Origin of the sequence: Hydrogenophaga sp. (assembly GCF_025699295.1) — a bacterium.
Taxonomy (GTDB): Bacteria; Pseudomonadota; Gammaproteobacteria; order Burkholderiales; family Burkholderiaceae_C; genus Hydrogenophaga.
The window spans coordinates 56514-168221 of sequence record NZ_JAILWB010000007.1 but is presented as its reverse complement, the minus strand read 5'-3'; the positions used below and the strand labels follow the sequence as shown (position 1 = coordinate 168221).

The 111708-nt window shown below is 66.7% G+C and carries 110 protein-coding genes and 1 tRNA gene (2 of these 111 running past the window's edge); 52 read left to right on the top strand and 59 right to left on the bottom strand.

Annotation, left to right across the window (positions count from 1 at the left end):
- Positions 1-528, top strand: the final stretch of a protein-coding gene (mfd, locus tag K5880_RS09295) for a transcription-repair coupling factor (protein ID WP_297651018.1). Its footprint begins 2958 nt before the window's first position; 528 of the gene's 3486 nt are visible here — the last part of the coding sequence; the start codon falls outside the window, past its left edge; the stop codon is at positions 526-528.
- 52 nt (positions 529-580) lie between these two features.
- Entirely contained in the window at positions 581-1312 is a 732-nt protein-coding gene (serB, locus tag K5880_RS09290) for a phosphoserine phosphatase SerB (protein ID WP_297651017.1), read from the top strand.
- A gap of 3 nt (positions 1313-1315) precedes the next feature.
- On the opposite strand, the gene K5880_RS09285 is transcribed toward serB, so the two are convergent.
- On the bottom strand, positions 1316-1681 hold the full coding sequence (locus tag K5880_RS09285; protein WP_297651016.1) for a translation initiation factor Sui1: 366 nt from the start codon (positions 1679-1681) through the stop codon (positions 1316-1318).
- 50 nt (positions 1682-1731) lie between these two features.
- On the opposite strand from K5880_RS09285, the gene K5880_RS09280 reads away from it, so the two are divergent.
- Entirely contained in the window at positions 1732-2970 is a 1239-nt protein-coding gene (locus tag K5880_RS09280) for a DEAD/DEAH box helicase (protein WP_297651014.1), read from the top strand.
- Between the two features lies 1 nt (position 2971).
- Here K5880_RS09280 and K5880_RS09275 read toward each other — a convergent pair whose 3' ends face one another.
- Entirely contained in the window at positions 2972-3892 is a 921-nt protein-coding gene (locus K5880_RS09275; protein WP_297651012.1) for a LysR family transcriptional regulator, read from the bottom strand.
- A gap of 161 nt (positions 3893-4053) precedes the next feature.
- On the opposite strand from K5880_RS09275, the gene K5880_RS09270 reads away from it, so the two are divergent.
- From K5880_RS09270 to K5880_RS09205, 14 genes are all read left to right on the top strand, one after another.
- Positions 4054-5292 carry an FAD-dependent oxidoreductase gene (locus K5880_RS09270; RefSeq protein WP_297651010.1) on the top strand — a complete coding sequence of 413 codons (1239 nt, stop codon included), beginning with the start codon at positions 4054-4056 and terminating at the stop codon, positions 5290-5292.
- Positions 5293-7251: a hydantoinase/oxoprolinase family protein gene (locus tag K5880_RS09265; protein ID WP_297651008.1), complete on the top strand. Its 1959-nt coding sequence runs from the start codon at positions 5293-5295 to the stop codon at positions 7249-7251.
- A complete protein-coding gene (locus K5880_RS09260; protein WP_297651006.1) occupies positions 7248-8849 on the top strand; it encodes a hydantoinase B/oxoprolinase family protein in 1602 nt (533 codons plus the stop codon). Before K5880_RS09265 ends, K5880_RS09260 begins: the two co-directional genes overlap by 4 nt.
- Positions 8850-8862: 13 nt before the next feature.
- Positions 8863-9861, top strand: coding sequence for a tripartite tricarboxylate transporter substrate binding protein (locus tag K5880_RS09255; RefSeq protein ID WP_297651004.1), 999 nt, complete (start codon positions 8863-8865; stop codon positions 9859-9861).
- Positions 9862-9865: 4 nt separating this feature from the next.
- Positions 9866-10264: a RidA family protein gene (locus tag K5880_RS09250; RefSeq protein ID WP_297651002.1), complete on the top strand. Its 399-nt coding sequence runs from the start codon at positions 9866-9868 to the stop codon at positions 10262-10264.
- A gap of 99 nt (positions 10265-10363) precedes the next feature.
- Complete coding sequence (locus K5880_RS09245) at positions 10364-11047, top strand: TetR family transcriptional regulator C-terminal domain-containing protein (RefSeq protein WP_297651001.1); 684 nt, start codon at positions 10364-10366, stop codon at positions 11045-11047.
- Between the two features lie 157 nt (positions 11048-11204).
- Positions 11205-12197 (top strand): PDR/VanB family oxidoreductase, encoded by a 993-nt coding sequence (locus K5880_RS09240; protein WP_297650999.1) that lies wholly within the window; start codon positions 11205-11207, stop codon positions 12195-12197.
- A gap of 1 nt (position 12198) precedes the next feature.
- Positions 12199-13458: an amidohydrolase family protein gene (locus K5880_RS09235; RefSeq protein ID WP_297650997.1), complete on the top strand. Its 1260-nt coding sequence runs from the start codon at positions 12199-12201 to the stop codon at positions 13456-13458.
- A gap of 20 nt (positions 13459-13478) precedes the next feature.
- Positions 13479-14336, top strand: coding sequence for a creatininase family protein (locus tag K5880_RS09230; protein WP_297650995.1), 858 nt, complete (start codon positions 13479-13481; stop codon positions 14334-14336).
- Between the two features lie 68 nt (positions 14337-14404).
- Positions 14405-15400, top strand: a complete 996-nt coding sequence (locus tag K5880_RS09225; protein ID WP_297650993.1) for an ABC transporter substrate-binding protein — start codon at positions 14405-14407, stop codon at positions 15398-15400.
- 2 nt (positions 15401-15402) lie between these two features.
- Entirely contained in the window at positions 15403-16212 is an 810-nt protein-coding gene (locus tag K5880_RS09220; RefSeq protein WP_297650991.1) for an ABC transporter ATP-binding protein, read from the top strand.
- Positions 16209-17012, top strand: coding sequence for an ABC transporter permease (locus K5880_RS09215; protein WP_297650989.1), 804 nt, complete (start codon positions 16209-16211; stop codon positions 17010-17012). The genes K5880_RS09220 and K5880_RS09215 overlap by 4 nt, the downstream gene beginning before the upstream one ends.
- A 20-nt stretch (positions 17013-17032) precedes the next feature.
- A complete protein-coding gene (locus K5880_RS09210) occupies positions 17033-18391 on the top strand; it encodes an FAD-binding oxidoreductase (RefSeq protein WP_297650987.1) in 1359 nt (452 codons plus the stop codon).
- A 37-nt stretch (positions 18392-18428) separates the two neighbouring features.
- On the top strand, positions 18429-18884 hold the full coding sequence (locus tag K5880_RS09205) for a RidA family protein (RefSeq protein ID WP_297650985.1): 456 nt from the start codon (positions 18429-18431) through the stop codon (positions 18882-18884).
- A 281-nt stretch (positions 18885-19165) separates the two neighbouring features.
- Here K5880_RS09205 and K5880_RS09200 read toward each other — a convergent pair whose 3' ends face one another.
- Together K5880_RS09200 and K5880_RS09195 are read right to left on the bottom strand one after the other, a co-directional pair.
- A complete protein-coding gene (locus K5880_RS09200) occupies positions 19166-20368 on the bottom strand; it encodes an HD domain-containing phosphohydrolase (RefSeq protein WP_297650983.1) in 1203 nt (400 codons plus the stop codon).
- Positions 20369-20453: 85 nt separating this feature from the next.
- The gene (locus K5880_RS09195; protein WP_297650981.1) at positions 20454-23663 is read right to left on the bottom strand and encodes a 4Fe-4S double cluster binding domain-containing protein; all 3210 of its coding nucleotides are present in this window, start codon (positions 23661-23663) and stop codon (positions 20454-20456) included.
- Between the two features lie 101 nt (positions 23664-23764).
- Here K5880_RS09195 and K5880_RS09190 point away from each other — a divergent pair, with 101 nt between their 5' ends.
- From K5880_RS09190 to K5880_RS09160, 7 genes are all read left to right on the top strand, one after another.
- The gene (locus tag K5880_RS09190) at positions 23765-24691 is read left to right on the top strand and encodes a LysR substrate-binding domain-containing protein (protein ID WP_297650979.1); all 927 of its coding nucleotides are present in this window, start codon (positions 23765-23767) and stop codon (positions 24689-24691) included.
- Positions 24692-25025: 334 nt separating this feature from the next.
- Positions 25026-26282 (top strand): site-specific integrase, encoded by a 1257-nt coding sequence (locus K5880_RS09185; RefSeq protein ID WP_297650976.1) that lies wholly within the window; start codon positions 25026-25028, stop codon positions 26280-26282.
- Positions 26279-26776 carry a hypothetical protein gene (locus K5880_RS09180; protein ID WP_297650974.1) on the top strand — a complete coding sequence of 166 codons (498 nt, stop codon included), beginning with the start codon at positions 26279-26281 and terminating at the stop codon, positions 26774-26776. The genes K5880_RS09185 and K5880_RS09180 overlap by 4 nt, the downstream gene beginning before the upstream one ends.
- Positions 26777-26869: 93 nt before the next feature.
- Positions 26870-27151: a helix-turn-helix domain-containing protein gene (locus K5880_RS09175; RefSeq protein WP_297650972.1), complete on the top strand. Its 282-nt coding sequence runs from the start codon at positions 26870-26872 to the stop codon at positions 27149-27151.
- Positions 27148-27372: a hypothetical protein gene (locus K5880_RS09170; protein WP_297650970.1), complete on the top strand. Its 225-nt coding sequence runs from the start codon at positions 27148-27150 to the stop codon at positions 27370-27372. Before K5880_RS09175 ends, K5880_RS09170 begins: the two co-directional genes overlap by 4 nt.
- A 232-nt stretch (positions 27373-27604) precedes the next feature.
- A complete protein-coding gene (locus K5880_RS09165; RefSeq protein WP_297650968.1) occupies positions 27605-30391 on the top strand; it encodes a phage/plasmid primase, P4 family in 2787 nt (928 codons plus the stop codon).
- 779 nt (positions 30392-31170) lie between these two features.
- The gene (locus tag K5880_RS09160) at positions 31171-31740 is read left to right on the top strand and encodes a hypothetical protein (protein WP_297650966.1); all 570 of its coding nucleotides are present in this window, start codon (positions 31171-31173) and stop codon (positions 31738-31740) included.
- Between the two features lie 170 nt (positions 31741-31910).
- Here K5880_RS09160 and K5880_RS09155 read toward each other — a convergent pair whose 3' ends face one another.
- The 16 genes from K5880_RS09155 to K5880_RS09080 all read right to left on the bottom strand — a co-directional run bounded on the left by K5880_RS09155 (position 31911) and on the right by K5880_RS09080 (position 54608).
- Positions 31911-32129 carry a hypothetical protein gene (locus K5880_RS09155; protein ID WP_297651113.1) on the bottom strand — a complete coding sequence of 73 codons (219 nt, stop codon included), beginning with the start codon at positions 32127-32129 and terminating at the stop codon, positions 31911-31913.
- 1157 nt (positions 32130-33286) lie between these two features.
- The gene (locus K5880_RS09150; protein WP_297650964.1) at positions 33287-36568 is read right to left on the bottom strand and encodes a DUF499 domain-containing protein; all 3282 of its coding nucleotides are present in this window, start codon (positions 36566-36568) and stop codon (positions 33287-33289) included.
- An 18-nt stretch (positions 36569-36586) separates the two neighbouring features.
- Positions 36587-39850, bottom strand: coding sequence for a DUF1156 domain-containing protein (locus K5880_RS09145; protein ID WP_297650962.1), 3264 nt, complete (start codon positions 39848-39850; stop codon positions 36587-36589).
- 11 nt (positions 39851-39861) lie between these two features.
- Complete coding sequence (locus tag K5880_RS09140) at positions 39862-41484, bottom strand: hypothetical protein (protein ID WP_297650960.1); 1623 nt, start codon at positions 41482-41484, stop codon at positions 39862-39864.
- Complete coding sequence (locus K5880_RS09135) at positions 41481-45068, bottom strand: helicase-related protein (protein ID WP_297650958.1); 3588 nt, start codon at positions 45066-45068, stop codon at positions 41481-41483. Before K5880_RS09135 ends, K5880_RS09140 begins: the two co-directional genes overlap by 4 nt.
- Before the next feature lie 638 nt (positions 45069-45706).
- Positions 45707-45781: transfer RNA gene (locus K5880_RS09130), tRNA-Val, on the bottom strand.
- Positions 45782-45837: 56 nt separating this feature from the next.
- Entirely contained in the window at positions 45838-46545 is a 708-nt protein-coding gene (gene dnaQ / locus K5880_RS09125; protein ID WP_297650956.1) for a DNA polymerase III subunit epsilon, read from the bottom strand.
- Complete coding sequence (gene fdx, locus K5880_RS09120) at positions 46545-46883, bottom strand: ISC system 2Fe-2S type ferredoxin (protein WP_297650954.1); 339 nt, start codon at positions 46881-46883, stop codon at positions 46545-46547. Before fdx ends, dnaQ begins: the two co-directional genes overlap by 1 nt.
- A 9-nt stretch (positions 46884-46892) precedes the next feature.
- Positions 46893-48764, bottom strand: coding sequence for a Fe-S protein assembly chaperone HscA (gene hscA, locus K5880_RS09115; RefSeq protein WP_297650952.1), 1872 nt, complete (start codon positions 48762-48764; stop codon positions 46893-46895).
- A 42-nt stretch (positions 48765-48806) separates the two neighbouring features.
- On the bottom strand, positions 48807-49325 hold the full coding sequence (gene hscB / locus K5880_RS09110; RefSeq protein ID WP_297651111.1) for a Fe-S protein assembly co-chaperone HscB: 519 nt from the start codon (positions 49323-49325) through the stop codon (positions 48807-48809).
- 67 nt (positions 49326-49392) lie between these two features.
- Positions 49393-49716 (bottom strand): iron-sulfur cluster assembly protein IscA, encoded by a 324-nt coding sequence (iscA, locus tag K5880_RS09105; protein WP_291127139.1) that lies wholly within the window; start codon positions 49714-49716, stop codon positions 49393-49395.
- 5 nt (positions 49717-49721) lie between these two features.
- On the bottom strand, positions 49722-50108 hold the full coding sequence (iscU, locus tag K5880_RS09100; RefSeq protein ID WP_297650949.1) for a Fe-S cluster assembly scaffold IscU: 387 nt from the start codon (positions 50106-50108) through the stop codon (positions 49722-49724).
- A 12-nt stretch (positions 50109-50120) separates the two neighbouring features.
- Positions 50121-51338, bottom strand: coding sequence for an IscS subfamily cysteine desulfurase (locus tag K5880_RS09095; RefSeq protein WP_297650947.1), 1218 nt, complete (start codon positions 51336-51338; stop codon positions 50121-50123).
- A 71-nt stretch (positions 51339-51409) separates the two neighbouring features.
- Positions 51410-51946: a Fe-S cluster assembly transcriptional regulator IscR gene (iscR, locus tag K5880_RS09090; RefSeq protein WP_297650945.1), complete on the bottom strand. Its 537-nt coding sequence runs from the start codon at positions 51944-51946 to the stop codon at positions 51410-51412.
- 222 nt (positions 51947-52168) lie between these two features.
- A complete protein-coding gene (gene uvrB, locus K5880_RS09085; protein ID WP_297650943.1) occupies positions 52169-54289 on the bottom strand; it encodes an excinuclease ABC subunit UvrB in 2121 nt (706 codons plus the stop codon).
- Positions 54243-54608, bottom strand: coding sequence for a DUF6172 family protein (locus K5880_RS09080; protein WP_297650941.1), 366 nt, complete (start codon positions 54606-54608; stop codon positions 54243-54245). Before K5880_RS09080 ends, uvrB begins: the two co-directional genes overlap by 47 nt.
- Positions 54609-54685: 77 nt before the next feature.
- Here K5880_RS09080 and K5880_RS09075 point away from each other — a divergent pair, with 77 nt between their 5' ends.
- Positions 54686-55288 (top strand): 3'-5' exonuclease, encoded by a 603-nt coding sequence (locus tag K5880_RS09075; protein ID WP_297650939.1) that lies wholly within the window; start codon positions 54686-54688, stop codon positions 55286-55288.
- Between the two features lie 12 nt (positions 55289-55300).
- On the opposite strand, the gene K5880_RS09070 is transcribed toward K5880_RS09075, so the two are convergent.
- Positions 55301-55513, bottom strand: a complete 213-nt coding sequence (locus tag K5880_RS09070; RefSeq protein WP_297650937.1) for a DUF3820 family protein — start codon at positions 55511-55513, stop codon at positions 55301-55303.
- Positions 55510-56340 (bottom strand): alpha/beta hydrolase, encoded by an 831-nt coding sequence (locus K5880_RS09065; protein ID WP_297650935.1) that lies wholly within the window; start codon positions 56338-56340, stop codon positions 55510-55512. Before K5880_RS09065 ends, K5880_RS09070 begins: the two co-directional genes overlap by 4 nt.
- Before the next feature lie 171 nt (positions 56341-56511).
- Between K5880_RS09065 and K5880_RS09060 the strand changes: the two genes are divergently transcribed.
- Positions 56512-58215 carry an AMP-binding protein gene (locus K5880_RS09060; protein WP_297650933.1) on the top strand — a complete coding sequence of 568 codons (1704 nt, stop codon included), beginning with the start codon at positions 56512-56514 and terminating at the stop codon, positions 58213-58215.
- Between the two features lie 30 nt (positions 58216-58245).
- Here the strand turns inward: K5880_RS09060 and K5880_RS09055 are convergent, their stop codons facing one another.
- Genes K5880_RS09055 through K5880_RS09035 form a run of 5 tightly spaced genes read right to left on the bottom strand, consistent with a single transcriptional unit; the run spans position 58246 to position 62622 of the window.
- On the bottom strand, positions 58246-59166 hold the full coding sequence (locus tag K5880_RS09055) for an MBL fold metallo-hydrolase (protein WP_297650931.1): 921 nt from the start codon (positions 59164-59166) through the stop codon (positions 58246-58248).
- 10 nt (positions 59167-59176) lie between these two features.
- Positions 59177-59632: a chromate resistance protein ChrB domain-containing protein gene (locus K5880_RS09050; RefSeq protein ID WP_297650929.1), complete on the bottom strand. Its 456-nt coding sequence runs from the start codon at positions 59630-59632 to the stop codon at positions 59177-59179.
- The gene (locus tag K5880_RS09045) at positions 59629-60327 is read right to left on the bottom strand and encodes a rhodanese-like domain-containing protein (protein ID WP_297650927.1); all 699 of its coding nucleotides are present in this window, start codon (positions 60325-60327) and stop codon (positions 59629-59631) included. Before K5880_RS09045 ends, K5880_RS09050 begins: the two co-directional genes overlap by 4 nt.
- A gap of 10 nt (positions 60328-60337) precedes the next feature.
- Positions 60338-61684, bottom strand: a complete 1347-nt coding sequence (chrA, locus tag K5880_RS09040; RefSeq protein WP_297650925.1) for a chromate efflux transporter — start codon at positions 61682-61684, stop codon at positions 60338-60340.
- Positions 61681-62622, bottom strand: a complete 942-nt coding sequence (locus K5880_RS09035) for a chromate resistance protein ChrB domain-containing protein (protein WP_297650923.1) — start codon at positions 62620-62622, stop codon at positions 61681-61683. The genes chrA and K5880_RS09035 overlap by 4 nt, the downstream gene beginning before the upstream one ends.
- Positions 62623-62716: 94 nt before the next feature.
- Here K5880_RS09035 and K5880_RS09030 point away from each other — a divergent pair, with 94 nt between their 5' ends.
- From K5880_RS09030 to K5880_RS09000, 7 genes are all read left to right on the top strand, one after another.
- Positions 62717-63070 carry a hypothetical protein gene (locus tag K5880_RS09030; RefSeq protein WP_297650921.1) on the top strand — a complete coding sequence of 118 codons (354 nt, stop codon included), beginning with the start codon at positions 62717-62719 and terminating at the stop codon, positions 63068-63070.
- Between the two features lie 117 nt (positions 63071-63187).
- Positions 63188-63979 carry a HupE/UreJ family protein gene (locus K5880_RS09025; RefSeq protein WP_297650919.1) on the top strand — a complete coding sequence of 264 codons (792 nt, stop codon included), beginning with the start codon at positions 63188-63190 and terminating at the stop codon, positions 63977-63979.
- A gap of 34 nt (positions 63980-64013) precedes the next feature.
- A complete protein-coding gene (locus K5880_RS09020) occupies positions 64014-64364 on the top strand; it encodes a DUF6488 family protein (protein ID WP_297650917.1) in 351 nt (116 codons plus the stop codon).
- A 1-nt stretch (position 64365) separates the two neighbouring features.
- On the top strand, positions 64366-65421 hold the full coding sequence (locus tag K5880_RS09015; protein ID WP_297650915.1) for a DMT family transporter: 1056 nt from the start codon (positions 64366-64368) through the stop codon (positions 65419-65421).
- Between the two features lie 101 nt (positions 65422-65522).
- Positions 65523-65774 carry a hypothetical protein gene (locus K5880_RS09010; protein ID WP_297650913.1) on the top strand — a complete coding sequence of 84 codons (252 nt, stop codon included), beginning with the start codon at positions 65523-65525 and terminating at the stop codon, positions 65772-65774.
- A gap of 175 nt (positions 65775-65949) precedes the next feature.
- Positions 65950-67155, top strand: a complete 1206-nt coding sequence (locus K5880_RS09005) for an aromatic ring-hydroxylating dioxygenase subunit alpha (RefSeq protein WP_297650911.1) — start codon at positions 65950-65952, stop codon at positions 67153-67155.
- 46 nt (positions 67156-67201) lie between these two features.
- The gene (locus K5880_RS09000; protein ID WP_297650910.1) at positions 67202-68260 is read left to right on the top strand and encodes a TRAP transporter substrate-binding protein; all 1059 of its coding nucleotides are present in this window, start codon (positions 67202-67204) and stop codon (positions 68258-68260) included.
- A 29-nt stretch (positions 68261-68289) separates the two neighbouring features.
- On the opposite strand, the gene K5880_RS08995 is transcribed toward K5880_RS09000, so the two are convergent.
- Positions 68290-69237, bottom strand: a complete 948-nt coding sequence (locus K5880_RS08995; protein WP_297650908.1) for a LysR family transcriptional regulator — start codon at positions 69235-69237, stop codon at positions 68290-68292.
- Positions 69238-69311: 74 nt separating this feature from the next.
- On the opposite strand from K5880_RS08995, the gene K5880_RS08990 reads away from it, so the two are divergent.
- From K5880_RS08990 to K5880_RS08980, 3 genes are read left to right on the top strand one after another with little or no spacing between them, the layout of a single operon-like run.
- Positions 69312-70274 (top strand): PDR/VanB family oxidoreductase, encoded by a 963-nt coding sequence (locus tag K5880_RS08990; RefSeq protein ID WP_297650906.1) that lies wholly within the window; start codon positions 69312-69314, stop codon positions 70272-70274.
- Positions 70275-70302: 28 nt separating this feature from the next.
- Positions 70303-70848, top strand: a complete 546-nt coding sequence (locus tag K5880_RS08985; RefSeq protein WP_297650904.1) for a TRAP transporter small permease subunit — start codon at positions 70303-70305, stop codon at positions 70846-70848.
- Between the two features lie 15 nt (positions 70849-70863).
- A complete protein-coding gene (locus K5880_RS08980) occupies positions 70864-72165 on the top strand; it encodes a TRAP transporter large permease (RefSeq protein WP_297650902.1) in 1302 nt (433 codons plus the stop codon).
- A 33-nt stretch (positions 72166-72198) separates the two neighbouring features.
- Here K5880_RS08980 and K5880_RS08975 read toward each other — a convergent pair whose 3' ends face one another.
- From K5880_RS08975 to K5880_RS08955, 5 genes are all read right to left on the bottom strand, one after another.
- Entirely contained in the window at positions 72199-73296 is a 1098-nt protein-coding gene (locus K5880_RS08975; RefSeq protein ID WP_297650900.1) for a C4-dicarboxylate TRAP transporter substrate-binding protein, read from the bottom strand.
- Between the two features lie 61 nt (positions 73297-73357).
- Positions 73358-74347, bottom strand: a complete 990-nt coding sequence (locus tag K5880_RS08970) for a tripartite tricarboxylate transporter substrate binding protein (protein WP_297650898.1) — start codon at positions 74345-74347, stop codon at positions 73358-73360.
- Entirely contained in the window at positions 74344-75522 is a 1179-nt protein-coding gene (locus K5880_RS08965) for a CoA transferase (RefSeq protein ID WP_297650896.1), read from the bottom strand. Before K5880_RS08965 ends, K5880_RS08970 begins: the two co-directional genes overlap by 4 nt.
- Positions 75523-75532: 10 nt before the next feature.
- Positions 75533-76348 (bottom strand): citryl-CoA lyase, encoded by an 816-nt coding sequence (locus tag K5880_RS08960; RefSeq protein ID WP_297650894.1) that lies wholly within the window; start codon positions 76346-76348, stop codon positions 75533-75535.
- A 31-nt stretch (positions 76349-76379) separates the two neighbouring features.
- Complete coding sequence (locus tag K5880_RS08955) at positions 76380-77276, bottom strand: dioxygenase (RefSeq protein WP_297650892.1); 897 nt, start codon at positions 77274-77276, stop codon at positions 76380-76382.
- 109 nt (positions 77277-77385) lie between these two features.
- On the opposite strand from K5880_RS08955, the gene K5880_RS08950 reads away from it, so the two are divergent.
- Positions 77386-78273, top strand: coding sequence for a LysR substrate-binding domain-containing protein (locus K5880_RS08950; protein ID WP_297650890.1), 888 nt, complete (start codon positions 77386-77388; stop codon positions 78271-78273).
- 504 nt (positions 78274-78777) lie between these two features.
- Here the strand turns inward: K5880_RS08950 and K5880_RS08945 are convergent.
- The 9 genes from K5880_RS08945 to K5880_RS08905 all read right to left on the bottom strand — a co-directional run bounded on the left by K5880_RS08945 (position 78778) and on the right by K5880_RS08905 (position 85647).
- Positions 78778-79362 carry a malonic semialdehyde reductase gene (locus K5880_RS08945; RefSeq protein ID WP_297650888.1) on the bottom strand — a complete coding sequence of 195 codons (585 nt, stop codon included), beginning with the start codon at positions 79360-79362 and terminating at the stop codon, positions 78778-78780.
- A 56-nt stretch (positions 79363-79418) separates the two neighbouring features.
- Positions 79419-80429, bottom strand: a complete 1011-nt coding sequence (locus K5880_RS08940; RefSeq protein WP_297650886.1) for a tripartite tricarboxylate transporter substrate binding protein — start codon at positions 80427-80429, stop codon at positions 79419-79421.
- A gap of 69 nt (positions 80430-80498) precedes the next feature.
- Entirely contained in the window at positions 80499-81137 is a 639-nt protein-coding gene (locus tag K5880_RS08935; protein WP_366882729.1) for a nuclear transport factor 2 family protein, read from the bottom strand.
- Between the two features lie 36 nt (positions 81138-81173).
- Positions 81174-81476: a Dabb family protein gene (locus tag K5880_RS08930; protein ID WP_297650884.1), complete on the bottom strand. Its 303-nt coding sequence runs from the start codon at positions 81474-81476 to the stop codon at positions 81174-81176.
- The gene (locus K5880_RS08925; RefSeq protein ID WP_297650883.1) at positions 81473-81775 is read right to left on the bottom strand and encodes a YciI family protein; all 303 of its coding nucleotides are present in this window, start codon (positions 81773-81775) and stop codon (positions 81473-81475) included. Before K5880_RS08925 ends, K5880_RS08930 begins: the two co-directional genes overlap by 4 nt.
- A gap of 16 nt (positions 81776-81791) precedes the next feature.
- The gene (locus K5880_RS08920; protein WP_297650881.1) at positions 81792-83114 is read right to left on the bottom strand and encodes a TRAP transporter large permease; all 1323 of its coding nucleotides are present in this window, start codon (positions 83112-83114) and stop codon (positions 81792-81794) included.
- Positions 83111-83668, bottom strand: a complete 558-nt coding sequence (locus K5880_RS08915) for a TRAP transporter small permease (RefSeq protein WP_297650879.1) — start codon at positions 83666-83668, stop codon at positions 83111-83113. The genes K5880_RS08920 and K5880_RS08915 overlap by 4 nt, the downstream gene beginning before the upstream one ends.
- A 7-nt stretch (positions 83669-83675) precedes the next feature.
- Positions 83676-84776 carry a C4-dicarboxylate TRAP transporter substrate-binding protein gene (locus K5880_RS08910; protein WP_297650877.1) on the bottom strand — a complete coding sequence of 367 codons (1101 nt, stop codon included), beginning with the start codon at positions 84774-84776 and terminating at the stop codon, positions 83676-83678.
- A gap of 28 nt (positions 84777-84804) precedes the next feature.
- On the bottom strand, positions 84805-85647 hold the full coding sequence (locus K5880_RS08905) for an intradiol ring-cleavage dioxygenase (protein WP_297650875.1): 843 nt from the start codon (positions 85645-85647) through the stop codon (positions 84805-84807).
- Between the two features lie 122 nt (positions 85648-85769).
- Here K5880_RS08905 and K5880_RS08900 point away from each other — a divergent pair, with 122 nt between their 5' ends.
- From K5880_RS08900 to K5880_RS08875, 6 genes are all read left to right on the top strand, one after another.
- Positions 85770-86699: a LysR family transcriptional regulator gene (locus K5880_RS08900; RefSeq protein ID WP_297650874.1), complete on the top strand. Its 930-nt coding sequence runs from the start codon at positions 85770-85772 to the stop codon at positions 86697-86699.
- Positions 86700-86711: 12 nt separating this feature from the next.
- The gene (locus tag K5880_RS08895) at positions 86712-87197 is read left to right on the top strand and encodes a GNAT family N-acetyltransferase (RefSeq protein ID WP_297650873.1); all 486 of its coding nucleotides are present in this window, start codon (positions 86712-86714) and stop codon (positions 87195-87197) included.
- A gap of 19 nt (positions 87198-87216) precedes the next feature.
- Complete coding sequence (locus K5880_RS08890) at positions 87217-87747, top strand: hypothetical protein (protein ID WP_297650872.1); 531 nt, start codon at positions 87217-87219, stop codon at positions 87745-87747.
- Between the two features lie 130 nt (positions 87748-87877).
- Complete coding sequence (locus tag K5880_RS08885; RefSeq protein ID WP_297650871.1) at positions 87878-88093, top strand: type II toxin-antitoxin system RelE/ParE family toxin; 216 nt, start codon at positions 87878-87880, stop codon at positions 88091-88093.
- Between the two features lie 15 nt (positions 88094-88108).
- Positions 88109-88429: a DNA-binding transcriptional regulator gene (locus tag K5880_RS08880; RefSeq protein WP_297650869.1), complete on the top strand. Its 321-nt coding sequence runs from the start codon at positions 88109-88111 to the stop codon at positions 88427-88429.
- 37 nt (positions 88430-88466) lie between these two features.
- On the top strand, positions 88467-89126 hold the full coding sequence (locus tag K5880_RS08875; protein WP_297650867.1) for a hypothetical protein: 660 nt from the start codon (positions 88467-88469) through the stop codon (positions 89124-89126).
- Between the two features lie 20 nt (positions 89127-89146).
- Here the strand turns inward: K5880_RS08875 and K5880_RS08870 are convergent, their stop codons facing one another.
- From K5880_RS08870 to K5880_RS08855, 4 genes are read right to left on the bottom strand one after another with little or no spacing between them, the layout of a single operon-like run.
- The gene (locus K5880_RS08870; RefSeq protein WP_297650865.1) at positions 89147-90205 is read right to left on the bottom strand and encodes a maleylacetate reductase; all 1059 of its coding nucleotides are present in this window, start codon (positions 90203-90205) and stop codon (positions 89147-89149) included.
- Positions 90202-91071, bottom strand: a complete 870-nt coding sequence (locus K5880_RS08865) for an NAD(P)-dependent oxidoreductase (RefSeq protein WP_297650863.1) — start codon at positions 91069-91071, stop codon at positions 90202-90204. Before K5880_RS08865 ends, K5880_RS08870 begins: the two co-directional genes overlap by 4 nt.
- A gap of 20 nt (positions 91072-91091) precedes the next feature.
- The gene (locus K5880_RS08860; protein WP_297650861.1) at positions 91092-92432 is read right to left on the bottom strand and encodes an amidohydrolase family protein; all 1341 of its coding nucleotides are present in this window, start codon (positions 92430-92432) and stop codon (positions 91092-91094) included.
- A 9-nt stretch (positions 92433-92441) separates the two neighbouring features.
- Positions 92442-93428, bottom strand: coding sequence for an NAD(P)-dependent oxidoreductase (locus tag K5880_RS08855; protein ID WP_297650859.1), 987 nt, complete (start codon positions 93426-93428; stop codon positions 92442-92444).
- Between the two features lie 140 nt (positions 93429-93568).
- Here K5880_RS08855 and K5880_RS08850 point away from each other — a divergent pair, with 140 nt between their 5' ends.
- Together K5880_RS08850 and K5880_RS08845 are read left to right on the top strand one after the other, a co-directional pair.
- Complete coding sequence (locus K5880_RS08850) at positions 93569-94285, top strand: 3-oxoacid CoA-transferase subunit A (protein ID WP_297650857.1); 717 nt, start codon at positions 93569-93571, stop codon at positions 94283-94285.
- 14 nt (positions 94286-94299) lie between these two features.
- Positions 94300-94944 carry a 3-oxoacid CoA-transferase subunit B gene (locus K5880_RS08845; protein WP_297650855.1) on the top strand — a complete coding sequence of 215 codons (645 nt, stop codon included), beginning with the start codon at positions 94300-94302 and terminating at the stop codon, positions 94942-94944.
- A 29-nt stretch (positions 94945-94973) separates the two neighbouring features.
- Here K5880_RS08845 and K5880_RS08840 read toward each other — a convergent pair whose 3' ends face one another.
- Together K5880_RS08840 and K5880_RS08835 are read right to left on the bottom strand one after the other, a co-directional pair.
- On the bottom strand, positions 94974-95876 hold the full coding sequence (locus tag K5880_RS08840; protein WP_297650854.1) for a hypothetical protein: 903 nt from the start codon (positions 95874-95876) through the stop codon (positions 94974-94976).
- Between the two features lie 110 nt (positions 95877-95986).
- Positions 95987-96418, bottom strand: coding sequence for a Cd(II)/Pb(II)-responsive transcriptional regulator (locus K5880_RS08835; protein WP_297650853.1), 432 nt, complete (start codon positions 96416-96418; stop codon positions 95987-95989).
- A 94-nt stretch (positions 96419-96512) separates the two neighbouring features.
- On the opposite strand from K5880_RS08835, the gene K5880_RS08830 reads away from it, so the two are divergent.
- A complete protein-coding gene (locus tag K5880_RS08830; protein ID WP_297650852.1) occupies positions 96513-97163 on the top strand; it encodes a cation transporter in 651 nt (216 codons plus the stop codon).
- Between the two features lie 27 nt (positions 97164-97190).
- Here K5880_RS08830 and K5880_RS08825 read toward each other — a convergent pair whose 3' ends face one another.
- Positions 97191-97508, bottom strand: a complete 318-nt coding sequence (locus tag K5880_RS08825) for a high-potential iron-sulfur protein (protein WP_297650851.1) — start codon at positions 97506-97508, stop codon at positions 97191-97193.
- Positions 97509-97600: 92 nt separating this feature from the next.
- Between K5880_RS08825 and hpnD the strand changes: the two genes are divergently transcribed.
- From hpnD to K5880_RS08810, 3 genes are all read left to right on the top strand, one after another.
- Positions 97601-98467, top strand: a complete 867-nt coding sequence (gene hpnD / locus K5880_RS08820; RefSeq protein ID WP_297650849.1) for a presqualene diphosphate synthase HpnD — start codon at positions 97601-97603, stop codon at positions 98465-98467.
- A gap of 2 nt (positions 98468-98469) precedes the next feature.
- Positions 98470-99834, top strand: a complete 1365-nt coding sequence (gene hpnE / locus K5880_RS08815; RefSeq protein WP_297650847.1) for a hydroxysqualene dehydroxylase HpnE — start codon at positions 98470-98472, stop codon at positions 99832-99834.
- A 118-nt stretch (positions 99835-99952) separates the two neighbouring features.
- Positions 99953-100414 carry an SH3 domain-containing protein gene (locus tag K5880_RS08810; RefSeq protein ID WP_297650845.1) on the top strand — a complete coding sequence of 154 codons (462 nt, stop codon included), beginning with the start codon at positions 99953-99955 and terminating at the stop codon, positions 100412-100414.
- 4 nt (positions 100415-100418) lie between these two features.
- Here K5880_RS08810 and K5880_RS08805 read toward each other — a convergent pair whose 3' ends face one another.
- The 5 genes from K5880_RS08805 to K5880_RS08785 form a co-directional block, all read right to left on the bottom strand.
- On the bottom strand, positions 100419-101567 hold the full coding sequence (locus tag K5880_RS08805) for a glycine betaine/L-proline ABC transporter ATP-binding protein (RefSeq protein ID WP_297650843.1): 1149 nt from the start codon (positions 101565-101567) through the stop codon (positions 100419-100421).
- Positions 101560-102447: a proline/glycine betaine ABC transporter permease gene (locus K5880_RS08800; protein WP_297650841.1), complete on the bottom strand. Its 888-nt coding sequence runs from the start codon at positions 102445-102447 to the stop codon at positions 101560-101562. Before K5880_RS08800 ends, K5880_RS08805 begins: the two co-directional genes overlap by 8 nt.
- Positions 102444-103508 carry an ABC transporter substrate-binding protein gene (locus tag K5880_RS08795; RefSeq protein ID WP_297650839.1) on the bottom strand — a complete coding sequence of 355 codons (1065 nt, stop codon included), beginning with the start codon at positions 103506-103508 and terminating at the stop codon, positions 102444-102446. Before K5880_RS08795 ends, K5880_RS08800 begins: the two co-directional genes overlap by 4 nt.
- A gap of 229 nt (positions 103509-103737) precedes the next feature.
- Positions 103738-104394 (bottom strand): glutathione S-transferase family protein, encoded by a 657-nt coding sequence (locus tag K5880_RS08790; RefSeq protein WP_297650837.1) that lies wholly within the window; start codon positions 104392-104394, stop codon positions 103738-103740.
- Between the two features lie 28 nt (positions 104395-104422).
- Positions 104423-105169, bottom strand: coding sequence for an HAD-IA family hydrolase (locus K5880_RS08785; protein ID WP_297650835.1), 747 nt, complete (start codon positions 105167-105169; stop codon positions 104423-104425).
- A 19-nt stretch (positions 105170-105188) separates the two neighbouring features.
- On the opposite strand from K5880_RS08785, the gene hemH reads away from it, so the two are divergent.
- Entirely contained in the window at positions 105189-106280 is a 1092-nt protein-coding gene (hemH, locus tag K5880_RS08780; RefSeq protein WP_297650833.1) for a ferrochelatase, read from the top strand.
- A gap of 40 nt (positions 106281-106320) precedes the next feature.
- Here hemH and K5880_RS08775 read toward each other — a convergent pair whose 3' ends face one another.
- From K5880_RS08775 to K5880_RS08760, 4 genes are all read right to left on the bottom strand, one after another.
- Positions 106321-107289, bottom strand: coding sequence for a succinylglutamate desuccinylase/aspartoacylase family protein (locus tag K5880_RS08775; protein WP_297650831.1), 969 nt, complete (start codon positions 107287-107289; stop codon positions 106321-106323).
- Positions 107286-108215: a tripartite tricarboxylate transporter substrate binding protein gene (locus K5880_RS08770; protein ID WP_297651107.1), complete on the bottom strand. Its 930-nt coding sequence runs from the start codon at positions 108213-108215 to the stop codon at positions 107286-107288. Before K5880_RS08770 ends, K5880_RS08775 begins: the two co-directional genes overlap by 4 nt.
- Before the next feature lie 137 nt (positions 108216-108352).
- Positions 108353-109249, bottom strand: coding sequence for a LysR family transcriptional regulator (locus K5880_RS08765; protein ID WP_297650828.1), 897 nt, complete (start codon positions 109247-109249; stop codon positions 108353-108355).
- Complete coding sequence (locus K5880_RS08760; RefSeq protein ID WP_297650827.1) at positions 109222-109725, bottom strand: AAC(3)-I family aminoglycoside N-acetyltransferase; 504 nt, start codon at positions 109723-109725, stop codon at positions 109222-109224. The genes K5880_RS08765 and K5880_RS08760 overlap by 28 nt, the downstream gene beginning before the upstream one ends.
- A 96-nt stretch (positions 109726-109821) precedes the next feature.
- Here K5880_RS08760 and K5880_RS08755 point away from each other — a divergent pair, with 96 nt between their 5' ends.
- Positions 109822-110187, top strand: a complete 366-nt coding sequence (locus tag K5880_RS08755; RefSeq protein WP_297650825.1) for a DUF2200 domain-containing protein — start codon at positions 109822-109824, stop codon at positions 110185-110187.
- Positions 110188-110295: 108 nt separating this feature from the next.
- Entirely contained in the window at positions 110296-111474 is a 1179-nt protein-coding gene (locus K5880_RS08750; protein ID WP_297650823.1) for a Fic family protein, read from the top strand.
- Positions 111475-111542: 68 nt separating this feature from the next.
- On the opposite strand, the gene K5880_RS08745 is transcribed toward K5880_RS08750, so the two are convergent.
- Positions 111543-111708 carry the 3' portion of a hypothetical protein gene (locus tag K5880_RS08745; RefSeq protein WP_297650821.1) on the bottom strand. It continues 677 nt past the right edge of the window, so only the last 166 of its 843 coding nucleotides appear in the window; its start codon lies beyond the right edge, outside the window — the gene reads right to left on this strand; the stop codon is at positions 111543-111545.

Genomic DNA, 111708 nt, shown 5'->3' with positions numbered 1-111708 from the left:
GAGATGCTCAGCGAAGCCGTGCGATCGCTCAAGGCCGGCCGCGAGCCGGACCTGCTCTCTCCGCTGTCGGTCACGACCGACATCAACCTGCATGCCCCCGCACTGCTGCCGAACGACTACTGCGGCGACGTGCACCTGCGCCTCTCGTTCTACAAGAAGCTGGCCACTGCGAAGAACACCGACCAGGTGGACGCACTGCTCGAAGAAATCGTGGACCGCTTCGGCAAACTGCCGGCCCAGGCGCAGACACTGATCGACGTGCACCGCCTGCGCTGCATCAGCGCGCCGTATGGCGTGGTCAAGGTCGATGCCGCGCCCGGAATGACGAACATCACCTTCCGCGCCAACCCGCCCATCGAGCCGATGCGCATCATCGAACTGATCCAGAAAAACCGCCACATCAAGCTCGCGGGCAACGAGAAGCTGCGCATCGAACGCGAATTGCCCGAGGTGAAAGACCGCGTGCAGCTGGTGCGCGATGTGCTGCGCTCACTCGGCCAGCCCCACAAGACCCCCGAAACCGCTTGAAAGCGTTCCATTCATTCCGTTCGGGCTGAGCCTGTCGAAGCCCATACAGACCATGACCACGACAACCGCTACCGAATTCGCCCCCGGCCTCGCCATCCAGGGCTTCACGCCGCCCCTGACGCTGAGCGACTTCAAGCTCATCGCCTTCGACATGGACTCCACGCTCATCAACATCGAGTGCGTGGACGAGATCGCCGACGCCGTGGGCAGGAAGGCCGAGGTTGCGGCCATCACCGAAGCGGCCATGCGTGGCGAGATCACAGATTTCAAGGACAGCCTGCGACGGCGCGTGGCGCTGTTGCGCGGCGTGACCGTCGCCGACATGGAGCAGGTTTACACCGAACGCCTGCGCATCAACCCCGGCGCGGCCGAGCTCGTCAACGCCTGCAAGGCCGCCGGTCTGAAGGTGCTGCTGGTCTCCGGTGGCTTCACCTTCTTCAGCGAGCGCGTGCGCCAGACGCTGGGCATCGACTTCACGCGCGCCAACGTGCTCGAGGTGGAAAGCGGACCGAACTGCGGCCAGCTCACCGGGGGACTGGTGGACCAGTCCTGGGGTGACATCTGCGACGGCGCCGAGAAGCGCCGCACGCTGCTGGAAGTGGCTTCGCTGCTGGGCATCGAGCCCGCGCAATGCATCGCGATGGGCGACGGCGCGAACGACCTGCCGATGATGGGCGCGGCCGGCCTTTCGGTGGCCTACCACGCCAAACCCGCGGTGCGCGCGAAGGCCATGGTGGCGATCAACGAAGGCGGGCTCGACCGCCTGCTTGAAGTACTGCGCTGAAGCTCAGCCGCCCGCGCGCTTGACGGTGTGGCCCTGCGCTTTCAGTGCGGCCATCACCCGCTCAATGTGGTCGCCCTGGATCTCGATCACGCCGTCCTTCACCGTTCCGCCTGAGCCGCAGGCGGTCCTGAGCTGTTTGCCCAGTTCCGCCAGTGCGTCGTGCGGCAGCGCAAGCCCCCGGACCAGGGTGACCGCCTTGCCGCCCCGCCCCTTGGTCTCGCGCGACACGCGAACGACACCGTCGCCCGCGGGCACCGCCCGGGCGGCCTGCCGGCACACGCATTGCGACACCGGCTGGCGGCAGGTCGGGCACATGCGGCCGGCTTCGGTGGAGTACACCAGGCCACCTGCGGAAAGCTTGTTCTTCATGGGGCCGCATGGTACCCGCGCGCCACCGCCCCGCTACACTGGCCCGATCCATGCCATTCACCGCCCTGGGCCTTGCGCCCGCCCTCGCCCGAGCCGCCGCCGAACTCGGCTTTGCCACTCCCACCCCGATCCAGCGCGACGCCATCCCGCCCGCACTGAGTGGCCGCGACCTGCTCGCCACCGCGCAGACCGGCTCTGGCAAGACCGCCGCGTACGCCCTGCCGCTGCTGCAGCGTCTGATGCAGGCCGGCGCGCACACGCCCCGGCGCGTGCGCGCCCTGGTGCTGGTGCCCACGCGCGAACTGGCCGCGCAGGCGGGTGAAACGATGCGCAGCCTGGCCCGGCACCTGCCCGTTCGACCGAAGGTAGCTGTGGCCTTCGGTGGCGTATCGATCAATCCGCAGATGATGGCGCTGCGTGGCGGCGCCGACGTGATCGTGGCCACGCCCGGGCGCCTGCTCGACCTGATCGGGCAGAACGCCGTGCGCCTGAGCGACGTGGAACTGCTGGTGCTGGACGAAGCCGACCGCCTGCTCGACCTGGGCTTTGCCGACGAGCTCGCCCGCGTGCTCGCCCTGTTGCCGGTCCAGCGGCAGAACCTGTTCTTCTCGGCCACGTTCCCACACGAGGTGCAGGCGCTGGCGGACCAGCTGCTGCGCGAACCCCTGCGCATCGAAGTGCCTGACGCAACCCCCGAAGAAGCGGTGATCCTGCAGCGCGCCTTCCTGGTCGACAGCACCCGCCGCACCCAGTTGCTGCGCCAGCTCATCAAGGACCTGGGCTGGCAGCGCGTGCTGGTGTTCGTGGCTACCCAGTACGCGGCCGAGCGGGTGGCGGCCAAGCTGCACCACGGAGACCTGTATGCCACTTCGTTCCACGGCGGCCTGAGCCAGGGCGCGCGCAAGCAGGCGCTGGATGAATTCAAGGACAAGCGCTGGGACGTGGTCGTCACCACCGACCTCGCCGCGCGCGGCATCGACATCGCGCAGCTGCCGGTGGTGGTGAACTACGACCTGCCGCGTTCGGCGGTGGACTATGTGCACCGCATCGGGCGCACCGGCCGCGCCGGAGAAAGCGGCCTGGCCGTGAGCTTCGTGAGCCCCGCCACCGAAGCGCACTGGCACCTGATCGAGAAGCGCCAGGGCCTGAGCCTGCCGCTGGAAGTGCAACCGGGCTTCGAACCCACCGAGGCCGCGCCGCCACCGTCGCCGGGCAACGGCGGCATCAAGGGCAAACGGCCCAGCAAAAAGGACAAGCTGCGCGCAGCGGCCGCCCACAAGCCCGACTGAATCAGGCGGGCGTGGCCTTGGCAGCACGCCGGGCACCCCCACCGCGCTGCCGCAACATCTGAAGAAATGTCTCTGCCGCAGGCGAAAGCGACTGCCCCTTGCGCTGATAGACGAAGTACTCGCGCTGGATCGCCGGCGCGCGCAAAGGCACAAATCGCACGCCGAAGTTGTCGGCGAACGAGCGCGCATACTCCGGCGCCAGCAACACGCCCATGCCATGTCCGGCCAACGCCATGGCCGTGGTGAGAAAACCCACGTCGCTCGTCGTGTTCAGCGCAAAGTCGTGCCCGTGCGTGTGCAGTGTGCGCTCCACATGGCGGCCGAATTCGTGCGAATAGCTGATCCAGTGCTCGTCGCGCAGGTCCTTCCATGACACGCTGGCGCGCTCGTAGGCCGAATGACCCTTGGGGCAGACGAAGCGGATCGGCACGTTCATGAGGAAGCTGCGCGTCACGTCGTCGCCAGTCAGCCGCTCAGGGCCGATGCCCAGCTCCACCGCGCCGTGGCGCACGGTGTCGACCACGTCGTCGGCCACCGCGTCCTTCAGGCGCAGACTGATCCCGGGGTGTCGCTGGCCGAACTCTGTGAGCACCGAGGCCACCCAGGTGCAGGCCATCATCTGCGAGGTCGACACACGCAGGAAACCCCGCCGAAGTGCGCGGATCTCGGAGGCCCCTTCCACCACCTGGCGCAGGTCTTCCAGGATGCGCTGCGCCAGCGGCAGCAGGTTCCTGCCGGCCTCGGTCAGGGTGATGGCGGTGCGGCTGCGGTCGAACAGCTGCAGATGCAGTTCCTGCTCGAGCTGCTGTACCAGCATGCTCACGGCCGACTGCGTGAGGCTGAGCTGGCGCGCCGCGCCGGTGAAGCTGCCACTTTGCGTCACGGCGGCGAAGGCGCGCATCTGTCTCAGGCTGATGTTCATGGGTGCACCAAAGTAGTCCGCAGGAAGGATGGTGAACGCCACCGTGCACCATCATCAGATTTCATGATGAATGTATCAAAAGAATTCGCTTGTTTGATGGCTGAGGCGGTTCATAGAATGCCGCGAAACTCCCGAATCACCCTCTGAAAACCCCGCATCCCATGCACATCGCCGTTGTAGGCACAGGAATCGTCGGCGCCTGCACAGCGGCCTGGCTGCAGCGCGATGGTCATCAGATCACGTTTGTCGACCCACTCGAGCCGGGCGAAGCCTGTTCGTTCGGCAACGCCGGCTCGCTCTCGCCCAGCGCCTGCCTGCCGGTGGGCATGCCCAACATGTGGAAGAAGGTGCCGAACTGGCTGCTCGACCCGCTGGGCCCGCTGACCATCCGCGCGTCCTACCTGCCGCGCGTTCTGCCCTGGCTGGTGCGCATGCTCCACCACTCCACCCCACAGGAAGTCACGCGCATTGCCACCGCGCTGCAGACCTTGCTGCGCCCGATCTTCGACTGCTACGACCCGCTGCTGCAGCACGCCGACGCCACCACGCTGGTGCGCCGCAGCGGTTGTCTGTACGTGTACTCGTCGCGGGAGGCCGCGGACCAGTGGAAGTGGGGCATGGCGCTGCGCAAGTCGCTCGGTGTGAACCTGGTCGATGTCGAACGCGACGAGCTGGAGGAACTGGAACCCGACCTGAAAGGTCGTTTCCGTTTTGGCATCCTCGCGCCCGACAACGGCTCCACGCTGGACCCCTCGCAACTGGTGAAGGCCCTGGTCGCGCAGAGCGTGCGCGATGGCGCGCGCCAGGACCATCGCACGGTCACCGGCTTCGAGCGCGAGGGGCGGCGTGTCACCGGACTGCGCATGGACCGGGGTGCACCCATGGCCGTCGATGGCGTGGTGATTGCCGCCGGCGCCTGGTCGGGTGAGCTTGCGAAACAACTCGGCGACCGCGTGCCGCTGGAGACACAGCGTGGCTACCACGTCACGGTGCGCAGCTCCAACCTGCAGTTGCGCCACACCGTGATGGCCTCGGAAAACAACATCATGGTCAACCCCATGGCCATGGGCCTGCGGCTGGCTGGAACGGTGGAATTCGCCGGCTTGAAACGCGCAGCGAACTACGAGCGCGCGCAGGCGCTGCTGCGGCAGGGGCAGCTGCTTTTCCCGCACCTGGACACCTCCGAGGTGACGCAGTGGATGGGGCACCGCCCCTGCATGCCCGACAGCTTGCCGGTGATCGACCGCAGCAGCCACGCCGAGAACGCCTGGCTGGCGTTCGGCCACGGCCACATGGGCATGTGCATGGCAGCCACCACCGGCCGTGAAGTGGCCCACCTGGTGGCAGGTCGGAGCTCGCAGGTCGACCTTTCGCCCTTCAGCGCACGGCGCTTTCGCTGAATGACCACCACCTGGGCCATCGGCATCGACATGGGGGGCACCTTCATCGACGTGGTGGCCTGCTCCTCGGAAGGCGAATTGCGGAGCCTCAAGCACCCACGCGACGCCGGCCACCTGGTGCAACCCATCCTGCAAGCCGTGCAACGCATGCTGGATGACAACGGCATCAACGCCGCGCAGGTCGCGCGCATCGTGCATGGCTCGACCGTGGTCACCAACCTGCTGCTCGAACAGACCGATGGTCCGGTGGCCGTGCTCACCAACACCGGCATGCGCGACATCCTCGCACTGGCGCGACAGGACCGGCGCGACCTCTACACCGCTGCCGTACTGCCGCCCACGCCCGAACGGCGCCTGTTCCCGGCCGCGCAACGCTTCGAGATCGCGGGGCGCGTGGATGCACAAGGCTTCGAAATCGAAGCCCTGGAACGAGAACAGGTCATCGCCCTCGCCCACCGCATCGCGGAACAGGGACTGTGTTCGGTTGCGGTCTGCCTGCTGTTCTCGCACCTGCGCCCTGCGCACGAGCAGCAGGTGCGCGCCTGGCTGCTCGAAGCCCGGCCCGCTCTGATGGTCTCGATCTCGTGCGAGGTCGATCCCAAGCCGCGCGAATTCGAACGTTTCCTCGCTACCGCCTTCGATGCCTACAGCAAACCAATGGTGCAACAGTACCTGCGCTCACTGGGCAGCGCGCTGGCCGAGCGCGGCCTGCCCGCGCCCGCGCTGATGCGCTCCGAAGGCGGCATCGCACCCTGGCAGGACGCAGTGCAACGCCCGATCGGCCTGGCGATGTCCGGCCCCTGCGCCGCGCTGCAAGGCGTGGCCGCGAGCCTGCCGGACACGGATGCGGCACAGGTGGTCATGTCCATCGACGTCGGTGGCACCAGCACCGACATCGGCATTCTTGAAGCCGGCCGGCCCCTCTTCACCGACACGCTGCTCTGCGGCGACCTGACGCTGCGCCTGCGTTGTGCCGACGTGGAATCTCTTTCCATCGGCGGCGGCAGCCTCGCCAGCGTGAACGCGGGCGGCGGGCTGCGCCTGGGCCCTCGGTCGCAAGGCGCCTGGCCGGGCCCGGCGGCCTATGGTCTGGGCGGCACGAACGCCACCTTGACGGATGCCCTGCTGCTGCTCGGGCGCCTGCCGCACCGACTCTCGGGTGGCGTGGTGCTGGACGTCGCCCTGGCCGAAGCGGCCGTGGCGCGCGACATCGCGCAGCCGTTGGACATCTCTGCCACCGACGCGGCTCAGGCCATCGTGGCCACCGCCGCCACGGCAATGGCCGAGAGCGTGAAGATGCGCGCTTTCCAGCGCGACATCCACCCCGCCGACTGCCTGCTGGTCGCCGCGGGCGGCGGCGGTGCACAGCACGCAGCCGAGGTGGCCGAACTCGCGGGCGTGTCGCAGGTGCGCGTGATCGCCCATGCCGGCGTGGTGGCCGCCTTGGGCCTGCTGGCCTCGCCGCCTACGCAGACGGTGGAAAAAGCCTGCTCGCTGCCGCTCGACGTCGAAAGCCTGGCGGCGCTCGCGGCCCTGCGCGACGACCTTCAACCCTCGATCGCGTGCGAATCCATCCGCTGGAGCCTGGAGATCCTGCACCGCGGGCAGGGCAGTCCTGTGGAGGTGCTCTGGCTGCCCGACGACGATCTGGTCACGCTGCAGGCGCGTTTCGCCGCGCGCTACGAAGCGCTGCGAGGTCAGATGCCGGCGCGCAGCGATGCGCAGGTGGGCCTGCTGCGCGGCGTGTTCGAACAGGCCGTGCCCCGGCCCGGCGTCAACGCGCACCACCTCCGACCCGACCCCGCTCCGTGGGCCGACTGCCCCACCAAAGGCCAGGGTCCACAAGCCCTGTTCGCAGCCACCACCACGGTGTGGGTGCCCGCGGGCTGGTCATGGCTCCAGGAGGCCGATGGCTCGCTGCTGCTCAGCCAGCGCCACGCCCAGGAGGTGCCCGCATGAACGAGCACCTGATCCTGATGGAGCCCGTGCGGCTTGCGCTGCAGGGCATCGTCGACCGCATGCAGAGCCGCATGATGCGCGCGGCCTACTCGTCGATCGCGCGCGAAGGCGGCGACTGCGCGGCCGCCGTCTTCCTGCCCGATGGCCGTCTGCTCGCGCAGGCCCGTTCGCTGCCGCTGCTGCTGGGCTCTCTGATCCCCGCCATTGCCGGCGTGCTGCAGCGTTTTCCCGCGCAGCAGATGGCCGAGGGCGATGCCTACCTCATGAACGACCCATGGTCCGGTGGCACGCACCTGCCCGACCTGATCGTGGTGCGGCCCATCATGAGCGGCACCACCACCATCGCGCTGGCCGCGGCGATCCTGCACCATCAGGACGTGGGCGGCATGACGGCGGGCTCGATCCCGCCGGACGCGACCGACATCCACCAGGAAGGCCTGCGCATTCCACCGGTGCGCTGGCGCGCTGCCGGCGTGGTGGACGACAACGTCGAGACCCTGTTGACCGCCAACAGCCGCACGCCTGGCAACCTGGTGGGTGATCTGAACGCGCAGTGGTCCGCAGTGAGCCTGGGCGCGCGCGAGACCGCCGCGCTGCGGCAACGCACCGGCGCCGCGTTCGGAGCCGTGTGTGACGCACTGCTGGCGCAATCTGAGCGCATGACACGCGACGCGCTGCGCCAGGTGCCCGATGGTGCATGGCAGTGGGAAGATCAGCTTGATGGCGACGGCATCACCGACACGCCGGTGCGCATCGCGGTGAGCCTGCGCAAGCAGGGCGACGCGCTCACGATCGACTTCACGGGCTCTTCGGCGCAGACACGCGGGCCGGTGAACGCATCGCCCTCCAGCATGATGTCGGCGATCCTGTTCTTCATGCGTTCGCTGACGCCGCACGCGCCGAACAACGCAGGCTGCCTTGCTCCCGCCACGTGGGTGCTGCCCGAGGGCAGCGTGGTCAATCCGCGCCTGCCGGCCGCGGTGAACGCGCGCACCGCGACCCTGAAGCTCGCGTGCAACGCAATGCTCAGCGCGTGGTCGCTCGGTGCATCGCGCGAGCCGCTGGCGTCCAACGCGGGCGTGGCGACCGTGCTCTCGCTCGGCGGCACGGCTGCCAACGGCCAGCGCTGGCTAATGACGGAGATCATTGCCAGCGGCGCCGGTGCGAGCGCATCGGGCGATGGCACCAGCGGCATCTCCACCGACGTGGGCAATGCGCGCAACACGCCGGTGGAAGTGATCGAAACGGAAGCGCCGTTGCGCGTACAGACCTACGCCATCCGCGAGGGCTCGGGCGGCGTGGGCAGCTTCGCGGGCGGGCACGGCGTGCAACGGGCATACCTGTTGCTTGAAGGGCATGGCAGTGTTTCCTACCGGGGCGAACGCCATGTCAGCCGCGCGCGCGGCAGCCAGGGCGGTGGCGACGGCGCACCATCGGCCGCACGCATCGAAAGAGCCGATGGACGCATCGACGTGCTGCCAGCCCGGGCGCGCGTCGAGTGGTCGGCCGGGGACAGGCTCGTCATAGAAACGGCCGGAGGAGGCGCTTGGGGTGCACCAGACCGCGTGCTGATGACACCGAAGGATCAACCCACATGAAAGAGAAATCACCATGAACCGCATTGCCCACATGTCCCGCGCCCTGCGCACGTTGACCATCACGACATCCCTTGCCCTGGCCTGCCTGGCGCCCACGCTGGCCTCGGCGCAGAACTACCCGGGCAAGCTGGTGCGCATCGTCGTGCCCTTCCCTCCCGGCGGGAGCACCGACCTGCTCGCGCGCAAGCTCGGCGAGAAGCTCGCCGTCACCTGGAAACAGACCGTGGTGGTGGAAAACCGCGCAGGCGCCGGCGGCACTGTGGGTGCGGACTACGTCTCCAAATCCGAGCCCGATGGCCACACGCTGCTCATCGGTGTGACCGGCAGCAACGGCATCGCCGGCTCGCTCTACCCCAACCTGCCCTACGACATGGTCAAGGGCTTCACGCCCGTCACTGCGGTCGTGAGCGCGCCGCTGGTGATCGTGAAGAACCCAAATCTGCCCGCGAAGAACCTGCAGGAACTGGTGGCCGCTGCGCGCGCCCGACCCGCGTCGATCACCTACGGATCGCCTGGCAGCGGCACCTCGATGCACCTGACCGGCGAAATGTTCAAGCTCGCGACAAAAGCTTCATTCCTGCACATTCCCTACCGCGGCAGCGCGGGCGCGCTCACGGATCTCATGGGCGGACAGATCGACCTGATGTTCGGCGACATCCTGGTGGTGATGCCACAGATCCTGAGCAACAAGCTGGTGCCGCTGGCCGTGACGTCCAGGGAACGCCACCCGCTGCTGCCCAATGTCCCCACTGTGGCCGAGAGCGGCTACCCCGACTTCGAAGCCCTGTCCTGGCAAGGCATGTTCGCGCCACCCGGTACACCCGCGGCGATCGTGGAAAAAATCAACAAGGACGTGAACGCCGCGCTCGCCAGCGCGGACATTCAGGAGTACTTCGTCTCGCGCGGGTTCAGGCTCGGAGGCAGCAGTGCGAGCGAGTACAAGGCCTTCATCGAAGCCGAGACCAAGAAGTGGGCCACCATCGTGAAGGCGTCCGGTGCGAAGCCGGACTGAGACCATGAACAACCCTGGCATCCGACACATCGGACCGCCTGTGGAACGGGCTGGCAAAGTCCAGCCCATCTCGCCCGCGGTGGTGGCGGGTGACCAGCTGGTCTTCGTCGCGGGCCAGGTGCCCATGCGCAATGGCCATCCCGCGGGCGCCGACATCGCGAGCCAGACCCACTACACACTGGATCTGATCGAGGCCATCCTGCAGCGTGCGGGCTGTACGCTGGCCGACGTGGTCAAGACCACCGTCTGGCTGGTGGATGGGAAGGATTACCCGGGCTTCAACGATGCATACGCCGAGCGCTTCCCGGCCGCCACGGCACCCGCGCGCTCTACCGTGATCTCTGGTCTGATCGCTCCCGTGCTGGTGGAGATCGAGGCAGTCGCGCTGCGCCGGCCCGCTTGAAGACGCTTGCGCGCGGCGCACCAGAATGGCGCGGCTGCTATCATGAAATCCCACTTTTCGGCGCGTTGCGGCCAGCCCCGGCCGGCGCCATTCCGGACCATGACAGCAGCAAAATCCCCGGCGCGGCCCAGGCCGCCCGCCGCGACCGGCACGCCTGCACGGCCCGCGCGCGCGGTGCGGGAAAGCCGCCAGCGCATCCTGTCCGCAATCCGCGAAGCCGCCATCGAAGAGTTCAGCCTGCACGGCCTGAAGGGCACTTCCACCCAGGCCATCGCCGAACGCGCCGGCCTCACCAAACCGCAACTGCACTACTACATCACGGGCAAGGAAGAGCTCTACATCGAACTGCTCGACTCGGTAATGATGGCCTGGAAGATCGAGTTCGCACCGCCGGGCCTGACCGAGCCCGCCGACATACTGGCGCACTACATTCGCCAGAAGCTGGACCATGCCTTCGACCAGCCCACTGTCTCGCGCATCTTCACGCGCGAGATCCTGGACGGCGGCCACAACCTCGGCCGCTACTGGCCCAATGCCCGCGTCTGGATCCAGAAGGAAGTGGCCATGATCAACAGCTGGATCGCACGCGGACTGATGCGACCGATGAACGCGCACTTGTTGCTCATGCATATCTGGGCCATGACGCAGCACCACGCCGACTTCGCCCTGCAGGTGCGCGAGCTCTGCGGCACGGAGCGCGATCCCGCGCCGCTGAACCGCGAGGCCGTGGCGAACGACCTGATCCCGTTCGTGCTGCGCGGCTGCGGGCTGATGCGCGACTGAGCGCCTCGTGGCGCCATCGACACGGGCGCCACTTTCCACCCATGAATCCGAGGGTATCTACGGTTTTCGCGCGCGCCTTTTTCCTTATACTGACCAAATAGTCAAATTAAACGGTCAGACATTGAGCGCAATCCTTCCGGCGGACCCAACGCCGCCCGTGTCCACCCCTTCAGCCCCAGTGGGCGCACGCGATGAGCTGACCATGCGCGTCACGCGCGTCGTGCGCCACACCGACGAGGTGAGCAGCTATGTGCTGCAGCGCGTCGATGGCCAGCCACTGCCCGCTTGCGAGGCCGGTGCGCACGTCGACGTCTACCTGCCCGGCGGGCTGGTGCGCAGCTACTCTCTCTGCGGCGACCCTGCGCGCACCACCGAGTCGTACGAGATCGCGGTCAAGCGCGAGGACAACGGCCGCGGGGGTTCGCGCGCCCTGCACATGTGGGCGCGCGAAGGCGAGATCCTGCGCATCGGCATGCCGCGCAACCAGTTTCGCCTCGCGCCCGATGCGCCCCACCACCTGCTGCTCGCCGGCGGCATCGGGTTGACGCCACTGGTGTCCATGGCCCACGCGCTGCACGCCCGCGGCGCCTCGTTCACGCTCGCGGCGTTCGCTCGCAGCGCGCAGCACCTGCCGCTGACCCGTGCGCTGGACCACGCGCCCTGGCGCGACCGGGTGCAGGTCCACTTCGACAACGTGCCTTCGCCCACGAACGCGGCCACCGTGGTAGCGCAAGCCCCGGCCGGCTCGCACGTCTACTTCTGCGGCCCCGAGGGTTTCATGGCCCACGTACGCACTGCCTGCCAGACCTGGGCCCCCGAGCGCGTGCATTTCGAATACTTCAGCGCTCCGACGAAGACGGGCACCGACGCGGCAGCCCCTGCCGATGGGGATGCCTTCGAGGTGGTGCTCGCGCGCCGCCAGCAGCGCCTGCAGGTGGCGCCCGGCAAGAGCATCGCGATGGTGCTGCAAGGCGCGGGCATCTCGGTAGACACGGTGTGCGAACAAGGCATCTGCGGCTCCTGCCTCACACCCTACCTCGACGGCGCGCCGGACCACCAGGACATGTGCATGACCGAGGCCGAGCGCGCCACGCACGTGGCCATCTGCTGCGCGCGCAGCCACTCCCCCACATTGACGCTGGACCTCTGACATGCCACGGCCACCCGCTGCGCCCGCCGCCATCACCCACGCATGCCTGCCGCGCTGGCTGTTGCCGCAGGACTGGCCCCAGCAAAGCGGCGGCCCCGCGCTGGCACGCATCGAGCTGGCCGATGGCCGCGTCACGCGCACCACGCCCATGACCGTGGACGCACCCGTGCACAGCGACAGCTGGGACGTGCAAGGCGCGCTGGTGCTGCCCGGCATGGTCGATGCCCACACGCACCTGGACAAGGCCTTCATCCTGCCGCGCATCGGTGCGGTGAAGCCCGGCCTGCTGGGCGCGATCGACGCCGTGATGGCCGACCGCACGCACTGGACGCACGCCGACCTGCGCGAGCGCGCCGAGCGTGGCCTGCAATGGGCATGGGAAGCCGGCACCACGCACCTGCGCACCCACATCGACTGGTGGGACCCGCAGACGCCGCCCATGGCCTGGAACGTGATCGCCGAACTCGCCGCCGAGTGGCGCGGGCGCATACGCCTCGAACAGGTGGCGATGATCAAGCTCGCGCTGTTCCAGGACCGCGACGATGCCCACCGCCTGGCGCGGCGCGTGGCCGACACCGGCGTGCACGCACTGCTCGGTGGATTCGTGCATTCCAGCAACTGGGCCCCCGCCGCCTTGCGCCGCCTCGTGCTCGCCGCACAAGCGATCGACCTCGACCTCGACCTGCACGTCGACGAAGAACTCAACCCCGCCGCCCAAGGGCTGGCCTTCATCGCCGGGCTGCTGCGAGACATCGGCTTCACCGGTCGCGTGGTCTGCGGCCACAACTGTGCGCTCGCGGCCCAATCCGAGGCGCAGGCGCTGGCCACGCTGGACGCCGTCGCACGCGCACCGATCACGCTGGTGTCCCTGCCCATTACCAACCTGCTGCTGCAGGACGCTGCCACTGACCGCACGCCGCGCCTGCGCGGGCTCACGCTGGTGAAGGAAGCGCGAGAGCGCGGCATCCCGCTGCTGTTCGCCAGTGACAACGTGCAAGACCCGTTCTGCCGCGCCGGCAGCCTGGACCCGCTCGAAGCCATGCAGGCCGCCGCGCTCGCCGGCCAGCTCGATGCGCCCTTCGATACCTGGTCCGACGCGTTGTGCCGCAGCGACTGGCTGCAGCGCCAGCCCCTCGCGCGCGCCTCGCTCGACGGCGCGAACGCCGACCTTGTGATCTTCACCGCCTCGGACGTCCATTCCTGGCCTTCGCGAAGCGCGCCACGTGTGGTGCTGCGCCACGGCCGCACCCTCACTCCCTGATCCCCACAAGGACCCACCCCATGATGCACGGCTACTTTCCCCCGCACCGCTTCCTGCCTTACCTGGCCTGGACGGAAATCACCGCGCTGCCCGACCGCGAGAACACCGTCATCGTGCTGCCGGTGGGCGCCACCGAACAGCACGGTCCGCACCTGCCCTGTTCGGTCGATACGGTGATTGCGGCCGGTGTGATCGGCAAGGCCTTCGAGCGCCTGCCGGCCGAGATTCGCGCCTTCGGCCTGCCACCCATCACCTACGGCAAGTCCGAAGAGCACCTGCACTTCGCCGGCACCATGACTCTCAGCGGCACCACACTGCTCTCGACCATGATCGAACTCGGCGAGTCGGTCTACCGCTCGGGCTTTCGCAAACTGGTTTTCGCCAACGGCCACGGCGGCCAGCCGCAGGTGCTGGAGATGGCGGCGCGCGAACTGCGCCTGCGCCATGGTGACTACGTGGTCGTGCCCTACGGCGTCTCGCGCGTGCCCAACGTCTCGGGCCAGTTCATCAGCGAGCAGGAGCGCAAGCTCTCCATGCACGCCGGCCATTCGGAGACCGCGCTGATGCTGGCACTGGCGCCCGAGACGGTGCACATGGAACGCGCCGCCGCGTACTTCCCTCCACCGTTCCCGAGCAAGACGCTCTCGGCCGACGGCCGCCCGGCCTGCGCCTGGGTCGCGCGCGACTTTGGCGCCAGTGGCGTCATCGGCGACCCCACCACCGCCACCCGCGAACAGGGCGAAGCCATCCTCGACAGCCTGGCCAACAGCTGGGTCAACGCCATCACCGAACTCTTCACCATGCGCTGGGTCGTCCGCGAGGAAGCGACCTGGGGGCGTGGCCACCACACCGGTCACATCCAGCAAACGCTGGTCTGACCCGCGACACCTTTCTCCCCACCGCGCCCCTTCCGACCCACCCCAACCCTTCGACAGAAAGACCTGCCATGTCCTACATGAAACTGCCCCGCCTGTGCCGCGCCCTCGGCGCTACCGCCTTCGGCGTCCTGAGCCTGACCGTGGTCCAGGCGCAGGAAAAGTTCACCTTCATGACCAACTGGTACGCGCAGGCCGAGCACGGCGGTTACTACCAGGCCCTGGCCAACGGCATCTACAAGAAACACGGCCTGGACGTGACCATCAAGATGGGGGGCCCGCAGATCAACATCATCCAGATCATGGCCGCCGGCCAGGCAGACTGCATCATGGGCGCGACCGACACGCAGATGATGGTGGCGCGCGGCAACGGTTTGCCGATCGTCAACGTGGCCGCCATCTTCCAGAAGGACCCGCAGGTGCTGATCGCCCACGAAGACGTGGAGTCTTTCGAAGACATGAAGGGTAAGACCATCCTGATCGCTCCCACCGCGATGCGCGGCATGTGGTCCTGGCTCAAGGGCAAGTACGGCTACACCGACGCGCAGGCGCGACCCTACACCTACAACATCCAGCCCTTCGTCGCCGACAAGAACGTCGTGCAGATGGGCTTTCTCTCGTCCGAACCGTTCGCGATCCAGAAGGCCGGCGTGAAGGCCAACACCTTCCTGCTGGCCGACCAGGGCTACCCGCCCTACGCCAACCTGGTGTCCTGCATGGAGAAAACCGTGAAGGAGCGCGAGAACACCGTGGCTGCCTTCGTGAAAGCCACTGCCGAGGGCTACAAGAGCTACCTGGCCGACCCGGCGCCCGCCAACGCGCTGATCAAGAAGGACAACCCCAACATGACCGACGACCAGCTGAACTACGGTATCAGCAAGATCAAGGAGATGGGCATCATCACCAGCGGCGATGCGGCCCAGAAGGGCATCGGCATCATGACGCGTGAACGCCTGCAGAAGACGCACGCGTTCCTGGTCGAGAACCAGATGATCGATCCGGCCAAGGTCAACATCGACCAGGCCTACCGCTTCGACATCGCTCGCACCGCCAACGTCCTGCCCTGAACATGAAGACCGACCCACCGTCCACCGGCCCGGCCATTCACGTCCAGGGCGTCCAGAAGACCTATCCCAACGGCACCGTGGCCCTGCAGCCGGTGGACATGACCGTGCGCGAGGGCGAATTCGTCACGCTGCTCGGCCCATCGGGCTGCGGCAAGAGCACGCTGCTCAAGATGGTGGCGGGTCTGCTCGAACCCACCAGCGGCAGCCTCAAGCTCTGGGGCCAGGGCGTGAACCAGCTGGAGCGGTCGGGCCACCGCCTGGCCTTCGTGTTCCAGGCGCCCACGCTGATGCCCTGGGCTTCTGTGCAGACCAACGTGCGCCTGCCACTGGACCTGGCCGGTGTGGCGCGCGCCGAGGCCGATGCCCGCGTGGCCGATGCGCTCGCGCTGGTGGGCCTGTCCAGGTTCGCCAAGGCCTTGCCACGTGCGCTCTCCGGCGGCATGCAGATGCGGGTGTCGATCGCGCGCGGCCTGGTGGTGGAACCCACGCTGCTGTTGATGGACGAGCCCTTCGGCGCGCTCGATGAAATCACGCGCCACAAGCTCGACGCCGACCTGCTCGAACTCTGGCAGAAGAAGAACCTCACGGTTGTCTTCGTCACGCACTCGATCCACGAGGCGGTGTTCCTGTCCAGCCGTGTGGTGATGATGGCCGCGCGCCCGGGCCGCATCGTGGAAGAAGTTCACATCGACCAACCGTACCCGCGCACGCCCGACTTCATGGTCTCCACCGAATTCAGCCACTACGCCAAACGGTTGCAGGACAGCCTGCTTCGCGCCAGCCGCGACACGACCGAGGGCGCTCACCCATGATCACGACACCTTTCTTGAAACAGCCCCGCGTGCAGCGCGTCCTGTACCCGGCGCTCGTCGCCATCGTGTTGATCTCCATCTGGCACGGTCTGGTGGTCGGCCTGGAACTACCTCCCTACCTGATCCCCTCGCCGGGGTTGATGATGGAGACGCTGATCAAGGACTGGGCCACGCTGTTCGATTCGCTGATCATCACGATGAAAATCACCGTGCTGTCCTTCGTGGTGGCCGTGGTCATCGGCGTGCTGATCTCGTTCCTGTTCGTGCAGAGCCGGCTGATCGAGACCGCACTGTTCCCGTACGCGGTGCTTCTGCAGGTCACACCCATCGTGGCGATCGCGCCGCTGATCATCATCTGGGTCAAGCAGCCCACGGCTTCGCTGGTGGTTTGTGCCGCGCTGGTGGCGTTGTTCCCCATCATCTCCAACACCACGCTGGGCCTGCGCAGCGTCGACCCCGACCTTCAAAGCTACTTCAGGATGAACCGCGCCACGCGCGGCCAGATCCTGTGGCGCCTGCGCATCCCGAGCGCACTGCCCTACTTCTTCGGCGGCCTGCGCATCTCCTCCGGCCTGGCGCTGATCGGTGCCGTGGTGGCCGAGTTCGTCGCCGGCACCGGTGGCACCAACACCGGCCTGGCCTACCAGATCCTGATGGCGGGCTACCAGCTGGACATCCCACGCATGTTCGCCGCGCTGCTGCTGATCTCGCTCGCCGGCGTCTTCCTGTTCGTGCTCATGGCCTGGCTGACCAAGGTGTCGCTGGGCTCCTGGCATGCCAGCGAAATCGGCCAGGACTGAACCGCCTTGAAATACACGCCATGAATGCCCCCAACACCTCCATCGAACAACTGCAGCACGAACTGCCCGACCTCGACTGGATCACCGACCCCCTCAAGATCGGCCGACTGTCGCAGGACTTCTCGTGGTTCAGCCCCGTGCTCAAACGCCAGCTGCTCGGCAAGCGCGGCGACATCGCCGTCAAGCCCCGCACCGAAGACGAGATTCGCCGCGTGGCCGCTGCCTGTGCACGCCGTCGCATCCCGCTCACCTTGCGTGGCAGCGGCACCGGCAACTACGGCCAGTCCACGCCGCTGCACGGCGGCGTGATCCTGGACATGAGCGGCTACAACGCCTTCCTGTGGTCACGCCCCGGCGTGGGCCGCGCGCAGGCCGGCATCCGCCTCGCCGAGTTCGACAACGCCTCCCGTCCGATGGGTTGGGAACTGCGCTGCATTCCCTCCACCTTCCGCAGCGCCTCGCTGGGCGGCCTGTTCAGCGGCGGCTTCGGTGGTGCAGGCTCGATCAACTACGGCCCGATCGGTGCCGCCGGCAACATTGTCGGTATCCGTGCGATGAGTCTGGAGGCCGAGCCGCAGGTGGTGGAACTGCGTGGCCCCGAGGCCTTGCTGATGCACCACCTCTGGGGCACCAATGGCCTGGTGCTCGAAGTGGAGATGGCGCTGGCGCCGGCGCACCCCTGGCTGGAAATGATCGTCACCTTTGACGACGCCGATCGCGCGCTCGACTTCGGCAACGCGCTGGCTCTCGCGCCGGGCATCGTGAAGAAGAACATCGCCGTGCTGGACGACCCGATCCCCGGCTACATGACCTCGCTGGCCGAACACCTGCCCAAGGGCTGCCATGCCGCGCTGGTGCTGGTGGCCGAGTTCTCCGAAGCCGCCGCGCTTCAAGTGGCAACCGCCCACGGCGGCAGCGTCACCTACCGGCGCACGGCGGACGAGGCGCGCGCCCAGCACCACACGCTGGTCGAATATTGCTGGAACCACACCACGCTGAACGCGCTCAAGGTGGACAAGGGCCTGACCTACCTGCAGACCACGTTCACGCCGGGCAAGCACCTGGATCAGGTGCGCCAGATCCGCGCGCTGTTCGGCGATGAAGTGCTGATGCATGTGGAGTTCCTGCGCAGCATGGACGGCTTCACCACCTGCACCTCGCTGCCGCTGGTGCGCTTCACGACCGAGGAACGGCTGAATCAGATCATTCAGATCTTCCGCGACAACGGCATCCGCGTGAACAACCCCCACACCTTCATCATCGAAGAAGGCAAGGTCGGCGGCGACCTGCCGCAGAACGTCATCGACATGAAGCAGCGCATGGACCCGGCCGGGCTGCTGAACCCCGGAAAGATGCGGGCCTGGGGTGTACCCGGCTGATGTCCCCTCCACGTCCGCTCAATTCACGGAGATTCTCATGAGCACTGGCACCCCCATGGCCCACTATGCAGCCGCCAGACGCGTTGGCGATTTCGTGTTCATGAGCGGCGTGGTGGCGGTGGACCCTGCCACGCGCCGGGCCGTGACCCGCTATGAGGACCTGCCCAAGGACGCGCTCGCATCGCTGCGCGGGCAGGGCTACGTCACCGGCCAGATGTCGGTGGATGTGTTCGAGGCGCCCATCGTGGCTCAGAGCTGGATCGTGCTGGAGCGCATCCGGCAGATCGCCGAGGAGCATGGCGGTCAGATGTCCGACGTGGTCAAGCTGGTGCAGTACTTCCGCGAACTGCCGCACTATGCCGCTTACAACCGCGTGCGCGGCCTGTTCTACCCGAGCGATCCCCCGGTCAGCACGGTGGTCGAGGTCTCGCGCTTCCTGCCGGACGATGAGGTGCTGGTGGAAGTGGAAGCCACGATGTACCTGCCGCGCTGAAGCGGCGCCTGCGCTAGGGCCTGTTCACACTATTTTTCCAAGATGCGTTGCGGATCAAAAATGCCATGCGCAAGGCGCGAAACGCAGACGGGCCGGTGGCCCGGCGAGGCTTCGCAACGCGGCGCATGGCATTTTTGGCCGCAACCCGAAGGGAAGGGGTTGAAAACAGCGCCACTCTTCGTTGCACTCCTAGGCCAGACGCCCGGTCTGGCCGTCGCCGTGCGCCTCGATTGGCGCTGTTTTCAACCCCTTCGCACTTGGAAAAATAGTGTGAACAGGCCCTAGCGGCGGGTCAACAAGCGGGGCACGTTCACCACCACCCGCACGTCACCGGGCGAAAGGCTGGCCTTGACCTCGAAAGCCGGGTCCTGTGTGTCGCGCAGCGTGGGCTCGCCCAGCGGCATGCCCTGGCGGCCGACGATGGAGAAGACCCGCGGCGTGTTGGCCTTCGGGCCACGCCGCGTCACCACCGCCACTTCCTCGTTGGCCAGTCGCACATAGCTGCCCGGCGGGTAAAAGCCGACATGCTTGACGAACAGCGCCCCGAGTGGATCGGGCCGCTGGTCCGGGCCCAGATACAGTTCGCGCGCCACCTGTTGCGCCAACAGACCGCCACGCCCGGGGCGTGGGCTCAGGCAGGCAACGTACACGTCAGCCATCTGCAGCAGGCGCGGGGCCACGTCGGTGGTGCATTTGCCGGCGGGGTAACCGCTGCCGTCGGGCCGCTCATGCTGTTCTTCCACCAGTTGCAGCCACAGCGGGTCGATGACCCCGAGCTGGCGCAGCAGGTTTGCGCCCAGCGTGGGGTGCTCCTGCACGGCCTGGCGCTGGGCGCTGGACAATGGCGCGGTCTGGCGGGCCATGGCGTCGTGCGCGTGCGTCATGCCGATGTTCATGGTGAGCGCGGCACGCAGCAGCGTGCCCTGCTCGCCAGGCGACAGGCCCGTGTGGGGCGAGACCAGCGCGCACAGACCGGCCGACAGCAGCGCGTGCGTGGTGCTGTAGCCCATGCGCGCGTCGAACAGCAGCTGCACCAGCACCAGGAAGCTGTTGTCCGGCGCGGCGCACCACAAGCCCTGCACGCGCGTGGCAAGGCGCTCTATGCGTTCGAAGAACTGGGGCGCCGCGGCGCCCTGGTGCAACAGAGTGCCGAGCGAAGCGTGCAGATCGGTCCAGGCTTCAACCGGGCCGGCCTCTTCGCGCGCCGTAGCGTTCGGCACATCCACAGCGTGGCTCACGCCCGCTATGCGGTTCAGCGGCGCGTTGTCGCGCACCATGCGATCGAGCTCGGTGGTGTAGCTGTAGGTCCAGGCGCGCCAGTCGCTCTCGAGCACCACCGGGCCGTGCAGCATGAGCAGGCCGCGGTGCTGCTCGGAGGTGATCGCCTCGCCCTTGCGCAGCAAGAGCACACCCTTCGGATCCCACACATTGACGGGAACCGGCTGTTGCAACGCAATGGCGTCCAGGGGAAGCGGCTTGTACATTCCTGCGAATGTACGGGCTCCCGGCGCCGGAGAAACCCCGGAACAACAGCGAAAAAGCCCGCAAGTTCAAGGACTTGCGGGCGGTCTACAGGTCGACGACCAGGCTCGCGCCAGGCTGCGCCGGGCGCGAGCAGCACAGAATGACCCGGTGCTCGCGCTCGCGCCGGCTGAGCACGAAGTCGCGGTGCTCGACGGTGCCGGAACGCTCCGCGTCGAAGGACACGGCGCACACGCCGCACAGGCCGTCGCTGCATTTGGTGGTCACCGCGAAGCCCGCCTCGGCCAGCACGTCGGTGGCGCGGCGGTCAGCGGGGACGTCCAGCGTGCGGCCGCTGCGGGTGAGCTCCAGCACGAAGGGGTGGTTCTCCCAGGCGTCGGCGTCAGGCACGCTGAAGTACTCGCGGTGCAGCGCATCTTCCGGCCAGAGCCGCCGGGTCGCGGCCTCGAACACGCCGTCCATGTAGCGCGGCGCGCCGCAGGTGTAGAGGTGAAAACCGGGTTCGAAGCCGGGGATGAGCGCGGCCAGGTCGGCGCGGCTGCCTTCGTCCTTGATGTGCAGGCTGACGTGCTCGCGCCAGGGCACCTGTTCCAGATCGGCCAGAAAGCCCGCGGTCTTGCGGCTCGCCGCGCTGTAATGGAAGTCGAACGAGCGCCCCAGGGCATGCAGCCGGTGCGCCATGGCGATCATGGGCGTGACCCCGATGCCGCCAGCGAACAGCAACGAATGGCGGGCATCCTCGTGCAGCGGGAAATGGTTGGCGGGCCGGCTGATGAAGACCTTGCGGCCTTCGCGGAACGCGCGGTGCATGAGTGCCGAGCCGCCCCGGCCCTGCGCTTCTCGCAGCACGCCGAGCACGTAGCGGCTGCGGTCCGCGGGGTCGCCCGCCAGGCTGTAGGCGCGCTGGTACTCGGGCGCGATGACCACGTCGACGTGGGCGCCGGCCTCGAATGCCGGCAATTCGCCACCATCGAGCGCGGCGAATTCGTACTTCGCAACGTCCAGCGCCATCTCCTCGCGCCGCTTGAGCAGCACCGGAAACACCGGCGGCTCGCCCTCGGGCAGGCGGAACGGTGGCGCCAGGCCCTCGGTGTCGCCGGCAGCCACGCGTTCCTTGTACTGCTGCGGCGTCAGCAGCGCGCGGTAGCGCTCGATGCCCTCGTCGCGGTTGACGGGAAACGGCACCGGGTACGGCGGCGGCATGCGGTCGGCCGGGTACACGGCCAGCGTCTGGTCCTCGTAGCGCAGCGCCAGGTCGGTCTGCAGGCCACGCCGGTTGGTCTGCGCCGCGCGCACGTAGCCACCCGTGGTGCGATCGAGTTCCACGTCCCACCACCAGGTCTTCACCGGATTGATTGCGCCCCGTCCCAGTTTGTCGTCCAGCGCCGCCAGCGCTGGCGCAGCGACCGGCAGCTTCATCGCCACCTGCCGCCACAGTCCGTCGGCCAGCAGGCCTTCCAGGTTCCAGGGGCAGGTCTTCATGCAGCGCCCGCACATGCCGCCGGCGGCATTGGTGATGCGGTAGCGCGCGCACTTCTCGGCGTCGCTCTTCCAGATCTCGTAGCCGTTGTACATGAGCTTGGGCCCGGCAGTGATGGCCCCCGAGGGGCACTCGCGCGCGCACTTGTTGCAGCTCTCGCAGAAGCGCTGCAGCCCGAAATCGATCGGCCGGTCGTGCGCCATCGGCAGGTCGGTGGTGACCGTTCCACTCTTGAGGCGCGGGCCGAGAAACGGGTTGAGGATGACCTCGCCGATGCGGCTGACCTCGCCCAGCCCCGAGAGCAGCAGCAGCGGCGGCTGCAGCACGTCGCCGTCGAGCACCGAGTGCACGCGCGCCGAATAACCCAGGCGGCGGATCTGCTCGCCGATGATGCCGCCCAGCATCGAGAAGCGCAGGTAGGCGCGCATGCTTTGCGCCACCGAGATCCAGTCGTCGCCGCTGGCACCCTCCATGGTCTCGTGCCCCTGGTCGAGCAGCAGGTTGACCGCGTTGGCGTGGTAGGCCTGCATGGCGTTGCCGCCCGCGTCGTGCGAGTAGTACGCCCACTCGGGCACGCCGCACAGGCCCACCGCGTCAACGCCCAGGTAATAGGCAGTGGCCTTGAGGTTGTCGGCGTTGCGCCGCGGGTCGGTCGTGCTGGCGGCCACCGGCCCGCGCGCCTCGCCGAACTGCAGCAGCAGCAGCGCCCCCAGCGCGCGGCGGGCACAGGCCCCGATGGGGCTCTTCATCACGTAGTGCGCGTTCTTCGCACCGTCCTGCACCGGTTTGCCCAGGTCGCCAAACAGCGCGCGGGCAAAGAAGTCGGCCCGTTTGGGAAAACGCGGCACGCGCGCGTGGTCGATGAAGGTGGTGGGGTCGTCCTGGCGTTTGAGGGTCTCGAACGGGTACGCGCCCTGACGGAATTCGCGCCGGGCAAAGGCTTCCCGGTTGAAGGCGTTCTTGAGCGTGCCCTTGCCCAGCCACCAGGCTGGCCCATGCGAGCGGACACGCCGTTGACGCTCGCTCAACGGGCGGTCCACGGTCATGGCGAAATCCGTGGTGACAGCGGCCAGACCGAAGCGCCGACCCATGTAGGGATTGCTGCCGTCGGGCAGCGTGAGTCCGCTGGCCAGGGCCAGCCGGCCCAGGTCCACGTCGCTGCAGGTGGCCGAATGGGCCCGGCCTTCGTAGCCGAGCATGCGCAGGTACGTGGAGAGCAGCACCGCGGTCTGCGCTGTGAGCACCGCCGCGCGCTGTGCCTGCGTGCCCTGAATCCAGTCGCAGCCCGGCTCGTCGGCACGCGGGTCGCGCGGGTACTCGACCAGGATCACGATGGCGTGCGTGTGGCCATCGACCGGGCCGTGCACCTTGCGCGCGGAATCGAGCACGTCGGCCAGGATCATGTCCATGCCGGCGGCGAAGCTCCTGGGCTGCGACGCCTCCAGCTCGGCGCCCAGCGCCGGCACACGCGGGTTGCGGATCGGCTCGGCCAGCAGTGCCTCGCGCGGCAGCGTGCAGATGGCCATCATCGAAGCGTCGAAGTAGTAGCCCGCGGCCTTGATGTGCTCGGCGCGCTCGGCGCCGCCGGCCGGCACTTCGCCCCGCAGCGGGTTGACCGCGCCATCGCGCACCAGATCGAACATGGTGATGAAGCGCGCCATCGCGTGTTTGAGGGACTCGGGGTCCGCGTCGTCGAACGACAGCGCCTGCATCGGGGCCAGCGCCTTCAGCTCGGGCATGGCGTCCTGCCGCGTCAGGCGCTCCAGCGGATACGGGCCGAGATGGACGGGGCGGTCGCGGTAGGAGAAAAGGCGCATGGCGTGGAGGTGGCTGGCAAGGCACTGCGTGGGGGGACCGTGCACTCTAGGGGCCGCACGCGGCTTTGGGAACCGCGCAACCGTTAGACTGATTGCACAACGTGATCACCAAGACCGAACCTCCCATGACCTTGCAGCAGCTGCGCGCCTTCCTCGCCGTCGTTGAACACGGCAGCTTTCGCGCCGCCGCTCGCGCGCTGTCCGTGTCGCAGGCCGGGCTCACACAGCGCGTGCAGGAACTCGAAGCCACCCTGGGTCGCGCGCTGCTGCTGCGCTCGGCGCGTGGCGCGAGCCTGACGGACGCCGGCCTGCGCCTGCGCGAGCGCGCCCTGCTGATCGACGCCGAGGCCCGGCTGGCGCTGGAGGACGCGCCAACCGGCGGCGGGCACGACGAAGGCACGCTGCGCATCGGCGTGGGCCCCACCCCCACGGCCTTGCTGCTGCCGCGCGTGGTGCCCGATTTCCACGCCCGTTTTCCCGGTGTGCGCCTGCGCCTGATGTCGGGCCTGCACGAGCGGCTGCGTCCGGCCCTGCTGCAGGGCTCGCTGGACATGGCGCTGATGGCGGTACCCGACGAAGCCCACTGGCCCGACCTGCACTGCACACCGCTGTTTCGCAGCGCGCTCACGGTGGTGGGCCGCAAGGGCCACCCACTGGCCGGTGCCCGGCAGCTCGAACGGCTGCAGCAGGCCGAGTGGATCCTGATGGGCACGCCCGGCGGACCTGGCGGCACGGCGATCCAGCTGTTCAATGACCATGGCCGCCCTTCGCCCCGGGTCGCGGCGACCTGCGAGAGCTTCACCGAGGTCGCGGCGCTGCTGGCGACCACCGACTGGCTGGCGCTGCTGCCGGCCGAGATCGTGCGCAGCGGGCTCATCGGCCCGCACGTCGCGCCCATCGCCATCCGCGAACAGGCGCCCCGCTACGACAACTGCCTGGTGCAAAGGCAAGGTGCGCCCGTCACACCCGCTGCGGCGGCGTTCGCGACCATGTGCCGATCGTGGTCGCGCGTGGTGGCACGCGGGTGAACCGAGCGCAGAAACGACAACGCCACCCGAAGGTGGCGTTCGCCGATGTCGCTGTGGACTGTTCTGGTGGGCGGTGCAGGGTTCGAACCTGCGACCCCTGCCGTGTGAAGGCGAAAAATGGGGGTTTTTGGCTTGTATTGGATTGCACCTACAAGAACTTTCCAGCACCCATCTGGACTCCTTTATGAGAACGATTCGCCTAGGTAAATGCTTGCAAGACCCCTGCTGTGTGATCTAACCTTGCACTTGGTCGCACTCCACCGCACTTGTTCGAGCGTGGAGTCCCGGCAGGAGTCACGGGGATTCCTGCCCTTCCACAGCAAGGGTCCACACCATGGCCGAAGTCGTCACCGCAAAGCTCACGAAAACCTTCATTGCTGAGCGCATCAAGCTCAATGGAGAGCGCCAGACTTTTCGCGACGCCGAGTGCCGCGGGCTCATCCTACGGGTGGGCGCCACCGGCAAGATGTCTTGGGCCTACGACTACCGCAACGCGGCCGGCAAGCGCCAGACCTACACGATCGGAACGGTGGAGCAGTTCGACCCAGGCCGCGCCCGGCTGGTCGTCGAGAAGGTGCGCGGCACTGACCCTGCAGGCCAGAAGCGCGAGGTGCGCGTCGAAGATGCCAAGGCCGAGTCGCGCACCGTGCGCAAGTTCGTTGAGGGCCGGTACTGGACCGACCACCTCGTCTCGCGCAAGAGCGGCCGGGACACCAAGAAGCGAATCCTCTCAGCCTGGGAGCCCATCGTCGATGAAGACATGGCCACCCTAGACGTTCTGGATGTCATCCAGCACCGTGCTGATCGCCTTGCTGACGAGTTGACACCCCAGACGCTGAACCGCGATCGAACCTCCCTGCTGGCGCTCATGAACAAGGCGGTGGAATGGCGGGTGATCGACCGCAACCCGCTCGACGACCCCGCTTTCAAACCCCTGGACACCGCTGATGACAAGCGCGTCCGGTGGCTGGGTCAACGCGACGAGTACGCAGATGTGCGCAATGAGCAGGGAAAAAAAGTCGGCGAACGTGCAAGATTCATGCAGGCGCTGGAGCATGCCGAGACGCCACCCTACATGCGCCGACTCTGTGTGCTCGCGTTGAACACAGGGCTGCGTCGCGGTGAGCTGTTCAAGCTGAGGTGGGAGAACGTCTCGATCCAGCGAGCTGAGATCAAGGTGGCTGCGGCAGACGCCAAGTCAAACCGGACCCGCCACGTGACCCTCAACCAGACCGCCGTGGCCGTGCTGCAGGAAATGGCCGATGAGCGCGACGAAGCGGCGCGCAGAGCCAAGGCAGCCGGCGAGCCCGTGAAGCTTGCGCCCTTCGTCTTTGTCAACAGCGACACCGACAAGCCGTTCGTGACTCTCAAGAAGTCCTGGGCGGTTGTGGTCGAGCGCGCGGGGCTGGTCGACTTCACATTTCACGACCAGCGCCACGACTTCGCGAGCCGGCTGGTGCAAGCCGGGGTGAACCTCTACGAGGTCCGCGATCTGCTAGGCCACTCGAGCATCACCCTGACTGAACGCTACGCACACTTGGCACCACACCAGAAGCGGGCCGCCGTTGCACTTTTGGATGCTGCAGCATGAAGCGCGCAGATGCACTTGAACGGTGGCAGCTGATTGCCGACGGAGCCCTACGCGACGAGGAAGGACACCCCATCGACCTCGTCTCGTGGATTGAGGAGGTTGCACGAAAGGTGGTCAAGGCTAACCAGTCCTCACAGGTCAGTCCAAACGATCTGGCTAGGGCAATTGGACTGACCGGAAAGCGCGGAACGCCTCCAGAAACAGTGCAGAAGATCAAGCTCTGGAACAGCTTCGAACCACCGGAGTACTGGAAGTACTTCGAGGGAAGGAAGGATGCCCGCGACCACGCGGCTGTGGTGCACTCATACAAGCGCGAGATGCCAGATAGAGATTGGGCAGGGTTGACCGACGAGGCGATCTACGAGAAGGCGCGCCAGTGGACTCGTCGCATAGCCACCATCACCTACGCCCGGTCAGTGGCACCAAAAGACTGGGAGAACTGCTCCGATGAAGAGGTGATCAAGCGAATCAAGCGCATGTTTGACGAGGACTGACTCCCGCAATCTCTAGAGTTGCCGGGAGGACAACAACAGCCAAGCTCAATATCGTCGTGCTCACGCGGCCCCCGAAGGGCCTATGGAGCACACATGGAAACTGCCCGCCAACCCACCACGCACCGCGCAGCCAAGCCGGTCACCGTGATCGCACCGCGCGCGCTGCGCGAGACCGAAGCCGCCCAGTACCTTGGGTTCAGCAGCAGCCACATTCGCAACACGCGCACGGCCGACCTTCGCGCGCGGCGCGAGGGAAGGCCCATCAAGGGACCGCGCTGGGTCACCATCGGCACGGCGGTGCGCTACCTGCGCGAAGACCTTGACGACTGGCTGGAGCGGCACCGCGTCGACTGCGGCGAGTTTGAAACCGCATGAGCGCCGCCACCGACCTTGAGGCCAGACTACCGGCCAAGCGTCTGGCCACCGTGCAGGCTCGTCTCGCGCTGCTGGGCTACCAGATGCGCCCTTGTTCCCTTCACGGCAGCTGGTACGTGTTCGGCATAGCGCGAGCACGGCACTGCGCCGAGCTGCAGGACGTCGAGGTCTTCGCCGAAGAGCTGGAGCAAGAGCGCGCTGCGCAGGGGGCGCACGCATGACCACCAGCACCGTCACCAGCACAGGGGTTCGCTCGCGCGGGCGGCCCCGCCTTGACCCCGAGGCGCCGTCTAGAGCCGCGGCAGGAGTGCAGCACCTCATCGCATACCTGTGCCTGTGGTCAAGTACCAAAAAAGTAGCGCCCGGGGCCGAGAAGCGCCGGGCGCAAAACCTTGATCTCACTCAATCACCCGCCGCGTTGACGCGCGACGCACGCTCTGAAGGACACGCGAGATGACTGTAGCCGTCCCTGATTTTTCTGTGGCAACCGGCGGGCAAGGACACGGCCTAAATGGCCACGAGCAGCCGGTTGCTGCGGCTACAACCAAGTGGCGACACCATCGTGTGCTGACGTGCGCTGGCTCGTTTGATACCCAGATTGAGTCGGGTGCGGACTACAAGACGATCTCGCTCGGCGAGGTCTTTGACCAAACTGAGCCAGCGGCGATCCCGAAGCTATGCGCGCCGGCGCTGATTGCCTCGACCTACCACGCCTTTGACGGGCGCAACCACGAAGCCCAGCGCCTTCATGGTCAGTTCGTGGCGATACCGGGCGATATCGACAAGGGTGATACCCCGCTCGAACGGGTTCAGCATTTGGTGCAGGAGTTCTTTGGTGATGGCGTCGCTCACCTGATCTACAGCACGGCCAGCTCAACCGCGGAATCGAAGCGCTGGCGCACGCTGGTTCCCCTGGCGCAGCCACTGCCGTTCGCCGACTGGAACGCGCTGTGCATGGCCTTCTACGGGTACATGGAAGCCAACGGTTGCCGGATGGACTGGTCGTTGGCTCGGGCCGGGCAGATCGCCTACTTACCCAACGTGCCCAAGGCCGCGCGCAACGTTGATGGCAAGCCCAAGTTCTTCTTCCGCAAGGCGCATGACGGCCGTGGGCACACGGCGACCGACGGCTTGGCCGAGCAGCACGTAAACGAGCTGCTGGCCAAGCGCCAGACAGACTCTGATGCTCTTGAGCGTGTTCGAGCAGAAGCTCAAGCTTCGCGTGAGCGTCGGCGTGCACAACGCGGGGCCGGTGACGATACCAGTGTCATCGCGGCCTACAACACAGCCCACGGGGTAGAAGAGCTGCTGATCGACAACGCGTACGAGCAGTCTCCGGCGAACGAGTCGGACTGGCGTAGCCCGTACCAGAGCAGTGGCAGTTACGCGACGCGTGTGATCGATGGTCACTGGATCAGCCTGAGCGCCAGCGATGCGGACGCCAAGCTGGGCGCCGAGTCCAGGAGCGGCCACCGCTTCGGTGACGCGTTTGACCTCTTCTGTCACTTCACCCACGGCGGCAAGTTCAACGAAGCGATCAAGGCGGCAGCGGCTGAGCTTGGACTGCGGGCACCTGCCCAAACGTCTGGTAAGACCCACGCCGAGATCGCCAACGTCATCGACGCAGCAACATTCGCGGGATACGCGCCAGTGGAACTCGCCGACATCGTGATCACCGAGCTCGTGTCGGCCAAGGGCCTCAAGCCCAGCGAAGTTGACGAGTTGCTGAAGCGGCTGAAGGGCGCTACGGGCTTGTCTCTCAAGGCCCTGCGCGATGACCTGACCAAGGCCAAGCGTCTCGGACCAGATGAGGACGCGGCCGAGGTCAGCGTGGAGTGGCCGGTGCCAACCGCACGTGCGTTCTTGGCGGCTTTCTTCACCACGCCCAAGGGTGCGCTGAGCCTTCGCCACTGGCAGGACGAGTTCCTGGCGTGGAACGGATCCCGATACCAGCCGGTGTCGGTGGCCGACATCCGGGCCAAGGTGTACCGGCTCTTCGAGCAAAGCGGTGTGCCGCTGCCCGGGCGCGGCGTTGTCGACAACACCATCGACGCCGTCAAGGCGTTGACCAACGTGCCCTCGTCTACGCGGATGCCGAGCTGGTTGACCAAGGCCCCCCAAGTGGCTGTCAATGAGGTGGTCGCCATCAGCAACGGCCTTCTGCACCTTCCCACCCGCCAGTTGCTACCGCACGACCCGCTGTACTTCAGCGTGGACGCTGCAGACGTGGCCTACGACCCGCGGGCCCCTGTACCGGAGCACTGGCTGCAATTCCTGGCAGACGCCTTCCCTAGCGACCAGGAATCCATCGACAGCCTGCAGCAGTGGTTCGGCTACCTCGTAACGAGCGACACATCGCAGCAGAAGGCGCTGATCTGCGTTGGTCCCAAGCGCTGCGGCAAGGGGACCATCGCCCGTGTGCTGCGCGGACTGCTCGGTGAACACAACTTCACCGGGCCGACGCTTGGTCAGATCGGCAAGGACTTTGGACTGCAGGGTCTGATCAACGCGAAGCTGGCGGTGATCTCGGACGCCCGCATCAGCGGCAGCGCGGACCTCCAGTCAATCAGCGAGAACCTGCTGCGCATCACGGGCGAGGACGCGGTCAGCGTGCAGCGCAAGGGAATCTCGAACTGGGAGGGCAAGCTGCCGACGCGTTTCGTGCTGATGACCAATATCCTGCCCGGGATCGTGGACGGCGGCGGCGCGGTGGCCTCACGGTTCATTGTGCTGCGATTCACCCAGTCGTTCTTCGGGCGCGAAGACCACAAGCTGACCGAGAAACTAATAGCCGAACTGCCGGGGATCCTGAACTGGGCGCTAGACGGGCTGAAAGCGTTGCAGGACCGTGGCGCCTTCATTCAACCGGCCAGCGGGCTGGAGGCCGTCGAGGAGTTGGTGCGCAAAACGACGCCGATCCTGGGCTTCATCAGCGACGCGCTGGAGTTCGATGCCGGCGCGTGGGTAAGCAAGGACAAGCTCTACGACGTGTACCGGCAGTGGTGCGCAGACGAGGGCGCGAAGCACGTCTTGCAAAAGAACAGCTTCATGGGCGAGGTCTACTCCAACAGCGATGGCCGCCTGATCACTTTCAACCCCCGAGTGAAGTGCAAGGACGGCACTAGCAAGCCGCTGAAGGCGGTCAAGGGAGCCCGCATCAAGGACGAATGGCTCGCGCGAATCTTTCACAGCGAAACCACGGAGGTCTTCGATGAAGCGACAGATATGGGCCTCGCCTGAGGGGTTTTCTGCCCGGAGCCGCATGCGGGTGGCTTTTGACCCGCATCACCCGCATCACCCGCATCAGGTGGGGGGCGTTGAGCTCACTGATGCGGGTGATACGGGTCTCCGCACATTCCGACAGTTGATCTGTTCTCTCTATGTAGTGGGAAAAAGAGAGAGGGTTGGGATGTATGCAGAGAGCCCTATGGGCCCTGCAATGGATATTGACCCGAATCACCCGTATCAGGCGAATCTTTGCATGTTGGGCCTACGCCACCATCGGTGGCCGCCGGAATTGCTTTGCGCGTCGCTTTTGCGGGGGGCGATGTGTTCACCGTGATCCAGACCAACGCCCGTGGCGTGCGCATGGGCACTTCAAGCCCAACACATCGCTACACCGATGCCCAAGTTGTACACGCACGCGAGATGCGCGCGGCCGGAGCGACGGTGAAGGCTGTGGCCGAGGTAATCGGGTGCAACCCGAGCACAGCGTGGAGGTGGGCTGTTGGCCACCGGCGTCGTGCACCCGAGGCAGTGCGGGTTGTCCGGCCAAAAGGGGCTGAATTGCCTCGCCACGGCAGAGGTCCTGCAAACTTCGCCTGGGTGAACACCCCTTCCCCCTCAGGTGGACTCCCGCGGGGACTCCATGACCACTACTTCCCATCGACGAAGTGCCCTCCTGATGTGAGGCGCATTGCATGCCAACTAGCTTTCAGGCGCACCAGCCCATGCGAAGTCAGCCTGCTCAACCAGGCCGCGAACGGTCTTGCAAGTTTGCGGTTCAACTTGATTCCGAAATGAGAAGCGAAAAATGGGGCGGGTTGCGTGCGGGAGCTGGCCGGCCAGGAAACGCCCGCCTTGTGGAAGATGCGAGGCGCTTGGATGTTCGCCAGATGCAGAAAGCCGGTCTGTTCCGGGCTCCGTGGCAAGGCATGTGGTGGTGGAAGAACCCTCAGACTCTTGCGACCACCTCCACCATCTCGGTCAGGACATCGCAAAACCACATGTTGATTTCCTACGAAGTTGGGGGCACGCTGGTGCGGGAGACCATCGATCTGAGCCATGCCGCATGTGGATTCGGGGGAACTCGGGTGCTGATGCAGTGCCCGGGATGTCGGCAGCACTGCTCCGTGATGTACTTCGCCAACAGGAATTTTCGATGCAGGCAATGTCATCGGCTGTCCTACGAGTCGCAAAGCGAATCTCGACTGGGACGCCTTGCGATCAAGAAGCAGAAAATCCTCCGAAGGTTAGGTCCTCATGGCAGCCGAAGAAAAGGTATGAACCTAGACACCTACCGCCAGCGGTTTGAAAAACTAGTGGAGGTTGAATTTGCGATCGACGATGAAATCTGCCGTCTGTTGTGATGGTTGACAGTCTTCAAGTTCTAGAACATCGACATCTCGCAGATCTCGTAGATCTCGTCGGTGAGACGTCGACGTTGATGCGGCAAGTCAATCACCAGGATAGTTGTTGAGTTGAAATTGGTTGTTCCCAACGAGGTGCGAAGCCGAAGTCATGCTCGTCGCGACCGACCTCACACGCCAATCCTGACGTTGTAGCCCAGTGCCCGCAGCCCCTTGCTGGTGCGCATGTTCCGTGGCGGGAACTCGTCAGGGCGGGCCCAACCGACGACCTCCCCTAGGCTGCTTAGGCCGATGTGAGGGATTGCCCACTGGTCGCTTCGGATTGCGTTCCAGAGTCGGGCCGCGACGCTTCCGTTGCCCCAGGCGACGTAGTTCAACAGGTCGAGCACCGTCTTGCCATCGCGTGACCTCTGCCGCCAGAGCCATTCGCCGAATTTCAGAACCTTGTCGTCGCCTGCCTGCGGGCTATCGGGCAGGCCCAGATGCTCGTTCTCTTGCTTGATGGCGTGGTCGCGTATCGCATGCACGCGCGAGATGGCGTCGACGAACTCCTCCTCGGTCAACTTCAAGATGCGGTCGCGTGCCAGAAGCTCGTGCAGTCGTGGCGACCACTCATAGATCGTGCGCTCTTCGAAAGAGTGATCGAAGTCGGCGGCATGCCACCAGTCCAAAGCATCCCGCAGAGCCATCTCCGGGTTCTTGGAGTTCCTGGCGAAGAACTCCTCGTAGGGGTGGCGGTTTCCGTCCTTGACCTGCTTGTAGTAGTAGGCATGCAGAAACTGGTCCGCCTGAACGCCAGGGGCCACCGATGCGTCGATCCAGCCCGGTTTGGCGCCCGACGCGGAGACTCTGGCTGCGATGGAGCGCATCACCTGCAGCGTGTCGTTCCAGTCCTGCTCAAACTTGTGAAAGCGCTTCTCGGACGACCGCTTTGTGTCGACGAACACCAAGCCCTGGTTCTTCGGCAACAAGCGGTCCTTGTCGAATTGCTGCCCAAGCCCGTAGTCGCGCTTCGCAAGGTCCGAGCGGCGATCTGCAAGGCGAAGCTGCTCTTGGTAAATTTCCCTGGTCAGCGGCCGAGCGCGGTCATCCACTTCCTCGAAGAAGTGCAGGAGCTCCCGCTCCATGCCTGTCTCGACAAGCTCGTCGTGCGAAAGGAACGTGCCGGCCTCGACGTTCGAGATCCAGGCTCGGTCCGACAGGTTGGCCGACCCGATGTACGCGCCCGCATCCACCCACCAGATGACCTTCGCATGCAGGATGTCGGGCACCAGCTTGCAGTCGAAGTTCGGGCTGGCCTTGTCGAGAAACCACTTCAGCACCGCTGGATCGACGGCCACGGTGTAGTCATACCGGCCGAAGTACTCCAGTGGCTTCAGGTGCTTTGCGCAAGCCTCGAACAGCTGGAGGTTGTCGCGGTTGGCGTAGGCAACCGCCGCCCGAACACGCGTGCAGGGCTCAATGACCTCGGCGAGAAGGTTCTGGAGCAGCTGCTTGTTGAGGGGGCCGGCGATGAAGCGCATGTCTGTCTGTTCGTGCCCGTCGATTACTCAGCCTTCCAGCCCGCCTTGATCTGCGCAAGGACAGCGTTCACCTTGTCGAGAATCGACTGATCGACCTGACTGCCGTCGCCGATCTCCACCGTCACACGGATGCGGAAAGGATGCCCGGCCGTCGCCTCCCTCAGGGCGTCGATGTTGTCGGCGAGATCCTGGACCTCGTGGGTCTGGAGGTCAGCGCTTGCAGCCTTCGATCCGTAGTGCTTGGTCGGGGGCGGCTCCTTGGCCTCGCTCTTGCGGGTCACGATCTTGACCGCGGCGGCACCGCCGAGATCGCACGGCCATGCGCCGGAGTCGAGCGCGCGTTCGATCAGCCCCACCCTGAAGGCCTCGTCCAGAGCACCGACGACCCGCGTCCAGGGCAACACCTTGCCCACCTTCGACGACAAAGCGGCATGAATGAGGTGCGCGTTGGTCGCTTCGCCCTGCCATGCTGTGGGCAACTGCGTCGGCAGCACGTCGACGCTAGCCAGCGGCAACGGTGGCGGAAAAAACTGCGCCGTGTCGTTGACGAAACCAGCCGGGACATCCTCCGCCAGCGCGCTAACGGTTCCGTTGACCAGCCAAATCCGGCCCCCCTTGACGGCAGCGCCGACCCCATCGGTGATCGCCTGCGGTGTTGCGGCCGGAATCAGCAGGTTCTCGGTGTAGCCGCCCTTGTCCACTTCGACGAAGTGCTTGCCGGAGAAATACGCCGACAGATCGGCCAGCGTCACTGGCTCCTTCTCCCACAGCTTCGGCAACTTGCTGGGTGCCAGCAGCTGCGGATCCAGCTCGGTAAGCACTGCGGCATCAGAGAGGACGACTTCCAGACTCGAGTCCTGGATCGCGTTGTCATCCGGGCGGCACTTCCAGAACGTCCGGGTCGACTTGTCGGCACGCGTGACCCGAAGCACAAAGTCACCAGCCTCGCAGCCCTGGAGCAACGTCTCCAGAATGGCCGCGCGGTTGAGCATCTTCGGCAGTTTGGCGGTCGCCGCGAACGCGCCAACAAGGTCCTTGACGAAGCGCGCCTTGTCACCGGCACTCCACAGATCAAAAGGGCCACCTGGCAGCAGAGCCTCGGCGTTCACCGCCGAGCTTTCGATCCGCAGGCGCTTGTCCGCCACCATCTTCGGGAACAAGGGGTCGTTGTCGACATTGATGCGGTAGGCCGCCACGTCGTTGCTGTCGTTGACCGTGACGGCGATGCAGTAGGCCATGACAATCTGCGACACCATCTCGCCGCGCGCGGCGCGAACATTGCCTTCGAGGCGGGTTGTCGCAGCGGTATCGATGTCGCTGCGCTCCTTGAGCATCTCGCGGACCTTCTCCCACCCAAGCAGGTCGCGGACCTTCTCGCGGGCGACATCGATGCCCTCCTTGGATGGCACCGCAAGTACCACCGCGTTGCGGTTCTGCGCGCGCGGCTTCTCGGGCCCGGTCGTCTCATCGATGAAGCGCTTGGCCTCCGCACTGGGCTTTCCATTGCTTGCCGCCTTCGGTCCCAGCACGGCGTAGTGGAACTCGCCGTCGTCCTCGATGTCTGCTGGGCGGGCCGGGAGGACATGCACCTTGGCACCGGCGCCGCGTGCACCTTCCGTCAGCTTGCCCGCGCCACGTATTTCCTTCTCCAAGACCTCGTCGACCAGGGTGGCGCTGACGTTCTGTCGAGCGTCGTGGTGCATCTGCTTCAGGTTTGGCTTGGACCCAAGACGCCACACCTTCGGCAGGCCACCCTCGCGGTCGCCCGTGAACGTGTCGTCGAGATACCACGATGCATCGGACCAGCGTGACAAGCCCTTGTCCAGCTCGATCCGGTCGGGCGCACCCACGCCGATAAGTACCTTGACGTCACGCGTGGTGGCACGCTGTCCGATGGGCTGCGAGTGAAGAAAGGTCGCCATCACCGCTTGCTCGACTTCTCGCTGTTGAATGCCGAGCAAGCTGTCCTGTGCCTTTCGCGCGTGGACCAGCTCGGCCTCCAAGATGGCCGTCCAGTTCTGGCGGCGGCCTTCGTACTGTTCCAGCTGAGCCACATTCGCCAGCTCGCGGGCCGCGACACTCAAGCCATCGGCCTTCGGCTCGACCAGGAAGATCTGGGCGCCGATGAGCGGCTGCTGGTCCCACTTGACCGCGTCCCGCAACGCTGAGGCCAAGGTCTTGAGGATGCCGCGCGTTTGTTGGAAGCCCTCGAGCTGCGTCCACTTTTGATACAGGGTTTCGATCAGTGAAGGATGGAAGGGGTAGGCGTCCGCGTAGCGCTTCTCCTCAGCCGCGCGGTTCTTCGCCGTGTAGTCGTCGATGCCCTGCACGCCGCTGAGCGCGCCGAACACCTGGCTGGGCCACTGCGACCGGTCCGTGTAGCTTTCCAGCTTGAGCAGGCGTCGCCGCAGGATTTCCGGCACGTCCTGGCTCTCGACCGGCTGAATGCCCTCGTCAGCCACCCGCTTGAACTCGTCGTACAGCTCCTTGCTGATCTGCTTGCCGAGCTCGTCCATCTTCCCAGGGTCGGACGCCAGCAACGAGGCCACCAGGCAGCACTGCGGCACCTTGGCCACCGCCTGGGTCAGACTGTGCATGAACTCGCGCATGCGGCCGATCCACGCGGGATCGGTGTCCGCCATCACGCGCACAAACCACAGCACCTCATCGAACAGGATCAGCACTCCCGACCCGCCCTTCCGGGCGAGCTTGAGCAGGTCCTCCATCACGCCAGTTGCAGGGGGTGTGGCGCGCTCTGTGCCGTCGTCCTTCAGCAACTTCATGCCAGCCGGGCCGGCGAGCTGCCAGGCAATCGCGCTCCAGGGCATCTTGATGGTGGCCACAGTGCCGTCCGGCGCAGTGACCTCCATGCCCTTTTCTGCGTCCAAGCGGTCGAACACCACCGAAGCCACGCGTGCCTTGGGTAAGCCCGCTTCAAGCGCGCAGTGCGCCTTGAACTGCTGCACTGCCGGGATGTCGGGCAGCGCCGCCGGATCACGAACCAGATGCACCAGCGTGATCAGCGAGTGCGTTTTGCCGCCACCGAAGGTCATGTGCAGCTGACGGACTGCCTTCTCTGATTTGCCCGACAGGCGGTGCGTGACATCGCGCGCGAGGTCGCGCAACTTGACCGTGGGGTAGGTCAGCGCGAAGAACTCCTTGGCGTCGTGGTAAACGCCCGGGTTCCGGTGCATCACGACGTCGTACAGGTCCGCAGCAAACTGCTTCTGCGACAGCTCCTGGTTGGTGATGTCGTCGCGCAACTGCACGACCTGGTGCCAGGGCTTGGTGGTGGTCTTGGCCATCGATGGTTCTCCTTGTCCTTATTCCAAGCCGAGCGGGGCTTGAGCGGTACTGCCGACTTGGCGCAGGTAGTTCTGCAAGCGCTCCAGGATCGAGCACTCTTCCGTGCAGCCCTCTGCGCGACTCTTCTCGATCAATGCCTGGATCAGCTGAATGAACACCTGGCTGCGGCGCAACGCGCGGCTGTCCAGAAATTCATTGACCTTGACGGCGTCGCCCGCCACCCAGAGCTGCATCAGCTTGTGCACCTGGTCGATCAACGGAATCGCGCGGCCGCTGGCCGTTTCCATGCCAAGCGAGCGGTGCTTTCGAGCGCGCCAGTCCCTGAGCTTGTACTTACCGCCTCCGCCCGACGACGGCGACTCATCGGCATCACCGTCCTCGTCTTCGTCAGCGTCTTCTTCGTCTTCTGCCGCTGCCGCGCTGCCGCTGCGCACGAGCAGTTCGTACTGGTCGGTCAGTTCACGCTCAGACAGGCCACAAGACACGGCGTACAGGATGCACGGCCCGGCCGGCGCCTCCTTGAGACCGAAGTCGTTGCGGTGAAGCAGGTAGTAGGTCGTCACATCGTCCAGTGGATGGTCGCCGGGCGTGGGCTCGCCCTGACCATGAGACAGCACGCGGCCAACGACGAAGTCGACCACGATGCGTCTGACATGCCCCAGGAAGTCGGTGACCGACATCAAAGCGCCAGGCTCCGACGCCTTCTTCACCGCCGGATAGCGGCTGTACGACTCCAGCGCCGGACCGGTGGCGGCCCAGATGAAGTCAGGCCCGCGGATGCCCGCGTCCCAGAAGTCGCGCAGCTTGCTCTTGATGCTGGCTTCCATCTCCTTGAGCACCTGGGTGTCCCAACCGGCGCGTGCGAGCGAATCACGCTTCTTGCAAACGAGCCACACTGACGACGCCAGCGCAGCCGATCCTTGTGCACGCATGCGCGCCGCCTGCTCGGTCTGGATAGGCCAGGACCCATCAACAACGAAGCCTGCCTTGATGATGGCCGACACCAGCGTTTCCCAGGCATCGGGCTGCTTGTGTGCAAACACAATGACGAGGCGGCCTTCTGGGCGAAGCGCGGTATGGCAAGCCTTGAACGACCGTGCCATGCCTTCTTCATAGTTGCGCTTTGAGGCCTCACGGTTCCCGCCGAAGCGTGACGAGTCATCGATCAGCTCGCCGTCGTTCGTGTCGTTGCGCCACTTCGGTCCCAAGGGGGCATCAAATGCCAGCCGATAGGCATCTGAGACGTCTGCGAGCTGACGTCGGTCCCAGACGTAGAAGTAGTCCATCAAGTCCGAGTAAGGGATGGCGTCGTAGTACGGAGGGTCGGTGACGATGACGTCGAAGGTGCCCACCTCGGGGCACTCGATGGCGCTCTGGTTGAGTACCTTTGGAATCGGTGCGACTGAATTCGCAGCGCGCAAGATCGTTTCGATTGACTCGCCGACGGCCTCGAGGCACATCCACCATCCGCCGCGAACATCATTGATGGGGGCTGCTTCGCTGAAGTCCCAATTCATGGGCAGTGCAAACCGCACGAACGTGTGTCCGATCGCCTCGACGCTAGTGATCCACGCCAGGATGCTGGAGTTGAAGTCGAGCATGCGGTCGAAGCCGCATTGCAGGAATGCGGAAAGCGCCTCAACCTCTGCCGCGTCATAGCCTGCATTAGCCAGTTCCTGGCGCGCCTGCCTGATCGCCTTGACGAAGCAACCAAGGGCGACCAGTTGCCGCGGGCTGTAGATCTTGTGCCAGCAATCGAGGCCGTAAAGGGGAACACGGAAGCCCAGTGCATCTGCTCCTGCCAACCGCTCGGTGGGCATTCCAAACGGCACCTCGGCGAAAACCTGTTCGAGCCGTGAGCTGGCGGAACGCGCAACCTCGACTTCATGCAACGTCGGTAGGCGGTACTCCTTCCCTGCCATTCCATCCACCACGACAGCCGTGATGACCGCGCTGAGTCGATCAGTGCGACCTGCGAGTCGAAGGTCTTCCATCGTCATGATGGTTCCGCAACAGGGGCACGTGACTCCAGAGCGGCTCATGGTCCCCTGCCCGAGCTTCTTGTCGTACTCGCGCTTCTGCGCCGCGTTCCCGCCTTGGGTCTTGGCATCCGTCTCGATCCCGAACTCGACGCCGCTCCGATCCCCGCGCGGCCGCATGGTCAGCACCACGCGCTTGTTGTCCTTCTTGGCGAGCCAGCGTGTCTTCAGCAAAGGCACTTCGGCGCGGCACGCCTTGCAGTTGACAGTGCGGGCCCACAGGTATGCAACCGTGGGCTTTGCAACCCAGCGTGGATTGGCGGGGTTGTCCAGATGCGCGGCATCGAATCCTGCGTTCAGGACGTCGACTTGGTGCTCACCAGCGTCGTTGCTCGGCACCAGTTTCAAGGGTTCGTCCACATCAAGATGAACGCGCCGATACGGTTTGACGGAGCAGTACTCGGCATAGGTCGGGTACAACGTTGCGAGTTCCGCGCGAGCCCTCTCCAGGACCCATCGGCCCCATGCCCGGACATGCCAGGCCAAGCCGGCCTGCATGAGATCGGAATCGACCTCTGGGCGCTCCAGAAAGCTCAGGTTCTCACCACGTTCAACCGTCTCCATGACGCTGGAAGGCGGCAGGACTGCCTGCTTGGTCTTGGCATCCCGAAGATGGCGCTTGATCTGCGCCGGCGTCATGTCCTTCGCCTTGAGGTAGCCCGTCATGAACGTCTCGTCCGTGCTGACGAATGCCGGCAGCGGTCGATTGAAGTTCGCATGCCTCTGCGGGTACTCCAACGTGCACCGGAGCACGAGCCACGCGACGGGATTGATGTCCACTGCAGTCACGTCGCAGCCCAGGCGCATAGCTTCCAACGGTATGGCGCCGCCGCCAGAGAACGGGTCGAGTACCTTGGGCTGACGGCCGCCGTAGACACGCCGGATCTCGTCCCGGAACCACTCCATGTCCGGGCCAACCTCGCGCCCCCACCGCAAGACGCCCCCATCGGTCTCCCAGGCCTCGATTTCTTCGATGCGCCCGCTGGGCATCTTCTTTTTCTTGAGCGTCTTGTTGAGCGTTCCGCCCAGCCGCTTCAGGAGCTCATCGCGCTTGTCCTTGTCGCCCGGGTCGGGCAACAGCGTGGCGATCAACGCCGCACGGCTGGCCGCAAGGGGGCGACGTGCCGGCCAGATGTGCAGCGTGGAGATGTGCCCGTGGCGCACGTTCTTCTCATGCACCGAGTCGATTGATGTCTGCTTGAGCGGAAAGGCGACTTCGATGAGCCGTTTGTCATTGTTCATGGTTGGTTCCTTCAGGTCGCCCCGGTCCGGATGTGTGCCGGCATGGTGGCGATTACCACCATTTGGCTTTCCTCGTCCCAGAAGTAGTAGATGCGCAGGCAGCGACGCGGATCGCGGGTGTTGCCGCCGTTCTTGAGGTGCCACTCGACAGACACCTTGCGGGTTCCCCAGCCGAACTCGAAGCTGTCAGCGCCGCAGCGCTCGTTGTGGATGCCTTCGTCGACCGGCTTGCGCAGGTCACCGCTGGCGCCATTGATGCGCGAGTCGCGGTACTCATTGGCCAGCCAGAGGAGGCAGCGGGCGGCAGTTTGCGGGTCATCGAAGCCAGCCGACTTGGTTTCCCTACGTGCGCGGCCCGACAACGCAACACGTCCGCCGAGCACCTCGTCGCACCAGTCCGCGAAGGCATCCCAGCTCTCAGGAAGTTGGATTCCAGCATCAGGTTCGTCGCCGCGCGCCTTGATCTGGTCCAGCAGCTGTTGGATCCGGAACTGGGCACCACGGAGCTGCTGCTCCAGGCTCTGCGCGTGCTCTTCGATAGACGTGTGCTCGTCAGACAGCCATTGCTGGGTTTCGACGGATCGACGCAAGTCATCCTTCAAGGCATCGATCTGCGCCTGGGCAGCCCGCAGTTGTTCGGTGTCGGCCGAACCAGTCTGCTTCAGGAGCTCGCGTTCGACATCCAGACTGGCCTCACGGACTGCGGAGAAGGCGAGCACATCAGCGCCCAGGTGCAGGCGCCGGATGCTTTCGTTGGCGGCAAGCCAGCGCAGAGCGGTGAGCGTCGACTTGGCGCGCTCTTCGCTGGGCTGGGGGTCTATGAAGAAGAGCCGGTGTGCGTAGGGGTTCGCGTCGTACGAGAAGCCGGGCATGTAAGCGCGAACGGCGCCGTTGAAGACTGATAGCGGTTTGCCCAGATGTTGAGTCAGCACCCAGGTGTAGGCCGCAGGGACAACCACCACTCTGGCGATCCCCAGGGTGACCTTGGCGAGCATCTGGCTGTTGATGCCCGGCTGAGTCTCGCGCTCAGCGACGGAGCAGACCAGGTAGGGCACCGTTCGGACGGGGCTGAGGAGCGCAGCAACAAGCTCGTGCGCAGCATCTTCAGATTGGATGATCCATGGGGTTGCGTCTAGCCGGCTGCCACTCTGATGCAGTCCACAGGTGGTGGCGATCTGTCGCACCAGGCCGGGGACCGCTGGCTCAACCTGGAGAGTTGTCTCAGGACTGCTGGCAAGCAGCCGCAGGCTGAACAGGGCACTCGCCCCGCCCGGGGCATGACCAACGACAACCTCCGTGGTCCAGGTGCGCTGCGCAACATTGGCATCGGGCCGGTCCACGCGCAGAGCCCACAGCGCTCGGTGGTCATCGGTGAAGCCTGCGGCGATGCAGGTTCGTCCACCACGCAGATGCTCGAAGGATCGCCCCTCCGTCGCTGCTTCGGGTAGTTGATCGCCAACTTGCTGGGCAGCCCACTTCAGGACTTCCAAGCGCGCGGCTTGCGCCGCTGCGGCGGCGTCAGCACCGGTAAGCTGCCCGGCTACACGGAGCAGCTCACGTTCGCGGACGCGTGCACTCTCCTTGGGGGCGGTGAGGCGCGGCTCGCCTCCAGTGCGGATCTCAAGCGAGTTCATTCGGCGGCCTCCGAAGCGTTGGCGATGTCGCTGTACGCGATGGCAACGCTGCCGCGTGCCTTGGCGATCAGCTTGGCGAAGGGGTCCTGCACCCTGAGGAGCCGTGGTTGCACACCGCCGCAGTCGAACACGGCATATAGCCAGTAGCGCTCGCGCAGGATGCAGGCGCGGGCCCACTCGTTCTCGGTCAGTTCGATCTCACCGACACCAACACGCCCCTTCACTTCGATGCCGCGTTCCTCGCTGGCGCGCTTGGACATGAGGTCAAAACCCGGGTAGTCGTTCAGGCCGGCCAAGCGCGCCTTCGGGGGTGTGGAGACATCGCGCACATCGGCGCCTTGGGCCGCCTCGAACGCGATGGCGACCTCGACGGCGATACGCTCGACTTCAACATCACGGGCCTTGATGTCGTCGGGATCGGTGGATGGCTGAATCAGCGCGGTGGCCAGCATCTCGACGCGGCCGGGCTGGATGAGTTCGACCTCGCGCCGAGCCTGCAGCAATGCCTGCTCACGACGCTGGGCCAGACTCTTCTGCTGGGCCTTGATGCGATCCAGCTCGGCATGAGCGGCACGGTTGCCGTCCCGGGCCTTTTCGGTGAAGCGCTTGCGCGCTGCGGCCAGTTCAGACTCCTGGTAGTCGAACGCTCGTTGCAGGTACTCCTCAGTTTCCGTGAGACGCGTCGTGGCGCTCATGCGCTGCAGATCCGCCAGCTTGGCAACCATGTCGCGCTGGATGTGGTCCTGCGCGGCCAGGCGCCAGGTGTCGCTTTGAGCCAGGAAAACGACGCTGCCGGGGCTAGGCTTCGGGGTCGGTTTCAGGAGCAGCAGGTGTTCGACAGGCGTCTCAATCAGACGCCCATCGGCGTACTGCTTGAGCCCGACCAGGCGCTGCTCGATGGCATCCGGGCTGTGGAATGCCGGCAGCCCCGGGTCGACACCGCGCTCGACGCTGACGCGCGCCACATGGAACAAGTACGGGGCGGTGGCGCTGACGTCGGTGAAGATCGCGCCGCGCAGCGCCTGGTTGCGGGCGCTGTCGATGGCAATTGCCGACAGCCGCTCGAAGACGGGCTCACCGGGATGCAGGAAGATGGCATCGCGCCCGTCGGCGGGGCGGTACACCGTGAACCGGTTACGCGCCGACTCAGGGTAGGTTTCGAGCAAGGGGAGGATGCTGTCGAGCACGCCGCGCTTGCGTGGCCGCATGAAAAAGTGCTCATCGAGATCCCCGACGAAGTCGATGCCGACGACCGGAGCGGCGTGTTCGAGGTAGCGGCGCACATAGCCGGGCAGCAGGCGGCGCATTTCCTCGATGGCCATGGCCTCGCGGAGCTGGGGCAGATCGCTCAGCACATCACCGCCGGTGCCGTAGATGGACGCCTCGCGCGCTTCGATGGCCTTGATCTGCTCCGACGTCAGTTGACCGGCCAGCTCCAGGGCCTTCTTGTCCGCTTCGTCGTCGGACACGACCGCCCGCTGGATGTAGTCGGTGATGGCCATGCCTTCGAAGATGCGGCCCACCACGTCGAACACCTTGTCTGAGCCGAGCTGCTTGCGGATCTCCTCCAGCTTGTCCAGCAGGGTTTTGATGACCCGGCCCTCGCGGGTCTTGCCGGCGACAAGGTTGACGATGGCGACGCGATCCCGCTTCTGGCCGTAGCGGTGGATGCGGCCCATGCGCTGCTCAAGCCGCGCCGGGTTCCATGGCACGTCGTAGTTGAACAGGATCCAGCAGAACTGGAGGTTGATGCCCTCAGCCGCAGCGTCGGTGCCGATGAAGAAGCGCGCCCCTTTGCCTTCGGCGTCGTGGGGTCTGCGGAAGCGCTCGACCTGGGCGTCGCGCTCCTCGAAGCCCAGCCCGCCATGGATGTAGGCCACCTGGTCGGCGTAGCCCATGCCTTCGAGACGCCGAGTGAGGAACTCCAGGGTGTCCCGGTGTTCCGTGTAGATGATGACCTTCTGGTCGCGGTACTGCGGCGCGCGCAGCAGCTCAGCCATGCGCTCGAACTTCGACTCTTGGCCGCTCGCATGCACGGTTTCGGCCAGGGCAATCAGTTCTTGCACCTGGCCGCGCTCGTCCATCAGCTCCGCCAGGCTGGTGGCGATGAACGCCCCGAGCGCCTCGGCCTCACTCTCTTCGTGTTCCTCGGCGCCGGCTGTCGAGGTCTCCTCGTCTGCTGTCTTCGCGGCCAGGACGTCCACCAACCGGCCCTCGCGCACCTTGCGGTTCAGGCGCTCCTGCTGACTGCGGAGTTCGTCCTCGGGCACTCGGCCGGACTGGATGTCATCGATCAGGGCGTTGAGTTTGGCGAGGCGGTTCCGGAACGAGCAGAGCAAGGCCCAGGTGCTGCTGGCCATGCGCCGCTGGAACACGGTCATGGCGAACCGTGCGGCCTGACGGTTCAGCAGTCGGGCCTGGTTGTAGTAGTGACGGATGTAGGCCGTGGTGCGGTCGTACAGCGCCTGTTCGCTGATCTCGCCCTGCGAGAGGTCGTAGCTGACCGTGTCGCAGAGCCGCTGGGCATACAAGGGCTTGCCGCGCAGGTCGACCATCTCCTCCTTGACGCGGCGAACGAAGTAGCGGTCACGGGACTCGCGCGGGAACTTTGCCCAGGCGGTCTCGGTGCTGAAGATCTCAGGCTCCAGCAGCCGCCAAAGACAGTAGTAGGGGTACTCCTTGCCCATGTGCGGCGTTGCCGTGAGCAGCAACAGGTGGTGCGCTGCCCAGGGCATGCGCCACTCCTCGGGCAGATCCCGCACGCCGGCAATCGCCTCGGCCAGGCGGTAGCGGTCGGTCGCGCGGAACGACCCGTCCAGGTCGCGGTTGGCGGAAAGCTTGTGCGCCTCGTCGAACACGACGAGGTCGTAGGGCGCGACCTGCGAGTCGCGCAGGGCGTTGAACAAGCGCGGGGAGCGCAGGCTGTCGATGCTCACCACGATGAGGTCGCTGCCAGGGCCGACGAATGGATTGCCGTCCTTGGTGTCAGCGCCCGTCACGATCTTGAACTGCAGCTGAAAGAGCTTGTGCAGTTCGCGGTACCAGTTGCCCACCAAACCGGCCGGCGCCACGACCATGACGCGCCGGATAGTCCGCCGAGACAAGCTCTCGCGGACGTAGAGCCCCGTCATGATGGTTTTACCGGCGCCGGCATCGTCGGCCAGGAGGAAGCGCAAGCGGTGCTGGGGCAGCATGCGCTGGTAGACCGCGATCCTCTGATGCGGCAGGGGATCGATCTCGCTGATCTCGGTCGCAAACGCAGGGTTAAACAGGTGTCCATAGGACAGCCGCTCGCCTTCGACGAGTACGCGAAGGGCGTTGGCGTCACCCAGGAAGTCCAGGCGGGGAACTTCAGCGTGCCCATCGGCGACACAGGAGCCGCCACCGACAGCTGCGGCATCCGCCGCTCGGCCATCGGATCGCGTTGCAAGGTGCTGCAGCTTGGCAACCCCCATCGAAGAAGGCTTTGACTGCCCGTTCTCCCATCGATTCAGCGTGACGAACGAGACCCCCAGCAGCTCTGCAAACTGCTGCTGCGTGAGGTCCAGTGTCTTGCGAAGGTGGCGGATCTGCTCGGGCTTCATGGTTTGCTCGTGTGCTCTGTAGGCCTGTTTATATCACACGATATATCTGGAATGCAAGACCACGCGGTCTTGGTTCTAGAGCCCGACAGCGGCCTGATGAGGGTCTCACCCACTCTCGGGATCGCCCCCATGACCGTCGCCCATCGCCTAACCGCCGCCCAGTACGAAGCCGCCCAACGCGCCAATGCCGAGCGTTCGAACTGATGCCTGTTGACAATTACCCGATACTGAATGGCCTGTAAGGGGCAATACAGAGCATATCTGTTACATGTGTAGACACTGCCCTGCTCAATGGCTGAGCAAGGGGCCAGGATTGAATAACGTGGGCATATTGGCCAAACTTAGGCGAACGCACCAGAGCGCTGGGTAGTTCATCCGAGAGATCAGCCTAGCCACCAGGGTGTCAGGCATGCGCCAGTAAAACGTGACCGAGCCGAAATGCCCCAAGCGAAGTCAGCGTCGTGGACGCCTGCCCCAGGACCTGGAAGTGGCGCCGCCAACCGATCAACGCCGCGCGGCGCGGGAGGTTTGAAAAAGAGCGTTAAACCCTCACGGAGTCCCAGTCGGAGTCCAGCTCACCGAAGAAAAGAAAAAGGCCTTACGATTTCTCGTAAGGCCTTGATCTGTAACGCTATTTTTGGTGGGCGGTGCAGGGTTCGAACCTGCGACCCCTGCCGTGTGAAGGCAGTGCTCTACCACTGAGCTAACCGCCCGATTGATCTGGCCGATCTCTCGGAAGCCTCAGATTATAGCCAGATTTTGCCCCGTTTCAGGCCGCCTGCAGCGCGCGCCACACGGTTTTGCCCTTGCTGGCCTTGTCCAGATCCGCCAGCACACCTTCGTGCGCCTGGGCTTCCTGTTCGTTGGCGCGCAGCACCGGCAGCTCGAAGCGGCTGAGGTCGATGGCTTCGACCTGGCCGTTCTCGCCGGGCGCGTCGCCCAGGTCCATGAGCAGCGCGTCCTGTCCACGCGTCATGTTGATGTAGACATCGGCCAGCAGCTCGGCGTCGAGCAGCGCGCCGTGCAGCGTGCGGCCCGAGTTGTCCACGCCCAGGCGGTCGCACAGGGCGTCCAGACCATTGCGCTTGCCGGGGAACATTTCCTTGGCCATCACCAGGCTGTCGGTCACCTGGCCGATCACGGTCTTGATGGGCGCGCGGCCGAGCCGCTCCAGCTCCTTGTTGAGGAAGCCGATGTCGAACGGCGCGTTGTGGATGATCAGTTCGGCATCGCGCAGGTAGTCGAGCAGTTCGTCGGCGATCTCGGCGAACTTCGGCTTGTCGCGCAGGAACTCGTTGCTGATGCCGTGGACCTTGAGCGCGTCCTCGTGGCTGTCGCGCTCGGGGTTGACGTAGAAGTGCAGGTTGTTGCCGGTGAGCTTGCGGTTGAGCAACTCCACGCAGCCGATCTCGATGATGCGGTCGCCGTTCTCGGCCGACAGGCCGGTGGTTTCGGTGTCGAGGACGATCTGGCGCATCAGTGGTTTTCCTTGGCGTGGTTGATCGAGTACTTCGGTATTTCAACCGTCACGTCCGCCTGCGCCAGGATGGCCTGGCACGACAGGCGCGAGTTCGGCTCCAGGCCCCAGGCGCGGTCCAGCAGGTCTTCCTCGGTTTCGTCGAGTTCGTTCAGGCTGTTGAAGCCCTCGCGCACGATCACGTGGCAGGTGGTGCAGGCCGCGCTCATGTCGCAGGCGTGCTCGATGTTGATCTGGTTGTCGAGCAGCGCTTCGCAGATCGAGGTGCCCGTGGGTGCAGTGACGCTCGCACCCTGGGGGCAGTATTCGGGATGGGGCAGGATCTTGATCGTGGGCATGGGGGCGTTTCAGACTTCTTCGAGTTTCTTGCCGGACAGGGCCTGCTGGATGCCGCGGTTCATGCGCAGCGCGGCGAAGGGTTCGGTGGCCTTGGCGAGTTCGCTGGTGGCGTTCACGATCGCGTTGGCGTCGTCTCCCGCAGCGGTGGTCGCGAGCGTGGTCATCAATGCATCGATCTGCTCGCGCTCGGACGGCTCCAGCAGATCGGCGTCGGCCGCCAGCGCGGTGCGCGTGGCGGCGATCATGCGGTCGGCGTCCACGCGGGCCTCGACCAGCGCGCGCGCCTGGATGTCCTGCTGCGCGGTGGCGAAGCTGTCCTGCAGCATGGCGGCGATCTGCTCGTCCGAGAGGCCGTAGGCGGGCTTCACATCCACCCGTGCTTCCACACCGCTGCCCTGCTCCTTCGCACTCACGGACAACAGGCCGTCGGCGTCGACGGTGAAGGTCACGCGGATGCGCGCCGCACCGGCCACCATGGGCGGAATGCCGCGCAGCTCGAAGCGCGCCAGGCTGCGGCAGTCGGCCACGAGGTCGCGTTCGCCCTGCACCACATGCAGCGCCAGCGCGGTCTGGCCGTCCTGGTAGGTGGTGAAGTCCTGCGCCAGCGCGGTCGGGATCGCGCTGTTGCGCGGCACGATGCGTTCGACCAGGCCGCCCATGGTCTCGATGCCCAGGGACAGCGGGATTACGTCGAGCAGCAGCAGGTCGCCGTCGCGGCTGTTGCCGGCCAGCGCGTTGGCCTGAATGGCGGCGCCCAGCGCCACCACCTCGTCGGGGTTGAGGTTGGTCAGGGGCTCCTGGCCAAAGAATTCGCCCACGGTCCGGCGGATCACGGGCATGCGCGTCGAGCCACCGACCATGACCACGCCCTGGACCTCGTCCCGGGCGATGCCGGCGTCGCGCAGCACCTTGCGCACCGCGGTCATGGTGCGGGCGGTAAGCGCGGTGGTGCAGGTTTCGAAATCGGCGGGCGTGACGACCTGCTCGATGTTCTGGCCGTCCACACTGGCGCGGAAGGTCTCGCTCTCGGCCGACGACAGCGCTTCCTTGACGCGCCGCGCTTCGGCGTACACCGCAGCGCGCGCGGACGCGCCGAGGCTGGCCGTCACACCCCGCTGTGCCAGCACCCAGGCGGCCAGCGCCTGGTCGTAGTCGTCGCCGCCCAGGGCCGAGTCGCCCCCGGTGGCCATGACCTCGAACACCCCTTTCGTCAGGCGCAGGATCGAGATGTCGAAGGTGCCCCCGCCCAGATCGTAGATGGCATAGACACCTTCGGAGCCGTTGTCCAGGCCGTAAGCGATGGCGGCGGCGGTGGGCTCGTTGATGAGGCGCAGCACGTTGATGCCTGCGAGTTGCGCGGCGTCCTTGGTGGCCTGGCGCTGCGCGTCGTCGAAGTACGCCGGCACGGTGATGACCGCGCCATACAAGTCGTCGTCGAAACTGTCTTCGGCGCGGAAGCGCAGCGTGGCCAGGATCTCGGCGCTCACTTCCATCGGGGTCTTGCGGCCGGCGACGGTCTCGACCACGGCCATGCCGTCCTGCTCGACCACGGTGTAGGCCAGCTTGTCCACGTCGACCACCTGAGCCCGGCTGCGACCCATGAGGCGCTTGACCGAACTCACCGTGTTGGCCGGGTCCTGCACCTGCGCGGCAAGCGCGTCGAAGCCGATCTGGCGGCCCGCGCCACCCTGCGCTGGATCCAGGTAGCGCACCACGCTGGGCAGGATCACACGGCCATCGGCTGCCGGCAGGCATTCGGAGACGCCGTGGCGCACGGCCGCCACCAGCGAATGCGTGGTGCCCAGGTCGATGCCCACCGCCACACGGCGCTGGTGCGGGTCAAGGGACTGGCCGGGTTCGGATATCTGCAGGAGCGCCATGGGTCGTCAACGGTCTCATCAAAAAACAAATGCGGGAACCGGCTATTGTCCCAGCAGATCGACGCGACTCTCCACATCGCGGGCAAAGCGCTCAACGAACATAAGGGCTCTGACCTGTTGCGCCAGCGCCGGCCAGTCGCGCAAATCATCGGCGGTGGTCTGCAGTTCCTGCAGCATCGTGCGCCGCGCGGCGGCCACCTCATCGGCCATGCGCTCCAGATCGGCTAGGCTGTCGGCCTCTTCGAGCTCCTCGCGCCACTGCATCTGCTGCATGAGGAAGGCCTTCGGCATGGCGGTGTTGTTCTCGGCCTCGATGGGCGCGCCATGGAGCTCGCACAGGTAGGCCGCGCGTTTGAGCGGGTCCTTCAGGCGCTGATAGGCCTCGTTGATGCGCACCGACCACTGCATGGCCTGGCGCTGGGCCTGCGCGTCGGCGGTGGCAAAACGGTCCGGGTGGGCCTCGCGCTGCAGGTCTTTCCAGCGCGCATCGAGCGCGGCGCGGTCCAGCGCGAACAGCGGGTTCAACCCGAAGATCTCGAAGTCGTTCGATTGCAGGTTCAGAGTCATGGAAAGCAAAAACCGCCGGCGCTGGACAGCACGGGCGGCTCGATGGGTGAACGCAGGGGCATCAGATCCTGAAGCTCTCGCCGCAACCGCAACGGTCGCGCTCGTTCGGGTTGTTGAAGCGAAAGCCTTCATTCAGGCCTTCGCGCACGAAGTCGAGCTGGGTGCCGTCGATGTAGGCCAGGCTCTTGGGATCGACCAGCACCTTCACGCCGTTGTCCTCGAACACCACGTCTTCCGGGGCGATCTCGTCGGCATATTCCAGCTTGTAGGCCATGCCGGAACAACCCGTGGTCTTCACGCCCAGGCGCACACCCACGCCTTTGCCGCGCTTGGCGATGTAGCGGTTGACGTGCCTTGCGGCGGCTTCTGAGATCGAGATGGCCATCGGAATCAGTTCACGTGTTTCTTGCGGTAGTCGTCCACCGCGGCCTTGATGGCGTCCTCGGCCAGGATCGAGCAGTGGATCTTCACCGGGGGCAAGGCCAGCTCTTCGGCAATCTGGCTGTTCTTGAGCGCGGCGGCCTGGTCCAGCGTCTTGCCCTTGACCCACTCGGTCACCAGCGACGACGAGGCGATCGCCGAGCCGCAACCGTAGGTCTTGAAGCGCGCGTCCTCGATCACGCCTGTAGCGGGATTGACCTTGATCTGCAGCTTCATCACGTCGCCGCAGGCGGGCGCGCCCACCATGCCGGTACCCACCGAGTCGTCGCCCTTTTCAAAGGAGCCGACGTTGCGCGGGTTTTCGTAGTGGTCAACAACTTTTTCAGAATAAGCCATGGTGTTTCTCCTTCAATGCGCTGACCACTGGATGGTGGACAGGTCAATACCATCTTTGAACATCTCCCACAGCGGGGACAGCTCGCGCAGCTTGGCCACGTTCTCCTTGATCGTGGAGACCGCGTAGTCGATTTCTTCCTCGGTCGTCCAGCGACCGATGGTCATGCGCAGGCTGCTGTGCGCGAGCTCGTCGCTGCGGCCCAGGGCGCGCAGCACGTAGCTGGGCTCCAGGCTGGCCGAGGTGCAGGCCGAACCCGACGACACCGCCAGGCCCTTGATGCCCATGATGAGCGACTCGCCTTCGACGTAGTTGAAGCTCATGTTGAGGTTGTGCGGCACGCGCTGCGTCTCATGGCCGTTGATGAACACTTCTTCCACATCCTTGAGCCCAGCGACCATGCGGTCGTGCAGCGCGCGGATGCGGACGTTTTCGTCGTGCATCTCGGCCTTGGCAATGCGGTAGGCCTCGCCCATGCCCACGATCTGGTGCGTGGGCAGGGTTCCCGAGCGCATGCCGCGCTCGTGGCCACCGCCGTGCATCTGCGCCTCGATGCGGATGCGTGGCTTGCGGCGCACGTACAGGGCGCCAATGCCCTTGGGACCATAGGTCTTGTGCGAAGTCAGGCTCATCAGGTCGACCGGCAGCGCCTGCAGGTCGATGTCGACCCGGCCCGTGGCCTGCGCGGCGTCGACATGGAAGATCACGCCCTTTTCGCGGCAGACCGCACCGATGGCGGCGATGTCCTGGATGACGCCGATCTCGTTGTTCACGAACATGACCGAAGCCAGGATGGTGTCGGGGCGGATCGCGGCCTTGAAGACATCCAGATCGACCATGCCATCGGCCTGCACGTCGAGATAGGTGACCTCAAAACCCTGGCGTTCGAGCTCGCGCATGGTGTCGAGCACGGCCTTGTGTTCGGTCTTGACGGTGATGAGGTGCTTGCCCTTGGTCTTGTAGAAATGGGCCGCGCCCTTGAGAGCGAGATTGTTCGACTCGGTTGCGCCGCTGGTCCAGACGATTTCGCGCGGATCGGCACCGATCAGGGCGGCGACCTGCTCGCGCGCGGTCTCCACGGCTTTTTCCGCCTCCCAGCCCCAGGCATGGCTGCGCGAGGCCGGGTTGCCGAAGTGTTCGCGCAACCAGGGAATCATGGCGTCCACCACCCGCGGATCGCAGGGGTTGGTGGCGCTGTAGTCCATGTAGATGGGAAAGTGCGGAGTGCTCATGGAAGGACGGTTCGTGGGCTTGTCTGTGGAAAGAGGCAACAGCGGGGCCGTATGCCCCGGTCAGGCCGGTGTCATTTCGAGAACGCGGCGCCTCCGAGGGCAAAGACCGAATTGGGTGCGTTCACGCGGATCGGCTTGACCACCGGCGCGCTGGAGATCGCGCGCTTGATCAGGGGCGCGTTTTCCACCACAACCCCCTTGGCGAGCTGCTCGTCCACCAGCGACTGCAGGGACACCGAGTCCAGGAAATCGACCATCCGGGCATTGAGCTGGGCCCAGAGTTCATGGGTCATGCAGCGGTGGCCGTCGCCCAGGCAGTTTTCCTTGCCGCCGCACTGGGTGGCATCGATCGGCTCGTCCACCGAGACGATGATGTCGGCCACCGTGATCTCGGCGGCCTTGCGGCCCAGCGTGTAGCCGCCACCGGGGCCGCGGGTGGATTCGACCAGTTCGTGGCGACGCAGCTTGCCGAACAGCTGCTCCAGATAGGACAAAGAAATCTGCTGACGCTGGCTGATAGCCGCGAGCGTGACGGGACCGTTGTTCTGGCGCAGGGCCAGATCGATCATGGCGGTGACCGCAAAGCGGCCTTTGGTCGTGAGGCGCATCTCAAGCTCCTTGAAGTGTTGGCTTGACTGTCGTGGCATGGTCCAACGGGCAACAAACCCGGTAAACCCCCTTCTCCACCCGCCCCGATCCGTTGCGGATCTGTTTGCCGAAGGCTTTCCCGACTGTTTTCGTCGAGTATACCCGAAGCCCCAGTGATTTGCTCGGCATCTTACTGGTTTACCCTGCCCAACCCCGGCAGGGTATCGCCCGGCCGGGGTCGCTCAGACCAGGCTGTCGGTGCCCGGCGCCCCGAACACCTGGGCCTTGAGCCGGGCCAGCTGATCGCGCACGCCAGCGGCCTTCTCGAACTCCAAGTTGCGCGCGTGTTCCAGCATGAGCTTTTCCAGCCGCTTGATCTCGCGCGCCACGTCCTTCTCGCTCATCTCCTCGATGCTGGCGCGGTGCGCGCTCTCGGCGGCCAGGCGGTCGGCCTCCTTGCCCGCCTTCTCGCTGTAGACACCGTCGATCAGGTCTTTGATGCGCTTGTTGATGCTGCGCGGCTCGATCCCCATGGCCAGGTTGTGGGCGACCTGCCTGTCGCGCCGCCGCAGGGTTTCGTCCATCGCCCTCTTCATCGAGTCGGTGACCCGGTCAGCGTAGAGGATGGCGCGGCCGTTGAGGTTGCGCGCGGCGCGCCCGATGGTCTGGATCAGGCTGCGCTCGGAGCGCAGGAAGCCTTCCTTGTCGGCGTCCAGGATGGCCACCAGCGACACCTCGGGGATGTCCAGGCCCTCGCGCAGCAGATTGATGCCCACCAGCACGTCGAACGCGCCCAGACGCAGGTCGCGGATGATTTCGACCCGCTCCACAGTGTCGACATCGCTGTGCAGATAGCGCACCTTCACGCCGTTTTCGGTCAGGTAGTCGGTGAGCTGCTCGGCCATGCGCTTGGTCAGCGTGGTGATGAGCACGCGCTCGTTCTTCTCGACGCGAACGCGGATCTCCTGGAGCACGTCGTCCACCTGGTGCACTGCAGGGCGCACCTCCAGTTCAGGATCGACCAGGCCGGTCGGGCGCACCAGCTGCTCCACCACCTGGCCGGAATGGGTCTTCTCGTAGTCGGCCGGCGTGGCCGAGACGAACACCACCTGGCGCATGCGCTGCTCGAATTCCTCGAGCTTCAGGGGCCGGTTGTCCAGCGCACTGGGCAGGCGAAAACCGTACTCCACCAGCGTGGTCTTGCGCGCGCGGTCGCCGTTGTACATCCCGCCGAACTGGCCCATGAGCACGTGGCTCTCGTCCAGGAACATCACCGCGTCCCTTGGCAGGTAGTCGGTGAGTGTCGACGGTGGCTCCCCAGGCGCGCTGCCGGCCAGGTGGCGCGAGTAGTTCTCGATGCCCTTGCAGTGGCCGACCTCGCTGAGCATTTCCAGGTCAAAGCGGGTGCGCTGCTCCAGCCGCTGGGCTTCCACCAGCTTGCCTGCACTCACCAGTTCCTTGAGGCGGTCGGACAGCTCCAGCTTGATCGCCTCCACCGCCTGCAACACCTGTTCGCGTGGCGTCACGTAGTGGCTGCTGGGGTAGACGGTGAATCGCGGGATCTTCTGACGCACCTTGCCGGTGAGCGGGTCGAACAACTGCAGCGTCTCGACCTCGTCGTCGAACAGCTCGATGCGGATCGCCATCTCGGAATGCTCGGCCGGGAACACGTCAATGGTGTCGCCGCGCACGCGAAACTTGCCGCGCGAGAAGTCCTGCTCGTTGCGCGCGTACTGCATGCGCACCAGTTGCGCGATGAGGTCGCGCTGGCCGATCTTGTCGCCGGTGCGCAGCGTCATCACCATCTGGTGGTAGCTCTCGGGCTTGCCGATGCCGTAGATGGCCGAGACGGTGGCGACGATGACCACGTCGCGCCGCTCCAGGATGCTTTTGGTGCACGAGAGCCGCATCTGCTCGATGTGCTCGTTGATCGCGCTGTCCTTCTCGATGAACAGGTCGCGCTGCGGCACGTAGGCCTCGGGCTGGTAGTAGTCGTAGTAGCTGACGAAGTACTCGACCGCGTTCCTCGGAAAGAACTCCCGGAATTCGCTGTAGAGCTGCGCGGCCAGCGTCTTGTTGGGCGCGAACACGATGGCCGGGCGGCCCAGGCGGGCGATCACGTTGGCCATGGTGAAGGTCTTGCCCGAACCGGTCACGCCCAGCAGGGTCTGGAACACCTCGCCGTCGTTCACCCCCTCCACCAGCTGGCGGATCGCCTCGGGCTGGTCGCCGGCGGGCGGGTACGGCAGGAACAGCTCGAAAGGTGAGCCGGGAAACTTGAGGAATTCGCCCTCGGGGGGCGCTTCACCCACCCCTTCAATCAGCGGATTTTTCGGCGTCGGAGGCAAGGTCGTCTGGGGCATCGGACGATTGTGCCGGATGGTCGCGGACAGTATCGGTCCTCGGTCTGCGCACCCCGGGTTTGGCCAGGATTTCCACATAGGCCTGTTCGCCGCCTTCTTTCGCGATCGCGTCGAGCTGGCCGATCAGCGCTGAGAGGTGCACGACCTCGGCCGCCTCCTTCGTCGCGCCGAGACGGCAGTCGAAGTCCAGGAAATCGACGCCCTCGGGCAGGTCGCGGCGGCGTTCGCGCTTGAGGTACTTGCGGATTTCGTGTTTCACGGCCTCGAGCACGCGGTCGCGGTGGCGACCTTCCTGGGTCAGGGCAAAGGTTTTTCTCATGGGATCGGGCGCGTGGGCGGCATGAAGTCGGGAAAGGAAGGGCGCGATTATGCGCGCCGGGGTATCCTCGGCCGCTCATGAACGCGCGCGAACACCGCCCCACGCCCGACAAGGACGAGATCGCCCTGCTTGAACCCTTCGAGCGCCTGGACCTCGATCGCATCTCGCTCGTGAGCACGGCCGCACAGGCCCGCGAGGCCTGCGCGGCGCTGATCGATCACACCGTGTGGGGCTTCGACACCGAGTCCAAACCCACCTTTCACAAGGACCAGGTGTCCGACGGGCCGCACATCGTGCAGCTGGCCACACTGGAACGCGCCTGGGTGTTCCAGCTGCACGAGCCGGACTGCCGGGCCCAGGTCGCAGCCCTGCTGGCGCACGGTGGTCACATCAAGGCTGGTTTCGGGCTGGGCGACGACACCCGGCGCATCGTGGCCAAGCTGGCGGTGGAGCCCGCCGCGGTGATGGAGCTCAATGCCGTGTTCCGCGCGCGCGGCTACCGCAAGGACATGGGCGTGAAAGGCGCGGTGGCGGTGTTGTTCAACCGGCGCTTCATCAAATCGAAGAAGGCGGCCACCTCGAACTGGGCCAACCCGCGCCTGAGTGAAGCACAGCTCATCTACGCGGCCAACGACGCCTGGGCCGCGCTGCGCGTGTACCACGCACTCGGGCTGGACTGAAATCCGCCGCGTTCAGCGCCGCCGCAGCGGCGTGAGCAAGTCCCCCAGGCCGTTGTGGTCGATCTCGTGCATCAGCGCCAGCAGCCGACCGATCTCACCCGCCGGAAACCCTTCGCGCGCGAACCAGTTCAGGTAGTTGCCCGGCAGATCGGCGATGGGCCGGCCCTTGTACTTGCCGTACGGCATCTCGACCGTGAGCAGGCGCTCCAGGTCCTCGGGCTTCATGCGGACGTGGCGGTGGCGCGGTCCAGCCAGGCGCGCACGCAGGCGTTGAACTCGGCCGGCTTCTGGCGCATCACCCAGTGGCCGGTGTCGAGCGCCAGCACCTCGCAGCCCGGTGCCTGGGTCAGTTGCTCGATCCAGCGCGCCGAATGGAACATGAAGGGCTTGCGCCGGCCGTAGATGAACAGCGCGGGCATGTCCACGCCCAGCAGCTTGTCCACCCGTGCCACGCCGCGCAGGCCGCCATGGGCGCCGAACCACTGCATGGCGTACGGATAGTTCATCTGCCAGCCGATGCGCGCCGGCTCGCTGCGGCAGCCGATGCTGCGCGCCATGTAGCGCGACATGCGGTTGGCCAGCCCGGGCCACCACGGTCCGATCTTCCAAGCCAGGGCCAGCCAGATCTGGTAGTACGCGATCATGCGTTTTTCCTTCCCGCTCAAGCCCTTGAGGTAGGCACCCGAACTGGTGTCGCCGATGTCCACGCCGATCACGCGCGCCACACGGTCCGGATGACGGGCGGCGAACTCGTAGCCGAAGAAGCAGCCCCAGTCGTGCAGCAGCAGGGTGACGGGCTCGTGCGGACTCACCGCATCGACGATCTTGCGCACCAGGCCGCACATGGCGTCGACCGACACCGGGCGCGGTGGTCGGGTCAGGTCGTAGCCCGGCAGACAGAAGCGCACGCAACGGTAGCCGTCGCGCAAGGCGGCCACCGTGTTGTCCCACAGTGCGGGCGTATCGGGCCAGCCGTGCAGCATCACCACGGTGTGCGCACCCGCGCCCTCCACGAGCACGTCCACGTCGTCGATCTGCAAGCTGTTGTTCATCGTGCGCAGGCCTCCGGGCGAGGTGGGGTGGATCGGGCAGCGCGCATGGTACCGCGCCGCCTGGCAGGTGCTCCGCAACGGAACAGCGCGGCCTCAGGGAAATCCCGGGCGTGTGCGCGCGGCTGGTGATGGTCATGATGACCGCGCCACCCCACCGCACCGAGGAACCCCATGGACCAGAAACACACACCGTCTGCCTCATACGCCCGGGGCATGGACAGCCCGCCTCTGCTGGACCTCACCATCGGTGCCGCGCTCGAATCCGCCGCTCAGCGCTGGGACGAACGCGAGGCCCTGGTGATTCCCCACCAGGGTGTGCGCTGGAGCTGGCAGCAATTGCTGCAGCGGGTTGACGCCCTGGCCGCCGGCCTGCTCGCGCTCGGCCTGCAGGCCGGGGACCGGGTCGGCATCTGGGCACCCAACCGGGCCGAATGGACACTGCTGCAATTCGCCACGGCGCGCGCCGGCCTGATTCTGGTCAACATCAACCCCGCCTACCGCGACAGCGAACTGGCCTACGCACTGAACAAGGTGGCCTGCAAGGCGCTGGTGCTGGCGCCAGCGCTCAAGACCAGCAACTACATCGAGATCCTGCGCGGCCTGGCGCCCGAGCTCGACGCCAGCGTGCCCGGTCAGTTGCAGGCCGCAGCCCTGCCACATCTGCGCTGGGTGATCCGCCTGGGCGCCGAGCACACCGCCGGCATGCTGAACGTCGACGAGCTGCCCGCCATGGCCGGCGCCGCGCAGCAGGCGCAGCTCGCCGCCACCGGGCCCACGCTCGCGCCCGCCGACCCGATCAACATCCAGTTCACCTCGGGCACCACCGGTTTTCCCAAGGGCGCGACGCTGACACACCGCAACATCCTGAACAACGGCTTCTTCGTCGGCGAGGCGATCCGCCTCACGCCCGACGACCGCCTGTGCATCCCCGTGCCGCTGTACCACTGCTTCGGCATGGTCATGGGCAACCTGGCCTGCGTCACGCACGGCTGCGCGATGGTCTATCCGTCCGAGGCCTTCGACCCACAGGCCGTGCTGCGCACCGTGCAGGCCGAGCGCTGCACCGCGCTCTATGGCGTGCCCACGATGTTCATCGCGGCGCTGGACCATCCGGAATTCGCCGCCACCGACCTCTCCAGCCTGCGCACCGGCATCATGGCCGGCTCGCCCTGCCCCATCGAAGTGATGAAGCGCGTGCAGTCGCAGATGCACATGCACGAGGTCACCATCGCCTACGGCATGACCGAGACCTCGCCCGTGTCCACGCAGAGCGCGGTGGACGACCCGGTGGACCGGCGCGTCTCCACGGTGGGCCGGGTGCAGCCGCACCTGGAGGTGCGGATCGTCGACGCCGACAACCGCGCGGTGCCGCGCGGCGTGGTCGGTGAACTCTGCACGCGCGGCTACTCGGTGATGCAGGGCTACTGGGACGACCCGGAGAAGACGCGCGAGGCCATCGACGCCGAGGGCTGGATGCACACGGGCGACCTCGCGACCATGGACGCCGAGGGGTATGTGAACATCGTCGGCCGCCTCAAGGACATGGTGATCCGCGGGGGCGAGAACGTCTACCCGCGCGAGATCGAGGAGTTCTACTACAGCCACCCCAAGGTGCAGGACGTGCAGGTGGTCGGGGTACCCGACGCGAAGTACGGCGAGGTGCTGTGTGCCTGCGTGGTGCTCAAGCCCGGCGAGAAGGCCAGCATGCAGGAGCTGCAGGACTTCGCGCGCGGCCGCATCGCGCACTACAAGGTGCCGGCCTACGTCGAGTTCGTCGACGCCTTTCCCATGACCATCACCGGCAAGATCCAGAAGTTCGTGCTGCGCGACGCGATGACGAAAAAGCTGGGCCTGCGCAACGTGGTCACTGCCTGACACCGGCCCGCCCGTTCCAGCCGGGGCGCGTCATTCGCGTTCCATCTCCAGGTACACCCGGTTGGCGTTGCCGGGCATGAGTTCGGCTGCGTTGAGCAGCTTCTCGAACGGCCGGCCGTCAAAACTGCGCACCGCGACGCCGATATCGTCCAGCCGGCTCACCGCCTGTGCCATGTGGGCGCGCAGTGCCAGCAGATAGTCCCGCGTGTGGGCCTGCGCCGTCGAGAGATCGGTCACCGGTCCATGCCCGGGCACGATGTGCGCCGGCGCCAGCGGTTCAATCAGCGCAAACGTCTCCAGCCAGTGGCGCGTGTGACTCACCGGCAGCACACCCAGCAGCCGTTGCACATAGACGATATCGCCGGTGAACAGCACCCGGCTTCCCGGCAGCCACACCATCATGTCGCCCGGTGTGTGGCCACCGCCCCGGTGCCGCAGCTCGAACACCACGCCACCCAGATCGATGCGGCTGTCGTCTGCATCGATCCAGCGGGTGGCGAGCGTCGGCACCGTGCCCGAGGCCTTGTCACCCAGCACGCTGCGCAGCGCGGCCAGCTGGTCGCCACCGCGGGAGCGCATGTCGGGCGCGGCGTTGGCGTGCGCGATCAGCTCGGCCCCCTGCGATGCGAAGTAGCCGTTGCCCAGCCAGCGGTGGTCCTGCCCGCCGGTGTTGATGACCCAGCGCACCGGCTGCGCCGTCACCGCCCGCACCGCGTCATGGATGCGGCGCGCGCTCTGGTGCGTTGCGCCACTGTCGATCAGCACCGCGCCCTGCGGCGTGACCACGAGCCCGATATTGGCGTTGAGCCCTTCGTTGTCGGCGCTGCGCCCGCCCAGGTCACCGATGTGGGCGTACACGCCCGGTGCGACGGGCTCGAACTTCACATCCAGTGCGTGGCACAGGGCCGCGCTGCACAGCGCAAGAGCGCCCAGCCAGATTTTTTTGTTCATGGGGTCCGATTCATGGCATGACCGGTGGCCATGCGTGGGTTTCTTCCTGGGCATCGCGGCACCAGGCGTAGAGGGCGTCGTACAGCACCATGCCATGACGCAGCATCTCGTGGTCGTCCGAGAACACAAGCGACAGGCCCAGCGATATCGCAAAGAGGCCGGCCGACTGCGGCGTGAGATCGGGCCGCGAGGTGTCGGCACCGCGCACGATGGCAGCCAGCCGGGCCAGCGCCGGATCGTCCAGCCGGTGCTTCGACAGGAAGGCGTCGAAACTGCACAACTCCCCCACGTGGCTCATTTCCACGCCCGGGATGTCGTAGGGCGTGGCACCCGTCGCCGTGGCCACGCGCAGCACCTCACCCGCCGGCACGTAGAGGAACTCGGCCGCCGGGTCGATGAAACGCTGGATCAGCCAGGGGCAGGCGATGCGGTCGATCTTGGGGCGTTCGCGGGTAACCCATTTCATGGTGCATTCTCCTTCGCCACCAGGGCCTGCCCGGCGGCCTTCCAGCCCTCCAGACCGCCGCGCAGGTAACGCGCGTCCACCCCGGCCGCACGCAGGCGCAGCGCCGTGGCCCGGCTCACTTCGTGGCCATGAACGCAATAGACCACCACGGCTTGGTCCCGGGGCAGGTCGGTGGCCCATTGCCCCACGGCGGCGGGGTCGTGCCAGCGCGCGCCCGCCATCATCTGCGTGGCCTGCTCGAACACCCCGGCCCGGCGCACGTCGATCACCAGCGCGCCCGAAATGTCCGCGGGGACACAGCCGAAGGGCTCGCTCGCCGCATGCACCGCCGCCTGGTATCGCGCGTACACGCCGGCCCAGTCGATGCGGTCCAGCCCGGCGCCGGCCGGTGCGTGGCGGTCCAGTGCCAGCAGCGGCACACCGCCGTCCGGCCATCCGGCGTCGGGGGCCACGCCCAGGTTTTCCAGACGCCCCTCGCACGGCAGAAACGTCAGCAAGGCCCAGCGCGCATCCACGCCATGCGCGGTGAGCAAGGCAACAAAGTCTTCGCGCCAGCGCTCGAAGCCGCCGAAGTTCGCGTCCAGTGCGAGCCTCATCGCGGACTCCATGGTCTGGCCGTCGCCGCCCAGGCTGCCGAGGTGGAGCTCGTGCAGCTGCATGACGCCAGAGGCAAACGGCAAAGTATTCAGGTTCATGGTGTTCCGATCAGCGCAGCCACAAGGACACCACCAGCCCGGCGGCCGCGCAGGCACCGAGCAGGGGCAACACACCCAGCTTGAAACGGAACAGCGCCAGCGCCGCGGCCACGGCGATCACCGCCGAACCGGTGTCGAAAGCACCGTCGAAACCCTGCGGCCACAGCACGTGGTACGCGAAGAACAGCGCCAGGTTGAGGATCACGCCCACCACCGCCGCCGTGATCGCCGACAGTGGCGCGGTGAAACCCAGCCGGCCGTGCGTGGCCTCCACCGCCGGTCCGCCCGCCAGGATGAAGATGAACGAGGGCAGGAAGGTGAAGAAGGTCACCACAGTGGCAGCCAGCGCGGCGCCCAGGAAGAGCGCGTCCGGCCCCAGCACGGCCTTGACCCAGCCGCCCACGAAGCCCACAAAGGCCACCACCATGATCAGTGGGCCCGGCGTGGTCTCGCCCAGCGCCAGCCCGTCGATCATCTGCGCGCCACTGAGCCACTGGTGCGTGTCCACCGCGCCCTGGTAGACGTAAGGCAGCACCGCGTAGGCACCGCCAAAGGTGAGCAGCGCGGCCTTGGTGAAGAACCAGCCCATCTGCGTGAGCGTGCCCTGCACGCCCTGTGTCCACAGCAGCAGCGCCATGGCCAGCAGCCACAGGCCCGCGCCGGCCGCGAGCACCTTCAGCAGATGCCGCCTCGAAAAGCGCGCGTGCACCGGCGTGGGCGTGTCGTCGTCGATCAGGGCCAGGCCGTAGCCCGCTACCGCCGCGCCATGCCCACCGCCGAGCGCGAACACTTGCGGCCAGCGCCGCGCGCCAAAGTGACCGATGAGGCCGGCGGCCAGCACGATGGCGGGAAACGGCGTGTTGAACGCGAAGATGGCCACAAAGGCCGCGGCCGCGATGCCCCACATCCAGCGGTTCTTCAGCGCACGCGTGCCGATGCGGTGCGCCGCGTGCAGCACCAGCGCCGTCACCGCCGGCTTGATGCCGTAGAAGATGCCCGCCACCACCGGCACGTCGCCGAAACGCAGGTAAACCCACGAGAGGCCAATCAGGATGAACAGCGAAGGCAGCACGAACAGCACACCGGCCACGATGCCGCCCCAGGTGCGGTGCATCAGCCAGCCGATGTAGGTGGCGAGCTGTTGCGCCTCGGGGCCGGGCAGCAGCATGCAGTAGTTCAGCGCGTGCAGGAAGCGCTTCTCGCTGATCCAGCGGCGGCGTTCGACCAGCTCGGTGTGCATGATCGCGATCTGCCCGGCCGGCCCGCCAAAGCTGATGAAGCCCAGCTTGAGCCAGAAGCGCAAGGCCTCCAGGAAACTCGCGGGGGCGGGCTGCCCGGTGGGCACGGGGGTGTTCATGGGGTTCTTCCTTCGGTGGGGGTGGCCAGCAGGGCGTCGAACACGCCCGCCGCGGCGGCCAGCAAACGGTCGTCGTCGCCGTGCATCTCGCGCAGCCCGGCCAGCACGGCCTCCAGGCCAACCGCCTCGGGCACCGGGATGCCACCCGCGTCGAGGCAGTGCACCATGGCGCCGATGCGCAGCAACCGGGCGTCGTGGTCGAGCCCGAAGCTGGCCAGCAGCACCTCAAAGGTCACGCGCGCGCCCACATGGCTGAAGCGCGCGCCGTCGAAGTCGAAGCCGATCGCACCGCGCGGCAGCCGCGCCACGTCGGCCAGCCAGACGAACTCGGCCTGTGCATCGATGAAACGCGCTATCAGCCAGGCGCTGGCCAGGCGGTCCACCCAGGGCCGCGCACGGGTGGCCCAGCGTTTGCCCTGGAACTGGCGCGCGTCGAGCGGCGCGATGCCGTGGTCGGGCAGTGCGCGGGGTTCACCCTTCGAGTAGTGCGCATCCAGCGCGTCGCGCAGGTCGGCCAGCGTGGCCTGGGCCTGCAGCGCCGCTTCGCCGGGAAAGTAGTCGGTGCGCTGCACCTCCTCCAGCGCCTGCGCCAGACCACGCCAGCGCCGGCGGGCCACGGCCTCGCCCAGCGCGGCGAGCTCCGTGTGCAGCGCCTCGGCCGTGGTGCGCCAGGCCGCATAGGCTTCCCCCCGGTCGAACAGCGCCAGCAGTTCGGCGCGCTGGCCCTCGTCCGTCGCCTCCAGCCGCAGCACCATGGCCGAGCCGCCGTGTTCGCGCACCTCCTCTGCCAGTGGCTCGAACAGCGCCTGCTGCGCCTCGGGCAGCAGATAAGCCCCGTCGCGCAAAGCCGCGCAGCCCAGCGCCTTGAGCGCGCGCCAGATGCGCACCCGAACCGCGCTGGGCTGGGTGGGCAGGGTGACGAGCAGCATCGAGAACATGCTTTGTAATATACATCACATTAATTGAATCAACAATTACATACGGATCATGGATGATGTCGACGCAATCTCCACCCCGCCTACAATCCGCCGCATGTCGATCCCCGCCCGAGCCCGTTGCCTGATGCTGGTCATGCTGTGGCAAGCCATGGCCTGGCTCACACCGGGACTGCTGCAGTTGCAGACGGACGCGATCGCACACCTGGTGGTGCACACCCAGGACGTCGACCACCACCACCACGATGACGATTCACTGCACCTCGATGCGGATGCCAGCACCCCGGTGCACCACCATGCCAGCGACGGCATGCAGCCCTCCGGCCTGGAGCCGGTGACGACGGCGGCACCGGTGCACCTGCCACCGCCCTTGCCCACGGCCCGCATGGAGGAGGACAGACCGTCCGCCGACCTTGACGGCCTCTTGCGGCCACCCCGGGCACTGGCCTGAACCCCGGCCCGGTGGCAACCGGGCCCGCCTCCCCCTTCCCGTTCTGCGCCCGCCGGCATGGGTGCGACCGCGTTCGCACCCGGTGGCGCAGACCCTGCTCTCATCCATCGGATTCACATGAAACTTCCCTTTTCCCGGCGGACCGTGGCCCTGGGCCTGCTGGCGCTGCTGCCACTGGTCGCCCTCGCACATGGCATTTCGGAGGAAGACCGCCAGCGCATGCTCGAAGGCGGCTACCTCCAGTACATCGGTCTCGGCGCCAGCCACATGCTCACCGGCTACGACCACCTGCTGTTCCTCTTCGGCGTGGTGTTCTTCCTGACCACGTTCAGGGACGTGGCCAGGTTCGTCACTGTCTTCACCATCGGCCACTGCATCACGCTGATCTTCGCCACCTACTTCAAGATCACCTGGAACTACTACCTGGTCGACGCCATCATCGCCATCAGCGTGATCTACAAGGGCTTCGACAACAACGGCGGCTTCCAGAAGCACTTCGACATGAAGTCACCCAACCTCTTGATGGCGGTGTTCGGCTTCGGGCTGCTGCACGGTTTCGGCCTGTCCACCCGCTTGCAGCAATTGCCCCTGGGCGACGACCCCGTCGCCATGTTGTGGCGCATCCTGAGTTTCAACGTGGGCGTGGAGGTGGGCCAGATCGCGGCACTGGTGGTGATGGTGGCGATGCTCGCCGCGTGGCGGCACCGGCCGTCGTTCCGGCGCTTCAGCCACGCGGCCAATCTGGCGCTGATCTACGCCGGGGTGTACCTGCTGTTCACGCAGTTGCACGGCTACCAGCACGACGCACATCCCGACAGCTTCCGCTTCCCCGCCGCCGAGCACCAGCATGCCCACGAAGACATGGCCATCGAGGACACCACCGACGACAGCCGCAACACGCTCAAGTGAATCCCATCCCTCCCCATTCATCCAGGACACCATCATGAAGAACCATTTCATCGCCACCTCCGTTGTCGCCGCCGCCCTCTGTGCGCCCGCCGTTTTCGCCGCAGAAGGCGGAAACTGCCACTTCCATGGCAACAAGCCCGCCGCCGAAGCCACCGTGACCGGCTGCGCCCTCCAGCGCAAGGACGCGCTCGTCAAGGGCGGCAAGCTCGACGCGAGCTGGCGCGCCGTGAAACACGACACGATCGAAACCGTCGATGGCAAGAAGGGCAAGGAGTGGCGCGTGACCTTCCGGAACCCGGCTGCCGCAGACAAGAGCAAGGAAACGCTGTACATGTTCTTCACACCACCGGGCAACTTCATTGCCGCCAACTTCACCGGGCAATGACATGGGCGCGGACCGCCTCTCCAGCCCCGCGCTGCAAGGCGGCCTGCTCGCCCTGCTCGCTGCGGCACTGTTCGGCCTGAGCACGCCCCTGGTCCAGCGCTTCGGGGCGGGCCTGGGGCCTTTTTCCACCGCCGCCTTGCTGTACATCGGCGCGGCGGTCGTGGCGATCGTGTTGCGGCGGCCGGCCAGCCGCGAAGCCCAGCTGCGCCGCACCGACCTGCCGCGCCTGCTCGCCATGGCCGGAATGGGCGCGGTGGTGGGGCCGGTGGCGCTGGCCTGGGGCCTGCAGCGCACCAGCGGCTCCAGCGCCTCGCTGATGCTCACGCTCGAAGCCGTGTTCACCGCGGTACTGGCCTGGCGCTGGTACCACGAGACGCTGGACCGGCGCGTTGCCACGGCCATGCTCCTGCTGCTGGCCGGCGGCGCGGTGCTGGTGGTCGAGCAGGGTCTGGCGGGACGCGTGCAGTTGCTCGGCCTGCTCGCGGTGCTGCTGGCCACCGCGGCCTGGGGCGTGGACAACACGCTTTCGCGCGGCGTGGCCGAGCGCGATCCGGGCCAGGTCGTCTGGGTCAAGGCACTGCTGGGTGCGAACGCGACCACCGTGCTGGCTTTCCTGTGGGGCGAACCGCTGCCCGGTGCGTGGGCCGCGCTCGCGCTGCTCGCGGTGGGCGCCAGCGGCTACGGGCTGAGCCTGCGCTTCTACCTGCTCGCGCAGCGCGCCTTCGGTGCGGCGCGCACCGGCTCGGTATTCGCGTTTGCGCCCTTCATCGGCGCCCTCGGTGCGTTTGCCCTGGGGGAGCGTGCGATCTCCGCCCTGGTCCTGGTGGGCGGGGCCCTGATGTTGTCGGGCGTGTGGCTGCACCTGGCCGAGCGCCACGAGCACCCGCACGAGCACGAAGCGCTGGAACACGAACACGCGCACACGCACGACGACGGCCACCACAACCACACACACGACCCCATGCCCGCGGGCCCGCACAGCCACGCCCACACGCACACACCGCTGCGCCACGCCCACCCCCACGTGCCCGACGCCCACCACGCGCACCGGCACTGAGCGCGTGCCCCTCCATGCAGAATGGCACCTTCGGCGCCAGCGAGTGCCGCTCGCGACAAGCTGCCACCATCGCCGCCAGCGAGACCATCCAAGGAGTCCCCATGACCCAGCAACCCCTGCGCACCGTCCTGGTCTTCAGCGCCGACGACCAGGCCTGGATCCGCCGCACGCCCGTCACCGTGCCGGACTTCTGGCGCGACCACGCGGTGCCCCCCGCCAAGGGAGACCTCGTGCGCGTCGGCGGCCGGCAGTTCCCCATCCTCGGCCGGGTGTGGGAACACGACGGCGAAGGCCCGCTGCTCAAGCTGTACGTGGGCGACGCCCACGCGCCGAGCGATACCACTTTCGGCTGACCAGCCCGGGCCCGCCACCACCTCCACCACGCCGACGCCGATCGTGCGCGGATGGCTCGGTGTGACGGGGTGATATCGGCGCGGGCCATATCTCTTATCCGAAATTCCGACTTGGTTCCGGTCGGGGCGCCTCCTAGACTCCATCGCCACAACGATGCGAAGGAGACCCTGCGACATGAACATCCCCATCCACCCCGTCCCGCTGGACGACGGCACCGGCTACGAGCGCAAGCGCGTGTCGCATGAAGGGCGCCTCACCGAGGTGGGCCGCGGAACCCCCATGGGTGAACTGCTGCGGCGCTACTGGCATCCGGTGGGTCTCTCGTCCCACGCCACCGACACCCCGCGCGAGGTGCGCCTGCTCGGCGAGGACCTGGTGCTCTACCGCGACAAGAAGGGCCGCCCCGGTCTGCTGCACAACCGCTGCTGCCACCGCGGCACCACGCTGTACTACGGCCGCGTGGAGGAAGAAGGCATCCGCTGCTGCTACCACGGCTGGCTGTTCGACGCCGAGGGCCACTGCCTGGACCAGCCCTGCGAGCCCGACGGCGGCGCAGCGCACCGCCACCGCGCGCGCCAGCCCTGGTACCCGGTGCTGGAGCGCTACGGCCTGATCTTTGCCTACATGGGCCCGCCGGGGAAAAAGCCCGTGCTGCCGCGCTACGACGCGCTGGAGGAACTCGACCCCGGCGAGTTCATCGACGTGGACGACACCAGCATCGGCAGCGGTGGTGGCCCCGTCGCACCCTGCAACTGGCTGCAACATTACGAGAACGTCGTCGACCCGTTCCACGTGCCCATCCTGCATGGCAACTTCAGTGGCACGCAGTTCACACCCACCATGAACCTCATGCCCCAGGTGCAGTTCGACGTGACCGATCGCGGCGTCAAGGTCTTCAGCACGCGCGGGCTCGACGGCGGAAAGATCATGAAGCGCACCACCGAAGTGGTTCTGCCCACGCTGCGCGTGGTGCCCAACCCGTACGTGGGCAAGTACGGCAAGGTCGAGTCCATCGGCTGGACGTTACCCATCGACGACACCCACTACCGCATCTACACCGCCGCGCGCGTGACGAAGAAGGGCGAAATTCTGCCGCGCGCGCCCGATGCCGCCACGCGCCCGCGCTGGGACCAGATGACGCCCGAGCAGCGCCGCGACTTCCCCAACGACTGGGAGGCACAGGTCGGCCAGGGCGCCATCACCCTGCACGGCGAGGAGCACCTGGCCACCAGCGACCGCGGCATCGTCATGCTGCGCCGCCTGCTCGCGCGCCAGGTCGATGCCGTCGAGCGCGGTGAAGACCCGATCGGCGTGCACTTCGACGAAGCCTCGGCCTACGTGCGGCTCGAGGCGGGGCAATACGTCGAGCCGACCAACTGATTTCCGCTATCCCGCCCCACCACAAACACACGACAGGAGACAAGACATGCAAAGACGCCATCTCATGGGGGCCGCCTTCGCGGCAGCGACCGCCTGCGCAGGCCTCATCGGCACCAGCACCGCCCATGCGCAGGAGCCGGTCACGCTGCGCTACGCCACCTTTCTGCCGCCGGGTGGCCTGTTCACAGCCCCTGACGGTGTGATGGGTCGGTGGGCCAGGTCGGTCGAGGAAGCCTCGGGTGGGCTTGTGAAGATCCAGATCCTGCCGGGCGGCACACTGGGCGCCGCAGGCCGCAACCCGGGTGCACAACTCAAGCTCGTCACCGATGGCATCGCCGACATCGCCTTTGTCATCCCTTCCACCACCCCGGGGCGTTTTCCCGACGACAACCTCTTCGGCCTGCCCGTGACCGAGAGCGCGGCCGAAGGCTCGCTCACGTTCTGGAAATTGCACGAGCAAGGTCTCATGCGCGGTTATGACGACAAGTCCTTCTACATCATCGGCCTGCTGGTGAACCCGCCCAACGTGCTGCACACGAAGGGCCCGGTGAAAAAGGTGGAAGACCTGCGTGGCCTGCGCCTGCAGGCCAGCGGTGCGGAGCAGCAGGAGCTGGTACGTGCCCTGGGCGCCACACCGGTGGGCACGGTGTCGGTGCGTGAAGCGGCCGAGGCCATCAGCCGCGGCGTGGTCGACGGCACCCCCAAGGACTGGCTGGCGCTGCACTCCTTTCGCATCGCCGATGCGGCCGCGAACCACGTGAACATCCCCATGGGCGCGTCCACCATCATGTTCGCACTCAACCGCGCCAAGTACGACAGCCTGCCGCCCAAGGCGCGCGAGGCCATCGACCGCTTCAGCGGCGAGCCCTTCGTGCGCCTGGCCGGCAAGATGTTCGACGAGTACACCGACGCCAAGTACAAGGTCACGATGGACGACAAGCAGCGCAGCGTGGTCACGCTGCCACCTGGTGAACGCGCACGCTGGGACAAGGCCATGGGCACGGTGGTGGAGCAGTGGCGCCAACGCGATACCGCCAACGAGCGCCTGTGGCAGGCCTTCACAACGACGCGCACGAAGGTGCGCGGCGAACTGGGCATGAAGTGAGGCAAGCCGGGCACGGGCCCGGCGTCGGCTCAGGAGGGGACTGGTTCGGTGGCGGCGGCGTGCGCCGCCACCTGCACGATTTCCTCGCGCAGCCAGCGCAGGCCCGGATCGTCCTCGGTACCACGGTCCCAGTACAGGCAGGAACGGTAGCCCTCCAGGTGCACCGGCAGCGGCAAGCTCTGAAGCCGGTCGCCGAACAGGCGTGCCAGCCGGGCGGGAAACACAGAAATCATGTCGCTGCGCGACACCACATCGGCCGCCTGGTCGAAGCTAGGCATGGACAGACGCACCAGACAGTGGCGTCCGTAGCGCGCCACGCTGTCCTCCAGCACGCTCTCGATGTTGGGATACCGAAAACCGAAGAACACATGCGGCCATTTGCAGAACGCTTCCACCGGGTCTTCCGTGCCCGTGAACCCCGGGTGCCCCTTGCGCGTGACGAGGACAAAGTGCTCCTCGAACAGAACCGCCGAGTTAAGGCCGGATCGCATGCTGGGCGCTGGCGCGCAGCCCAGGTCGACATCGCCGCGGCGGATGCGCTCGAACAGGTTGTGAAACTGCGGAGGCTCCCAGGCGATGCGCACACTCGCCTGCATGGTCTGAAGCCGCGACATCAGCGGCGCCAGGATCAGGCGGCTGCTGTAGTCGCTGCCAGCGATGCGGAAGATGCGATCGGAGCTCGTAGGATCGAAGCGGTGGCCGTTCTCCAGCAGGTGGCTCATGCGCATCAACAGGTCGGCCACCTGATCGGCCATGGAAAGGGCCAGCGGCGTGGGCGACACGCCATGCGGCGTGCGCTTGAACAGCGGGTCACCGAAGGTGCGGCGCAGTTTGGCAAGAGAGCCGCTCACCGCGGGCTGGCTCAGGAACAGGCGCGCCGCCGCCCGCGACACACTGCGCTCGCGCATCAACGCGTCGAAGGTGCGCAGCATGCCGATGTCGAGGGCGCGAAGATCGGTTCGGGAGGGCTTGCTCATGAAAGCGCTGGCGTGTGGGCGTTCGTAGGGGAGCGGCGATTCTGGGCCATAACGCGCTTTCAGGGGAATCGGGCATGACCCTGCCTTCACTCGTGCTGCGCGTGACCGCGCTCGAATGGCAGGCCGAGGGCATTCTCAGTCTGCGTCTGCGCGCCAAAGACGGCGCAGTGCTGCCCTCCTACGAACCTGGCGCGCACATCGACCTCACACTCGCGCCCGGCCTCACGCGCAGCTATTCGCTGCTGGACGGCTGCCCAGGCCCCGAACCCGCCAGCTACCGCGTGGGCGTTGCGCTGGACGTGCGCTCGCGCGGCGGCTCGGCGCACGTGCACCGGGAACTGCGGCCTGGCGACGTGCTCGTGGCCAGCGCGCCGCGCAACCACTTCCCGCTGGTGGAGACCGCGCCGTTCACGCAGCTCGTGGCCGGCGGCATCGGCATCACACCGATGATCGCCATGGCAGAGCGCCTGAGCGCGCTGGGTCGAGCATGGCGGCTGCGCTGGTGCGTGCGCGACCTCGATCACCTGCCGTTTGGCGACTGGCTGGCGCAGCACGCCGATCGCATCGACCTGCACGTGGACGCGCGCGACGGCGGCGTGTGGAACGGCTGGACCGCGCTGGTGCAGGGCCTGCCGGGCGATGCCCACCTGTATTGCTGCGGGCCATCGCCCATGCTCGCGGCCTACGAAGACGCCACGCGCAACCTGGACCCCGCGCGCGTGCACCTGGAGCGCTTCGGCGCCGATCTGCCACCGCCTGACACCAGCGGCACCGTGTTCCAGGTGCGCCTGGCGCGGGACGGCCGCTGCATCGCGGTGGCGCCGGAGCAGACCATCCTGGATGCCCTGCAGAGTGCCGGCATCGACGTGCCATGCTCCTGTCTGCAGGGTGTGTGCGGCGCTTGCGAGACACGCGTGCTCGATGGCTTACCAGACCACCGCGATCTGGTGCTCTCCGAAGCAGAGCGCGAGCGCGGCGACACCATGATGATCTGCTGCTCACGCGCGCGTTCGCCAGAGCTCGTGCTCGATCTCTGAACACAAGAACCACCCCACGAGGAGACCCATGAACGCCATCGACGCTGCGCTGCGCCGCGCCGCCTACCTGCTGGCGGCGGGCGGCCTGTGCCTGCTGTTTCTCAACGCCATCGCGACCGTGCTCGACGTGCTCGGCCGCGCGCTGTTTGCCACACCCATCGACCGCCTCAGTGACATCTCGGGGCTGATCTACATCCTGGCCGCCGCGTGCTGCGTACCCGCAGCCACGGCGCAGCTGCGGCACATCACCATCAAGCCCTTCGAGGAGCGCCTGGCGCCACGTCCCTATGCGATGGTCGAAGGAATCGCCTCCCTGCTGAAGCTGGCGGTATGGGTGGTGCTGGCCTGGCAGCTCTGGGTTCATGCGGCGGAGATGGAAGCCACAGGCCAGACCTTGTCGCAACTGCGGAACGTGCGCGTGGCGCCCTTCTGGACCTTTGTGGCATTGACCATGAGTTTCAACGCCTTGCTCGAAGCGCTCAACCTGCTGCGCTTCGGGCGCGTCGCGCTCGGATGGATCGCGCCGGCGCAAGCAGCGCCCGCATCGCCCACCGACACGCCCAACATGCTCTGAGCAGAGACCGCGCCCATGTCCTCCACCACCATCATCCTGCTCGGCTTCGCGGGTCTGTTCACACTCATCCTCATGCAGGTGCCCATCGGCATCGCCATGATGATCTCGGGCGGTGCCGGCTTCGCCGCCCTTGTGGGTCTGCAACCCGCACTGTCCATGTTCGGTGGCGAGGTGTCGTCCTCCTTCGCCAGCGCCGACCTCGCGCTCATTCCCATCTTTCTCCTCATGGGAAACTTCGCCAGCGCAGCGGGGCTGTCCACCGACCTGTATCGCCTGTCCGACGCCTTCGTGGGCCACCGGCGCGGTGGCTTGGCGCTGGCCACGCTGGGCGGCTGCGCAGGTTTCGGCGCGCTGTGCGGTTCATCACTGGCCACCGTAGGCACCATGCACCGGGTGGCCTACCCCGAGATGATCGCGCGTGGTTACCCGCCTCATTTCGCGGCCGGCACCATCGCCGTGGGCGGCACCCTGGGCATCCTGGTGCCACCGTCCATCATCCTGGTGGTGTACTCGGTGCTGGCCGAAACCTTTGTCATCGACCTCTACATCGCCGCGCTGCTGCCCGCGCTCATGGCCGTGGCGTTCTACGGCGCGGCCGTACTCATCTACGGCCTCATCCGCCGCGACGCCATGCCTGCCGGCCCGCGCCTGAGCGGGCCCGAGCGGCTGCAGGCGGTGCGCCAGTCGCTGTTCGTCATCGCGCTCGCGGGTATCGTCATCGGCGGCATCTACGCCGGCATCTTCACCGCGCTGGAGGCGGCTTCGGTGGGTGCCGTGTTGTCCTTCTCGGCCTACCTGCTGCGCCGTGGCTGGAACCGGGCCGAGGCCTTCAAGCTCATCGGCGACACAGCCAGCGTCACCGGCATGATCTACGTGATGGTGATCGGCGCTTCGGCGTTCAACTACTTCGTCACCGTCAGCGGCGTGGCCGATCTGTTCATGAACGCGGTCAACGCCACCAGCCTGCCGCCCTGGGGCGTGATCGCCATGATCCTGGTGGTCTACGTCGTGCTCGGCGCCTTCTTCGACGAGGTCGCCACCATGCTGATCACCCTGCCCTTCGTGCTGCCGCTGATCGTCTCCTGGGGCTACGACCCGCTGTGGTGGGGCATCGTCAACGTCACCGTCATCATGATCGGCCTGTTCTGCCCGCCGATCGGCCTGAACGTGATGGTGATGCACGGCCTGGTCCGCAACGTCCCGCTGCGGCGCATGTACGTCGGCGTGCTGCCCTTCCTGCTGGCCGACTTCCTGCGCCTGGGGCTGCTGGTGGCGTTCCCCTTGATCGCGACCTGGCTGCCCACGGTGATGCGTTGAGCGACGCGGCAGGCCAAGATCAAGGTCTTCTGCTCAGCGTTCCCAGTCGCGCTCGGGCTTCGCGCCGCGCGCCTTCACAGCGGTGATGTACTGCGACAGCAGGGCCTTGGCCTGCACGCCGCGGCCTTCGTTGTTCTTCACCCATTCCTGCGACAGCGGCGGCAGCTGGTCGATCCACTTGCGGCGGTCGGCCTCGGACAGCGGGGTCACGGTCACCGGCGGGTTCTGCGTCTTCCCCACTTCCACCATGCGGTCGATCGCGGCCTGGTGGCGCGTCACCAGGTCCTCGCCGTGGCGGCGCGAGTACTCGGCACCGGCTTCGCGCATCGCGGTCTGCACCTCGGGGGGCAGCCTGGCCCAGGTGTCCTTGTTGATCGCCAGGCCGCCCGAGAACACCACGCCCATGTTGACCTTGGTGATGTAGGGCGCCACCTCGTAGATCTTGGTCGGCAGCACGCCGGTGGCCAGCGAGACCACGCCTTCGGACACGCCGGTCTGGATGTCGGTGTAGAAGGTGGTGAGCGCGCCGTCCACCGGTGTGGCACCCACGCCGCGCAGCCACTGGCCCAGGATGCCGGGCGCAGAGATCTTGCGGCCCTTGAGGTCGTCCACCGACTTCACCGGGAACTTGGTGAAGATGTCGTAGGTGTCCGAACCGGTCGCGCCCAGGAACACCAGGTTGTACTTGTCCCACTCGGCGCGGAACACCGGGTTCTTCTCGATCAGCTCGTTCATGGCGCCGAGCACGATGCGCGTGTCGCTGGTGACGAAGGGCGTGTGCACGCTGAGCTGGCTGATCGGCATGCGCGCGGGCTCCAGGTAGCTGAACACCCAGCCGATGTCGGTGATGCCCTGCTCCACGCTGGTGAGCGTGGCGTTGGCCTTGTAGAGCTGGCCGCCGAAGGCTTCCTTCCACTGGATCTTGTACTTGCCACCCGCGGCCAGGCGCTTGTCGACCTCGGGCATGAAGACCTGGGGAATGAAACCCACCCAGGGAATGGTGGTCGGGTGGCTGGACGCCACCGTGAGGTTGATCACCTGCTGCGCCAGGGCGCCAGCGGGCAGTGCCAGCGCCACGGCGGCCGCAGCCCCCGCGCGCACGAACCGGGAACGGCTCATCGAAGTTTTCACGCTTGTCTCCTGTTGTGTTTCATGGGCGGTGTGGGCCACCGCCAGGCCGACGGAAAACGGATCAATCCACCTGCGCGCCCGACTGGCGCACCAGCGCGGCCCACTTGGCCACCTCGGCGCGGCCGAACTCGGCCATGGCCGCGGGCGAGAGCGGACGCTGTTCCACCCCCTGCGTGGCCAGCTTGCCGGCCACCTCGGCGCTGGCCAGCGTGGTCGCAGCTGCCTGGCGCAGCCGCGCCAGCGCGGGCTCGGGCGTGGCCGCCGGGGCGTACAACATGAACCAGGCCACGAGGTCGAAGTCGCTCCCCGTCTGCTCGGCGATCGACGGCAGGTCGCGCGCGGCCGCGCTGCGCTGCGCGCTGGAGACACCCAGCGCGCGCAGTCGCCCGGCCTGGATGTGCGGCAGCACCGCGGCCGGGTGGTAGAACATGAAATCGGCGCGACCGCCCATGACGTCGTTCATCGCCATGCCGCCCTCCTTGTAGGGCACGTGCAGCATCTGGCCGCCCAGGCGCGCCTTGAGCAGTTCGCCCGCGAGGTGGCCCGAGGTGCCGTTGCCGGCGGACGCAAAGCTCACGCCCTGCCCTTGCGCGGCGCGCGCCTTGAGGTCGGCCAGTGTCTTCATCGGACCCTGCGCCGAGACGACCAGCATGGTCGGCGTGTAGCCCACGAGCGCCACCGGTGCGAAGTCCTTCAACGGGTCGTAGCTCAGGCTGCGGAACAGCGTCGCGTTGATGGCGTGGGTGCCCACTGTGCCCATCAGGATCTGGTAACCATCGGCCGCGCCACGCGCCACCTGGCTGCTGCCGACGGTGCCGCCCGCGCCGGCGCGGTTCTCCATCACCATGGGCTGACCGAGCTCGCGCGCCATGGCGTCGCCCACCACGCGCGAGATGATGTCGGTGGTGGTGCCCGGCCCGAAAGGCACGACCATGCGCACCGGCTTGTCCGGAAAGGCCTGGGCCCAGGCGGGCAGCGCCAGGCCGCTGGCGGCCGCGCCCAGCGCCAGCAAGGCGTCTCGGCGGGAGGGTCGTTGGAATCGCTCGGTCATGCAGTCTCCTTCTTGGGTGGGGTGTTGGTGTCACCGGTGCCGGCCGCCGGCCAGCCATTGGCGAACAGGGCGTTGTGCTCGCCCAGGGTGGGTGGCGGGTTCACGTGCAGGCAACGCTCGCCGTCGAAGCTGATGGGCGAGCGCACCGTGCGCGAGGCGCCCATCGTCGGGTGCTGCGTGTCCACGAACAGCTGCAAGTGCCGGGCCTGCGGGTCGTCGGGCACCTCATCGGTGCGGTACATGGGCGCGTGCGGCACGTCCTGCGCCAGCAGGCGTTCGCACCATTCGGCGCGCGGGCGGCGCTTGAAGATGTCGCGCAGGACGACGATGAGCGCGTCCTGGTTGGCGATGCGCGCGAAGCGGTCGCAAAAGCGCTCGTCATCGAAGATGTCGGGCTTGTCCATCGCCACCGCCAGGCCCTGCCAGAACTTCTCGGGCGAGGACATGTGCAGCGCGATCCAGTCGCCGCAGGCGCATTCGAGCACGTAGCTCTGCGATACGCTGGGCCGGCTGTAGGGGCCCATGACTTCGCCCTCCGAGAACAGGTGGGTGAAGGCGTCCAGGTTGAAATGCGCCATGGCCTCGAACATCGACACCTCCACCAGGCGCCCGTGCCCGGTGGCGTGGCGCTCGTGCAGCGCGCCCAGGATGCCGAAGGCGGCGTAGTAGCCGGTCATGGCGTCGGCGATCGCCGGTCCGACGACGCGCGGGTTGGCCGGGTTCACCAGCAGGCGCAGGTAGCCGCTGGCGGCCTGGGCCACGGTGTCGTAGCTCGGGCGCGCGGCGGCCGGGCCGTCCTGCCCGAAACCGCTGATGGCGCAGTAGATCAGGCGCGGGTTGAGCGCGCGCAGGCGCTCCTCGCCCGCGTGGATCTGCGCGGCAAAGCCGGGCCGGAAGTTCTGGATGTACACGTCCGCGCCGGCCACGAGCTTGTCGAAGGTCTCGCGGTCCGCGTCCTTGCGTGTGTCCAGCGCGACGCTGTGCTTGTTGCGGTTGTAGGTCTGGTAGTGCGGGCTGTACAGGCCGCCCTTGAAGGCTCGGAACGGGTCGCCGGTGCCGGGCAGTTCCACCTTGACCACCTCGGCGCCCATGTCGGCCAGCACCATGGAAGCGGCCGGGCCGGTGATGAAGGTGCCGTGCTCGACGACACGCAGACCTTTGAGTACCTGGGTCATGCCGTGTGCCTCACAGCTTCTGGTCGGGTACGAAGCCGGCCGGCACGCTGCCGGTGTAGCGCTGCTCGCGCGTGGCCTGGTACGACAGCGCGAAGCCGATGGGCTGCTCCAGCTCCTCGCTCATGTGGGCGATCAGCCCGGCGCAGCGCGCCAGCATGGGCACGCCCTTGAGCGCATTGAGCGGGAAGCCCACGCCCAGCAGCACCGCGGGGATGGCGGCCGACACGTTGAGCTTGAGCGCCTTGCCCAGCACCTCGGGCAGCACGGCCTCGACCGCTTCGGCGATCTGCACGAAACGTTGCCCGCCTCCGGCCTGCTTTGACACCCGGAACAACGCGGCCACGCGCGGGTCGCGGTCCTTGTGCACGGGGTGGCCGTAACCGGGCACGGCCTGCTTGCGCGCACGCCACTCGCCCACCACGGCGCGCGCGGTCGCCCGCAGGTCGTCGCCGTGCGCAGGGGCTGCGCGGTGGATCTCGTCGAACAGGCGCCCGGCGGTTTCGGACGCGCCCAGGATCACCGAGCCACAGCCCAGGATGCCGGCTGCCACCGCGCCCTGCAGCGCGTCGGGCGCGGCGGCCAGTGTCATGCGCGCGGCCTGCACGCTGGGCACCAGGCCGTGCTCGGCGATCGCCACCAGGGTGGCGTTGAGCACGGCGCTGGCTGGCGCGTCGGGCCGTTGGCCGGTGAGCAGCAGGTAGAAGTAGTCGGCGAAATTCACCTGGCCGATCAGGTCCTGGCACAGGTCCTGGCCACGCACCACGATGGCATCGGGGTTGTGGGCGCAGATCGCCGAATGGGGCACGGTGGCCTTGCCAATCTTCAAGGGGTTCTCCGTTGGGGGGTGTGCATGCACCTCAGGCCTGCGGCACGAGGCGGAAGTCGTAGGTGGCGCTGTGGTACGGCACGCTCATCTGGCGGCCGTCTGGCGCGGTGCCGGGCGCGTGCCGCGCGAACGGCACGATCAGGCTGTTGCGCACGCCGAAGACGGCGTCCGAATCGAGGTAGGGGCTGTCGGCCACGAACAGGTGGGTGGTTACGGTCTGGTGGCCGGGCGCGTACACCTTCATATGGATGTGGCCGGGGCGGTTCGGATGCCGCCCCATGCGGCGCAACATGGCCCCCACCGGGCCGTCGTCGGGCACCGGGTAGAACGAGGGCTTGATCGACCAGAAGCGGTAGCGGCCCTGATCGTCGCTGTGGAAGCGCGCGCGCAGCCGCATGCCCGCGTCGTCGCCCATCTGCATGTCGTAGACGCCGTCGCCGTCACCGGACCACACGTCCAGGCAGCAGTTGGCGATGGGCCGGCCTTCGGTGTCGGTCACCACGCCGTGGTAGTAGGCCGGCTCGCCCGGCATTTCTTCTCCGATGTCGCTGCCCAGCGCCATCTCGGGCGCGCCCTCCCAGTAGAAGGGGCCCTGGACGGTCGCTTCGGTCGGCTTGACCGCGCTGGCGCCACGCGCCTCGAACGCGCGCGCCGCCTTGAGCTGGTTGAGGGCCACCACCAGCATGGAGATGCCCAGCGTGTCCGACAGCAGGATGAACTCCTGGCGCTTGTCGTCGCAGGTCTTGCCGGTGGCGGTGAGGAAACCGATGGCCTCCATCCATTCGCTCTCGCTGAGTTCGACCTCGCGCACGAAGGCGTGGGCGTGGCGCACCAGTGCCGTCATCACCTGCTTGAAGCGGGGGTCCTGGCAGTCGGTCATGCGGTCCAGGACCGCCTGTGTGATGTCGTCGGCTTCGAGTTGAGCCATGGCTTGTCTCCTTGTTGTGGGGGCAGTCTAGGGAATTGGTGGTGGCGATGGAAGTGATGTTTTTCGACCGCTATCATCGATGTCATCGATGATGCAAATGGGATATGCCATGGAACTCAGACACGTCCGCTATTTCGACGCCGTGGCCGACACGCTCAACTTCACGCGCGCGGCCGAACGCCTGCACGTGACGCAATCCACCCTGTCGCACCAGATCCGGCAGCTGGAGGAGGAACTGGGCCTGGTGCTGTTCGACCGCGGCCACAAGCGTGTAGCGCTGACCGAGGCGGGCGAGATGCTGCGCAGCCACCTGGTGCCGGCGCTGCAGCAGATCGACCGGGGCCTGCAGGCGCTCAGCCGCGAACCGGAGGCCATCTCGGGCGAGCTGCGCATCGGCACCACGCACAGCTTCAACACGCGGTTGGTGCCGCTGTGCGTGTCGTCCTTCCTGGCCTACCACCCCGGCATGCGCGTGACGGTCGAGGAGCTCTCGGCCGAGCTGATCGCCCGGCGCATCGCCAGCGGCCACCTGGATCTGGGTGTGTCGTACCGGCCGCAGGACCGACCCGAGCTGTGGTTCGAGCCGCTCTACAACGAGGAACTGCGCCTGGTGGTGGCCGACAAGCACCCTTTCGCGAAGCGGCGGCGCGTGCGCATGATCGAACTCAACCGCTGCCGCATGGTGCTGCTGCCACCGCAGTTCTCCACCCGCAAGCTGCTGGACGACTGCTTCGAGGCCGCGGGCGCGCAGCCGCTGGTGATCGCGCAGCTCAACTCGATCGCACCCATGCTCGAACTCATCCGCCAGACCGACCTGGCCGGCATCATCGCGGAGACCGCCGTCTCGCCGTCGGCCGGTCTGCGCATGGTGCCGCTGGAAGACCCGACGCCGATCCGCACGCCCGGCCTGCTGTGGAAAAAGGGTGGCAACCGCTCGCCAACGGTCAAACACATGGCGTCCGTGATCCGGCGGGCTGCGTCGGGGCATGCGGGGTGATGGCCTTCTGCCATGGCGGGTTGGCATGTCAGGGATGGGCACAGGGCCTTGACGGCTTGAATGCAGCGGCCCTCGCTGCGCGAGGACTGCCCTGCGGTGCTCTCGGCCTCAGGCAAGTTCGCAAACTCGCTTCGCTCAAACATGCGAACTTGACCGCGCTGCGCGCGGCTACCTGAGTCCCCTGCGCTCCTCGGCGCCGCACATGCGCCGCCAAGACCCTGTGCCCATCCCTGACGAGGGAGGCTTTGGCGCGCCAACAAGGTCGTCCAGAGGGGCCGGGCTCTGCCGCCGGGGGCGCCTGTGCGTGGCCGAGGAGCGCAGTTGACCGGGGTTGCCGCGCGGCACGCGCGGTCGATCGCGCATGTCTGAGCGAAGCGAGTTTGCGCGATCGCCCCGGGCAGCGAGCACCGCAGGGTACCCGGTGCATTGCACCGGGCCACGCACCTGAAGCCCTCGGCGGCAGAGCCCTGCCCCTCGTCGCGAGGCGGCAGCGCGCAACAACGCTCAGAGCACCTGGCACGCCTCGTCAAACCCCAGCCGCGCATTGCGATCGAACAGCTTGGCGTCGTCGCCGTAGCCCAGGTTGATGAGGAAATTGGCGCGCCAGCGCCCGTCGGGAAAAAACTCCGCGTTCACCTTGGCCAGGTCCACGCCGCTCATGGGCCCGCAGTCCAGCCCGAGCGCGCGCGCGGCGATGATGAAGTAGGCGCCGCCCAGCGTGCCGTTGCGCGTGGCCGTGGCCTCGGCCAGCGCCGGGTTGCCCTCGAAGTTTTCCTTCGCGCCCTCGCGGTGCCACACCTTGGGCATGAACTCATAGAAGCGCGTGTCGGTGGCCACGATCACCGTCACCGGCGCGGCGCGCGTCTTGTCCAGGTTGCCCGGCGTGAGCGCGGGCAGCAGGCGCGCTCGCGACCCGGCCGTCTTCAGGAACACATAGCGCGTGGGCTGCGTGTTCATCGAGGTTGGTCCCATGCGGGCAATGTCGTAGACCTGCCGCAGCAGCTCGTCGGGCACGGGTTTGTCGATGAAGCCGTTGGCGGTGCGCGCCTTGAGGAAGATCTGGTCAAGGGCTTTCGCGTCGATGGTCATGGTGATGTGGAAGAGAGAGAGAGAGAGAGAGAGAAGGAAAGGAAAACGGTGGGCGCTCAATCCAGGCTGATGTTGGCCGCGCGGATCAGGCCGGTCCAGCGCGTGACGTCGCGCTGCAGCATGGTGCGGGCCTGGCTCACGCTCACCTTCATGGGCGTGCCACCGGCCTTGCGGAAGGTCTCCTGCAGCTCGGGCGTGGCAATCACCTTCGCCAGTTCCGTGCGCAGGCGCTCCAGTGCGTCGGCCGGCGTCTTGCTGGGCGCGAAATAGCCGAACCAGGACTCCAGATCAAGCTGGACCACACCGGACTCGTTGATGGTCGGCACGTTCGGCTGCAGGGCATTGCGCTCGGCGCCAGAGACCGCGATCGCCTTGAGCTTGCCCGACTCCACATGGCCGCGCGTGGTGGGCGTGAGGTCGAAGAACAGGTCCACGCGGTCGCCCAGCAGGTCGGCGTAGGCGGCCTGCGCGCCACGGTACGGCACGTGCACCACGTCCACGCCGGCCTGGTTCCACAGGGCCGCTGCCAGCACATGCTGGCCTGAACCGTTGCCGGCGGAGGCGTAGGTCAGCTTGCCCGGGTTGGCCTTGGCGTAGGCCACCAGCTCGGCCAGGTTGTTGAACGGCATGCCGTTGCGCGCCACCAGGGTGTAGCTGTAGCTCACCGCCAGGCCCACGGGCTCGAAGTCCTTCAGGCTGTCGTACGACAGCTGCTTGTACAGGCCCATGTTCAGCACCATGTTGGATACCGATCCCGTCAGCAGCGTGTAGCCGTCGGGCGCGGCCTTGGCCGCCGCGTCTGTGCCCACCAGGGTGCCCGAACCAGTGCGGTTCTCCACCACCACGGCCTGGCCGATGCCCTTGGCCAGCCGCTCGGCGAGCTGGCGCCCCACGAAATCAAAACCACCACCGGGCGGCTGCGGCACGATCACACGGATCGGCCGGTTCGGGAAATCCGCCTGCGCCCAGGCCATGGGCGCCAGGGTGGCGGCGAAGGCGGCGCAGGGTGCGATCCCCAGCAGCTGGCGGCGGGACAACAGGTGCTGCCTGGTTTCGGTGTGGTTCATGTCGTGTCTCCTCGTCGTTGTCGTTGGAAAAAAGAAGGCAGTCGGGCATCGTCGGCCCGCCGCGCGGAATCAGGCCGGGTTCACTTCGCGCTCGAGCGCGCCACCGGCGAGCCAGCGCGCGCCGCGCCGGTACAGCTCGTCCACCACCGGCCCCTTGAGCATGGGCATGTCCATCTTCACCGTGTAGCCGATGCGGGTCTGGATGTAGGCCAGGTGGCGGTAGCCCTCGGGCATGGCGGCCAGGGCTTTCTGGTCGAGCGCGAGCACGGCGGTCGAATCCACCGGGTCGATGCGGTCCTTCTCGTAGATCGGCTGGCGGTGCAGCAGCTTCCACCGGCCTTCATGGCGCACCACGAAGTCGTAGAACCGGCCGGTGCAGACCACGTCGCACAGCACGGGGCCGTCCACGCCGTCCACCATGCCGCGCTGCGAAATCGTCATCTTGGTCTGCGCGATGGCGCGGTCGCCCGCGACCTCCACCGCAGAACCGCCCAGGAAATGCAGGATGCTCACGCCCTTGGCCCAGCCCTCCTGCGTCACACGGATGAAATCGGCGAAGGGCCCCTGGAACCAGGTGGCCATCATCACGCCCTGCGGATGCCACACGGTGGCGAAACGCTCCCAGTCGCCGGCGTCGCGCCACACGGCCCAGCGCTCCACCATCTGGCGGATCAACAGCTCGTCCTTCATCGCATCGTCTTCCTGCACTTCTCTGCTCCTCTTGTGGTTGAAATGGGGGGTTCTTCAATCGCTCTCGAAGTCGACCTGGTGGCGTGTGATGCGCAGGCCTTCGAGTTCGCGGCGCACGCGCAGGTGTTCGGGGTGGTCGGCGTAGGCGTCGAGCGCCTGGCGCGACTCGAACTCGGAATACAGCACCACGTCGCAGGCGTAGTCGACCCGGCTCACGTCCAGGCCGATCTCCAGCCGCAGCAGGCCGGGGATGCGCGCACCCAGGCCCTCGAATGCGGACTTGAGGCGCAGCGCGTTGCGCTGCTTCTCCTCGGCGTTGTCGCCCAGGAGGTTCCACATGACGATGTGCTTGATCATGCTGGCGGAAACCCGGCCTTCTGCGGCCACAGGTTGGCGAAGGCGTGCACCGTGGTGCTCGCATACAGGCCGGCCATGAAGAACGGCTCCTGCGCCAGCCAGTGCTGCGCGGCCTCGCGGTCGGGGAAGTCGATGGCCAGCAGGCTGCCCACCATGGTCACGCCGTCGTCGGCCAGCAACGGGCCGGCAAAGGCCATGCGCTCGGCCTGCTGTGCCAGGTAGGCCTTGTGCTGCGGCCGCACGGTCTGGCGCAGCTCGCCCGCGGCGGGTTTGTCGAGCAGGTGGAAGATGTAGATCATCGATGTCTCGCAAAGGTCACATGCGGGCCAGCCAGATGGACAGGCCCGGGAACATGGCAAACAGGAACAGCGCGGAGATCATCACCAGCACGAAGGGCAGCGTGCCGGCGAAGATGTCGCGGATGGTGATGCGCGGATCGTTCAGCGCCGACTTCACGGTGTAGACCGAGACCCCGAACGGTGGCGTGAGCAGGCCGATCTCCACCGCGACCACCGTAAGCACGCCGAACCAGATCAGGTCCATGCCGAACTCGCGCGCCACCGGCAGCACGATGGGCAGCATGATGAGCATGATCGAGACCGAATCGATGATGCAGCCCAGTGCGATCACGATGACCAGGTAGGCCAGCAGGAATGCCCAGGGGCCCAGCCCCATCTCGGTGATGCCGGTGGTGATGGCCGCGGGCATGCCGGTGAGCGCGAGCATGCGGCTGTAGAGCGACGCGGCCGCGATCAGGAACAGCACCGAGACCGAGACGTAGCCCGTCTCCACCAGCACGTTCCACAGCTTGCGCCAGGTCAGGCGCCGGCGCAGCAGCGCGATGGCGAACGCGCCCGCCGCGCCCACGGCGCCGGCCTCGGTGGGCGTGAAGATGCCGCCGTAAAGGCCACCGAGCACCAGCACCACCAGCGTGAGGATGGGCAGGAACTTCACAGCCGCCGTCGCCGCCGTCTCCTGCTGTTCCTCCCCGTCCGGGGCGCGCTGCACACCGCCGGTGAAGATCTTGGTCGGCCAGAAGTAGGCAAACCCGAGGATGAGCGCGGCAAAGCCGAGGGCCAGGCACAGGCCCGGCAGGATGCCGGCGAGGAACATGCGGCCGATCGATTCCTCGGCGATCACGCCGTAGATGATCATCAGCAGCGACGGCGGGATCAGCATGCCCAGCACCGAGGAGCCCGCGACCACGCCCACCGAGAAGCGTGGCGTGTAGCCGTGGCGCATCATCTCGGGCACCGCCACCTTGGTGAACACCGAGGCCGAGGCAATGGAGATGCCGGTGATCGCGGCGAACACCGCATTGGCCCCCACCGTGGCCAGGCCCAGGCCACCCTTGAGCCGCCGCAGCAACCACTGGAACACATCGAAGGTGTCTCGCCCGACCCCGGAGACGCTCACGAACATGCCCATGAGCACGAACAGCGGCACCACGCCGAAGAGGTAGTCGCGGATCGCGTCGTTGGCGGAGGCGCCCACGAAGCGCGCGGCGATCTCGGGCGAGCGGATGAACAGCACGCTGACGAACGAGGTGACGATGAGCGCCACGCCGATGTGCATGCCCAGCACGATGGCCACGAGCATGACGCCGATGGCCATGAAACCGATGCCGAGGTCGCTCATGCCGTGCTCCTGCGGCTGTCGATCATGTCCTGCCAGGCCAGCAGAAGGTACTGCAACGTCGCCAGCGACGCGCCCACCACCACCACCAGCCGCATCGGCCAGGTGGGGAAGGTGAACAGGCCCTCGATGCCCAGGAACTCGTTGTTGGTCCACGAACGCAGCAGCAGCGGCCAGGTGGCGTAGGCGATGACGCCGCAGGCGAACACGCCGAACAGCGAGAACACCGCGCGCAGGCGCCGCCCGCCACGCGGGTTGCGCAGCAGGTATGGGTCCAGGAACAGGTCGGCGCGCGACATGCGGCCATGGCGCAACGTGGCGGGCAGCTGCAGGAAGACGATGATGATGATGGACGTGGCCACCATCTCGGACACGCCCTCGATCGGCTGGTTGAACAGGTTGCGCATGAACACGTCGGCGCACATCAGCACCATGGTGGCCGCGATCACCAGGGAGCCCAGCCCGTTGAGCCCATCAATCAGATGGCCCAGCGGGCTGGACCGCGCCGCCGAGGGCGGCGGCCCCTCGTCGAGGTTGGTGTTGGCTTCAAAGCTCATGCCGAGATCACAATTCCTTGTCCCAGTCGCGCAGGGGTTTTGCGCCGCGCTTGCGCAGCTCCTCCATGTAGGTCTTCACGATGTCGCCCGCCGGTCCGCGCGAGGCATTGGTCTTGACCCAGTCGGCCGTGATGTTGGGCATGGTCCTGGCCCACTTCTCGCGCTCGCCGCCGGCCATGGGCGCGATCTTCACCGGCACCGCCTGCTTCGCCCCCTGCTCGCCAATGGCCTTGAGCGCGGCCTCGTAGCGCTGCATCAGGGTTTCGCCCAGCACGCGCGAGTACTCCAGTCCCACGTCCTTCACGATCTTCTGCACCTCCGGTGGCAGCGCGCCGAAGCTGTCCTTGTTCATGGCCATGCCGCCGTTGTAGAGCGCGCCGATATCCACCGTGGTGACGTAGGGCGCCACCTCGTAGATCTTGTTGGGCAGGATGCCGGTGGAGATCGATATCGTGCCCTCGCTGACGCCGGTCTGGATGTCGGTGTAATAGCTGGTGAGCGAGCCGTCCACCGGTACCGCGCCCGAGCCGCGCAGCCACACGCCCACCGCGCCCGGGGCCGATATCTTCTTGCCGTTGAGGTCGGCGTAGGTGGCGATCGGGGTCTTGGTGAACAGGTGGTAGGTATCCACGCCGCTGGCGCCCAGGAACACCACGTTGTTGCGGTCCCACTCGGCCTTGAGCGCGGGCACCTTCTCGTTCATCTCGTTGGCCACCTGCAGCACGGTGCGCACATCTCCCGATGCGAACGGAACCACCGTCGCGTACTGCGTCAGCGGCATCTTGGCCGCCTCGAGGTTGGCGAACACCCAGCCCACATCGGCAATGCCCGAGCCCACGCTGGTGAGCGTGGCGTTCATCTTGTAGAGCTGGCCACCGTAGGCCTCTTTCCACTCGATCTTGTAGCCCTTGCCCAGCGCGGCCACGCGCTTGTTCACCTCGGGCACGAACAGCGTGCTCATCAGACCCACCCAGGGCAGCGTGGTCGGGTGGCTGGACGCGATCGTCAGCTTGAAGGTCTGCTGCGCCTGCGCGCTGCCCAGGCCCGCCGCGCTCAGGGCCGCCACCAGCGCGGTCGTCACGAAAGCTCGTTTCTGCATCTTCATCATGGTCTTGTCTCCTGTAGTCGTAGGCCTCTCAGGCCGTGGTTTTCTGCACCGGGTTGAGCACAAAATCGAAATCGAGGGTGAAGCTGCCGTCGGGCTGCTCCAGCCAGTCGGCCACCAGCGACTGGCGCACGCCGAACACCGCGTCGGAATCCAGGTAGCGGTCGCCGTTGCGGAACACATGGGTCACCAGGGTCTGGTACCCCGGCGCCTTGATCATGAAATGCAGGTGCGCGGGCCGCCATGGGTGGCGGCCGGTGGCCTTGAGCATGTCGCCCACCGGGCCATCGTCCGGAATCGGGTACGACTCGGCCACCACGCTGCGGAAGTGGAAACGCCCGTCGGGGCCGCTGTGGAGCACGCCGCGCCCCTGCGCGTGGTCCAGGCCCTCGCGCTGCACGTCGTAGTTGCCGCCGGCGTCGGCCTGCCACACATCGATCTCGGCGTCGGCAATCGCCTCGCCGCCGAGGCCGCGCACACTGCCACGCACCACGCAGGGCACGCCCGGCGCGCCGTTGGCCACGTCCTCGCCATGCGCGTAGTGCGGCGCACCTTCCACATGGAAAGGTCCGAACACGGTGGATTCGGTGCAGCCAGCGGGCTTGTCGTTGTTCAGCGCCACGGTGAGCATGGACAGGCCCAGCGTGTCCGACAGCAGGATGAACTCCTGGCGCTGGCCGTCGCACATGTGGCCGGTAGCCGTGAGGAATTCGATGCCCTGCATCCACTCGGCCTCGGTCAGTTTCACCTCGCGCGCGAAAGCGTGCAGGTGCTGCACGAGGCTGGTCATGATCTGCTTGAGGCGTGGGTCCGGCGTCTGCGCCATGCGCGCCAGAACCGCCTGGGTGATGTTGTACTGGTCGAGGTTTCTCAACGCGTGTCTCCTGATCGCCTGCACGCGATGTGCAGTGCCGGCACAATGTAGAGCCTGGGCGCGCAGGGACCAATGCCTGAGACAAAAATGACTTTTCCGTCAGGCGCAACAAAGTGGAGACCATGGACCGCTGGACCGAGATCGAACTGTTCGTGCAGGTGGCCGAGACCGGCAGCCTGAGCCGTGCGGCGGAGCTGCTCAACCTCTCCAACGCCAGCGCCAGCCGCCATCTCGCGGCCCTGGAGGAGCGCCTGGGCGTGCGCCTGGTGGAGCGCAACACGCGCCGGCTCTACCTCACCGACACCGGGCAGGAATTCTTCCAGCGCGCGCGCAACATCCTGAGCGACCTGCGCGACGCCGAGTCCGACGTCAACGCCGCCGCGCTCAACCCCACCGGCGTGCTGCGCGTGACGGCCTCGCTCTCGTTCTCCATGCACCACATCGCGCCACTGCTGCGCGAATACACCGAGCGCTACCCCAACGTGACGGTGCACGTGGAAGCGGCCAACCGCTACCTGGACATCATCGACAACAACATCGACGTGGCGATCCGCAACCGCGAGTACGAGCCCGACAGCAACATCACCATCCGCCGCCTGGCGGAGACGCGGCGCATCCTCGTGGCCTCACCGGGCTACCTCGCACGCCATGGCGTGCCCAAGGAGCTGGACGACCTGCAGCGGCACAAGCTGCTGATCTACATCCACGCCAACAACCCCAACGAGTTGCGCTTCGCGCGCGGCGACGAACAGCGCACGGTCATCGTGAAAGGCCTGCTGGAGAGCAACGACGGCCAGATCCTGCGCGCTGCCGCGCTCGACGGCATGGGCATCCTCATCCAGCCCAGCTACATCGTCTACGACGACGTCGTGGCCGGTCGCCTGGTGCCCATGCTCGACGACTGGGACCTGCCCCACCTGACGATCAACCTGGCCTACCCCAGCCGCAAGCACCTCAGCGCCAAGGTGCGCACCTTCATCGACTTCATGGCCGCGCACTTCAAGAAGATGGACTACGAGCGGAAGTGGACGGGGCGGTTTGTGGTGTATTGAGGCCGTGCCCACATGAATGCCACTGTCCGCCCCTTCCGCATGGGCGAAGAAGCCGCCCTCTACCGGGTGCACCACGGCGCCGTCCACCGCGTTGCCTCGCGCGACTACACGCCCGAGCAATTGAACGCCTGGGCACCACCCGAGCCTGACCACGATGCCTGGACGATCAAGATGCGCACCCTCCGCCCGTTCGTGGCCGAGGTCGACGGCGTGATCGTGGGCTATGCCGATGTGCAGCCCTCCGGCTACATCGTCCATTTCTTCGTGTCCGCCGACTTCCCGCGCCAGGGGGTGGGCCGCATGCTGATGGACCGCATCCACGAGGAGGCCGACCGCCTCGGGGTCACAGAGCTCACTTCGGACGTCAGCAAGACCGCACAACCCTTCTTCACCCGCTTCGGCTTCCAGATCGTGGAGCAACGCTTCCCCGTGCGACAGGGCGTCACCATTCCCAATGCGCTCATGCGCAAGACCCTGACCCGACAGGCTCCGGGCTGATCACCACGCCAGGACCACGATGCCTTCCATACGCACCAGCGAATTTCCGGCCAATGCCCTGCTCGCCAGATACCGCGAGGGCGGCGCCTACACCGACTGCTATGCCGTGGACGTGGGTCGGGTGGTCTCGCAGGCTGCGTACGTCGAGGCCTTCTACACCTCGACGGTGTTCAAAGTGGAGCGGCAGTTGCTGGCCTGGTTCGTGTCGAAGCCGGCCACCGATCATCAAGCGCGCTTGCTCGCCAGCGGCCAGCTGGACGCCTTCTCGGCCTGGACGGTGGAGGGCCGCACGGCCCATCAATTGCTGCTCTGTGACTTCCAGAGTCGCACGCGCTCCTGGCTGATGAGTGCACCGGTCGATGTCAACGGATCGCCGGGCACCCGCCTGTACTTCGGCTCGGCGGTGGTGCCTGTGCGGGACCGGCGCACCGGCCAGGCGACGATGGGATGGCCGTTCCGGGCGCTGCTCGGGTTTCACAAGCTGTACTCGCGCGTGCTTGTGCGCGCGGCGCTCTCCCGACTCTCGCGCACGACCGCTCCAGCGCAATAGGCCAGGCGGCAGCCCAACAGCCGACCAGCATCCCAAGTACTCAGGCCCCAAGCACTGGTCTCTACATCTGTCCCTTGTCAATTCATAGCACTAAGTGCTATAAATGCAAAAACGCAGGGGAGTGAGGGATATGCCGATTTACAAGACTCGGTGGTTTGACCGTTGGGCGCGCAAACAAGATTTGGCGACATCCAGTTTGTGCGATGCCGTGAACGAGATGACCAAAGGACTGTTCGATGCCGATCTGGGCAGCGGATTGTTCAAAAAGCGGATCGCACGACCCGGACAGGGCAAGAGCAGCGGGTTCCGCAGGCAATCAGCGTGGCGCAACACGAAGGCGAATTGATCGAGGTGAACTGCCATGACGAAGAAAACAAAGTCTCCCCTCCTCGCGGCCGTCCATGAAACGGCCAGGGGCTTGTACAAAGCGGGCGTGATGGACCAGATCACGCTGCGCGAGTTCGACCAGCTGTGCGTGCCACCCGTTGAGCCCCTGGAGCCAGCGGAGATCAAACACATCCGCGAGGCCGCTCACGTCAGTCAGGCGGTGTTTGCCAAGCTGCTGAACACCAGTCTGTCTACCGTTCAGAAGTGGGAGATCGGGCAGAAGAAGCCCACGGGGACGGCGTTGAAATTGCTGCACTTGGTGCAGCAGCGAGGGTTGGATGTGGTGGTGAACTAGTGTCGCCTTTCCAAGGCCAGGATTCACAGGTCCTTCAATGAGTTCGAAGCATCTATCAAACGGCCGGTCGTTTTTTCGAGCCCTGGCAGGTCCCGACCTCGCAGACCTTCTCCTTGAGGTCGCAGAAGTTGCTACCGACAAAGTCGCTCAGGAAGAATTTTTGCGAGAGATACCGGTTTACGGAATAGGCGCCAAGGCTCTTCGAGCGGTGCGACATGTCAGGGAGGAGCTTTTTGTTCGAAAGCTGCATCGATTCCTCTCTGAGCTAAAGGATGTGACCCCGAAAGAGCGATCCATGCTGTTGCAGAAATATCCTGACGGCTCACCTGAACAACACGATCTTGGCGAGAACTTGCTACTGGCGCTTGACCGCATCGATTCTGTGGAAAAGCCAGTTGTACTGGCACGATTTTTCACGGCTTACATGGCGGACCAGTTCGACTACCCCACTTTCAGTCGTCTATGGCGCTCACTGGAAAGATTCAACATTGCGCTTCTGCCGCAGTTGCGGTGGTACTACACCCGTCAAGGAACTCCTCTTGAGGTCTCCGAGGACTTGCAGCACGAGTTCAGCTTGTGCGGTTTGTTGACCGTGAGCTTGGAGCAATCCGGCTTGATCAACGGCTCTGCAGACTACCGTTACTCTTCAATTGGAAAGATCTTTCTTGACGTTGGATTCGGTGTTCGTTCGGAATAAGGAGTCCGCAGTACGCAACATTACTCCGGCCTCTTTCCCTCAAACGCCTCCTGCAACAACGTCCGAATGGCCCCCCGCTCCAGCGGCCTCGGATTCGGGTACTGGTTGCTCATGGCGATGTCACACGCCTTGTCGAGGTCCTCGGCCTTCATGCCGATGTCGCGCAACGCCACAGGCGCACCGTTGTTCTTCGCCAGGTCGTACACCGCCTGCGCCGCGCTTGCACCACCCAGGGCGCGCGCAATGCGCTCCATGGCCTGCGGCGCGGCAGCCGCGTTGTAGGCCAGCGCGTGCGGCAGCACGATGGTGTGCGTTTCGGCGTGCGGCAGGTTGAAGCTGCCGCCCAGGGTGTGGCAGAGCTTGTGGTGCAGGGCCATGCCGACCGAGCCGAGCACGATGCCGCAGAGCCAGGCGCCATAGAGCGCGTCGCCCCGTGCGTCCACATCCTGGGGGTCGGCGACGATGCGCGGCAGTGCGCGACCGATGGCGGCGATGCCCTCCTCGGCCATCAGGTCCACCACCGGGTTGCCCTCGACCGAGTACAGCCCCTCGGCCGCGTGGGCAATGGCGTTGATGCCGCTGGTCACGCTCAGGCCCACGGGCAAGGTCAGGGTGAGTTCGGGGTCGTAGATCACGCTGCGCGGCAGCACGCGCAGGTCCTTGCCGGTTTTCTTCAGGCCGGCTTCGGTGATGCCGTAGATGGGCGTCATTTCCGAACCGGCGTAGGTGGTGGGGATGGCCAGGATGGGCAGGCCCGAGTCGAGCGCGATGGCCTTGCCCAGGCCCGTGGTGGAGCCGCCGCCAATGGCCACGGCGCAGTCGGCTCCCAGGCGGCGTGCTTCTTCGCGCGCTTCGCGCGCGGTCTCGATCGGCACGTGCATCACCGCGCGGTCGAAGATGCCGGCGGCGCGATCGCCCAGCAAGGCCGCCACGCGTTCGGCCGAGGCGCGCTGCTCGGGTGTGCACAGCACCAGCGCGCGGTGCGCGCCCATGGCCTCGATGGCCTGTGGCAGCTGCGCCAGCGCACCGGCGCCGAACACCACGCGCGAGGGCAGGCCCTGGTAGACGAACGATCTCATGGCACCAGCCCCGCGCTGCGTTCCACGGCCTTGATGATGGCGGCGTAGTCGTCTCCTGCGTCGCCCTGGGCCTGTGCGGCAGCCATGAGCTGGCGCGTCATCGCGGTCTGCGGCACGGGGGCTTCACAGGCGGCGGCTTCGCCGAGGATGAGGTCGAGATCCTTGTTCATCTGGGTCACGGTGAAGGTGGGCGAGAAGTCGCGTTTTGAGAGTTGTACCGCCTTGGCCTTGAGGATGGGCGAGGCCACGGCGCTGGCGCCGAGCACGGCCCACATGTCTTCCCAGGCCAGGCCGCCCTTCTGCCCGAGCGTGAGGCCTTCGGCCAGCATGGCGCTGGTCTGCGCGATCAGCAGGTTCACCACCAGCTTCATCAGCCGCGCCTGCTCGCCGCTGCCCAGGTAGAAGTGGTTCGGCCCCCAGCAGCGCAGCAGTGGCAGCAGGCGCTCGTGCACGGCCATGGGGCCGGAGGCCATCACCGTGAGTTGCGCCGCCTCGGCCATGTGGTTGTTGCCCGAGACGGTGGCGCGCAGGTAGTGCACGCCCGCCGCCTCGCAGGCCTGCGCCACCTCGGCCGATGCGGCCTGCGACACGGTGCTGGTGTCCACGTACACCGCGCCGCGCGGCAGCGTGGCCGCCACGGCGGCGCCGACGCTGCGCAGTGCGCCGTCGTGCGGCAGGGACGACATCACCACGCCGGCAGACGCCAGCGCGTCCGGGCTGGCGGGCTTGAGGCCCCGCGCGGCCGCCAGTTGCAGGCGAGCCGCATCCGGGTCGCTCACGGTCACGGTGTGTCCCGCGGCATGCAGGTGCGTGGCCATGGGCAGGCCCATCTTGCCGACGCCGATGAAATGGATGGTTTCGCTCATGCGGGTTGGTTCCTGCGTGTTCAAAGGCCCATGGCCTGCGTGATCTTGCGGCCCGACTGCCGCAGGCGCTCCAGCAGCGCAGGGATGTCGGCATCGAGCACGCGCCCCCCGCGTTTGCGCCACTGGCCAGCGACCATCACGCTCTCGATGTTGGCCAGCGAGGCCTGCAACACCACGGCGCTGACCGGGTCGTGCACCGGCTGCATGTTGAGTTCGTCGGCGCGGACCAGCACGAGGTCGGCCTGCTTGCCCGGTGCCAGGCTGCCGATGCGCTCCTGCTGCTTGAGCATGCGCGCGCCCTCGATCGTGACCCAGGCCAGCGCCTCGCGCGTGGTGATGGTGGACGTGGGCGGGATGCTGCCGTGCGCCTCGCGGTGGGCCACGTTGTCCAGGCTGCGCTGGATGCCCAGGGCGATGCGCGCCTGGCTGAGCATGTCGCCGCTCATCACGCTCTCCAGGTCGACGCCCAGCGAGGGCGCGCGGCCCAGCGCGCGCAGGCGCCCGGTGAGCGGATGGCCATGGCCTTGCGACATCTCGCTCTCGGCCGCCGCGGAAAAGCTCATGCCGAGTTCGCAGAAGCGCTGCAGCTGCGCGTCGCTGAGCGCGTGGCCGTGCACGATGTTGATGTGCGGCCCGAGCAGGCCGGCGGCCTCCAGCCGTTCCCAGCCGTCGGGCGTGCGCGCGGGGCCGCCACCCTGGTGCATGGAGGCGATCAACCCCAGATCCTGCGCCATGCGGAAGTCGTGCATCGCCACCTCAAGCGTGCTGTAGTGCGGCCCGAGCACGGCGGCGTGGATGCTCAGCAGCGGTTGGCCCGCATGGGCCTTGAGCAGGCGCTCGACCTCGGCGCGCGGGTGCGGCTGTTCCCAGAACGGTGTCTCGCCGGGCCTGGGGTCGGGCTTGGGCGTGCCGTGGAAGAAGGCCGCGCGGATGCCGGATTGCAGCAGCGCGGCCACGGCCGCGTCGTTGTGGGCGGGCGTGGGGTTGTTGTGGCACCAGTCCGCCAGCGTGGTGGTGCCGCAGTTGATCTGGTTGAGCGCACCCACCAGGGTGGCGATGTGCAGGTCGTCCGGTGTGAACACCGTGGCCAGGCCGGCGTGCATGTTCTTGAAGTACTGCAGCAGCGTCCAGTTCGCGGCCACGCCGCGCAGCGCCGTCTGCCAGGTGTGCATGTGCGCGTTGATCAGGCCCGGGATGAGGATGCAGCCGGTGGCATCGACCACCTGCGCACCATCCGCCGACAGCTGCGGCGCGATGGCCTCGATGGTGTCGCCCGCCACCAGCAGGTCACCACGCGGCAGGTCGCCCTGCGCGTCCATGGTGACGATGGTGGCACCGCGAATGAGCGTGCGCTGTGCCATGCCCCGCCCTCAGCTGCTCAGGCCGTCGCTGACCTCGACGTTCAGCGGCTGGATGTCCAGACCCGCGTCGGCCGCCGTCTCCTTGAGCAGCACGGCGAAGTCGATGTCCTCGTAGCCCCGGCCCACCACGCGCGCGATGCTCTCGCGCGTGGCCGCCGCCGCCGGCATGGCCACGCCGTGGGCCTTGGCCGCGCCCAGGCCCAGGTCCATGTCTTTCAGCAGCAGCTTCGGCGTGAAGGTGACCTGATCGAAGGTGAGGTTGGTGAGCACCGGCGTCTTGTAGCGCGTGTACATGCTGCCCAGCACCGAGTCGTTGATGCTCTCCAGGAACACGTTGCGGGGAATGCCCGCCTTCTCGGCCAGCACCGTGATCTCGCACAGGTTCTGGATGATCACGCCGAACATGGTGTTGTGCGCGATCTTCCACACGCGCGCGAGCTCGCCCTCTCCCACCCACATGGCCTTGCGCGACATCGCGGCCAGCAGCGGCTCGGCCTCGTCGTAGACCGCCTTCGGGCCCGAGGCCACCACCAGCAGCTTGCCGGCCTTGGCCACCTTGGCGTTGCCCGAAACCGGCGCGCACAGGTAGATGACGCCCAGGGCTTCGAGCCGGGCGCGGATCTCGGCCGAGCCTTCCTGCGAGATCGACGAGCTGTCGATCACCACGCGCGGGCGCTGCGCGCTGGCGACCAGGCCGCCCTCGCCGAACAGCACGTCCTTCAGGTCGTTCGTGGTGGAGACCATGGTGAACACGGTGTCGCAGGCGGCCAGATCCTGCTTGCTGTTGACCACCACGGCTCCGTATTCGGCCAGGGGCGCGGCCTTGGCTGCAGTGCGGTTCCACACCTCCACCGCGTGGCCCGCCTTCGTCAGCCGCTTGACCATGGCCTCGCCCATGCGACCCAATCCGATCCATCCAATGCGCTTGCTCACTCGTGTCTCCGTCTCTTGTGTAGGTTGGGCGTCGAGTGTCCCGCCGCGGCCGGCGCGGTGCAACGGACTGGCTGGAAATCAGTTTTCCGGTCCGCGAAAAGTCGGAGATTGCCTCTGCGCATACGCTTGGCGCAGGGGTGATGCAGGCCGGCTGCGGCCCATAATCGCCCTCTCTTTCCACTGTGCAAGCAGGAGACTTCGCCTTGATCAACAAGATCGCGGCCTCGGTGAACGAGGCGCTCGCCGGCATCGAAGACGGTGCCACCGTGCTCATCGGCGGCTTCGGCACCGCCGGCATCCCCGGAGAACTCATCGACGGCCTGATCGACCAGGGCGCGCGAAACCTCACCGTGGTCAACAACAACGCCGGCAACGGCGACACCGGCCTGGCCGCGCTGCTCCAGACCGGGCGCGTGCGCAAGGTCATCTGCAGCTTTCCGCGCCAGGCCGACAGCCATGTGTTCGACGCGCTTTACCGCAGCGGAAAACTCGAGCTCGAACTGGTACCGCAGGGCAATCTGGCCGAGCGCCTGCGCGCCGCCGGCGCGGGTATCGGCGCCTTCTTCACGCCCACGGGCTTCGGCACCGAACTGGCGAAGAACGCCGACGGCACGCCGAAGGAAACGCGCGTGATCAACGGCAAACCGTATGTGCTGGAGTACCCGATCTTCGGCGACGTGGCCCTCATCAAGGCCGAGCGCGGCGACCGCTGGGGCAACCTCACCTACCGCAAGGCCGCGCGCAACTTCGGCCCGGTGATGGCCACCGCCGCGAAACGCACCATCGCCAGCGTGTACGACATCGCCGAACTCGGCAGCTTCGACCCCGAGGCCGTGGTCACACCCGGCATCCACGTCAGCGCCATCGTGCGGATTCCCCGCGTGGCCACGCAGGCCGGCGGCTTCAAGGCCACCGCCTGAAAGCAGACAACACCATGAGCAGCTACACCCGAAGAACCAAGGACGAACTCGCGCGCCGCGTGGCGCAGGACATCCACGACGGCGCCTACGTGAACCTGGGCATCGGCCAGCCCACGCTGGTGGCCAACCACCTGCCCGCGGGCATCGAGGTGGTGCTGCACAGCGAGAACGGCATCCTGGGCATGGGCCCGGCACCTGCGGCCGGCGAGGAAGACTACGACCTCATCAACGCCGGCAAGCAGCCGGTGACGCTGCTGCCCGGCGGCGTGTACTTCCACCACGCCGACAGCTTCGCCATGATGCGCGGCGGCCACCTGGACATCTGCGTGCTCGGCGCCTTCCAGGTCTCGGCCACGGGCGACCTGGCCAACTGGAGCACGGGCGAGCCCGGCAGCATCCCTGCCGTGGGCGGGGCCATGGACCTGGCCATCGGCGCCAAGCAGACCTGGGTGATGATGGACCTGCTCACCAAGCAGGGCGCGAGCAAGGTGGTGGCGCAGTGCACCTACCCGCTCACCGGCATCGGCTGCGTCAAGCGCATCTACAGCGACCTGGCCACGCTGGAATGCACGCCGCAGGGCCTGCGGCTCATCGATGCCGTGGACGGCCTGGCGCATGCGGAACTGGAAAAACTCGCAGGGCTGCCGATCGCGGTCTGAGCACCGGCTCCGGCGCCGCGCCTCTGTCTTCAAGACTTGGGCATGCGCCGCAGGGTGTCCTGGTGGCGCTGCAGCACCGCGGAGTCGGTGACGTTCACGTTGGCGCCTTGTGACAAGGCCCGCGATATGCCCGCCGGGTCATTGGAGAGCATCGCCACCCAGAGCGCCACATCAGGGTCCGCCACCCCCACAGAGATCAGGTACTGAAACTGGGCCAGTCGAACATCGGTGGCAGCGGCGCCTGCGCCCTGGTCTGCCGGCGCCCGACAGTAGCCCAGCTCCTCGCACAGCTTTCGCGCGATGACGTTGCGGGGGTCATACTGGCGCAGGAGATCAAGGATGCGTTTGAGCAACTGGCCCAGGTCCGTGTCCGGAAGCTCCGGTATCCATTCCTCGGGAAATATCCGTCTCAGCGCCTCGGCAATGTCGTCGGCGTCGATGTCCACGCCGCCGATGAGTGCCGAGCACAGCGCGCGCACCAGCCGCATGCACAGCCAGCACTTGTCCTTGAACCTGGCGAAAACCGGTTCGAGGATTCGGCCTTTCACCTCCTTGATCAGCCTGCGCAGGGTGCGCGCCGACTTGTCGACCACCAGCACATGCAGTCCGACCGGCTGGCCACCCGGAAACGCCACACGCGCCACCATGCCCGATGCCGACAACGGCGCAGACACCAGGGAGAAAACCCTGTCTTCAGCCGCGTGCCGGCGGGCCTGGTAACGGTCGGCGTTCAGCGCCACCCGCTCGCCCCCCTGCTCCAGGGTCAGCGCCTCGCTGAGGTGGAGCCCTTCGGCTATGAAGATGGCCACACGGTCTGCGTTGTCGTGCAAGGGTGCGAACTCGTGCTGCAGCACACCTTCCCCACCGGACACGTCATAGGTGTGCAGGCTGCCGATATCCCCCAGATCGATCTGGGCAAGTTGAAGGTTCATCGCCGCGCTCCCTCTGCAAGAAGTTCTCGACTGTCCGGATTAGAGGGGCTTTTCGTGCTCATGAGAAGGTCTGCCGGTCGCCGCGGCAGGTCCCAACGGATCCGCGCGGCTCAGCGTACCGGATGGCAGGCGCAGGCCTCGCCGTGCGCGGCCGAGACCAGCTCGTCGAGGATGCCGCAGGAAGCGCCATCGGGGTGGTGGCCGTCGCAGCGCGAACGGAGTTGCAGCAATTGTTTCTCCAGCGCGCGCATGCTCTTGAGGCGCGCGCGCACGCGGCTGAGCTGCTCGTCCACCAGCTGGTCCACGTTCAGGCAATGGGCCGCGGGGTCGTCCACGAAGCCGAGCAGGCGCTTCACGTCCGACAGCGGCATGTCCAGCGCGCGGCAGTGGCGGATGAAGGACAGGCGCTCCAGGTGGGGCTGTGCGTAGTCGCGGTAGCCGTTGTCCCGCCGCGCGGGCGCGGGCAGCAGGCCTTCCTTCTCGTAGAAGCGGATGGTTTCCACGTCCACGCCGGTGGCGCGGGCCAGTTCCTTGATCTGCATGGCATGTCCTTGAAAGCGTTGCGGCCCTGCGGCCGTGGTGTCTTGACACTGTAGCGGCTTCAGGGTTTTCAATAGAGCCATCGAAAGGAAGGCCATGTCCGCCCACTGCTGCAACCACGACACCCCCGATGCCACCGGCATCGCCAACCTCAAGCGCTACCGCCGCATCCTCTGGATCGCGCTGTGGGTCAATGCCACCATGTTTGTGGTCGAGATCGCGGCCGGCTGGCAGGCCGGCTCGCTCTCGCTGCTGGCCGATGCGATCGATTTCGCCGGCGACGCGCTGAACTACGCGGTTTCGCTCGCGGTGCTGGCCTCGGCACTGGCCTGGCGCGCCCGCGCGGCGGTGCTCAAGGCGCTGAGCATGATGAGCTTCGGCCTGTACATCCTGGGCAGCGCGGCCTGGTCGGTGTGGCGCGGCGACGTGCCCGACGCCGCGACCATGGGCGCCATCGGCGTGCTCGCGCTGGTCTCCAACGTGGCGGTGGCCTGGATGCTCTATGCGTTTCGCGAAGGCGACGCCAACATGCGCAGCGTGTGGCTGTGTTCGCGCAACGACGCCATCGGCAATGTGGCGGTGATGCTGGCCGCGCTCGGCGTGTTCGGCACCGGCAGCGCCTGGCCCGACCTGCTGGTCGCCAGCCTCATGGCCACGCTGGCCTTGCATGGCGGCTGGCAGGTACTGCGCCAGGCGCGTGGCGAACTCGGCACCGGCGGGAGCGACCACAGCGGCCATGCGCACTGAGACGCCAGGCCCCGCCGCGCGCGCCTCTCAAGACTTGAGCACGTAGGCGCTGCACCAGCCGATGGCCGGGACCTGCTTGCCGGTGAAGATGCGGCAGTCCCCGAAGCCATCCCCGGCCCGGCCGGCATAAAGCTGGCAACTGCCGCACTTCTGCGCGCTGGTGTGGTTGGGAAAGCGCTTGGGATTCACCCTGGCGGAGTCCGCCGTGTAGCCCAGCGCGACGGCCGTGGGGTCCTTCTCGCTCACCATGACCGGCTGGGCATGGGCAGCGCCGGCGCTCAGCAGCAAGGCACTGCCCGTGGCCACCTGCGACAGCAGGAAGACGCGACGATTCTGATCGTTCATGTGAAACCTCGTGGGGGCGGCGGAATGGCCGGTTCATCGTACACCGCCCCCTGGCGCGGTGCGTACACTTGACCCCCAAACCGCCCCCACGCATGAGCCCCCAAGACTACGTCCAGCAAAAAGCCGCGGCCTCTGGCAGCAGCTTCTACTACGCCTTCCTGTTCCTGCCCGCGGAACGCCGTGCCGCCATCACCGCCTTCTATGCCTTCTGCCGCGAGGTCGACGACGTCGTCGACGAGGTGAGCGACCCCGGCGTGGCGCAGACCAAGCTGGCCTGGTGGCGCGGCGAGGTCGCGAAGGCCTTTGCCGGCGAGCCCACCCACCCGGTGATGCGCGCGCTGATGCCGCTGGCCCGGACCTACGAGATCGAAGCCCGCCACCTCATGGCCGTGATCGACGGCTGCCAGATGGACCTGGAGCAGAACCGCTACCTGGATTTCGCCAACCTGCAGCGCTACTGCCACCTGGTGGCCGGGGTGGTGGGCGAGGTGGCTGCGCGCATCTTCGGCCAGACGCAGCTGGCCACCACCGACTACGCGCACCGCCTGGGCCTGGCCTTCCAGCTCACCAACATCGTGCGCGACGTCGGCGAGGATGCCACGCGCGGGCGCATCTACCTGCCGGTCAACGAGTTGCAGAGCTTCAATGTGAAGGCGCACGAACTGATCCAGCGCGGCGCGGCGCCCGGCACCGACGCGGCCGACTTCCAGCGGCGCTTCACCGCACTCATGCAATTCCAGTGCACGCGCGCGCTGCAGACCTACAGCGACGCACTGGCGCTGCTGCCCGAGGCCGACCGCCGCGCGCAGAAGCCCGGCCTGATGATGGCCAGCATCTACCGCACCCTGCTACAGGAAATCGCGGCCGACCCGATGCTGGTGCTGACGCGCCGGGTGAGTCTGACGCCGCTGCGCAAGTTCTGGCTGGCCTGGCGCGTGCAGGCCCTGGGCAGGCTTTGATCGTGAAGCTGGCCGTGATCGGTGCGGGCTGGGCCGGCATGGCCGCCGCGGTGGAAGGGGTGGCGCGCGGCGCGGACGTGACGGTGTTCGAATCCGCCCGCACACTGGGTGGACGCGCCCGCGCGCTGCAGGTGCCGCGCGACGACGGCTTGCCGCTCACGCTGGACAACGGACAGCACATCCTGATCGGCGCCTACACCGGAACGCTCGCGCTGATGCAGCGCGTGGGCATCGATCTGTCGCAGACCCTGCTGCCCCTGCCGCTGGCCCTGCGCTATCCCGATGGTTCGGGTCTGCGCACCCCCGGCTGGGCCACGCGCTGGCCGGCGCCACTGGACTCCCTGGCCGCCATCACCACCGCGCGCGGCTGGCGCTGGCACGAGCGGCTGGCGCTGCTGCGCGCCTCGCTGCGCTGGCAGCGCGCGGGTTTCGACTGCGCACCCGGGCTCACCGTGGCCGATCTGTGTGCCGGTCTGCCGCCCCGAGTGCGCCACGAACTCATCGACCCACTGTGCGTGTCGGCGCTGAACACCCCCGCCGTGGACGCCAGCGCGGCGGTGTTCCTGCGCGTGCTGCGCGATGCGCTGTTCGGCCCGGGCAGCGCGGGTTTCAATGCTTCCTGCCTGCTGTTGCCCCGCGTCGACCTCTCGCGGCTGTTCCCGGACACGGCAGCGCAGTGGCTGACCGCGCACCACGGCGAGCAATACCGCTTGCGCAGCGGCACGCGCGTGGGCTGTTTGCGCCCGCAGTCCACCGGCTGGCTGCTGGGACACGAGGGCGGCGAGGAAGCGTTCGATGCCGTCATCTGCGCCACCGCCGCGAGCCCTGCGGAAAAACTCGCCGAACAGGTGGCCGACGGCTGCGAAGCGGCCACGGCCACGCCACTGCGGGCCTGGGCACGCACGGCGCGTGGCCTGCCCTTCACGGCGCTCACCACGGTGTATGCGCATGCCCCCGGCGCGCGACTGAGCGCGCCCATGCTGGCGCTGCGCGCAGAGCCCGACGAGCAGGCCGCGCCAGCCCAGTTCGTGTTCGACCGTGGACAACTGCAGCCGCGGGACGCGCTGGCGCAGGGCGTGCTGGCCTTCGTGGTGAGCGCCAGCCAGGGCGAACGCGACGAACTTCAGGCGCGCGTGCTGCGTCAGGCCGCGCGCCAGCTGGGCCTGAACACGCTGCGGCCGGTGCAGACCGTGGTCGAGAAGCGCGCCACCTTCGCCTGCACGCCCAACCTCGTGCGCCCACCCTCGGCCATGGCGCCAGGCCTGTGGGCTGCCGGAGATTACGTGCAGGGGCCCTACCCTGCCACGCTGGAAGGCGCGGTGCGCAGTGGTCACGCTGCCGCCGCGCTGGCCACGCAGCCGCCCTGAGCGGCACGCAATGCCGACGCAGCCGCAGACCCAGGCGAAAATCAGCGGAACCTCTGCGACCGCGCACGTTCCCACTGGCTGGGATTTTCTGGAAACCTGAGGAAAGGAGCTCTTGCAGATGAACTGCACAACCCCCGCACGCCACTTCATTGCCGCCGCCACCCTGTGCGTGATGGCCATCGCATCCAGCGTGGTTCACGCGCAAAGCATGGTCAGCGTCAAGGGCAGCACGCTCAACATGCGCGAAGGCCCGGGCACGAACACCGCTGTGCTGTGGGAACTCAAGCGAGGCTACCCGTTGCGGATCACCCAGCGCAAGGGCGGCTGGATCAAGGTGCGCGATTTCGAAGGCGATACGGGCTGGGTCGCGCGCCGGCTCACGGGCAACACGCCCCACCACATCGTCAAGGCCCGCGTTGCCAACATCCGCAGCGGCCCGGGCACGAAGCACCGCATCGTCGGCAAGGTGGAATACGGCGAGCTGCTGCGCACGCGCGAGAAGCGCGCCGACTGGGTGCGCGTGGAACGCGAACAGGGCGCCGGCGGCTGGATCGCCCGGCGCCTGCTCTGGGGCTGGTGAGTCCTCAGGTACCCGCGGCAGGGGCGCCTTGCGCCTCGGGCCGGGGCGGCACCATGGCACCGATGATGTCGGCCATGGCAATGGTGCCGAGATGGCGCCCCTTGCTGTTGACCACATTGGCCGCCTCGCAGCTCTCGGCGCTGAGCAGGCGCGCGGCCTCCTCGATCACCAGGCTCGGGTCCACCGCGGGCCCCTGCACCGGCGCAGCGCCGCCCTGCATGAGCGTGCGGCAGCGGATCACGCGGCCCCGGTTGACGTCGCGCACGAAGCTCTCGATGTAGTCGTCCGCCGGCTTGAGCACGATCTGCTGGCCGGTGCCCTGCTGCACCACCTCACCGTCGCGCAGGATGGCGATGCGGTCGCCCAGCCGCAGCGCCTCGTCCAGGTCGTGCGTGATGAACACGATGGTCTTGCCGATTTCCTGCTGAATGTCCAGCAGCACCGACTGCATGTCGGCGCGAATCAGCGGATCCAGCGCGGAGAAGGCTTCGTCCATCAGCAGGATGGGGGCGTCGTTGGTCAGTGCGCGCGCCAGGCCCACGCGCTGCTGCATGCCACCCGAGAGCTGGTTGGGGTAGCTGTCCTCGTAGCCCTTGAGTCCGACGCGTTCGATCCAGCGCGCGGCGGCCTCGCGCCGCTTCCTGCCCGGCACACCCTGCACCTGCAGGCCGTACTCGGTGTTCTCCAGCACCGTGAGGTGCGGAAACAGCGCGAACTTCTGGAACACCATGGCAGTCTGCTCGCGCCGGAAACGCAGCAGCTCGCGCGGCGACATCTTCGCCACGTCCAGTTCGCGCCCGTCCACCGGAATCAGAACCTCGCCCGCGGTCGGGTCGATCAGCCGGTTGATGTGGCGGATCAGCGTGCTCTTGCCGGAGCCCGACAGACCCATGACGACCTGTATGCCGCCGGCCGGCATGTCGATGCTGATGTTGCTCAGGCCCAGAACGTGGCCGTGCACGTCGCGCAGCTCCTGCTTGCTCATGCCCTGCTGAACCGGCTCCAGGAACTTCCCGGGCGTGGGCCCGAAGATCTTGTAGAGCCGGCGGATGGAGATGCCGACCGAGGCGTCCACCCGGGGCCGGGCTTCGGTCAAGGGGTGCGCCTGCGTGGACTGCGCTTGTGGGCCTGCTGGCCATACCGCTTCAGCCATGGACAACCTCCAGGTGTTTCTGCAGCCGCTTGCCATAGGCTTGCGACACGCGGTCAAAGATGATGGCAATGCCCACAATGGCCAGCCCGTTGAGCAGACCCATGGTGAAGTACTGGTTGGTGATGGCGCGCAGCACAGGTTGCCCCAGGCCCTGCACGCCGATCATGGACGCGATCACCACCATGGCCAGCGACAACATGATGGTCTGGTTGACGCCCGCCATGATGGTGGGCAGCGCCAGTGGCAGCTGCACCTGGCGCATCTTCTGCCAGATCGAGGAACCAAACGCGTCGGCCGCTTCCAGCAGGTCCTTGTCCACCAGGCGGATGCCCAGGTTGGTGAAGCGGATCACCGGCGGAATCGCGTAGATCACCACCGCGATCACGCCTGGCACGCGACCGATGCCCAGCAGCATCACCACCGGAATCAGGTAGACGAAGCTGGGCATGGTCTGCATCACGTCCAGCACCGGGTTGATCCAGCGATTCAGTCGGTCGGATCTGCTCATCGCGATGCCGATGGGCAGACCCAGCACCAGGGCCACCACCGTGCAGACGAAGATCATCGAGATCGTCTTCATGGTGTCATTCCACATGCCGAAGTAGCCAATCAGCAGCAGCGTGAGCACCGAGCCGGCCACGATCTTCCACGAGCGCGAGGCCAGCCACGCCACCAGCGCAATGCCACCGACCACGATCGGCCAGGGCGTCTGGGTGAGCAGGCGTTCGGAAATCAGCAGGAAATCGCGCAGCGGCTCGAACAGCCGTTCCAGCGTGTCGCCGTGTTCGCGCGTGAATTCGCGGAATGCGCCGTCGACACCCCGGCGCAGGGCACTGAGCTGATCCGCGCCCAGGGCCGGGAAGGCGTCGAGCCAGCTCATGCCGCGTCGAGCGAGGTCTTGATCTTTTCAGCGACCTCGGGCGACACCCAGTCGCTCCAGATCTCGGGCTGCGTCTTGAGGAAGTGGCGCGCACCATCTTCGCCCGTGGCCTGACCTTCGCTCATCCATGCCAGCAGAGCGTTGACGGTCTCGTTGCTCCAGGCGCGCTTGTTCAGGTACTCCACGGCCGGGCCGCCGGCCTTCTGGAACCGGTCGGTGATGACGGTGTAGACATCGGCGCGGGCCCAGTCGCTCTTGATCGGCTTGTCGCACTCGGTGATCGAGTTGCAGGTCTCCCAGGCTTGCTTGTCGTGCGGCACGCCTGCGTCGAGCTTGACCATGTCGTACTTGCCAAGGATGGACGTGGGCGCCCAGTAGTAGCCCAGCCACGCTTCCTTGCGCTCGTAGGCCTTGGCAATCGAACCGTCCAGGCCGGCGGCCGAGCCGGTGTCCAGCAGCACGAAGCCCTTGGCCCTGGCGTCCCAGGCCTTGAAGGCGTTGGCCGTGGTGATCTGGCAGTTCCAGCCCGACGGGCAGTTGTGGATGGCGCCCTTGGACTTGTCTTCTGCCGACGGGAACAGCTCCGGGTGCTTGAGCGCGTCATCGATGGTCTTGATGTCGGGGTGCGCGTCGGCCACGTACTTCGGAATCCACCAGCCCTCGATGCCACCGTCCTTCAGCGCCTCGGCGGCATAGTGCAGGCGACCTTCCTTCACAGCCGCGTCCAGCGGCTGGCGCACGGCATTGACCCAGGCCTCGGGCGCCACGTCGGGCTGGCCCTTTTCCATCATGGACGTCAGCGTGGGCATGGTGTCGCCAGGCACGATCTCGACCTCGCAGCCATAACCCCTGGACAGAATGATGTTGTCGATGTGGGCCAGCACTTCGGCCGACTGCCAGTTCATGGCGGCCACGGTGACCTTGCCGCATTCGGCAGGAGCTGCGGCCATGGCCGGTGCTGCGGCGGGCGCCTCGGTGGTGGCTTCTTCCTTCTGTCCGCAGGCGGCCAGAAAGGCCAGAGCGACCAGGGCGGTCAGGGTAAGACGGGGGGTGGTGTGCATGGCAACTCCGGGTTCAGGTGGCAGGTTCCACCGGCGCGCTGCGCCAACGGATGTGAGGAACACACCCAACAAACTGGAGAGAAAGACGAACGCCGCTGCAAACCAATTGACCGGCCGCTCAACCAACAGCCGTTGGGTTGAACTAAGCCCACTAATATAGTTTTTTATCTAATTCGCACGCAAATACTGCGACTTTTCATATAACGGTACGAATTGTCACAGGGACCGTTCAGGCGGTGTCCGTGGCTTTGACGGCCCGGTGCGCCGGCCGCTCCATGCAGCGCAGGATCCACCCGTGCGTGAGCGGATGCGCATCCATCAGGGTGCGCGAGGGGCGCGCCCAGTTGAGCACGCTGGCTGCGCAGAGGTCGGCCACCGTGAACCGTTCGGCAGCCAGGAAGGCCTGCCCACGCGCCTGCTGAGCCTGCAGGTGCTGCTCGATCACCCGCAGGGGCACGGCCAGGCGGCGCTCGGCCGCATTGGCCAGCTCGGGCTTGCGCCGCGGCTCGGGCATCACCATGCGGTGCATCAGCACCGTGAGCGCATCGGCCTCGGCTTCGTTGACCGCCCAGAAGCTCCAGCGCAGCGCCTCGGCGTCCTCGCGCGGCGTGGCCGGGGTGATGCTCTGGCCGTCCGCGCGGCCATGGTGGCGCGCGATGTACAGCGCGCAGGCCATGCTTTCCCACAGCACCACATCGCCTTCGGGACGCGCGTCCACGACGGCCGGCACATGGCCGTTGGGGTTGATCGCCAGGAACCCGGGTGTGCGCGTGCCGCCGCCCTGGTAGGGCAAGGGCACGTGGTGGAAATCCAGGCCGAGTTCGGTGGCGGCCCAGAGCGGGCGCACCGCGCGCGAGGCGGCGATGCCGTAGATGGTCAGACTCATGGGGGCGGATGGAAGCGGAAACGACAGGTCAGCCGATGTGCCGGCACAGGGCCAGCAGATCGCTCACGGTGGCGTGGGGTTGCAGGGGCGCATGCTCCCAGGCGTGTCCGGCGCGGTTGAGCCAGGCCACCTGCATGCCCGCGCCGAGCGCGCCCACCACGTCGAGTTGCGCATCGTCACCGATGTGCAGCACCTCGGCAGCGCCCACGCCCGCGGCGCTGGCCGCCGCGTGAAAGATGCGCGCATCGGGTTTGCCCACGCCGAACTCGCGCGCGCTCAGCGCCGCCCTGAAGTGCTGGCCCAGGCCCACGCGCTGCACGTCGGCATTGCCGTTGGACAGTGCCACCACGGGATAGCGGGCCGCCAGCCATTCGAGCGCGGGCAGCGCGTCCTCGAACAGCTCCACGCGCTGGCGCTCGGCAAAAAACACGTCGAACGCGGGCTCGGCCAGTGCCGGGTCGTCGCCCGCCTGCGACAGCACCAGGCGGATCGACTCGCGGCGCAGCGCGCTCAGGTCGTGCGCGAGATCGGGCCGCGTGCGGTGCATCTGGTTGCGCACCTCGCGCAGGGCGGCCGGGTTGCCCCACTGCAGTGCCGTGGCGGGCGCGTACTGCGCCAGCCAGGCCACCAGGGTGGCCTCGGCGCGCTCGATGGTGGGCCAGATCGGCCACAGGGTGTCGTCCAGGTCGATGGTGATGGCGCGGATGCGGCGCGCGTCCAGCAGCGCCATCGCTTCGGGCGCGGCGCCGTGGGCTGCAGGGTCGGGGGTATTCATGTCTGCGGGAGAATAGCGCATGAACTTTCGCCAGGAACCCACGATTCCCCATGGCCAGGCGCCGCGCACGGCCATCGTGTTCTGCAACCTCGGCACCCCCGACGAACCCACGGCCCCGGCCCTGCGGCGCTACCTGGCGGAGTTCCTGAGCGACCCGCGCGTGGTGGAGATCCCGCGCCTGCTGTGGTGGCCGATCCTGCACGGCATCATCCTGCGCACCCGGCCGGCGAAGTCGGCCGCGAAGTACGCCAGCGTCTGGCTGCCCGAAGGCTCGCCGCTCAAGGTGTGGACCGACAGGCAGGCCACGCTGCTGCGCGGCTACCTGGGCGAGCGCGGCCATCAGGTCACGGTGCGCTACGCCATGCGCTATGGCAACCCGTCCATCGCGTCGGTGCTCGACGAACTCAAGGCCGAGGGCACCACGCGCATCCTGGTGCTGCCGGCCTACCCGCAGTACAGCGGCACCACCACGGCGAGCGTGGTCGATGCGGTGACGGCCTGGTCCCGCCCGGTTCGCCACCTGCCCGAGCTGCGCTTCGTGAACCGCTACCACGACGACCCGGGCTACATCAAGGCGCTGGCGAAGGCGATCCGCGCGCACTGGATGGCGCACGGCCAGGGCGAGCACCTGGTGATGAGCTTTCACGGCGTGCCCGAGCGCACGCTGCACCTGGGCGACCCCTACCACTGCGAATGCCACAAGACCGCGCGCCTGCTGGCCCAGGAACTGGGGCTGGCGAAAGACCGCTACACGCTGACCTTCCAGTCGCGCTTCGGCAAGGCGAAGTGGCTGGAGCCGTACACCGAACCCACGCTGGTCGCCATGGCGAAGAAAGGTCTGAAGAACGTGGACCTGGTGTGCCCCGGCTTCACCAGCGACTGCCTGGAGACGCTCGAAGAGATCAACATGGAAGCACGCGAAGCCTTCCTGCACGCGGGTGGCCAGCAGTTCCAGTACATCCCCTGCCTCAACGATTCACCGGAGTGGATCCGCGCGCTGACCGACATCGCCGAACGGCACCTGCAGGGCTGGCCCACGAAACGGGCGGACGACCCCATGGAACTGCAGGCCAGCCGCGAACGCGCGCTGGCGCTGGGCGCGAAGTCGTAGACACCAGCGGGTCAGAAGCCGGCACCGTGCTGCAAGCGCTTCACAACGACTCGGCCCGGGCGAAGCGCACCACCGTCACGCCCGCGCGCGCCTGCCGCGCCGAGGGCATGACGAGCACGCAGTCGTCGTAGGGCGTGGTGACGATTTCTCCGTCGTTGTCGCCAATCGCGGTGCCCGCCTGGTGGATGAGCTGAAGGTCGTGGCAGGGGCCGAGGAAGCGGAAGCGGTCGCTGCGCGCCGTCACACCGCCGGTGACGCGCAGGACGCATTGCCGGGGCGCGTCCGCACGCCGCCAGCCGGCCAGCGCATCGGCGGCGGTGCCGGCGTCAAGCACTTGCGCCTCCACCAGGAAGCGGGCCGACACGTCGCATGCCACGTCGCGGCTCGATGTGTCGCCGTGAAAGCCGCACTCCACCAGCAGCGAGCGGTTGTCACCGGCCTTCGGGTCGGCCAGGCCGAAGTGGCCGAAGTCGCGCATCCGTGTGCCGTCCCGGTGCCCTTCATCGACCACGATATGCTCCGGCGCCCGCAGGCTTCGCGCCAGCGCCAGGTTGCGGTGATGGGGGCCCGTCAGCATCAGCGGCTTGCCCGGCTCGTGCATGGAATGCAGGTCGAGCAACCACTGCGCGCGCTGCACGAACGGCAGCAACTCGCCCGCGCGGCGCCGCTCCAGGGTGCCGCCCTCGGCGATGCGCCCGGTGGACCACTGGCGGTTCAGGTCTTCGTCCACGAAGCGGGACGCATCGAACGCGGCCGGGTCGAAGCGGTCGAAGGCGGCCAGGTTGCAAAAGGCCAGGGTGAGGCTCCCGCGCTGCGGGCGCACACCGGCTTCGAGCAGGCCCTTGACCGCCCAGGCCCCGCACAGCTCGTTGCCGTGCACGAGCGACGCGACCATGACCGCGCGCCCTGGCACACCCGAATCAAAATGCCAGACCCCTTCCGTGCCCGTGTTGCCCGCACGCCAGGCGCCGATGTCCGGCCTGGCGAGTTCGAAGTGCAGGTCCGTCATTCGGTGATCTTCGCGAAGTCGACCACCTTCTGGTACTTGGCCGTCTCGTCCGCGAGAAAGCGCGGCATGTCCACGTTCGGCGGTGCAATGGTGGAGCCCGCATCTTCCAGCGTCTTGCGAAACTCGGGAGTCTGCAGGATATCGTTGAGCGTGGCGCGCAGCTTGGCGAGCACCGGCGCGGGCAACTGGGGCGGCGCCATCAGCGCGAACCAGACACCGATGTCCATGTCCTTGAGCTTCGGTGACTCCGCCAGCGCCGGGATGTCCGGCGCGGCGGGCGAGCGCTTCTTCTCCGTCACACCCAGGGCCACCACCTTGCCTGCGCGAATGAGTGGCAAGCCGCTGGAGAGCACGAACACGCCGTAGTCCATCCGGCCACCCAGCAGGTCGGTGGTGAGCGGCCCCACGCCCCGGTAAGGGATGTGCGTCATGAACAGGCCGCCCTGCTCCTTGACCATTTCCCCCGCCAGGTGCAGCGCCGTGCCGATGCCGCTGCTGCCGTAGCTGAAGCGGCCCGGGCTGGCCTTGACCGCGCTCAGGAACTGGCTCGCGTCCTTCACGCCCGTGCCGGGGGAAGCCACCAGCACCATGGGCTGCGAGGCCACCAGGCCGATGGGCGTGAAGTCCTTGTAGCTGTACTTGACGGTGGCCGGCGTGATCAGCCGGTTGATCGCGATCTCGTTGTTGGCTCCGACGAACAGCGTGTAGCCGTCGGCGGGCGCCCTGGATGCCTTCATCGCCGCAATGGCGCCGCCTGCGCCGCTGGCGTTCTCCACGACGACGGGAACCCCCAGCTTCCTGGCCAGCTGGTCGGCGACCGCGCGGCCGGTGAGATCGGTGCTGCCACCCGGTGGATAGCCGATCAGCACCGTGATGGGCTTGTTCGGGTAGGCCACCTCCTGGGCCGAGGCGGAACCCGGACCCATGGACAACAGCAGAAACGGCGCGATGGCCAGGGCAAGTGGATTTTTCATGGTGTGTCTCCTGTGGAGCCCCGATTCTTGGTTCGGGGACACACCGCGGTTGTGCCGTTTCGGCACACAGGATTGCCGGAACGTACCGGTCAACCGGGGTCCACAGTCTGCCAGAACGATTCCGCCGCGGGTGAGAGTTTCCGCTTGGCGCGCACCATGCGGATCTCGAAGCCGATCTCCAGGGCCTTGCTGCCCACCGGCGCCAGCTGCTTCGCCTTGCAGGCGCCCGCGGCCAGCGACCATGGCAGCCACGCCACGCCCAATCCCTTGAGCGCGTATTCCAGCAAGGCGTCGGCCGAATCGCATTCGATCGTCTCCGCGAGCCGCGGCGCCTTCGGGTGGTTGCTCAGGTGGTCACGCACCAGCCGCCCCAGGGCCAGGGTGTCGGCATAGGCCAGGTACGGGACGGCCTGGGCGGTGTCAAAGCCGAACGACGCGTGCCCCAGGGCGTTGACCTTGCCCACCGGCACCAGGCGATCGCTCGCCACCCTGCGCTGCAGGTACTGGTGCGAACTCAGCCGCATGGCGATTTGCGGGTGGTGGTAGGTCAGCATGAAATCCGACTCGCCGCGCTCGAAGCGCTGCAGGGTTTCCGCCATCGACCCGGTGCGCACCACCACCCGCACGCCGGCGCGCTGGCGCCGGATCCTGGCAAGCCAGTCGGCCGCCACCGTCCGGGCCAGGGTGCGGCCCGTGGTCAGGGTCACAGTGGCCGCGCGCCCTTCGCCGTCCGCCCCCGCGATCTCGCTCCTGGCCTGGGCCATGGCAGGGACCATCTGCAACGCGTACCCGAGCAGCTTCTCGCCCTGCCCCGTCAAGTGCACGGATGTCCCGCGCCGCTCGATCAGGGGCGCGCCGGCCCAGGCCTCCAGCGCCTTGATGCGCCGCCCGAAGGCCGGATGGGTCACATGCCGCTGCTCCGCGGCGCGCGTGAGGCTGCCGGTGTGCGACAGGGCGATCAGGTCTTCAAGCCATTTGGTCTGCATGGCGCCGACTGTAGCGGCACGCCGCCGGGCGCGATGTCGAAATGCAGCACGTCCTCGCGCACACCCAGCTTGGTGTACAGCGCGATCGCCGGGTCGTCCCCGTGATCGGCCTGGACGAAGATCACGTAGGCGCCCCGCTCCCGCGCCACGCGCTTGAGCTCCTCAATCAGCGCGGTGGCAATGCCCTGGCGCCGGTGCGCGGCGTCCACCGCCAGGTCGTAGATATAGATCTCCGAACGCGCCTGCTCGAACTTGGGCAACACATACGCCGCCAGCCCGCCCACCACCTTCTCGCCGGCCAGCGCGGCCACGGCGATGAACGCATCGCCCGCCAGCAGACGCTGCAGCCAGGCGTCGTCGGGCTGGGCTTGCGTGTAGGTGGGAATATCTTCAAACGCCTCGCCAAACATGGCGAGCATGGATCGCATCGTGCCGACGTCATGCCGCGCCAGCACCGCCACATGGTGTGTCTTCATTGGGGGACCCCTTCCATCAGAAGGGGCCATTGTGCCGATGTGCGAAGAACGCTCATGATGTGTCGCGAGCGCAGTTTGCAGGAGTGAAACCCCACCATGGCCGCGACCCAAACCACCACCCACCGCATCTTCACGATGGCCTTCGCCAAGGTCTACCCCATGTACGTCCAGAAGGCGCAGCGCAAGGGCCGGACGAAAGAAGAAGTCGACGAAATCATCCGCTGGCTCACCGGCTACGACCAGGCCGGCCTGGAGCGGCAGATCGAACAGGGCAACGACTTTGAAACCTTCTTCGCCCACGCCCCGGCCATGAACCCGAACTCGTCGCTGATCACGGGCGTGGTCTGCGGTGTGCGGGTGGAAGCGGTGGAGGATCCGCTGATGCAGAAGATCCGGTACCTGGACAAGCTGGTGGATGAGCTGGCGAAGGGCAGGAAGATGGAGAAGGTTCTTCGCCAGTAGCCTTCCTCAGGGGGTGGCGCCACCCCTGTACGCAGCAATCGCACCGATGAGCTGGGTTTTGCAAAATACGGCTCATGTTTTGAGCTGTATTTGCCTAAAATGCGGCTCATGAAACGCTCCTCCACCCCCGCGCTCCTGATCTGGCAAGCCCCTGGCTGGCCCGACCTGACGGCGTCGACCGCCGAAGTGGCGGCCGCCCTGCTCCGGGCTCGGCAGCGTCAGGGGCAGTTGATCGGCCAATGCGCCGCCGTGGGGCTGGATGCCACCGCGCCCACCCTGCGCGAATTGTGGATACAGGAAGCCCTGGCCACTTCCGCCATCGAGGGCGAGGCATTGAACCCGGATTCGGTGCGGTCGTCCGTGCTGCGGCATCTCGGGCTGGATTCGGACGCGACGGCTCCCGTGAACCGGCAAGTGGATGGGCTGGTGGACGTGATGGAAGACGCAACCCGGAACTTTGCGGATGCGCTGAGCAAGGACCGCTTGTGCCGCTGGCACGCGGCACTGTTCCCCACCGGTGCCAGCGGCTTGCGGCGCATCCGGGTCGGCAACTACCGCGACCATGCGGATCCCATGCAGATCGTGAGTGGCCTGCCCGGACGGGAAGTGGTGCACTACACGGCGCCGCCTTCTTCACAGATGGACCCGCAGATGCAGGCCTTCCTGGACTGGTTTGCGCGCACGCGGCCCGGCCTGACGCAAGAAGCGGTGCCGCTGGATGGCATTGCCCGCGCGGCCATCGCACACCTCTGGTTCGAATCCATCCACCCGTTCGAAGACGGCAACGGCCGCATCGGTCGCGCCATCATCGACCTGGCGCTGGCCCAGGATGCGGCCGCGCCACAGCGGCTGGTGAGTCTTTCACACCAGTTGCTGGCGCAGCGGCGCGGCTACTACGACGCGCTGCAGGCCGCACAACATGGCGACACCGACGTGTCCGCGTGGGTGCTGTGGTTCATTCAGCAGTACCTGCGCGCCTGCGAGCACACCGGCTCGTTGATTCAGGTCGCGCTGGAAAAATCACGCTTCTGGGCACAACACGCCAGCACCGAAATGAACATGCGGCAGCGCAAGGTGGTGCAACGTTTGCTGGACGATGGCGACGGTGGATTTCTCGGCGGCCTGAACGCGGCGAAGTACATCAAGATGACCGGCACGTCCAAGGCCACGGCCACGCGCGATCTGGCTCAACTGGTGCATGGTGGATTGCTGTTCACGCGAGGCCAGGGCAAGGCGTTGCGCTACTTTGTGAACGTACCGGGTTGGGCGCACCTAGACCGCAGCTGAGGACATTTTCCTGAGAAGTAGCAAGACTCCAAGTCCCACTGCCAAGCGCCCCATTGACCACGACGGCCTCAGTACTGCTGCTTCAAATGCTTCGTTACCGTGAACTCCGGGAAGTGCGGACGTTGGCGAACCTTGTTCATGAGGCACCAGTACATTGAGCGTGCAACTTCCTCGTTGCACCCCACCGGATAACTGTATTGATAACTTGGTGAGTTTGGATCCGCATCTCGGATG

What these genes read in the sequence shown, in the direction of transcription:
- K5880_RS09070 (WP_297650937.1), bottom strand. Translation starts at nt 55,513, where the DNA reads ATGAAGCCCGAGGACCTGGAGCGCCTGCTCACGGTCGAGATGCCGTAC.
- K5880_RS08875 (WP_297650867.1), top strand. Translation starts at nt 88,467, where the DNA reads ATGAGTTCGAAGCATCTATCAAACGGCCGGTCGTTTTTTCGAGCCCTG.
- K5880_RS08775 (WP_297650831.1), bottom strand. Translation starts at nt 107,289, where the DNA reads ATGACGGACCTGCACTTCGAACTCGCCAGGCCGGACATCGGCGCCTGG.
- K5880_RS08945 (WP_297650888.1), bottom strand. Translation starts at nt 79,362, where the DNA reads ATGACCATCGACGCGAAAGCCCTTGACCAGATCTTCCTCAAGGCGCGC.
- K5880_RS08955 (WP_297650892.1), bottom strand. Translation starts at nt 77,276, where the DNA reads ATGGCTCAACTCGAAGCCGACGACATCACACAGGCGGTCCTGGACCGC.
- K5880_RS08830 (WP_297650852.1), top strand. Translation starts at nt 96,513, where the DNA reads ATGTCCGCCCACTGCTGCAACCACGACACCCCCGATGCCACCGGCATC.
- hpnD (WP_297650849.1), top strand. Translation starts at nt 97,601, where the DNA reads ATGAGCCCCCAAGACTACGTCCAGCAAAAAGCCGCGGCCTCTGGCAGC.
- K5880_RS08900 (WP_297650874.1), top strand. Translation starts at nt 85,770, where the DNA reads ATGGACCGCTGGACCGAGATCGAACTGTTCGTGCAGGTGGCCGAGACC.
- K5880_RS09175 (WP_297650972.1), top strand. Translation starts at nt 26,870, where the DNA reads ATGGAAACTGCCCGCCAACCCACCACGCACCGCGCAGCCAAGCCGGTC.
- iscU (WP_297650949.1), bottom strand. Translation starts at nt 50,108, where the DNA reads ATGGCTTATTCTGAAAAAGTTGTTGACCACTACGAAAACCCGCGCAAC.
- K5880_RS08895 (WP_297650873.1), top strand. Translation starts at nt 86,712, where the DNA reads ATGAATGCCACTGTCCGCCCCTTCCGCATGGGCGAAGAAGCCGCCCTC.
- K5880_RS09045 (WP_297650927.1), bottom strand. Translation starts at nt 60,327, where the DNA reads ATGAACCTGAATACTTTGCCGTTTGCCTCTGGCGTCATGCAGCTGCAC.
- K5880_RS08990 (WP_297650906.1), top strand. Translation starts at nt 69,312, where the DNA reads ATGACCCTGCCTTCACTCGTGCTGCGCGTGACCGCGCTCGAATGGCAG.
- K5880_RS09030 (WP_297650921.1), top strand. Translation starts at nt 62,717, where the DNA reads ATGTCGATCCCCGCCCGAGCCCGTTGCCTGATGCTGGTCATGCTGTGG.
- K5880_RS08795 (WP_297650839.1), bottom strand. Translation starts at nt 103,508, where the DNA reads ATGCACACCACCCCCCGTCTTACCCTGACCGCCCTGGTCGCTCTGGCC.
- K5880_RS09275 (WP_297651012.1), bottom strand. Translation starts at nt 3,892, where the DNA reads ATGAACATCAGCCTGAGACAGATGCGCGCCTTCGCCGCCGTGACGCAA.
- K5880_RS08890 (WP_297650872.1), top strand. Translation starts at nt 87,217, where the DNA reads ATGCCTTCCATACGCACCAGCGAATTTCCGGCCAATGCCCTGCTCGCC.
- K5880_RS09245 (WP_297651001.1), top strand. Translation starts at nt 10,364, where the DNA reads ATGACAGCAGCAAAATCCCCGGCGCGGCCCAGGCCGCCCGCCGCGACC.
- K5880_RS09140 (WP_297650960.1), bottom strand. Translation starts at nt 41,484, where the DNA reads ATGAACTCGCTTGAGATCCGCACTGGAGGCGAGCCGCGCCTCACCGCC.
- K5880_RS08915 (WP_297650879.1), bottom strand. Translation starts at nt 83,668, where the DNA reads ATGAGCTTTGAAGCCAACACCAACCTCGACGAGGGGCCGCCGCCCTCG.
- K5880_RS08985 (WP_297650904.1), top strand. Translation starts at nt 70,303, where the DNA reads ATGAACGCCATCGACGCTGCGCTGCGCCGCGCCGCCTACCTGCTGGCG.
- K5880_RS09285 (WP_297651016.1), bottom strand. Translation starts at nt 1,681, where the DNA reads ATGAAGAACAAGCTTTCCGCAGGTGGCCTGGTGTACTCCACCGAAGCC.
- K5880_RS09150 (WP_297650964.1), bottom strand. Translation starts at nt 36,568, where the DNA reads ATGGCCAAGACCACCACCAAGCCCTGGCACCAGGTCGTGCAGTTGCGC.
- uvrB (WP_297650943.1), bottom strand. Translation starts at nt 54,289, where the DNA reads ATGCCCCAGACGACCTTGCCTCCGACGCCGAAAAATCCGCTGATTGAA.
- fdx (WP_297650954.1), bottom strand. Translation starts at nt 46,883, where the DNA reads ATGCCCACGATCAAGATCCTGCCCCATCCCGAATACTGCCCCCAGGGT.
- K5880_RS09180 (WP_297650974.1), top strand. Translation starts at nt 26,279, where the DNA reads ATGAAGCGCGCAGATGCACTTGAACGGTGGCAGCTGATTGCCGACGGA.
- K5880_RS09265 (WP_297651008.1), top strand. Translation starts at nt 5,293, where the DNA reads ATGACCACCACCTGGGCCATCGGCATCGACATGGGGGGCACCTTCATC.
- K5880_RS08910 (WP_297650877.1), bottom strand. Translation starts at nt 84,776, where the DNA reads ATGATGAAGATGCAGAAACGAGCTTTCGTGACGACCGCGCTGGTGGCG.
- K5880_RS08925 (WP_297650883.1), bottom strand. Translation starts at nt 81,775, where the DNA reads ATGATCTACATCTTCCACCTGCTCGACAAACCCGCCGCGGGCGAGCTG.
- K5880_RS08970 (WP_297650898.1), bottom strand. Translation starts at nt 74,347, where the DNA reads ATGACCGAGCGATTCCAACGACCCTCCCGCCGAGACGCCTTGCTGGCG.
- K5880_RS08810 (WP_297650845.1), top strand. Translation starts at nt 99,953, where the DNA reads ATGAACTGCACAACCCCCGCACGCCACTTCATTGCCGCCGCCACCCTG.
- K5880_RS09200 (WP_297650983.1), bottom strand. Translation starts at nt 20,368, where the DNA reads ATGTACAAGCCGCTTCCCCTGGACGCCATTGCGTTGCAACAGCCGGTT.
- K5880_RS09250 (WP_297651002.1), top strand. Translation starts at nt 9,866, where the DNA reads ATGAACAACCCTGGCATCCGACACATCGGACCGCCTGTGGAACGGGCT.
- K5880_RS08835 (WP_297650853.1), bottom strand. Translation starts at nt 96,418, where the DNA reads ATGCAGATCAAGGAACTGGCCCGCGCCACCGGCGTGGACGTGGAAACC.
- iscA (WP_291127139.1), bottom strand. Translation starts at nt 49,716, where the DNA reads ATGGCCATCTCGATCTCAGAAGCCGCCGCAAGGCACGTCAACCGCTAC.
- K5880_RS09145 (WP_297650962.1), bottom strand. Translation starts at nt 39,850, where the DNA reads ATGAACAATGACAAACGGCTCATCGAAGTCGCCTTTCCGCTCAAGCAG.
- K5880_RS08805 (WP_297650843.1), bottom strand. Translation starts at nt 101,567, where the DNA reads ATGGCTGAAGCGGTATGGCCAGCAGGCCCACAAGCGCAGTCCACGCAG.
- K5880_RS09065 (WP_297650935.1), bottom strand. Translation starts at nt 56,340, where the DNA reads ATGAACAACAGCTTGCAGATCGACGACGTGGACGTGCTCGTGGAGGGC.
- K5880_RS08980 (WP_297650902.1), top strand. Translation starts at nt 70,864, where the DNA reads ATGTCCTCCACCACCATCATCCTGCTCGGCTTCGCGGGTCTGTTCACA.
- K5880_RS09035 (WP_297650923.1), bottom strand. Translation starts at nt 62,622, where the DNA reads ATGTTCTCGATGCTGCTCGTCACCCTGCCCACCCAGCCCAGCGCGGTT.
- K5880_RS08770 (WP_297651107.1), bottom strand. Translation starts at nt 108,215, where the DNA reads ATGGGTCCGGGTTCCGCCTCGGCCCAGGAGGTGGCCTACCCGAACAAG.
- K5880_RS09020 (WP_297650917.1), top strand. Translation starts at nt 64,014, where the DNA reads ATGAAGAACCATTTCATCGCCACCTCCGTTGTCGCCGCCGCCCTCTGT.
- K5880_RS09135 (WP_297650958.1), bottom strand. Translation starts at nt 45,068, where the DNA reads ATGAAGCCCGAGCAGATCCGCCACCTTCGCAAGACACTGGACCTCACG.
- K5880_RS08765 (WP_297650828.1), bottom strand. Translation starts at nt 109,249, where the DNA reads ATGCAGACCAAATGGCTTGAAGACCTGATCGCCCTGTCGCACACCGGC.
- K5880_RS09195 (WP_297650981.1), bottom strand. Translation starts at nt 23,663, where the DNA reads ATGCGCCTTTTCTCCTACCGCGACCGCCCCGTCCATCTCGGCCCGTAT.
- K5880_RS09015 (WP_297650915.1), top strand. Translation starts at nt 64,366, where the DNA reads ATGGGCGCGGACCGCCTCTCCAGCCCCGCGCTGCAAGGCGGCCTGCTC.
- K5880_RS09220 (WP_297650991.1), top strand. Translation starts at nt 15,403, where the DNA reads ATGAAGACCGACCCACCGTCCACCGGCCCGGCCATTCACGTCCAGGGC.
- K5880_RS08840 (WP_297650854.1), bottom strand. Translation starts at nt 95,876, where the DNA reads ATGAACCTTCAACTTGCCCAGATCGATCTGGGGGATATCGGCAGCCTG.
- chrA (WP_297650925.1), bottom strand. Translation starts at nt 61,684, where the DNA reads ATGAACACCCCCGTGCCCACCGGGCAGCCCGCCCCCGCGAGTTTCCTG.
- K5880_RS09160 (WP_297650966.1), top strand. Translation starts at nt 31,171, where the DNA reads ATGAGAAGCGAAAAATGGGGCGGGTTGCGTGCGGGAGCTGGCCGGCCA.
- K5880_RS08870 (WP_297650865.1), bottom strand. Translation starts at nt 90,205, where the DNA reads ATGAGATCGTTCGTCTACCAGGGCCTGCCCTCGCGCGTGGTGTTCGGC.
- K5880_RS08825 (WP_297650851.1), bottom strand. Translation starts at nt 97,508, where the DNA reads ATGAACGATCAGAATCGTCGCGTCTTCCTGCTGTCGCAGGTGGCCACG.
- K5880_RS09025 (WP_297650919.1), top strand. Translation starts at nt 63,188, where the DNA reads ATGAAACTTCCCTTTTCCCGGCGGACCGTGGCCCTGGGCCTGCTGGCG.
- K5880_RS09215 (WP_297650989.1), top strand. Translation starts at nt 16,209, where the DNA reads ATGATCACGACACCTTTCTTGAAACAGCCCCGCGTGCAGCGCGTCCTG.
- K5880_RS09060 (WP_297650933.1), top strand. Translation starts at nt 56,512, where the DNA reads ATGGACCAGAAACACACACCGTCTGCCTCATACGCCCGGGGCATGGAC.
- K5880_RS08995 (WP_297650908.1), bottom strand. Translation starts at nt 69,237, where the DNA reads ATGAGCAAGCCCTCCCGAACCGATCTTCGCGCCCTCGACATCGGCATG.
- K5880_RS09225 (WP_297650993.1), top strand. Translation starts at nt 14,405, where the DNA reads ATGTCCTACATGAAACTGCCCCGCCTGTGCCGCGCCCTCGGCGCTACC.
- K5880_RS08930 (WP_297650884.1), bottom strand. Translation starts at nt 81,476, where the DNA reads ATGATCAAGCACATCGTCATGTGGAACCTCCTGGGCGACAACGCCGAG.
- K5880_RS09205 (WP_297650985.1), top strand. Translation starts at nt 18,429, where the DNA reads ATGAGCACTGGCACCCCCATGGCCCACTATGCAGCCGCCAGACGCGTT.
- K5880_RS08885 (WP_297650871.1), top strand. Translation starts at nt 87,878, where the DNA reads ATGCCGATTTACAAGACTCGGTGGTTTGACCGTTGGGCGCGCAAACAA.
- dnaQ (WP_297650956.1), bottom strand. Translation starts at nt 46,545, where the DNA reads ATGCGCCAGATCGTCCTCGACACCGAAACCACCGGCCTGTCGGCCGAG.
- K5880_RS09050 (WP_297650929.1), bottom strand. Translation starts at nt 59,632, where the DNA reads ATGAAATGGGTTACCCGCGAACGCCCCAAGATCGACCGCATCGCCTGC.
- K5880_RS09010 (WP_297650913.1), top strand. Translation starts at nt 65,523, where the DNA reads ATGACCCAGCAACCCCTGCGCACCGTCCTGGTCTTCAGCGCCGACGAC.
- K5880_RS09235 (WP_297650997.1), top strand. Translation starts at nt 12,199, where the DNA reads ATGCCACGGCCACCCGCTGCGCCCGCCGCCATCACCCACGCATGCCTG.
- K5880_RS08790 (WP_297650837.1), bottom strand. Translation starts at nt 104,394, where the DNA reads ATGAGTCTGACCATCTACGGCATCGCCGCCTCGCGCGCGGTGCGCCCG.
- K5880_RS09230 (WP_297650995.1), top strand. Translation starts at nt 13,479, where the DNA reads ATGATGCACGGCTACTTTCCCCCGCACCGCTTCCTGCCTTACCTGGCC.
- K5880_RS08755 (WP_297650825.1), top strand. Translation starts at nt 109,822, where the DNA reads ATGGCCGCGACCCAAACCACCACCCACCGCATCTTCACGATGGCCTTC.
- K5880_RS09055 (WP_297650931.1), bottom strand. Translation starts at nt 59,166, where the DNA reads ATGAACAAAAAAATCTGGCTGGGCGCTCTTGCGCTGTGCAGCGCGGCC.
- K5880_RS09080 (WP_297650941.1), bottom strand. Translation starts at nt 54,608, where the DNA reads ATGAGAAAAACCTTTGCCCTGACCCAGGAAGGTCGCCACCGCGACCGC.
- K5880_RS08845 (WP_297650855.1), top strand. Translation starts at nt 94,300, where the DNA reads ATGAGCAGCTACACCCGAAGAACCAAGGACGAACTCGCGCGCCGCGTG.
- K5880_RS08880 (WP_297650869.1), top strand. Translation starts at nt 88,109, where the DNA reads ATGACGAAGAAAACAAAGTCTCCCCTCCTCGCGGCCGTCCATGAAACG.
- K5880_RS08950 (WP_297650890.1), top strand. Translation starts at nt 77,386, where the DNA reads ATGGAACTCAGACACGTCCGCTATTTCGACGCCGTGGCCGACACGCTC.
- K5880_RS09170 (WP_297650970.1), top strand. Translation starts at nt 27,148, where the DNA reads ATGAGCGCCGCCACCGACCTTGAGGCCAGACTACCGGCCAAGCGTCTG.
- K5880_RS08750 (WP_297650823.1), top strand. Translation starts at nt 110,296, where the DNA reads ATGAAACGCTCCTCCACCCCCGCGCTCCTGATCTGGCAAGCCCCTGGC.
- K5880_RS08965 (WP_297650896.1), bottom strand. Translation starts at nt 75,522, where the DNA reads ATGACCCAGGTACTCAAAGGTCTGCGTGTCGTCGAGCACGGCACCTTC.
- K5880_RS09165 (WP_297650968.1), top strand. Translation starts at nt 27,605, where the DNA reads ATGACTGTAGCCGTCCCTGATTTTTCTGTGGCAACCGGCGGGCAAGGA.
- iscR (WP_297650945.1), bottom strand. Translation starts at nt 51,946, where the DNA reads ATGCGCCTCACGACCAAAGGCCGCTTTGCGGTCACCGCCATGATCGAT.
- K5880_RS09185 (WP_297650976.1), top strand. Translation starts at nt 25,026, where the DNA reads ATGGCCGAAGTCGTCACCGCAAAGCTCACGAAAACCTTCATTGCTGAG.
- K5880_RS09255 (WP_297651004.1), top strand. Translation starts at nt 8,863, where the DNA reads ATGAACCGCATTGCCCACATGTCCCGCGCCCTGCGCACGTTGACCATC.
- K5880_RS09005 (WP_297650911.1), top strand. Translation starts at nt 65,950, where the DNA reads ATGAACATCCCCATCCACCCCGTCCCGCTGGACGACGGCACCGGCTAC.
- K5880_RS09260 (WP_297651006.1), top strand. Translation starts at nt 7,248, where the DNA reads ATGAACGAGCACCTGATCCTGATGGAGCCCGTGCGGCTTGCGCTGCAG.
- K5880_RS09270 (WP_297651010.1), top strand. Translation starts at nt 4,054, where the DNA reads ATGCACATCGCCGTTGTAGGCACAGGAATCGTCGGCGCCTGCACAGCG.
- serB (WP_297651017.1), top strand. Translation starts at nt 581, where the DNA reads ATGACCACGACAACCGCTACCGAATTCGCCCCCGGCCTCGCCATCCAG.
- K5880_RS08865 (WP_297650863.1), bottom strand. Translation starts at nt 91,071, where the DNA reads ATGAGCGAAACCATCCATTTCATCGGCGTCGGCAAGATGGGCCTGCCC.
- K5880_RS09210 (WP_297650987.1), top strand. Translation starts at nt 17,033, where the DNA reads ATGAATGCCCCCAACACCTCCATCGAACAACTGCAGCACGAACTGCCC.
- K5880_RS09095 (WP_297650947.1), bottom strand. Translation starts at nt 51,338, where the DNA reads ATGAGCACTCCGCACTTTCCCATCTACATGGACTACAGCGCCACCAAC.
- K5880_RS09280 (WP_297651014.1), top strand. Translation starts at nt 1,732, where the DNA reads ATGCCATTCACCGCCCTGGGCCTTGCGCCCGCCCTCGCCCGAGCCGCC.
- K5880_RS08860 (WP_297650861.1), bottom strand. Translation starts at nt 92,432, where the DNA reads ATGGCACAGCGCACGCTCATTCGCGGTGCCACCATCGTCACCATGGAC.
- K5880_RS08800 (WP_297650841.1), bottom strand. Translation starts at nt 102,447, where the DNA reads ATGAGCTGGCTCGACGCCTTCCCGGCCCTGGGCGCGGATCAGCTCAGT.
- K5880_RS08785 (WP_297650835.1), bottom strand. Translation starts at nt 105,169, where the DNA reads ATGAATACCCCCGACCCTGCAGCCCACGGCGCCGCGCCCGAAGCGATG.
- K5880_RS08940 (WP_297650886.1), bottom strand. Translation starts at nt 80,429, where the DNA reads ATGAACCACACCGAAACCAGGCAGCACCTGTTGTCCCGCCGCCAGCTG.
- K5880_RS09000 (WP_297650910.1), top strand. Translation starts at nt 67,202, where the DNA reads ATGCAAAGACGCCATCTCATGGGGGCCGCCTTCGCGGCAGCGACCGCC.
- hscA (WP_297650952.1), bottom strand. Translation starts at nt 48,764, where the DNA reads ATGGCGCTCCTGCAGATATCCGAACCCGGCCAGTCCCTTGACCCGCAC.
- hemH (WP_297650833.1), top strand. Translation starts at nt 105,189, where the DNA reads ATGAACTTTCGCCAGGAACCCACGATTCCCCATGGCCAGGCGCCGCGC.
- K5880_RS08760 (WP_297650827.1), bottom strand. Translation starts at nt 109,725, where the DNA reads ATGAAGACACACCATGTGGCGGTGCTGGCGCGGCATGACGTCGGCACG.
- K5880_RS09075 (WP_297650939.1), top strand. Translation starts at nt 54,686, where the DNA reads ATGAACGCGCGCGAACACCGCCCCACGCCCGACAAGGACGAGATCGCC.
- K5880_RS08920 (WP_297650881.1), bottom strand. Translation starts at nt 83,114, where the DNA reads ATGAGCGACCTCGGCATCGGTTTCATGGCCATCGGCGTCATGCTCGTG.